The sequence below is a fragment of the Nannocystis exedens genome (assembly GCF_002343915.1).
GTDB classification, from domain to species: domain Bacteria; phylum Myxococcota_A; class Polyangia; order Nannocystales; family Nannocystaceae; genus Nannocystis; species Nannocystis exedens.
The window spans coordinates 5,848,783-5,962,980 of sequence record NZ_NETK01000001.1 but is presented as its reverse complement, the minus strand read 5'-3'; the positions used below and the strand labels follow the sequence as shown (position 1 = coordinate 5,962,980).

The 114,198-nt window shown below is 71.6% G+C and carries 95 protein-coding genes and 2 pseudogenes (1 of these 97 only partly in view); 43 read left to right on the top strand and 54 right to left on the bottom strand.

Annotated elements, in window-relative coordinates:
- The 3 genes from NAEX_RS23500 to NAEX_RS23490 all read right to left on the bottom strand — a co-directional run.
- Positions 1–1,310, bottom strand: partial view of a tetratricopeptide repeat protein gene (locus tag NAEX_RS23500; protein WP_096329717.1) — the 5' portion only. It extends 160 nt beyond the left edge of the window; only the first 1,310 of its 1,470 coding nucleotides appear in the window; it begins with the start codon at positions 1,308–1,310; its stop codon lies off the left edge, out of view.
- A gap of 32 nt (positions 1,311–1,342) precedes the next feature.
- On the bottom strand, positions 1,343–5,224 hold the full coding sequence (locus NAEX_RS23495) for a tetratricopeptide repeat protein (protein WP_096329716.1): 3,882 nt from the start codon (positions 5,222–5,224) through the stop codon (positions 1,343–1,345).
- A 104-nt stretch (positions 5,225–5,328) separates the two neighbouring features.
- Positions 5,329–6,927, bottom strand: coding sequence for a tetratricopeptide repeat protein (locus NAEX_RS23490; protein ID WP_170135947.1), 1,599 nt, complete (start codon positions 6,925–6,927; stop codon positions 5,329–5,331).
- 968 nt (positions 6,928–7,895) lie between these two features.
- On the opposite strand from NAEX_RS23490, the gene NAEX_RS23485 reads away from it, so the two are divergent.
- On the top strand, positions 7,896–8,519 hold the full coding sequence (locus NAEX_RS23485) for a hypothetical protein (RefSeq protein ID WP_143140267.1): 624 nt from the start codon (positions 7,896–7,898) through the stop codon (positions 8,517–8,519).
- 2 nt (positions 8,520–8,521) lie between these two features.
- On the opposite strand, the gene NAEX_RS23480 is transcribed toward NAEX_RS23485, so the two are convergent.
- The 6 genes and pseudogenes from NAEX_RS23480 to rpsP all read right to left on the bottom strand — a co-directional run bounded on the left by NAEX_RS23480 (position 8,522) and on the right by rpsP (position 12,001).
- Positions 8,522–8,962 carry a YraN family protein gene (locus NAEX_RS23480; protein WP_096329713.1) on the bottom strand — a complete coding sequence of 147 codons (441 nt, stop codon included), beginning with the start codon at positions 8,960–8,962 and terminating at the stop codon, positions 8,522–8,524.
- 6 nt (positions 8,963–8,968) lie between these two features.
- Positions 8,969–9,382, bottom strand: coding sequence for a 50S ribosomal protein L19 (gene rplS / locus NAEX_RS23475; RefSeq protein WP_096329712.1), 414 nt, complete (start codon positions 9,380–9,382; stop codon positions 8,969–8,971).
- Positions 9,383–9,962: 580 nt separating this feature from the next.
- A pseudogene (trmD, locus tag NAEX_RS54615) lies at positions 9,963–10,739 on the bottom strand (tRNA (guanosine(37)-N1)-methyltransferase TrmD); the annotation flags it as partial.
- Entirely contained in the window at positions 10,736–11,338 is a 603-nt protein-coding gene (gene rimM / locus NAEX_RS23465; RefSeq protein WP_096329710.1) for a ribosome maturation factor RimM, read from the bottom strand. The pseudogene trmD and the gene rimM, both read right to left, overlap by 4 nt.
- 12 nt (positions 11,339–11,350) lie before the next feature.
- Positions 11,351–11,608, bottom strand: a complete 258-nt coding sequence (locus NAEX_RS23460) for a KH domain-containing protein (protein ID WP_096329709.1) — start codon at positions 11,606–11,608, stop codon at positions 11,351–11,353.
- Between the two features lie 99 nt (positions 11,609–11,707).
- Positions 11,708–12,001 (bottom strand): 30S ribosomal protein S16, encoded by a 294-nt coding sequence (gene rpsP / locus NAEX_RS23455; RefSeq protein WP_096329708.1) that lies wholly within the window; start codon positions 11,999–12,001, stop codon positions 11,708–11,710.
- Positions 12,002–12,329: 328 nt separating this feature from the next.
- Between rpsP and NAEX_RS23450 the strand changes: the two genes are divergently transcribed.
- Complete coding sequence (locus NAEX_RS23450) at positions 12,330–14,039, top strand: multiheme c-type cytochrome (protein WP_143140266.1); 1,710 nt, start codon at positions 12,330–12,332, stop codon at positions 14,037–14,039.
- Between the two features lie 74 nt (positions 14,040–14,113).
- On the top strand, positions 14,114–15,457 hold the full coding sequence (rimO, locus tag NAEX_RS23445) for a 30S ribosomal protein S12 methylthiotransferase RimO (RefSeq protein ID WP_096329706.1): 1,344 nt from the start codon (positions 14,114–14,116) through the stop codon (positions 15,455–15,457).
- Between the two features lie 100 nt (positions 15,458–15,557).
- Here the strand turns inward: rimO and NAEX_RS52205 are convergent, their stop codons facing one another.
- From NAEX_RS52205 to NAEX_RS23420, 5 genes are all read right to left on the bottom strand, one after another.
- Complete coding sequence (locus tag NAEX_RS52205) at positions 15,558–16,502, bottom strand: class I SAM-dependent methyltransferase (RefSeq protein ID WP_096329705.1); 945 nt, start codon at positions 16,500–16,502, stop codon at positions 15,558–15,560.
- 20 nt (positions 16,503–16,522) lie between these two features.
- Complete coding sequence (locus tag NAEX_RS23435) at positions 16,523–17,353, bottom strand: class I SAM-dependent methyltransferase (RefSeq protein ID WP_096329704.1); 831 nt, start codon at positions 17,351–17,353, stop codon at positions 16,523–16,525.
- 67 nt (positions 17,354–17,420) lie between these two features.
- On the bottom strand, positions 17,421–17,894 hold the full coding sequence (locus NAEX_RS23430) for a J domain-containing protein (protein WP_096329703.1): 474 nt from the start codon (positions 17,892–17,894) through the stop codon (positions 17,421–17,423).
- A gap of 66 nt (positions 17,895–17,960) precedes the next feature.
- On the bottom strand, positions 17,961–18,608 hold the full coding sequence (locus NAEX_RS23425; RefSeq protein WP_096329702.1) for a PilZ domain-containing protein: 648 nt from the start codon (positions 18,606–18,608) through the stop codon (positions 17,961–17,963).
- Positions 18,609–18,623: 15 nt separating this feature from the next.
- On the bottom strand, positions 18,624–20,189 hold the full coding sequence (locus NAEX_RS23420; RefSeq protein WP_096333713.1) for an Rne/Rng family ribonuclease: 1,566 nt from the start codon (positions 20,187–20,189) through the stop codon (positions 18,624–18,626).
- Between the two features lie 222 nt (positions 20,190–20,411).
- Between NAEX_RS23420 and NAEX_RS23415 the strand changes: the two genes are divergently transcribed.
- Complete coding sequence (locus NAEX_RS23415) at positions 20,412–20,903, top strand: hypothetical protein (RefSeq protein ID WP_096329701.1); 492 nt, start codon at positions 20,412–20,414, stop codon at positions 20,901–20,903.
- A gap of 24 nt (positions 20,904–20,927) precedes the next feature.
- Here the strand turns inward: NAEX_RS23415 and NAEX_RS23410 are convergent, their stop codons facing one another.
- On the bottom strand, positions 20,928–21,236 hold the full coding sequence (locus NAEX_RS23410; RefSeq protein ID WP_096329700.1) for a hypothetical protein: 309 nt from the start codon (positions 21,234–21,236) through the stop codon (positions 20,928–20,930).
- A 92-nt stretch (positions 21,237–21,328) separates the two neighbouring features.
- Here NAEX_RS23410 and NAEX_RS23405 point away from each other — a divergent pair, with 92 nt between their 5' ends.
- Entirely contained in the window at positions 21,329–22,414 is a 1,086-nt protein-coding gene (locus NAEX_RS23405; RefSeq protein ID WP_096329699.1) for an NAD(P)/FAD-dependent oxidoreductase, read from the top strand.
- A gap of 7 nt (positions 22,415–22,421) precedes the next feature.
- Here the strand turns inward: NAEX_RS23405 and NAEX_RS23400 are convergent, their stop codons facing one another.
- Positions 22,422–23,210 (bottom strand): Stp1/IreP family PP2C-type Ser/Thr phosphatase, encoded by a 789-nt coding sequence (locus NAEX_RS23400; RefSeq protein ID WP_096329698.1) that lies wholly within the window; start codon positions 23,208–23,210, stop codon positions 22,422–22,424.
- 50 nt (positions 23,211–23,260) lie between these two features.
- Between NAEX_RS23400 and NAEX_RS23395 the strand changes: the two genes are divergently transcribed.
- The gene (locus NAEX_RS23395) at positions 23,261–24,907 is read left to right on the top strand and encodes a DUF4388 domain-containing protein (RefSeq protein WP_096329697.1); all 1,647 of its coding nucleotides are present in this window, start codon (positions 23,261–23,263) and stop codon (positions 24,905–24,907) included.
- Between the two features lie 330 nt (positions 24,908–25,237).
- Here NAEX_RS23395 and NAEX_RS23390 read toward each other — a convergent pair whose 3' ends face one another.
- Positions 25,238–26,212: a spermidine synthase gene (locus NAEX_RS23390; RefSeq protein ID WP_143140265.1), complete on the bottom strand. Its 975-nt coding sequence runs from the start codon at positions 26,210–26,212 to the stop codon at positions 25,238–25,240.
- A gap of 39 nt (positions 26,213–26,251) precedes the next feature.
- Positions 26,252–27,241: a spermidine synthase gene (locus NAEX_RS23385; protein ID WP_096329695.1), complete on the bottom strand. Its 990-nt coding sequence runs from the start codon at positions 27,239–27,241 to the stop codon at positions 26,252–26,254.
- A 78-nt stretch (positions 27,242–27,319) separates the two neighbouring features.
- Here NAEX_RS23385 and NAEX_RS23380 point away from each other — a divergent pair, with 78 nt between their 5' ends.
- The 4 genes from NAEX_RS23380 (at position 27,320) to NAEX_RS23365 (ending at position 30,235) form a co-directional block, all read left to right on the top strand.
- Complete coding sequence (locus NAEX_RS23380; RefSeq protein WP_096329694.1) at positions 27,320–27,769, top strand: hypothetical protein; 450 nt, start codon at positions 27,320–27,322, stop codon at positions 27,767–27,769.
- 200 nt (positions 27,770–27,969) lie between these two features.
- Complete coding sequence (locus tag NAEX_RS23375; protein ID WP_100792783.1) at positions 27,970–28,926, top strand: hypothetical protein; 957 nt, start codon at positions 27,970–27,972, stop codon at positions 28,924–28,926.
- Between the two features lie 138 nt (positions 28,927–29,064).
- Positions 29,065–29,793 carry a sigma-70 family RNA polymerase sigma factor gene (locus NAEX_RS23370; RefSeq protein WP_100792782.1) on the top strand — a complete coding sequence of 243 codons (729 nt, stop codon included), beginning with the start codon at positions 29,065–29,067 and terminating at the stop codon, positions 29,791–29,793.
- A gap of 19 nt (positions 29,794–29,812) precedes the next feature.
- Complete coding sequence (locus NAEX_RS23365) at positions 29,813–30,235, top strand: anti-sigma factor family protein (RefSeq protein ID WP_096329691.1); 423 nt, start codon at positions 29,813–29,815, stop codon at positions 30,233–30,235.
- An 89-nt stretch (positions 30,236–30,324) separates the two neighbouring features.
- On the opposite strand, the gene NAEX_RS23360 is transcribed toward NAEX_RS23365, so the two are convergent.
- Together NAEX_RS23360 and NAEX_RS23355 are read right to left on the bottom strand one after the other, a co-directional pair.
- Positions 30,325–32,586: an adenylate/guanylate cyclase domain-containing protein gene (locus tag NAEX_RS23360; protein ID WP_096329690.1), complete on the bottom strand. Its 2,262-nt coding sequence runs from the start codon at positions 32,584–32,586 to the stop codon at positions 30,325–30,327.
- The gene (locus NAEX_RS23355; protein ID WP_143140264.1) at positions 32,586–33,704 is read right to left on the bottom strand and encodes a FecR family protein; all 1,119 of its coding nucleotides are present in this window, start codon (positions 33,702–33,704) and stop codon (positions 32,586–32,588) included. Before NAEX_RS23355 ends, NAEX_RS23360 begins: the two co-directional genes overlap by 1 nt.
- Positions 33,705–33,998: 294 nt before the next feature.
- On the opposite strand from NAEX_RS23355, the gene hisH reads away from it, so the two are divergent.
- From hisH to NAEX_RS23325, 6 genes are all read left to right on the top strand, one after another.
- Positions 33,999–34,619 (top strand): imidazole glycerol phosphate synthase subunit HisH, encoded by a 621-nt coding sequence (gene hisH, locus NAEX_RS23350; RefSeq protein WP_096329688.1) that lies wholly within the window; start codon positions 33,999–34,001, stop codon positions 34,617–34,619.
- A complete protein-coding gene (locus NAEX_RS23345) occupies positions 34,619–35,341 on the top strand; it encodes a 1-(5-phosphoribosyl)-5-[(5-phosphoribosylamino)methylideneamino]imidazole-4-carboxamide isomerase (RefSeq protein ID WP_096329687.1) in 723 nt (240 codons plus the stop codon). The genes hisH and NAEX_RS23345 overlap by 1 nt, the downstream gene beginning before the upstream one ends.
- Complete coding sequence (hisF, locus tag NAEX_RS23340) at positions 35,335–36,150, top strand: imidazole glycerol phosphate synthase subunit HisF (protein WP_096329686.1); 816 nt, start codon at positions 35,335–35,337, stop codon at positions 36,148–36,150. Before NAEX_RS23345 ends, hisF begins: the two co-directional genes overlap by 7 nt.
- Before the next feature lie 66 nt (positions 36,151–36,216).
- Positions 36,217–36,942, top strand: a complete 726-nt coding sequence (gene hisIE / locus NAEX_RS23335; protein ID WP_096329685.1) for a bifunctional phosphoribosyl-AMP cyclohydrolase/phosphoribosyl-ATP diphosphatase HisIE — start codon at positions 36,217–36,219, stop codon at positions 36,940–36,942.
- A gap of 191 nt (positions 36,943–37,133) precedes the next feature.
- A complete protein-coding gene (locus NAEX_RS23330; protein WP_096329684.1) occupies positions 37,134–37,730 on the top strand; it encodes a glycerol-3-phosphate acyltransferase in 597 nt (198 codons plus the stop codon).
- 3 nt (positions 37,731–37,733) lie between these two features.
- Entirely contained in the window at positions 37,734–37,976 is a 243-nt protein-coding gene (locus NAEX_RS23325; protein ID WP_096329683.1) for an RNA recognition motif domain-containing protein, read from the top strand.
- A gap of 411 nt (positions 37,977–38,387) precedes the next feature.
- Here NAEX_RS23325 and NAEX_RS23320 read toward each other — a convergent pair whose 3' ends face one another.
- From NAEX_RS23320 to hisS, 3 genes are all read right to left on the bottom strand, one after another.
- Positions 38,388–39,485, bottom strand: coding sequence for a ferritin-like domain-containing protein (locus tag NAEX_RS23320; RefSeq protein WP_143140263.1), 1,098 nt, complete (start codon positions 39,483–39,485; stop codon positions 38,388–38,390).
- A gap of 39 nt (positions 39,486–39,524) precedes the next feature.
- Complete coding sequence (locus NAEX_RS23315; protein ID WP_143140262.1) at positions 39,525–40,970, bottom strand: sigma-54-dependent transcriptional regulator; 1,446 nt, start codon at positions 40,968–40,970, stop codon at positions 39,525–39,527.
- A gap of 412 nt (positions 40,971–41,382) precedes the next feature.
- The gene (gene hisS / locus NAEX_RS23310) at positions 41,383–42,870 is read right to left on the bottom strand and encodes a histidine--tRNA ligase (protein ID WP_170135946.1); all 1,488 of its coding nucleotides are present in this window, start codon (positions 42,868–42,870) and stop codon (positions 41,383–41,385) included.
- A gap of 200 nt (positions 42,871–43,070) precedes the next feature.
- On the opposite strand from hisS, the gene NAEX_RS23305 reads away from it, so the two are divergent.
- Positions 43,071–43,757, top strand: coding sequence for a Uma2 family endonuclease (locus NAEX_RS23305; RefSeq protein ID WP_170135945.1), 687 nt, complete (start codon positions 43,071–43,073; stop codon positions 43,755–43,757).
- A gap of 293 nt (positions 43,758–44,050) precedes the next feature.
- Here NAEX_RS23305 and ileS read toward each other — a convergent pair whose 3' ends face one another.
- The gene (gene ileS, locus NAEX_RS23300; protein ID WP_096329679.1) at positions 44,051–47,353 is read right to left on the bottom strand and encodes an isoleucine--tRNA ligase; all 3,303 of its coding nucleotides are present in this window, start codon (positions 47,351–47,353) and stop codon (positions 44,051–44,053) included.
- 200 nt (positions 47,354–47,553) lie between these two features.
- Between ileS and NAEX_RS23295 the strand changes: the two genes are divergently transcribed.
- Positions 47,554–48,693, top strand: coding sequence for a hypothetical protein (locus NAEX_RS23295; protein WP_143140261.1), 1,140 nt, complete (start codon positions 47,554–47,556; stop codon positions 48,691–48,693).
- Between the two features lie 66 nt (positions 48,694–48,759).
- On the opposite strand, the gene NAEX_RS23290 is transcribed toward NAEX_RS23295, so the two are convergent.
- The 4 genes from NAEX_RS23290 to NAEX_RS23275 all read right to left on the bottom strand — a co-directional run bounded on the left by NAEX_RS23290 (position 48,760) and on the right by NAEX_RS23275 (position 53,420).
- Positions 48,760–50,016 carry a hypothetical protein gene (locus NAEX_RS23290; RefSeq protein ID WP_096329677.1) on the bottom strand — a complete coding sequence of 419 codons (1,257 nt, stop codon included), beginning with the start codon at positions 50,014–50,016 and terminating at the stop codon, positions 48,760–48,762.
- Positions 50,017–50,534: 518 nt separating this feature from the next.
- A complete protein-coding gene (locus NAEX_RS23285) occupies positions 50,535–51,584 on the bottom strand; it encodes a DNA adenine methylase (protein ID WP_096329676.1) in 1,050 nt (349 codons plus the stop codon).
- Positions 51,581–52,540: a tetratricopeptide repeat protein gene (locus tag NAEX_RS23280; RefSeq protein WP_096329675.1), complete on the bottom strand. Its 960-nt coding sequence runs from the start codon at positions 52,538–52,540 to the stop codon at positions 51,581–51,583. Before NAEX_RS23280 ends, NAEX_RS23285 begins: the two co-directional genes overlap by 4 nt.
- A 34-nt stretch (positions 52,541–52,574) precedes the next feature.
- Positions 52,575–53,420: an OmpA family protein gene (locus tag NAEX_RS23275; RefSeq protein ID WP_143140260.1), complete on the bottom strand. Its 846-nt coding sequence runs from the start codon at positions 53,418–53,420 to the stop codon at positions 52,575–52,577.
- A 490-nt stretch (positions 53,421–53,910) separates the two neighbouring features.
- On the opposite strand from NAEX_RS23275, the gene NAEX_RS23270 reads away from it, so the two are divergent.
- The 5 genes from NAEX_RS23270 to NAEX_RS23250 are packed head-to-tail and all read left to right on the top strand — an operon-like array spanning position 53,911 to position 57,936.
- Complete coding sequence (locus NAEX_RS23270) at positions 53,911–54,219, top strand: hypothetical protein (protein WP_096329673.1); 309 nt, start codon at positions 53,911–53,913, stop codon at positions 54,217–54,219.
- 3 nt (positions 54,220–54,222) lie between these two features.
- Positions 54,223–55,242, top strand: coding sequence for a hypothetical protein (locus NAEX_RS23265; RefSeq protein WP_096329672.1), 1,020 nt, complete (start codon positions 54,223–54,225; stop codon positions 55,240–55,242).
- 6 nt (positions 55,243–55,248) lie between these two features.
- Complete coding sequence (gene murA / locus NAEX_RS23260) at positions 55,249–56,514, top strand: UDP-N-acetylglucosamine 1-carboxyvinyltransferase (RefSeq protein WP_096329671.1); 1,266 nt, start codon at positions 55,249–55,251, stop codon at positions 56,512–56,514.
- Positions 56,498–57,232: an ATP phosphoribosyltransferase gene (hisG, locus tag NAEX_RS23255; RefSeq protein WP_096329670.1), complete on the top strand. Its 735-nt coding sequence runs from the start codon at positions 56,498–56,500 to the stop codon at positions 57,230–57,232. Before murA ends, hisG begins: the two co-directional genes overlap by 17 nt.
- Positions 57,229–57,936 carry a hypothetical protein gene (locus tag NAEX_RS23250; protein ID WP_096329669.1) on the top strand — a complete coding sequence of 236 codons (708 nt, stop codon included), beginning with the start codon at positions 57,229–57,231 and terminating at the stop codon, positions 57,934–57,936. The genes hisG and NAEX_RS23250 overlap by 4 nt, the downstream gene beginning before the upstream one ends.
- A 69-nt stretch (positions 57,937–58,005) precedes the next feature.
- Here the strand turns inward: NAEX_RS23250 and NAEX_RS23245 are convergent, their stop codons facing one another.
- The 4 genes from NAEX_RS23245 to NAEX_RS23230 form a co-directional block, all read right to left on the bottom strand.
- Entirely contained in the window at positions 58,006–58,476 is a 471-nt protein-coding gene (locus NAEX_RS23245) for an Hsp20/alpha crystallin family protein (RefSeq protein WP_170135944.1), read from the bottom strand.
- A gap of 89 nt (positions 58,477–58,565) precedes the next feature.
- Entirely contained in the window at positions 58,566–59,831 is a 1,266-nt protein-coding gene (gene hutI / locus NAEX_RS23240) for an imidazolonepropionase (protein ID WP_096329667.1), read from the bottom strand.
- The gene (hutU, locus tag NAEX_RS23235; protein ID WP_096329666.1) at positions 59,828–61,498 is read right to left on the bottom strand and encodes a urocanate hydratase; all 1,671 of its coding nucleotides are present in this window, start codon (positions 61,496–61,498) and stop codon (positions 59,828–59,830) included. Before hutU ends, hutI begins: the two co-directional genes overlap by 4 nt.
- A gap of 280 nt (positions 61,499–61,778) precedes the next feature.
- The gene (locus tag NAEX_RS23230) at positions 61,779–63,041 is read right to left on the bottom strand and encodes a vWA domain-containing protein (protein ID WP_096329665.1); all 1,263 of its coding nucleotides are present in this window, start codon (positions 63,039–63,041) and stop codon (positions 61,779–61,781) included.
- Between the two features lie 137 nt (positions 63,042–63,178).
- Here NAEX_RS23230 and NAEX_RS23225 point away from each other — a divergent pair, with 137 nt between their 5' ends.
- Complete coding sequence (locus NAEX_RS23225) at positions 63,179–65,737, top strand: cadherin-like domain-containing protein (RefSeq protein WP_143140259.1); 2,559 nt, start codon at positions 63,179–63,181, stop codon at positions 65,735–65,737.
- A 208-nt stretch (positions 65,738–65,945) separates the two neighbouring features.
- Positions 65,946–66,995: a TIGR03032 family protein gene (locus NAEX_RS23220; RefSeq protein WP_096329663.1), complete on the top strand. Its 1,050-nt coding sequence runs from the start codon at positions 65,946–65,948 to the stop codon at positions 66,993–66,995.
- Between the two features lie 75 nt (positions 66,996–67,070).
- On the opposite strand, the gene NAEX_RS23215 is transcribed toward NAEX_RS23220, so the two are convergent.
- Entirely contained in the window at positions 67,071–68,408 is a 1,338-nt protein-coding gene (locus tag NAEX_RS23215) for a hypothetical protein (protein ID WP_143140258.1), read from the bottom strand.
- A gap of 606 nt (positions 68,409–69,014) precedes the next feature.
- Here NAEX_RS23215 and NAEX_RS23210 point away from each other — a divergent pair.
- The gene (locus NAEX_RS23210) at positions 69,015–69,944 is read left to right on the top strand and encodes a helix-turn-helix domain-containing protein (protein WP_096329661.1); all 930 of its coding nucleotides are present in this window, start codon (positions 69,015–69,017) and stop codon (positions 69,942–69,944) included.
- Positions 69,945–70,304: 360 nt separating this feature from the next.
- Here NAEX_RS23210 and NAEX_RS23205 read toward each other — a convergent pair whose 3' ends face one another.
- The 6 genes from NAEX_RS23205 to add form a co-directional block, all read right to left on the bottom strand.
- Positions 70,305–70,934 carry a WD40/YVTN/BNR-like repeat-containing protein gene (locus tag NAEX_RS23205; RefSeq protein WP_096329660.1) on the bottom strand — a complete coding sequence of 210 codons (630 nt, stop codon included), beginning with the start codon at positions 70,932–70,934 and terminating at the stop codon, positions 70,305–70,307.
- Between the two features lie 411 nt (positions 70,935–71,345).
- Positions 71,346–71,987: a lysoplasmalogenase gene (locus tag NAEX_RS23200; protein WP_170135943.1), complete on the bottom strand. Its 642-nt coding sequence runs from the start codon at positions 71,985–71,987 to the stop codon at positions 71,346–71,348.
- Positions 71,988–72,176: 189 nt separating this feature from the next.
- Positions 72,177–75,218: a hypothetical protein gene (locus tag NAEX_RS23195; RefSeq protein ID WP_096329658.1), complete on the bottom strand. Its 3,042-nt coding sequence runs from the start codon at positions 75,216–75,218 to the stop codon at positions 72,177–72,179.
- A gap of 35 nt (positions 75,219–75,253) precedes the next feature.
- Positions 75,254–75,823 carry a hypothetical protein gene (locus tag NAEX_RS23190; protein ID WP_100792781.1) on the bottom strand — a complete coding sequence of 190 codons (570 nt, stop codon included), beginning with the start codon at positions 75,821–75,823 and terminating at the stop codon, positions 75,254–75,256.
- Complete coding sequence (locus tag NAEX_RS23185; protein ID WP_096329656.1) at positions 75,820–76,518, bottom strand: STAS domain-containing protein; 699 nt, start codon at positions 76,516–76,518, stop codon at positions 75,820–75,822. Before NAEX_RS23185 ends, NAEX_RS23190 begins: the two co-directional genes overlap by 4 nt.
- A gap of 107 nt (positions 76,519–76,625) precedes the next feature.
- Positions 76,626–77,711 carry an adenosine deaminase gene (gene add, locus NAEX_RS23180; RefSeq protein ID WP_096329655.1) on the bottom strand — a complete coding sequence of 362 codons (1,086 nt, stop codon included), beginning with the start codon at positions 77,709–77,711 and terminating at the stop codon, positions 76,626–76,628.
- Between the two features lie 61 nt (positions 77,712–77,772).
- On the opposite strand from add, the gene NAEX_RS23175 reads away from it, so the two are divergent.
- Positions 77,773–79,425: a hypothetical protein gene (locus NAEX_RS23175; protein WP_096329654.1), complete on the top strand. Its 1,653-nt coding sequence runs from the start codon at positions 77,773–77,775 to the stop codon at positions 79,423–79,425.
- A gap of 155 nt (positions 79,426–79,580) precedes the next feature.
- Here NAEX_RS23175 and NAEX_RS23170 read toward each other — a convergent pair whose 3' ends face one another.
- From NAEX_RS23170 to NAEX_RS23160, 3 genes are all read right to left on the bottom strand, one after another.
- The gene (locus tag NAEX_RS23170) at positions 79,581–80,873 is read right to left on the bottom strand and encodes a vWA domain-containing protein (protein WP_096329653.1); all 1,293 of its coding nucleotides are present in this window, start codon (positions 80,871–80,873) and stop codon (positions 79,581–79,583) included.
- A gap of 301 nt (positions 80,874–81,174) precedes the next feature.
- Positions 81,175–81,645: a hypothetical protein gene (locus NAEX_RS23165; protein ID WP_096329652.1), complete on the bottom strand. Its 471-nt coding sequence runs from the start codon at positions 81,643–81,645 to the stop codon at positions 81,175–81,177.
- Positions 81,642–82,847, bottom strand: a complete 1,206-nt coding sequence (locus tag NAEX_RS23160; RefSeq protein ID WP_096329651.1) for a thioredoxin family protein — start codon at positions 82,845–82,847, stop codon at positions 81,642–81,644. Before NAEX_RS23160 ends, NAEX_RS23165 begins: the two co-directional genes overlap by 4 nt.
- 220 nt (positions 82,848–83,067) lie before the next feature.
- Between NAEX_RS23160 and clpB the strand changes: the two genes are divergently transcribed.
- The 6 genes from clpB (at position 83,068) to NAEX_RS48140 (ending at position 93,137) form a co-directional block, all read left to right on the top strand.
- Positions 83,068–85,686 (top strand): ATP-dependent chaperone ClpB, encoded by a 2,619-nt coding sequence (clpB, locus tag NAEX_RS23155; protein ID WP_096329650.1) that lies wholly within the window; start codon positions 83,068–83,070, stop codon positions 85,684–85,686.
- Between the two features lie 591 nt (positions 85,687–86,277).
- The gene (locus NAEX_RS23150) at positions 86,278–87,333 is read left to right on the top strand and encodes a lysylphosphatidylglycerol synthase domain-containing protein (RefSeq protein ID WP_096329649.1); all 1,056 of its coding nucleotides are present in this window, start codon (positions 86,278–86,280) and stop codon (positions 87,331–87,333) included.
- Between the two features lie 182 nt (positions 87,334–87,515).
- The gene (locus NAEX_RS23145; RefSeq protein WP_143140256.1) at positions 87,516–89,000 is read left to right on the top strand and encodes a tetratricopeptide repeat protein; all 1,485 of its coding nucleotides are present in this window, start codon (positions 87,516–87,518) and stop codon (positions 88,998–89,000) included.
- Between the two features lie 398 nt (positions 89,001–89,398).
- Positions 89,399–91,033 (top strand): SpoIIE family protein phosphatase, encoded by a 1,635-nt coding sequence (locus NAEX_RS23140; protein ID WP_170135942.1) that lies wholly within the window; start codon positions 89,399–89,401, stop codon positions 91,031–91,033.
- 630 nt (positions 91,034–91,663) lie between these two features.
- Positions 91,664–92,530, top strand: a complete 867-nt coding sequence (locus NAEX_RS23135) for a PAS domain-containing protein (protein ID WP_096329646.1) — start codon at positions 91,664–91,666, stop codon at positions 92,528–92,530.
- A 187-nt stretch (positions 92,531–92,717) separates the two neighbouring features.
- Positions 92,718–93,137: a hypothetical protein gene (locus NAEX_RS48140; protein ID WP_143140255.1), complete on the top strand. Its 420-nt coding sequence runs from the start codon at positions 92,718–92,720 to the stop codon at positions 93,135–93,137.
- Here the strand turns inward: NAEX_RS48140 and NAEX_RS23125 are convergent.
- The 4 genes and pseudogenes from NAEX_RS23125 to NAEX_RS23110 all read right to left on the bottom strand — a co-directional run bounded on the left by NAEX_RS23125 (position 93,083) and on the right by NAEX_RS23110 (position 95,044).
- Positions 93,083–93,709 (bottom strand): hypothetical protein, encoded by a 627-nt coding sequence (locus tag NAEX_RS23125; protein WP_143140254.1) that lies wholly within the window; start codon positions 93,707–93,709, stop codon positions 93,083–93,085. The two genes, NAEX_RS48140 and NAEX_RS23125, sit on opposite strands and share 55 nt — an antisense overlap.
- 18 nt (positions 93,710–93,727) lie before the next feature.
- Positions 93,728–93,961 (bottom strand): hypothetical protein, encoded by a 234-nt coding sequence (locus tag NAEX_RS23120; RefSeq protein WP_096329643.1) that lies wholly within the window; start codon positions 93,959–93,961, stop codon positions 93,728–93,730.
- Positions 93,958–94,153: pseudogene (locus NAEX_RS54610) on the bottom strand (helix-turn-helix domain-containing protein); the annotation flags it as partial. The pseudogene NAEX_RS54610 and the gene NAEX_RS23120, both read right to left, overlap by 4 nt.
- Before the next feature lie 255 nt (positions 94,154–94,408).
- Complete coding sequence (locus NAEX_RS23110; RefSeq protein WP_096329642.1) at positions 94,409–95,044, bottom strand: helix-turn-helix domain-containing protein; 636 nt, start codon at positions 95,042–95,044, stop codon at positions 94,409–94,411.
- A 274-nt stretch (positions 95,045–95,318) separates the two neighbouring features.
- On the opposite strand from NAEX_RS23110, the gene NAEX_RS50580 reads away from it, so the two are divergent.
- Positions 95,319–95,516, top strand: a complete 198-nt coding sequence (locus tag NAEX_RS50580) for a hypothetical protein (RefSeq protein WP_096329641.1) — start codon at positions 95,319–95,321, stop codon at positions 95,514–95,516.
- Positions 95,517–95,928: 412 nt separating this feature from the next.
- Complete coding sequence (locus NAEX_RS50575; RefSeq protein WP_170135941.1) at positions 95,929–96,396, top strand: MerC domain-containing protein; 468 nt, start codon at positions 95,929–95,931, stop codon at positions 96,394–96,396.
- Between the two features lie 87 nt (positions 96,397–96,483).
- Here the strand turns inward: NAEX_RS50575 and NAEX_RS53870 are convergent, their stop codons facing one another.
- The 8 genes from NAEX_RS53870 to NAEX_RS23065 form a co-directional block, all read right to left on the bottom strand.
- Positions 96,484–96,612, bottom strand: coding sequence for a hypothetical protein (locus NAEX_RS53870; protein ID WP_256254019.1), 129 nt, complete (start codon positions 96,610–96,612; stop codon positions 96,484–96,486).
- A gap of 37 nt (positions 96,613–96,649) precedes the next feature.
- The gene (locus NAEX_RS23095) at positions 96,650–98,221 is read right to left on the bottom strand and encodes a caspase family protein (protein WP_096329639.1); all 1,572 of its coding nucleotides are present in this window, start codon (positions 98,219–98,221) and stop codon (positions 96,650–96,652) included.
- Positions 98,218–98,913 carry a DUF4384 domain-containing protein gene (locus NAEX_RS23090; RefSeq protein WP_096329638.1) on the bottom strand — a complete coding sequence of 232 codons (696 nt, stop codon included), beginning with the start codon at positions 98,911–98,913 and terminating at the stop codon, positions 98,218–98,220. The genes NAEX_RS23095 and NAEX_RS23090 overlap by 4 nt, the downstream gene beginning before the upstream one ends.
- Before the next feature lie 46 nt (positions 98,914–98,959).
- Complete coding sequence (locus NAEX_RS23085) at positions 98,960–99,442, bottom strand: RNA polymerase sigma factor (RefSeq protein WP_096329637.1); 483 nt, start codon at positions 99,440–99,442, stop codon at positions 98,960–98,962.
- Between the two features lie 3 nt (positions 99,443–99,445).
- The gene (locus NAEX_RS23080; protein WP_096329636.1) at positions 99,446–100,135 is read right to left on the bottom strand and encodes a hypothetical protein; all 690 of its coding nucleotides are present in this window, start codon (positions 100,133–100,135) and stop codon (positions 99,446–99,448) included.
- Between the two features lie 744 nt (positions 100,136–100,879).
- Positions 100,880–102,265: a CAP domain-containing protein gene (locus NAEX_RS23075; protein WP_096329635.1), complete on the bottom strand. Its 1,386-nt coding sequence runs from the start codon at positions 102,263–102,265 to the stop codon at positions 100,880–100,882.
- 375 nt (positions 102,266–102,640) lie between these two features.
- Positions 102,641–105,487 carry a serine/threonine-protein kinase gene (locus tag NAEX_RS23070; protein ID WP_170135940.1) on the bottom strand — a complete coding sequence of 949 codons (2,847 nt, stop codon included), beginning with the start codon at positions 105,485–105,487 and terminating at the stop codon, positions 102,641–102,643.
- Positions 105,488–105,593: 106 nt separating this feature from the next.
- Positions 105,594–106,073, bottom strand: a complete 480-nt coding sequence (locus tag NAEX_RS23065) for a hypothetical protein (protein ID WP_096329633.1) — start codon at positions 106,071–106,073, stop codon at positions 105,594–105,596.
- A 402-nt stretch (positions 106,074–106,475) separates the two neighbouring features.
- On the opposite strand from NAEX_RS23065, the gene NAEX_RS23060 reads away from it, so the two are divergent.
- From NAEX_RS23060 to NAEX_RS23025, 8 genes are all read left to right on the top strand, one after another.
- The gene (locus NAEX_RS23060; protein ID WP_143140251.1) at positions 106,476–107,015 is read left to right on the top strand and encodes a hypothetical protein; all 540 of its coding nucleotides are present in this window, start codon (positions 106,476–106,478) and stop codon (positions 107,013–107,015) included.
- Between the two features lie 666 nt (positions 107,016–107,681).
- Positions 107,682–108,887, top strand: coding sequence for a cytochrome P450 (locus NAEX_RS23055; RefSeq protein ID WP_177325874.1), 1,206 nt, complete (start codon positions 107,682–107,684; stop codon positions 108,885–108,887).
- A gap of 4 nt (positions 108,888–108,891) precedes the next feature.
- On the top strand, positions 108,892–109,542 hold the full coding sequence (locus tag NAEX_RS23050; RefSeq protein WP_096329631.1) for a TetR/AcrR family transcriptional regulator: 651 nt from the start codon (positions 108,892–108,894) through the stop codon (positions 109,540–109,542).
- Positions 109,543–109,588: 46 nt separating this feature from the next.
- Entirely contained in the window at positions 109,589–109,786 is a 198-nt protein-coding gene (locus tag NAEX_RS23045; protein WP_096329630.1) for a ferredoxin, read from the top strand.
- On the top strand, positions 109,783–110,982 hold the full coding sequence (locus tag NAEX_RS23040; RefSeq protein WP_096329629.1) for an NAD(P)/FAD-dependent oxidoreductase: 1,200 nt from the start codon (positions 109,783–109,785) through the stop codon (positions 110,980–110,982). The genes NAEX_RS23045 and NAEX_RS23040 overlap by 4 nt, the downstream gene beginning before the upstream one ends.
- A gap of 527 nt (positions 110,983–111,509) precedes the next feature.
- Positions 111,510–111,995 carry a hypothetical protein gene (locus NAEX_RS23035; protein WP_143140250.1) on the top strand — a complete coding sequence of 162 codons (486 nt, stop codon included), beginning with the start codon at positions 111,510–111,512 and terminating at the stop codon, positions 111,993–111,995.
- 384 nt (positions 111,996–112,379) lie between these two features.
- A complete protein-coding gene (locus NAEX_RS23030; RefSeq protein WP_096329627.1) occupies positions 112,380–113,090 on the top strand; it encodes a hypothetical protein in 711 nt (236 codons plus the stop codon).
- Positions 113,091–113,255: 165 nt separating this feature from the next.
- Complete coding sequence (locus NAEX_RS23025; RefSeq protein WP_096329626.1) at positions 113,256–114,068, top strand: helix-turn-helix domain-containing protein; 813 nt, start codon at positions 113,256–113,258, stop codon at positions 114,066–114,068.
- Positions 114,069–114,198 lie beyond the last annotated feature (130 nt).

The following is a 114,198-nucleotide window of genomic DNA, read 5'->3' as shown; positions in this document are numbered from 1 at the left end:
TTCTTCATCATCTCCTCGGAGACGCGGTTGAAGGCGATGGTCTCATCGATGGTGGCGATGCGGTCCTTGGCCAGCAGCACCTGCTGGCTCCACTTCTTGTCGCTCTTCACCGCCTCGATGAACTTGTTGTAGTGGCCCTTGGCGACGTTGATGAGCTTCTCGTTCTGCGCCGTGTCGACGTTGTCCTGGGTGCTGATGTGGTCCTGGTACAGCACGCCGAGGTTGTAGAGCGGGCGCGGATCGGAGGCGTTCAGCTTGAGCGCCTTGTTGTAGGAGGCCTCGGCCTCCTTGAACTTCTTCAGGCCGCGCTGCGCCACGCCGAGAGCGAGGTGCGCCTCGGTGTTCTTGGCCTGACGCGAGTCCTTCAGCGCGATCTCGAACGACTTCTCGGCGGTGGCGTAGTCGCGGAAGCGGATCGAGATAAAGCCGATGTTGAGGTTCGCCTCGACGTGGTTGGGCTCGACCCGCACCGCCTCCTTGAACGCCTTGAGGGCGTTGACCTGGTCCTGACGCTCGAGCAGGAGCAGGCCCTGGATGTTGTACAGGTCGGCGGACTCGCGGCCCTCGTTCTTGAGCACGCGGACGCCCTGGGTCACCACGAGGTTCGCGAGCACCAGGTACGACTTGTCCTTGCTGTGACCGCGGTCGTAGTAGATGCGCGCGAGGTTCTCGTAGGCGGCCTGGTTGCCGGAGTCGAGCGCGAGCACGCCCTGGATCGACTTCTCGGCCTCGTTGAAGGCGTTGATGTCGGAGTTGCTGACGTACTGGTTGCGCAGCAGGCCGGCGACGTTGTTGCGGGCGGCGCGGGCCGACAGCTTGTTGGCCTCGACGCCCTTCTTGAACATGTCGAGGGCCTTCGACTCCTGGCCCTTCTTCCAGTAGATGACGCCGAGGTTGTTGTAGGCGAGGTCGAACTTGGGCGCCTGGGAGATGAGCTGGGCGTAGATGCCCTCGGCCTTGTCGGTCTGGCCGCACTCCTCGTAGACGACGCCCGAGTTGAACTGCGCCAGCGCCATCTGGACGCCGTGGGTCTTGTAGACCTTCTGGAAGTTGCCCGCGACGCGCTCGCACTCGTCGCCGCTGAGCTTCCCGTCGCTCTTGGCCGCGTTGTAGGTCTTCACGGCCTCGGCGAAGTCTTTCTTCGCCTCCTTGGAGGCCTCGGCCGGCGCCGGCCCGCTGGGTCCGCCGCCGCCGCCGCCGCCACCGCCACCGCCGCCGCCCGGGGTCTCGGTGCCGGTCTTGTTCTTTCCGCAGGCCGTCATTGCGACAGCCAGGGCGCCGATGCTTGCGATCTTGATCAGGTTACGCATGGTGGTCGCTCCTTTGCTGGCTGCTGCCGGCCTCACTCGCTGTCCTCGTCGTCGCCCTTGTCGTCGGCCTTCTCTTCGGCCTTCTCGGCGGGCTTCTCGGCGGCAGCGCCGACGGAGGGCTTGCGCTTCTCACCCTCGAGGTCGAGCTGCACGTCGACGCGGTCGGGGCGGCTCGCGGTGTACTGGGAGATGCCGAAGATCTCCTCGGTCGCCGGGTACTTGTCCGGCTCGCGCTGCTGGAGCTCCTCCTCGCACAGGCGAGAGAACTCGTTGAAGAACTGGAAGGTCGTCGACCGCTCGAGGCAGAACGAGAACTTCTTGACCGCGTCCTCCTGGATCGGCTGGGCGCGATCGCCGAGCTCGTCGCAGAAGGCGTAGGCCTGATCCTCGGTCTTGAACTCCTTCGGCACCTCGGCGCGGTAGAGCTGGTCGGCGTAGTTCTGCGAGACCATGGCCGAGCGGGCGGCGGCGGCGAGCATCCAGTACGGGCTCTGCTTGGCGTTGACGATGCCGTCGTACTGGGCCTGCAGCGCCTGCCCCTGCTTGGTCTTCTTCTCGTAGAACTCGAGGAAGCGCTTGGTCGAGTCTTCCTTCTTCTTGACCTGCTCCTTGTACTCCTTCTCCCACTTCGGCAGGCCGGCGTCCTTCTTCCACTCTTCGACGAAGAAGCTCAGGCCGCCCGGCATCTCGATTTTGAGGTACTCCTCGTAGCCGCGGTCGGCCTTGTACACGCCGGCCATGGCGACGGCGTTGGCGAAGTCCTCGCGCCGGTCGCGGTCGTCCTCGGGCACGTTGATCTTGCTCTTCGCCAGCTTGAGGACGCTGTCGAAGTACTTCTGGGCCTCGTCGGCCTTCTTCTTGTTGCGCTCGTGGACGGTGATGATGCCGGACGTCGCGGAGCCGCAGTACTCCGGGATCTCCTGCTTCTTCGTGGTCGCCGCGCCTTTCTTCTCGGTGCCCTTCTTGACCTTCTTCTTCAGCGCTTCGGCGGCGGCGCGGGCCTTGTCACCGGCCTGAGCCTTCTTGCGCTTGATCGTGATGCACGAGTCGTAGAGCAGGCCCTCGGTGCACGACTGGCGCCACAAGATCTGGCCGATGGTGGCCTCGGCGACGATGCGGCGGTCGAGGCCACCGTTCTTGCCGTAGATCTTGAGGTACTCCTCGGCGTGCTTGAGCTTCTCTTCCTCGGTCTTGAGGATGTCGTGCTTCGACCAGAAGATCTTGGCGGCGAGCTCGGGGTTGTCCTTGCGGTAGAGACCCTCGTACTTCGACAGGTCGGCGCTGGCCTGCTCGTCCTGGCCGAGGCCGAGGCGGAACAGGTAGGCGTTGCGCAGGTAGTCGGGCGACTGCTTGTCCTTGATGTACTTCTCCGCGTACAGCTCCATGTGCTGCGCGGCCTTGTCGTACATCGCGATGGCCTGGTAGTTGCCGGCGAGGTTCGACAGGGTCTTCTGGTAGTGCTCGCTGTTCGGGAACTTCTCGAGCAGGATCTTGCGGAAGCGGACCGACTGGCCGAGCAGGTAGGCCGCCTCGTAGCACTCGGCCGCGTTCCAGATCAGCGTCGAGGCCTTCTCGTGGGCGTCGCCGTACTCGTTGTAGATGGCGATGAACTGCTCGGCGCACTTGCGGTAGCCGTCCGGATCGCCCTTCCGGCCGGCCTCGAGGTAGGTCATGCCCTTCTTCCAGCCGATGCCGGCCAGCAGCCGCGGGATCGCCTCCTTGAGCTCGTCGGCCTCCGGATGCGTGTAGACCTTCATCTTCTGCATCTTCTTGGACCAGGTCTCGAGCTCGTCCGAGGCCTTGATCGCCTCCTCGGGCGTCAGATTCTTGTCGATCCAGCGGATCGTCAGAATGTCGAGGAGCATCTCGGAGCACCAGGCGGCGTAGATGGAGCCGTCGAACTTGACGACCATCTCCTCCAGGAGCGGGCGGGCCTCCTGGAACTTGTTGTGCATCATCATGAGCTTCGCCCGGTGGTAGACGATCTTGGGCAGCTCGGGGTCCTTCGGGTCTTTGACGTACTTCTGGTAGATGTCGTACGCCTCGATCATCTTCTTCTCGTCCTCGGAGTAGTCGGTCTCCGGGTACGACTGATTCTGATCGCCCTTGGTGTTCTCGTCGGCCTTGGTCTTCTTCTTCTTCTCCTTGTCCTTGTAGACGCACACGCCCTCGGCGTTCGTCTTGCAGGACTTGGCCTGGCCGCCCGTCTCGTCGTACTCGAGGGCGTTCTTCATCGCCAGCATCTGCGCGTACGCGGCGTCTTGCGTGAACTTGCCCTCGGGGTTGATCTCGAGGACCTTCACGAACTCGTCGTGGGCGCGGCGGAACTTGGCGAGGCCGTCGGGCTTGGTCTTCTTGTCACCGACGAGCGAGCCGGCGCGGGCCCACAGGAGCTCCGCGTAGTACATCTGGATCTCGTACGAGTCCTTGTCCTTCGGGAAGGTCTTGAGGAAGCCCTCGTAGGCCTTCTCGGCCAGCGTGTACGTGGCCTCGTTCTTGGTCTTCTCGGCCTCGTCGTGCCACACCGTGGCCATCTGCTTCATCGTGTCGAGCGTCTCGTCTCGGCACTTGCGCTTGACGGCCTCCTTCTGCGAGCCGTTCTTGAACTTGTCCCAGTACTCGCCGAGGCGCGCCGTCTCGTTCCACTGGACCTCCTTGTTGTCGGTGGCCAGCGCGTTGATGACGACGCGGCCCTGCCACTCACAGGTCTGCGGGTCGTCGGGGAACAGCTCCTGCAGCTTGTGGTAGGTGTACGTCGACTCGGTGTACATGCCCTGCCCGAAGTACTGGACCGCGAGCAGCTCCATCATCTTGCGAGACATGTTCTCGTCTTCCTTCGGGCCGTCGCCGACCTTCTGGAAGAACTCCCACGCCTTGGACGGCTTGCCGGCCATGACGAAGGCGCGGACGAGGTCGCGGCGGGCGTCGCGGCGCAGCTGCTTGGCGTTGGCCTCGCTGCCGGCGCGACCCTCGAGCGTCGCGGTGATCGTCTTGACGAAGAAGTCGAGGCTGAGGTCGTAGCGCGGCTCGGCGGTGCCGACCGGGTTCAGGTGGCACCACGCCATCTTGTAGAGGGCGTAGGCGTAGACCGGGCTGTCCTTGAAGGTGATGACCTTTTCGTAGAGCTGGAGGGCGTCGCCGATCTTGTTCTGCGCGAAGTAGTAGTCGGCGAAGCTGAGGTACGCGTTGGGGATGTACTGGCTGTTCGGGAAGTCCTGGATCAGCCGGATGTACGCGTCCTTCATCTCCTGCTCGCGCTTGAGCTGGCCGAGCTCGAACGCGTAGAAGTACAGGGCCTCGTCGAGCCGCTTGTACTTGCTGAGGCCGGGGTCGGTGACCAGCGCCTTGTACAGCTTCACGGCCTGCTCGCTGGCGGCCTTGGCCTGCGCGTCGAACTTGGCCTGCTTCGCCTTGAGCTGGTCCGCCTTGCCCTTCTGCTTGGCCTCTTCAGCCTGGAAGATCGGGTCGTAGAGCGCGCCGGACTGGGTCTCGAAGTACGCTTTCTTCTCGAGGAAGTGGTCCGAGAGGCGGTACAGCAGGTCCGGGTAGTCCGGGTGAGACTTGTCGGTCGCGTTGAGGAGGCGCTTGAGCTGCTCGATCTGCGTGTCCGCGATCTCCTGGGCGACCGCGGCGCGCTTCTTGGCGAACTCGGCGCCCTCCATCATGTCGACGCGGCGCTTGGTCTCCTTCTCCTGCCGCTCTTTCTCTTCCTTGAACTTCGTGTCGAGCGTGTCCTTGGTGCGGACCTTGCCCGACTTGCGGTTGTACTTGACGGCACTGTTCGCCTCGGCGCCGCCCTCCGCCGGGGCCTGCGCGCTGGCAGGAGCCGCGGCGGCGAAGACGACCACCGCGAGACCGACGCCGCTCAGGATGTTCAGCTTGCGAAACTTGCGGGGATGGCTGTGTGGCTTCATGGACCTCTACCTCAGATGGGCGGGTCCACGGGACCCGGCCTTGTTGCTGGCTCTTGTCAAACGCCGGCGAGGTCGCGCGCATGACCTCGCCGGCGCCGCCGCGGCTACTCCTCCTTGCAGCGGCTGGTAACCTTGTAGTTGTAGTAACCGAGCTCGTCCTTCCAGTACTCGCCGTTGTAGTTGTAGATCTCGTGCTCCGAGTCGACCTTCGGTCGAACCGGACGGCGCTCGGTCGCTGCGCCGGAGTCACCGGCCTTGATGCGGTTCAAGATCTCGTACTCGATCTTGATCGCCTCACGCTCGAGGTCGTTGATCTGCTGGATCTGCTGCATCAACCGGTTGCGCGCGAGAGCGCCGGTCGACTCCTTGCCCAGCGAGAGCAAGCCGTCGAGCGTCTCTGTGATCTGCTCGGCGAGCGGGCTGCCCTTGAAGTCGGATTTGGCGTCCTCGAGCTGCCCCTGCTCGCGCACCAGCTCGTTGACGAACGCGTAGTTCTTCTCGAGCGTCTTGTCCTGCAGCGACTTCTGGGCGACCTCCTCGACGAACGGGTCGAGCTTCGACTCGCTGTTGCGGATCTTCACGCTGAGGTCGAACAGCGCGAAGTCCTCGGGCGCCTTGGCGAGCAGGTCCTTGAGGTCGTCGCGGGTCTTCGGGTACTTGCGGTTGAACTCCTCGATCGCCAGCTTCGCGGGCTGGTAGCGGCAGTTGAAGTAGTACGTCACCGCCTTGAGGATGATCGACTCGGGGTACAGGTAGTCGTAGAAGAACGGCGCGTTGAGCGTGTGGATGTACCCGAGCGTGCGCTGGTAGTGGATGTTCGCCTGCTCCGGCTCCACCTCGACCAGGCGGAACTCCGTCCACGACGACGCGAGGATCGAGTCGAGCCAGTACGGCGACTCGAGCGGGATCTTGTCGTAGTACTTCAGCGCCGTGTCGTACTTGCCGACCTGGTAGAAGATGTAGCCGAGGGCGAGGTTGGCCCGCTCCTCGTAGCGCTGCATCTCCTCCTCGAAGCTCAGCTCCTCGACCTCGCCGGCGAGCTGCTTCTTCTTGTTCTTCTTGGCGAGCTTGGCCTTGGCCTTGGCTTCCTTCTTGCGCTTCTTCTTGTCCTTGGCCCACAGCTCCTTGAGCGCGATGTTCTTGCGGAGGACGTTCTTGAACGCCTCGACCGCCTGCGGCCCGTGGAACTCGCGCGTCTCGGCGACGCCGAGGAAGAACTGCGCCGGGATGTAGTAGTCGCTGTTGTCCGGCACCTGGCCGAGCAGCGCGATCGCCTGCCCGAGGTCGCCCTTCTGGTAGTTGAAGCGGCCGAGCAGGTAGTACAGCTCGTCGCGCACCTCGTCGAAGGCCGAGTCCTCGAGCTCGGTCGCCTTGTAGGTACCGACCTTCTCGAGCACGCCCGCGCCTTCGGGCAGCTCCCGGCTCAGCGACGCGAGCCACGGCAGCGTGAGCTTGTGGTACGGGTGGCTCGGGCCGGCCGTCACGATCTCGCTGAAGACGGCCAGCGAAACGGCGTAGTACTGCAGCTTGTACAGCGACTTGCCGAGCCAGAACTGGGCGCGCGACTTGTCGCCCGGGGTCTTGCCGCTCGCTACCGCGTGGAAGATGACCGCCGCGCCCTGGTAATCCTCGGCCTTGTACTTGTCCTCGGCTTCGGCCAGCACGCCCGTGGCCGCGCCGTCAGGGTTGCTGGGTGCAACCACCGGACCACCGGACGGCGGCGGGACGGCCGGGCCACCCGAGGGCGGCGGGACGGCCGGGCTGCCCTTGGCCGGAGGCGGGGGCGGCGGACCTGCCACAGCCGGCGCCGCGTACAGGGCCCACGTGGCGCAAAGACTGAGAAGAGTGGTGGACGTCAGTTGGCGGAGCGATTTCATGCGGTCGATGCGTCCTCAGCGTGCGGAGTTTCGGCGATCCGAGAGCAGACCCTCAATCACAAAGTTGCAGGCCAGGGTAGGTGGACCTGCGCGGCGCACTGCGGGCCTTCATAGGGGTTTTCGGACGATACCAGCGGCGCGCTCGCAGCCGCAAGAGCCAGCCGCGACGGGTTTGGGAGGGTCGGGGCGCACGGAAAGGAAGAAGCCGAGGGTCGCGGAGGTTTTCGCGCAGCGACCCGACAGCGGCCCTGACCCGGGGCGACACACCCCGGACCCGGGGAACCGCTCGCCGACCTGCAACGGCGCCCAGCTTCCGCCGATCTGCGGAGGTTCCGGTCGACTCGCGAAAATTCCGGCCCGGCCTCCACCCGGCTCCGTGATTTTTTACACGACTTCCCGCGGAGAACGAAGCCTGCGGGCGTCCCGAAACGATGCATGGGCAGGCCGGAGATCGCCCACTTGCAGATCCCGGATAACGGCGCTGCGCGACGTTCGCTGCCCGCGCGCGCCCGGGGTGCCGGGCCCACCGGCGATCGTGGTCCAGGGGCCCGTCCGGACCGTTTCCCGAGCGAACGGCCAGCGCGCTCAGGGCGACGCCGACGCGGACCCGCGGGGGCGCGCGGACGAGATCGGTGGCGCGCGGACGAGATCGGACCCGTCTGGACGGGATTGTCACGCCAGAAGCGGCGCCCAGGTCGGTGCGTAGGGCTTCTACGCCGTTTCGCGGCGCTTGACCCTATGGTCCGGCAGTGTACGATGGGAAACCTGTTCGGCCGCCAAGACTGAGACGCCACATGCAAGTCACTCGCACGCCTGCTCTCTTGCGCACCGTCGCCAACGCGTTGGGCGCCCTGCTCCTCGTGCCGCTCCTCGCCGCCTGTCCGAAGGGCGATGTCGGCGCGCCCTGCAATCATGGCGACGTCGACCCGCCGGCCGACAAGGTCGTGACCTTTCCGGCCCTGAGCTGCAACGACCTCCTCTGCGTTTACGCCGACGAGACCGACCCGCCGACCATCCCCTGCACCACCGACGAGATGTGCAACGCGGCCAGCGAAGACGGCAAGGTTCGCTTCCAGTGCGTCGAGTCGAAGTGTGTCCTCTCCTCGACGTACGTGCTCGAGCGTTCGATGTGCTCGAAGACCTGCGAGAGCGACACCGACTGCCAGGACGGCGGCATCGGCAAGCAGGTCCTCGCCGAGAACTCCAACTGCTCCGCCGGCTTCAGCTGCGTGCAGATCCAGAAGCTCGGTGAGTTCTGCTGCCAGAAGCTGTGCGTGTGCAACGACGACCTCTCGCAGGGCGCCGTCGACGAGCTCGCCGCCGAGTGCAGCGCGCTCCCGACCGACCAGAACGGCAAGCCGATCTGCGAGGACGAGATGACGCCCGCGCCGCCGCCCGCGGACACGACCGGCGCCTAGCCTCACGGCGTGCGGTCGACTTCGAAGGCCCCGGGGATCCAGGTGATCCGCGGGGCCTTCGCGCGTGGGTCGTCGGACTCCCGCGAGTCGTCGCTCGCGGCGACCAAGACGCTGACGACGTCGAAGCGGACAGCTACCGTCTCCCACAGGTCGCGACCGACCAGCCAGGCCGCCGCGCCGCGTCGCAGTCGCGCCTGCTTGCGAGGGTCGACGGTCTCCTCCGGGAGGCCGGCGCGATCGTCCTCGCGGCTGCGGACCTCCACGAATACGTACGTGTCCACGCGATCGTCCACGCCGGCTGGCACGAGCCCGACCAGGTCGAGCTCCACACCACCGGCGCGGACGTTACGGTCGACGACGAGGAGGCCGCGCGCCTCGAGGAAGCGCGCGGCCTGGTCCTCTGCCAACTGGCCGCGCACCCGAGTGGAGGGTGGCGCGGGCATCGGGGCTCAGTCGCCCTGGGGCTCGCTCGACTCGCCGCCCGAGGTGAGCAGTTCGTTGGCGTAGCCGCCGAGGCGGGCACGGATGCGGGCGGCGTTGCCGCTGAGGTTGCGGAGGTAGTAGAGCTTGGCCTTGCGGACCTTGCCGCGGCTGACGAGCTCGACCTTCACGACGCGCGGCGAGTTGACCGCCCACACGCGCTCGACGCCGACGCCGTGGGAGATCTTCCGGACGGTGAAGGAGCCGCGGGCGCCGCCACGCTTCCGGTGGATGCAGACGCCCTGAAAGACCTGGATGCGATCCTTGCCGCCTTCGGAGATCTTCGCGTGGACGCGGATGGTGTCGCCGGGACGGAACTCGGGAACATCGCTCCGCTGGTAGGAGGCCTCGATCGCTTCAATCAACGGGTTACTGTTGCTCATGGCGGAGCTCCGGAGGATTCGTGGAGCGGCGGGACTTGAGTTCAGCCAGTGCGACGGCGACAAGACGTGCTGCCGCGTCCACCGGCTGGGGGCCGGAAGAGTCATTCATCGAGGGCGTTTCTGCAAGTCCCGAGGCGAGTCCGGACGCGTTCGGCGGCGCCGGCGAAAACGCCGCCTCGAGGCCCTTCAGCGGCTCAAACGACGGCGCAGAGCGGCCCTGCGGCGCGTTCGCAACGGGTCGTGCGAGATCTCCCGTGGCCGCGCACGGCAGCACCAGCACCAACGGCGCTGAGAGATCTCCCGCCCCCGAAGCGGCGAGCAGATCGAGCAGCGGCGCGGCCCCACGGGCGAGCGGCAAGTCGCCGGCCGGGCCGAGAGCGACCAGCCGCGGCGCGCGGCCGTGGCGCCGGCGGAGCTCGCGGGCGAGATCTTTGAGGCTCCGGTACTGGGCTGCGCGGGGGACGCCAGCGACCTCGGGCGCCCGGTGACCCGGCGCGACGACCCGAAGCTCGGCCCCACCCTGCCGGGCGGCGGCGGCCAGCGCCGTGATCCAGGCTGCCCTTTCGGACATGTCCGTGGGGCCTTGCTCGAAGTGAGCGACGAGGTACAGCGGCGCCTCGGCGGGCAGCGTCCGCTGCGGCCGCAGGTCGGGGCGCAGGGCCCAGGTGCGGCGCCAAACCTGTTCGCGGCGCCAGCGGGCGACGTCGGCGTGGTCGCCGGCGAGCAGCACCTCGGGCACGCCGAGGCCGCGGAACTCGGGCGGGCGGGTGAAGTGCGGGTGCTCGAGCCAGGCTTCATGGTCTTCAGGACCTGTCCCGGACGACATGTCCTGAAGCGAGAAGCTGTCGCGCGCGGCCGACTCGGGGTTGCCGAGCACGCCCTCGCGCAGGCGAGCGACCGCCTCGATGATCGCCAGCGCCGCGACCTCGCCGCCGTTGAGGACGAAGTCGCCGAGCGAGAGGCACTCGTCGACGAAGTGCTCGCGGACGCGGTCGTCGATGCCCTCGTAGCGGCCGCACAGGAGGCCGATCCGCGGCAGCGCGGCGAGCCGCTCGGCGACTCGCTGGTCGAAGCGCGGGCCGGCGGGGGTGAGGAGGATCCGGTGCATCGGGCCGCGCAGCGCGGTGACGTGCTCGAGCGCCGCGACGACCGGCTCGATCTTCATCACCATGCCCGGACCGCCCCCATAGGGCGCGTCGTCGACGGTGCGGTAGCGGTCGGTGGCGAACTCGCGGTAGTCGGTGCAGTGGACGCTGACGAGCTCGCGCGCGACGGCCTTGCCGACCAAGCCGCCGCGGAGGAAGCCGGCGACGGCGTCGGGGAACAGGGTGAAGACCTCGAAGGTCTGGCCGCTCACGACGCCTCTCCGCCCTGCTCGAGGGCGTCGGGCAAGAGGCCGAGCGGGAGCTCGACGCGCAGGCGCTCGCCGTCGAGGTCGGCGATGAACTGCGGCAACGCGGGCAGGAGCCAGGTGTCGCGGCGGCCGTCGGGGCGGGTCCACTCGACCTCGAGCAGATCTTGCACGCCGTTGCTGGTCACGCCGGCGACGACGCCGAGGGCCTGGGTGCGACCGTCGGCGAGCGCGCGCTCGACGGGGAGGCCGATCGCGTCGGTGAGGTAGAACTCGTCCTCGGCCAGCGCCGGGAGATCGGCGCGGGCGACCCACACCTCACGGCCGCGCAGGCGCTCGGCGTGGTCGCGGTCGGTGACGCCGTCCAGCTGGACGCGCACCGACGCCTTGCCGGGGACGGGCTCGACGGCCAGGATCACGAAGCGCTCGAAGGACATGTCCGATCGGGCATGTCCCTCGGGGCTGTTTGGTGGCCGGAGCTCGACCCGCAGGCCGCGCCTCAAGGCGCGCGAGGCGGGGTCGTAGAGGTGGAAGCGGAGCTGGCCGCGGACGCCGTGCGGCGCGGAGACCTCGGCGACGGCGATCGCGGCGGAGCGACCAGGCACGGCGGCCTCCGGCTACTCGAGGATCTCGAGGTCGGCGCGCTTGCGCAGCTTGGCCGAGGCGGCGCTCAGAAGGGCGCGCATCGCCTTGACGGTGCGACCCTGCTTGCCGATGACCTTGCCGAGGTCGTCACGGGCGACGCGGAGCTCGAGCACCACGGTCTGCTCGCCGGCGATCTCGGCGACGTGGACCTCGTCGGGGCGGTCGACGAGGGCACGCGCGAGGAACTCGACGAGGTCCTTGAGGGAGATGTTCGCGGACGCTGCGGGCATGGGTGCCTCCGGGGGGTGTAGCACCGTCGCGGCTCCTGCGGGCGCGACGGGGCGAGGCGCGAGGACTCGGGGACCGAAAGAGAAAGCGAGCCGGGCGGCTTACTTCTTCTCGGTCTTCTTGGTCTTCGGCTTGGCGGCCCGGGGGGCCTTGCCGGCGGCGATGTTGCGCGCGCGGCGGAGGAGACGCTCGACGGTGTCGGTCGCGAAGGCGCCCTGGCTCTCCCAGTACTCGACGCGCGGCACGTTGAGGGTGACCGACTCGGCGTGCGGGTCGTAGGTCCCGAGGCGCTCGAGGAAGCGACCGTCGCGCGGGCTGCGGGCGTCGGCGGCGACGATGCGGTAGTAGGGACGCTTCTTGGAGCCCATGCGGGCGAGCCTGATCTTGACGGCCATGACTGCGTGCTTTGAAGGAGCTTGTGCGCCGGAGGCGAAAAGGGGTGCGAAGCCTAAACGGCTCGCCGTGCGCGGGTCAAGTCGCGCGCGCCGAAGGTCGGAACCCCCGGCGACGCCGCTGGCGGAGGCGTATACCTCGGCCCAGCGGGCAGGCAAAGCCGGCGTGGCAGGGGCGGACGTGCGCAATGTCCCCTGCTGCGAAGCGGCGCCGCCGGCGGCGCGATCTAAGATCTCCGCCCCCGCGACCATGCCGATCTCCCCTCCCCGCGCCGCCGGTCTCGCCGCCCTCGGCCCCCGCCCCCGGGCGCTCGCAGGGCTCACCGCGCTCGTGACGTCGGCCATCCTGGCCTGTGCGACCTGCGGATCGCCCGGCTCCGGACCGGCCAAGACCGGCTCCGTGGAGCCGCCCGCCGCCCCTCCGCGGCTCACGGTCGACCTGGTGGCGTTCGCCCGGGTGATGGGGGCCGTGGCGCCGTGCGGCTGCACGACCGAGCCGCTGGGCGGGCTGCAGTACGTGTTCGGGTATCTCGGGCACGACATCGATCCGCAGCGGCGCCTGGTCGTCGAACCAGGCGGACTCCTCATCCCCGACCCCAAGGGGCCCGAGGCGCCGCACGACGAGGCGGCGTGGGCGCAAGCGTATCAGCGGGCCGGCGCGCTCCAGGAGCGATTCGCCTCGCTGGGCGGCTCGCTGGTCGCGGGCGTCGGCGCCAATGATCTGTCGAGTCCGCTTGCGCAGGAAGCGCTGAAGCGCTGGCCGCTGCCGCGCGTGCTCGCCAACAGCCGGGCCTTCGACGAGCTCGGGGTGGTGCCGCACCGCGTGGTCGACATCCCCGGGACCGACGGCAAGCCGGCGCTGCAGCTCGGCGTGACGGCGGTCCACGAGCCGAGCCCGGAGGCGGTGAAGTTGCTCGGGCCGCTCGAGCCGACCACGAGCGCGGCCAAGCGCGAGGTCGCGGCGATGCGGGCGGCCGGGGCCGACGTGGTGATCGTGTTGGTCCATGGGACGCGTGCGGCGGCGGTCGACGTCGCCGAGGGCGTGCCGGGGGCCGACCTCGTGGTGACGGGGATCCCCGAAGGCACCGAGAAGGCGCGGCTGGGCGCGCCGGCGACCCGCGTCGGCCACGGCTGGGTGCTGGAGCCGGGCGACCAGGCGCAGACGCTGACGCACGTGCGGCTGTCGATCGATCCGTCGGCGCTCGCGGCGTTGCCGGGCCCGGACGCGTGGAAGGTCCAGCCGTCGGCGGAGGTGCAGGCGAAGGAGCTCGAGCGGCTCGACGCGCGGCTGACCAAGTTCCGCGCCGATCCGGCCGCCGATCCGGGGTACATCGCGCGGCTCGAGCAGGAGCGCGCGGCGCTCGCCGCCTCGCTGGCGAACGAGGCGGCGCCGACCGGCGCGGTGGCGGTGACGTTCGAGCAGCAGAAGATCACGTGCAAGCTGCCGGTCGACGCGGCCGGCGCCGAGGCGCTGCGCAGCTACGACGCGTGGGTGGCGACGCAGAACCAGCAGCGCTTCGCGGGCGTGAAGCCGCCGCCGCCGGCGAAGGGCCAGGCGAGCTACATCGGCGGGGAGCAGTGCAGCGCCTGCCACGACGCGGCCGAGAAGCACTGGGCCACGACGCGCCACGCGGGGGCCTACGAGACGCTGGTGAAGGTGAACAAGCAGTTCGACCTGTCGTGCGTCGGCTGCCACGTGACCGGGTTCCGCCAGCCGGGCGGGTCGGAGGTGGTCGAGGTCGCCGGCCTCGAGGACGTGCAGTGCGAGGTCTGCCACGGGCCCGGCAGCATCCACGCGGAGACGCCGGAGAAGGCGGGCAAGGCGTTCGGCATCCGCCGCGAGGCCGCGGTCGACGTCTGCCTCGGCTGCCACACGGCGGAGCACTCGGACACGTTCAACTACGAGGCCTACCTGCGCGACGTGCTGGGCGCCGGTCACGGCGAGGGGCGGCGGGCGCTGCTCGGGGACGGGCCGACCGGGCGCGAGCTGCGGGCGGCGGGCCTGGAGAAGGCCGGCGGCGCCTGCCCGAAGCAGATGTGAGCCGCCCGCGCGTGCGCAAGGTCTTGACCGGACGTCGTTGACCCCCGGGTGCGCGCGTGCTCTCTTGCCCCGTCATGTCCGCGCCCGCGCCGAAGAAGGTCTACTTCGTCTCGCTTGGCTGTCCCAAGAACCAGGTCGATACCGAGGTCATGCTCGGCGTCGTGCGCGACCAGGGGCACACTCTGGTCGACTCGCCCGAGGACGCCGACACGCTGGTGGTCAACACCTGCGGCTTCATCGAAGAGGCCAAGAAGGAGTCGATCGACACCATCCTCGAGCTGGCGCAGGTCAAGGCGCAGGGCGAGGCCAAGCGGCTGGTGGTGGCCGGCTGCCTGAGCCAGCGCTACCCGAAGGAGCTGGCCGACGAGCTGCCCGAGGTCGACAACTTCCTCGGCTCGGCCGACCAGCTCGGGCTGGCGCAGGTGCTCGCCGAACAGGCCCCGCGCATGGCCGTCAGTCCGCTGGGGCGGCGCGCGTACTTGTACGATCACACCACGCCGCGGCAGGTCACCGGGCGGCGGCACAGCGCGTACGTGAAGATCGCCGAGGGCTGCGACCGGCCGTGCGCCTTCTGCATCATCCCCAAGCTGCGCGGGCCGCAGCGCAGCCGCACGATCGACAGCATCGTCCGCGAGGCCGAGCAGCTGGCCGAGAACGGCACCCGCGAGATCTGCCTGGTCGCCCAGGACCTCACCACCTACGGCACCGACCTCGAAGACCCGCGCAACATCGAGCAGCTGCTCGCCGGGCTGTGCGGCGTCAAGGACCTGCGGTGGATCCGCCTGCACTACGCGTTCCCCACGACGGTCCGCGACGAGCTGCTGACGATGATCGCCGGCGAGCCGAAGATCGCCACCTACCTCGACGTGCCGCTGCAGCACGTCGACACCGACGTGCTCAAGAAGATGCGACGCGGCTACACCGAGAAGGTGGTGCGCAACCTGGTCGAGAAGCTGCGGGCGCAGTCGCCGTACATCTGGCTGCGCACGACGATGCTGGTCGGCCACCCGGGCGAGACCGAGGCCGCGTTCCAGCGCCTCTATCAGTTCGTCGAGGAGGGGGCGATCGATCACCTCGGCGTGTTCCCGTGGTCGCGCGAGGACGGCACGCCGTCGGCGCTGCTGCCGACCCGCGTGTCGCCCGAGCTGGCCGAGGAGCGCCGCCTGGCGCTGATGGAGCTGCAAGAGGAGATCCGTCAGGAGCGCCACGAGGAGATGATCGACGAGGTCATCGAGGTGATGATCGACGGCGAGTCGGACGAGAGCGAGTTCCTCCTCGAGGGTCGTCACGAGGGCCAGGCGCCGGGGATCGACGGCAAGATCGTGCTCACCGACGGGACCGGCAAGCCGGGCGACTTCCTCAAGGCCCGCGTGACCCAGGCCGACGCCAACGACCTGGTGGCGACGCTGGCGCTGTGACGCGAGGGCGCGCTTCGCCGGCGCGAGTCGCTGCCCATGGATTCGGCGAATCACTCGCGCCGCCGGGCGCCGGTGATTCGCGGAAGTCGCGCCTGCGCGCTCACTTGAGCGCGACCACGTAGCCGAGCCAGGCCTCCTGGTTCTCGATCTCCGTGTGCTCGACGAACTCGCCGGTGCCGGTCATGTACTCGTCGTCCTCGTCGTCGGCCTCGACGCGTTCGAAGTAGAACTTCACCGCCGAAAAGCCCGCCTCCTGCAGCAGTTCGCCCAGCTCGGGGAGGGTCCACAGGCGCCAGTCGTAGGTGAAGGCGCGGTACAGCTGCGAGCCGTCGCGGAACTTCCAGGTGATGTGGCAGAGCGTGTGGTGGTTGATCGGGTTGAACTTCTCCTGCTCCCACACGTACGTCAGGCCGCCGCGCAGCTCGCGTTCGTCGCTGAGGGCCACCACCGCCTCGGTGCCGCCGTAGACCTCGAGCGCGAACACGCCGTCGTCGACCAGGTTCTTGCAGGCGGCGGCGAAGTATTCGCGCAGCTCCTCGCGCGTCTTGAAGATGCAGTAGCTGAAGTTCATCGCCACGATCAGGTCGACCGCGGGCAGGCTGGTGTCGCGGACGTCGGTCTGGGCCAGCGTCACGCGCTCGGCCGCGTCGGGCGGCGCGGCCGCGAGGGTGTTGGCCCGGCCCCAGTCGAGGGTCGGGCCGTCGAGGTCGACGCCGAGGGCCGTACGGCGCGGGTCGGACTTGCACCACTCGGCGGAGAACAGGGCGGTGCCGCAGAAGTCCTCGCGCACGCTCAGCGGGACGCGGCTGCGGTGCTTCTGGAACTCGGCGTCGAAGAACTCGATGTCGACCGTGGGCGACTGGACCGAGCGCTGGTAGAGCGCGAACTTGTCGGCGCTCTCGGCCAGCGTCGGCCCGGGCTTTCGCGCCGGTTGCTTCGGCTTCTTCTTGGCCGCCGACTTGGCCTGCGTCTTCGCGGGCGGCTTCTTCGGCGGCTTCTTGGCGGGCGACTTCTTGGCGGGCGGCTTCGCGGTCTTTTTGGACATGTTGGTTCAGACAGGTTGCGTCAGCGCTCGGCGGCGAGGTAGGTCCACCAGATCTCCTGGTTCTCGACGTAGTCCGGCTCGTAGAACACGCCGGTGCCCTCGCCCTCGGCGTTGGTCTTCTCCCAGTAGGCGTGGACCTTGGAGAAGCCGGCCTCGAGCAGCAGGTCGCGCAGCTCGGGGGCCATCCACAGGCGCCAGTCGTAGGTGAAGGCCTCGAGCAGCTTGGAGCCGTCGGGGAACAGGAAGTGGATGTGGCACAGGAAGTCGTGGGTCAGGGCGTCGAAGCGGGCCTGCTCCCAGCGATAGACGAAGTCGCCGTGGTCGTTGTCGGTCGAGCCCTCCATGATCGCCTCGGTGCCGCCGAGGAGGTCGAGGAAGAACAGGCCGTCCTTGGCGAGGCCGGCGTGCACGGCCCGGAAGTAGTCGAGCAGCTCGTCGCGGCGCTTGAAGCAGTAGTAGGAGAAGTTGAGCGCGCAGGCGATGTCGACCTTGGGCTTCTTGACGTCGCGGACGTCGGCGCAGACGAGGGAGATCCGGCTGGCGACGGCGCGGCCGGCGGGGACGATCCGGTGCTCGAGGCCCCAGTTGATCGTCTCCTGCGACAGGTCGACGCCGAGCGCGGTGCGCTCCGCCCCGCTCTTGACCCACTCGGCGCACAGCACCGCGGTGCCGCAGAAGTCTTCGCGCAGCGACACCGGGTCGTGACCGCGGAGCTTCTTGTAGATGCGGGTGAAGAACTTGACGTCGTTGCCCGGGTCCTGGACCGCGCGCTCGTAGAGGGCGTGGACGTCGGCCTGGGCGGCCATGGTCTTCTTCGCGGCGGACTTGCTCTTCGCGGGGCGTGCGGTCAACGGGTCCTCGAGACCGCCGCACGGTACCGCAAAAACCGCGCGACGCCGCGCGGACTTTTTGCCGGGCTCAGCGCTGCTCGAGCAGCGTGGTGAGGCCGTCGTAGGCGGCCGTGATGTTGCGCGTGACCTCGGTCGCGACCTTGTACTTCTCCGGGTCCTTGGCGAAGCGGTCGGGGTGGTACTGCTTCAGCAGACGCCGGTAGGACTTGCGGATCTCCTCGAGCGAGGCGCCGGGCTCGAGCTCGAGGGTCCGGTACCAGCGCAGGCGCTCGGCCTCCGAGCTGCGCTGGCGCGGCGGGTTGTTGCCGGCCGCGCGCTGGCTGGCCTCGAAGGCCCGCTCCCACATCTCCTCGGCGGCGTCGCGGACCTGGCGGGCGCGCTTGCCGGCCTTGGTGCCGACGGTGTCCTTCTCGACCTCCTCGTCGATGACGCGGCGCTCCTCCTCGCTGAGCCCTTCGAGCGGGTCGCCGCGGCGGAACGCCTGGGAGAAGTCGGTGATGTTGGCCCGCGCGAGGTCGAGGAAGCGGCGAGTGATGCTCACCCGCTCACGATAGTGAAAATCGCCTCGCTCGCAAGACGCGCGGCGGCGCGCGCGGGCCGGCCGCGGCTAGAAGTCCTCGTAGTCGTCGTCTTTCGGCGGCGGCGGCGGAGCCTTGCGCGCCGCCGGGGCCGGGGCCGAGGCGCCGAAGCGCGGCGGGGGCGGGAGCGACTGGTTGGAGTCATCGAGGCTGGCGCGGGACAGCGAGTCCTCGCGGCCGCGCCGTCCGAGGCCGCTGCGAGCGGCCGCGGGCACGCTGTCCTCGGACAGGACGGCGGAGGCGCTGAGGCTCGTGACCGACTCGCTGGCCATCTCGTCGCCCTCTTCGAGCTGGGCCAGCTCCTCGGCGGTGAGCTCGCGCGTGCGGAAGCCCGGCTCGGCCGCGCGTGAGGCCTCGCGCGTGCGGTGCCAGGCGATCGCGTCGATGACGCGCAGGGTCATCTCGGCGCTGAGGTTGTGGAAGGCGACGCCCATGCCGCGCGGCTCGTCCTGGAGGTGGACGACGCGGCCGGTGCCGCTGATGACGACCGGGTCGTCGAGCAGGATCGTGAAGCGGAGGTCGATCGCGGCGCCGACCGGCAGGCGCGCGCGAGTGTTGATGAACACGCCCTGCTCGCTCAGGTTGCTGACGAAGGAGATGCTGCCGGGCTCGAGCTCGGCGAACTCGGCGTTCACCGTGTAGCGCTCGCTCCGGCGCCGTTCCATCGCTTTCGCCATGGTCGCTCCTCTCGCTCAGTCGGCCGAACTGTTGTTGTTGTGGTTGCGACCGCCCTTGTTCTTGGTGCGGATCTCGAAGTGCTCGATGTGGAAGTCCTTGCGGCCCTGGATGTCGATGCCCTTCTGCAGCCGCTTGACCATGTTGTCGACCGCGGCGACCTCGGGGCCGTTCATCAGCTCGGCGACCGAGGGAGCGGCCTGGACGACGATGGTGTCGCCGGTGAGGTGCGGGCCTTCGCGCCGGACCTCGCGCAAGATCTCGTAGCACATCGTGGTCGGGCTCTTCGTGTAGCCTTTACCGTTACAGACCTCGCAGGGGGCCGTCAACACCCGCAGCAGCGACTCCTTGGTCCGCTTGCGGCTCATCTCGACCAGGCCCATCTCCGAGATCTTGGTGATGTGCGCCTTGGCGCGGTCGCGGCGGAGGACCTCCTGCAACTTGCGGTAGACCTTGCGCCGGTTCGACTCCTTGTCCATGTCGATGAAGTCGATGATGACGAGGCCGCCGAGGTTGCGCAGGCGCAGCTGGTCGGCCAGCTCCTCGGCCGCCTCGAGGTTGGTCTGCGTGATCGTCTCCTCGAGCGTCTTGCCCTTGGCGCCGACGAACTTGCCGGTGTTGACGTCGATCGCGGTCAGCGCCTCGCCCTGGTCGAACACGAGCGAGCCGCCGCTTTTGAGCTGGACCTTGCGCTCGAGCGCGCGGTTGATCTCGAGCTCGATGCCGTAGCCGTCGAAGATCGGCTCGCGCCCGGTGTAGAGCTCGACGCGGTCGACCAACTCGGGCATGAACGCGCCGATGAACCGCACCAGCTTGTCGTGGGCGATCCGGTCGTCGACGATGACCTTCTTGAACTCCGGCGTGAGGTTGTCGCGCACGACCCGGAGCATGAGGTTGAGGTCGCGGTAGAGCAGCGCCGGCGCGCGCTGGTGGCGCTCGTTGAACTGGATGTTCTCCCACAGGCGCAGGAGGTAATCCATGTCGGCGCGGACCTGGCTGTTGTTCGCCGACTCGGCGACGGTGCGGACGATGAAGCCGGAGCCCGGCGGGCGCATCTGGTCGATGAGGCGGCGCAGCCGCCGGCGCTCGCGGTCGCCGGCGATCCGGCGCGAGATCCCGATGTGGCTGACCGTCGGCATGAACACGACGTTGCGCCCGGGCAGCGAGATGTACGTGGTGATCCGCGCGCCCTTGCTCGAGATCGGGTCCTTCACGACCTGGACGAGGATCTCCTGGCCGGGGCGTACGAGCTCGGTGATGTCGCCGTGGCGACCGGTGCGGCGCGGCGCGACCTCGTCGTCGTCCTCGCCGCCGAGCGCGCGGAGAGCCGCCTCCTTCTCGCCCTGACCGCCCGGCGCGGCGATGTCGCCGGCGTACAGGAACGCGGCCTTCTCCTCGCCGATGTCGACGAACGCGGCCTGCATGCCCGGCAGGACGCGCAGGACCTTGCCCTTGTACACGTTGCCGACGGTGCCGCGCTCGCGCTCGCGCTCGACGTAGTACTCGGAAAGGATCCCCTGTTCGATGAGAGCGACCCGCGTCTCGGGCCCATCGGCGTTGATGACAATGACGGAATCTGACACGGCGACCGGGCATTGGTAGCACAACCGGGGCGCTCGGTGACAAGCGCGGACACGCGGGCCGAGCGCTCGCGGGTCGCCGCCGGGTCGTCGCCGGTCACCGCGGGCTGCCCCGGGGAACCCGGGCGTGACCTGGAGCACCCCCGCGCGCCGCCCGGCGACGTCGCGCGGCGCGGGATTTTCGGCTTTCCTGGCCCGGCCGTCTTCTGTAGTGTTCCCCGCGCCATGGCCTTCCAGTACCAACCGGGGATCTTCAAGACCACGAAGTTCCTGCCCGAGCACGAGGCGACCGTCGCCCCCAACCTGCTCATCCTTATCCGCACCGACGCCGAGTTCGCGCCCGCCTCGGTCCTGCTTCCGGTGCAGAACATCCACAACCAGTGGCGCTTCCAGATGCCCGGGGTGAAGGTCCCGAAGGTCGACTACGGCTGGGGCTCGTCGCTCATCAAGCTGCCGCACGAGGGCTTTTACCGGCTGACCCGGGAGTTCAAGTTCGGCGACAACGGCCGCTGGCTGCCCAACGCGATCGTCCAGCTCGGCTACACCCGCGGCGCCGAGCCGATCCTCTTTATCGCCCAGCGCCGCAACCCGCTGGTCGCCAACGACCTGTTCTTCAGCGACAAGGGCGTCAAGGTCGAGCTCAGCGACATCACCGGCAACAACGCGATGATCGAGGCGCTGACGTGGTTCCAGGAGCAGGAAGGCGCCAAGCGCTGACCGCCGCGCCCGACCGCGCCCGCCTCAGGGCGCGCGGGTCGGGCGGTTCTCCTCGGTGATCTCGTCACCGACCTCGACGCGGATCGTCTGGCCCTTGCGACCGCGGGCCTGGATCCGCTGCAGAAGCATCGCGCTCGCGCCGCCCTGGTTGATCCACCCCTCGTCGGACTCGTCGACGACCTTGTTGAAGACCACGATCCGCAGCGGCACCGGCGGCGTGACGCGCAGGCCGTTCCGCTGCCAGTAGAAGAACGGGCTGTACCACAGCGTGTCGATGGTCTCCCACTCGCCCTCGGTCCGGAACGTGTGGCTCTTGATATGCATCTCGGCCATAGGCGGGCTTCCCCGTGGGGGTTTTAAACCTCGCGGCCCCGCCAGGCAAGCGACGCGGTGTCGCGGGTAGCCGCGCCTGCTAAGGTTCGAGAGTGACCGGCGCGGACCAGGTCGACGTCGTCGTGGTCGGCGCCGGCGTGGTCGGTTGCTCGGTCGCAGCGACGCTCGCCCGCCGCGGCCACGAGGTGCTCGTGCTCGAGCGCGAGGCGAGGGAAGGCGCCGGGGTGTCGAGCCGCAACAGCGGCGTGATCCACTCCGGGCTGTATTACCCGCCGGCCTCGCTGAAAGCCGAGACATGTCTGCGAGGACAGGAACTTTTGTACAGTTGGTGCGCGGCCCACGGGGTGAGTCATGCCCGCCTCGGCAAGCTGGTGATCGCTCGCACCGCGGACGAGGAGGTCGCACTGCAAGCGCTCGCGACCCACGCGGAGGCGGCCGGGGCGCGGGGCTGCGTGCTCGTCGGCGCGGCGGCGGTGCGGGCGCGGGAGCCCGAGCTGCCGGAGGTGCGGGCGGCGCTGTGGTGCCCGAACACCGGGATCGTCGACGTCCACGGGCTGTGCGGCTCGCTGCGGGCCGACGCCGAGGCGCACGGGGCGGTGTTCGGCGTGCGCACCCGGGTCGAGGCGGCCGAGGTCGCGGGCGGCGCCGTGACGCTGCAGACGACGCGCGGGCCGGTGACGGCGGCGCGGGTGGTCAACGCCGCCGGGCTGCACGCGGACGAGGTGGCGGCGCTGTTGGGGGCCGCGTCGCCGCGGATCTACCCCTGCCGCGGCGACTACTTCCGCCTGCGCACGCGCGCGCGCTACCGCCACCTCATCTATCCGGTGCGCGCGCGCGGGGCGGCCGGCCTCGGCGTCCACCTCACCCTCGACCTCGCCGGGGCCTATCGACTCGGACCTGACGTCACGTACGTCGAGGCGCGCGACGACTTCGGCCCGGCGGCGCACAAGCTGGCGGCGTTCCATCGCGCCGCGTGCGCCTTGCTGGGGCCGATCGGCGAGGACCAGCTGGCCTACGAGGGTTGCGGGATCCGCCCCAAGCTGCGCGCGCCCGACGAGCCGGCCGAGCGCGACTTCGCGGTGTTCACGAGCCCCGGCTGCGTGCACCTCGTCGGGATCGAGTCGCCGGGGCTGACGGCCGCGCTGGCGCTGGCCGAGCGGGTGGCCGCGCTGCTGTGAGCGCGGCTCACGGCTTCTCGATGCGGCATAGGATCGCGGTGATGTTGTCGTTGCCGCCGGCGTCGTTGGCGGCCTTGATCAGCTCGTTGCACGAGGTGTCGAGGCTGTCGCGGGCGGTGATGATGTCGAGCAGGACGCGGTCGTCGAGCATGCCGCTGAGGCCGTCGCTGCACAGCAGGAACACGTCGCCGACCTTGAAGGCGTCGGCGATGACGTCGACGTGGACCTGCTCGGCGAGGCCGAGGGCTCTGACCACCACGTTCTTCTGGGGGAAGTGGACCCCTTCGTCGCCGCTCAATTCTTTCATGCGGAGGTAGTCGTTGAGCAGCGAGTGGTCCTCGGTGAGCATCTGGATCCGCCCCTCGCGGATCCGGTAGACCCGGCTGTCGCCGACGTGGCCGATGAAGAAGCGGCCCTGGTTGAAGTAGATGGCGTCGACGGTGCAGCCCATGCCCTTCTTGCTGCCGTCGGCCTGGGCGGTCTCGAAGATGTTGGAGTTGGCGAGCTGGATGGCGACGCTCATGCGCTGCTTCTCGATCTCGAGCGAGGGCAGCTTGAAGGGCCAGGTGTTGGGGCCGCTGCGGGCGGTGTCGCGGTAGTGTTGGTCGATGGTCTCGACGGTGATCCGGCTGGCGACGTCGCCGGCGGCGTGGCCACCCATGCCGTCGGACACGACCGCGAGGGGCATCTCGCGCGGGATCAGCAGGCTGTCTTCGTTGTGGGCGCGGACCAGGCCGATGTCGGTCTTGCCGGCGAAGCGGACCCGATGCGGGCCGACCATGAAGCTGATGCTCATGCGAGGCCAAACGTAGCAGGCCGGCGCGCCGAAGTGCTAGCATCGACGCCATGGAGACGGCCCCGCCGAGCGCCGACCCGCAGGTCGTCGACCTGGCCAAGATGAGCCTGCCCCGGCTCATGTTCGCGCTGCTGCACCGCCGCTTCACCGGGACGATCACCCTCACGCCGCCGGCCGCGGAGGCGCCGGGGCGGAGCGCCGACGTCGGCGCGCGACGGGTGTGGTTTCAGGGCGGGATGCCGATCTTCACCGACTTTACCAGCCCGCACGACTCGATCGGCCAGGTGCTCGTCGATCTCGGGCTCATCGAGCCGGCGGAGCGCGATCGCGCGATGGCCGAACTGGCCCGCCTGGCCCAGCCAGGGGCCCCGCGCGAGCGCTTCGGCCATTACCTCGTGCGCCGCCGCCTCCTCACCGGCGGCCAGCTCCGCAAGGCGCTGCGCGTCCAGTGCGCGCGCAAGGTGGTCCACCTGTTCGCGCTGCGGTCGGGCACGGTCCAGATCGTCGCCGGCGACGCCGCCGCCGCCGAGTCCGACGCCTCGCAGCCGACCCAGGTCAACAGCCTCGAGCTCATCCACGCCGGCGTGGTCGCCCACTTCGACCAGCGCCGGATCGCCGCCGAGATGGGCCTCCTGCTCGACGGCCCGCTGCGCCTGCGCTCGTCGTTCGACCGCTACCGGTCCCAGTTTCACTTCTCCAAAGGTGACGAGGCGATCGTCGACGCCCTCCGCCCCGGCAACCTCTACGTCACCGACGTCGCCCGCCTGTCCGGTCAGCCCGAGGCCCGCGTCGCCGCCGTGGTCTACACGCTGTGGGCCTGTCAGATGCTGAAGTCGGCCAACGCGCCGGCCGAGCAGGCGACCGGGCCGAACGCGGCCCTGCCCGAAGCGACAGGTTCTTCGATACCTGTCCTATCGCACAGCCAGCCGGCCGGCGGGCGGGAGAGCCTGCGCGCGGCCGAGTTCGCCGGCGAGCTCGAGCGCCTCGAGGCGGCGATCGCCGGCGGCGCCAACGCGTTCGACCTGCTGGGCCTGGCGACCACCGCCGACCGGGCCCAGATCCGCGCCGCCTGGCACGTGCTGAGCCGGCGCTTTCACCCCGACAGCCTGCCGCACCAGGGCCTCGGCCACCTGCGCGAGCGCTCGCAGGCGGTGTTCGCCGCGCTGAGCGAGGCCTACCAGCGGCTGTCCGACGACGCCCAGCGCGAGCAGATCGTCGCCTTGCTGCGCGGCGGCCAGCCGGTCCCGCGCGCCCCCGCGGGCCCGAGCGCGCAGCAGGTGCTCGAGAGCGAGATGGTGGTCCGCGAGGGCGACAAGCTGCTGCGCGCCGGCAACTTTGACCGCGCGCTCGAGCGCTACCGCAAGGCGGCGGCGCTCACCCCCGACGAGCTCGAGGTCCGCGCGGCGCTGGCGTGGTGCGAGTACCAGCTCGCCGCCGACAAGGCGCAGGTCCGCGACGCCACCCGCGCGGCGCTGTTCGAGGTCCTGGCCCGCCAGCCGCGCTGCGTCCGCGCCCACTACGACCTCGGCCTCCTGTCCCTCGGGTCAGGTGACGACGAGCAGGCGCTGCTGCACTTCAAGCAGGTGCTCGAGCTGGAGCCCGACAACATCGACGCGAAGCGGCAGATCCACGCGATCCAGCTGCGCCGCTCGACGCCCGACGGGCCGCGGCGCAAGTTGTTCGGGCCGCGACGGTAGGCGGCGCCTCGGTGGTGGCCGCGACCTCGACCCCGCGCCGTGCACCTGCAGCGGCGTGCGCGTTCGGCCGCGGCCGGCAGCTCGCGGTCGCTCTGCAGCATCGCCAGCTTGCACGGCTCGGCTGCCGAGCGCGCCGATGTTCGCAGCACCACGTCCAGCCCGCGCATGCGCAATCGCCTCGGCCGCCCACCTGGCCGGTGACATCGGCTCGTCGCCGCCCGTCGACGAACGTCTTGGACGCGCTCGCCCGGGATGCGTCTCCCGGGCGCGCACATGCTCTTTCGAACATTGCTTCGACAACATGCCCCATCGGACATGTTTTTCCGGCAATCACAGCCCGTAGCGGCAGTTCTTGACGCAGGTCTGGTTGTGCCGGCCCGCCGCGGCCTCGAGCTCTGCCGGTTTGAAATCGTCCTTGAGGACCTCGGCGGAGTCTTCCCAGTCGCGGCGGATGTAGTAGCGGGCGGCGAGGCCGAGCATGTCGGCGTCGAACTGGGGTTGGACGGCGCGGGCGTTGGCGCGGATCTGGTAGGCCCCGACGCGCTCGCGGCCGGCCGAGGCGACCAGCGTGGTCTGGTTGCCGGTCTCGCTGACGAAGCTGTAGCGCTGGGGGAACACGGCCGAGGTGGTCTCGCGGTCGTGCGGGTACATGCGGGTGACGTTGTGCAGGTTGGCGACCACCACCCCGTCGGGCGAGAGGCGAGCCAGGCAGGCGCGGTAGAACTCGGCGGTCTTGAGGTGGTAGGGCACGAACACGCCGCGGAAGGCGTCGAGCATGATCATGTCCCAGCGGACATCCGCGGCCGCGCGCTCGACGAACAGCCGCGCGTCGGCGACGTGCACGCGGTAGCGCGGGTCGTCCTTCGGCACGTCGAAGAACTCCTGGGCCAGGCGCACCACCTCGGGGTCGATGTCGACCGCGTCGATCTCGAGCTCGGGGAAGCGAGCCTTCAAGTAGTTGCTCATGCCGCCGCCGCCGAGGCCGAGCATCAGCAGCCGCCGCGGGCGCGGCTGCAGCAGGAAGCCGGCCATCATCGTCCGCGTGTAGTCGAGGTCGAGGCTCTGCGGGCGCGAGCGGTCGTGGCGCGACTCGATGAACTGGGTGCCGTCGTCGCCGACGAAGTACATGGTGCGCACGGTGCCGCGCTCGGACACGCGGATCCGGTTGTAGCGCGAGACGGCCTCGGCGAGCACGGTCTCGGCGGCCTCGGCGGGGCGCGCGAGCGCGGCTGCCCCGAAGGCCAGGCTGCCTCCCCCGAGGAGCAAGAGGCCGCGGCGCGAGAGCGAGGGCGAGGCGTCGGTCACGGCCAGGACCATAGCCCGGGCGCCGGCCCGGCGGTAGCGCTAGCGGTACGTGCAGCCGCGCAGGCACGAGCCGTTGTTGCGCTCGGCGGCGGCGGCCAGGCTGTCGGCCGGGAAGTCGTCGCGCAACACCTGCGCGCGCTCCCAGTCGCGGCGGGCGTAATAGCGGGCCGCCAGGCCGAGCATGTCGACGTCGTCGAAGCGCGGCTGGATCTGGCGGGCGTTGGCGCGGAGGGCGTAGACCCCGAGGCGCGCGGGGGCGGCGCTGGCGACCAGAGTAGTTTGATTGCCGGCCTCGCTGAGGAAGCTGTAACAGCTCGGGTAGACGGCGGCGATCGTCTCCCGGTCGTGCGGGTACATGCGCGTGACGTTGTGCAGGTTGGCGACCGCGACCCCGCCGGGGGCGAGGCGCTTCGAGACCTCGCCGTGGAACTCGGCGGTCTTGAGGTGGAGCGGGACCTGGACCCCGCGGAACGCGTCGAGCACGATCATGTCCCAGCGCTGGTCGGTCGGCGCGCGCTGGAGGAACAGGCGGGCGTCGGCGACGTGGACGCGGTACGACGGGTCGTCCTTGGGCACGCCGAAGAACGCCTGGGCCAGGCGCACCACCTCGGGATCGATGTCGACCGCCTCGAGCTGCAGCCCGGGCAGGCGCTCGTGGAAGTAGCCGGGCAGCGCGCCGCCGCCGAGGCCGAGCACGAGGATCCGCCGCGGCTCGGGGTGCACGACGAAGCCGGCCAGCATGGTGCGGAAGACGTCGAGGTCGAGGCTGCGCCGGTGGGCCACGTCGACGCGGGTCTCGATGTACTGGGTGCCGTCGTTGGCGATGAACAGCATCGTCCGCACGGTGCCGCGCTCGACCACGCGCACGTGGTTGTAGCGCGAGCGGCCCTCGCCGAGCACGCGCTCCTGGTCGGCTGTCCCGGAGGACATGTGATTGCTCGCCGCTCGGGCGCCGCGCGCCGCGAGCACGCTGCCGAGGCCGGTGACGGCCGCTCCGCCGAGTTGCTGGAGAAAGACCCGCCGCTGCACCGCGCGACTGTAGCGCACCGCCCGGGCCGCGCGCCGCAAACTTGGCCGGGGCGGAAGACCGTGGCATAGGCCGCGGTCGTGAGACCCGCTGCCCTGATCGGCTTCGCCGCGGCCGCCCTCCTGCTCGGCGCGCTCGTCGTCGGTTACTTCGTCGCCATCCCGACGCTGTCGGCCTCGCCGCTGCTCGACGCCAACCTCGCGCGCGCCCTGACGGCCCCGCTCGGCCAGCGCCTCGCCGACCTCGCGGTCGCCTTCAGCGTCGTCCTCGCCCTCGCCACGCCGCGGTGGATCGCCTCGAGGGCCGGCACCACCATCGCCCTCGTCCTCACCGCCGCCGCCCTCACCCACCGCCTGCTGCTCGTGCCGCACCTCGACCGGCTGTGGGCCCGCGTCGACGTCGTCGCCGCCCGCCCGGTCGACCTCCTCGCCGAGGCCCAGCGCTGGAGCGACCACCAGCAGTGGCTGCTGCTGGCGATGTGCGTGCTCGTCCTCGCGCTGTTCGGCCTGGCCTCGCGCCGCACCGTCTGACACCCTCTGCCTGGCCCCGATCTTGCTACGGCGAGGCGGCCCCCGCCGACATGTCCGAACTCCGCCGCGCCCTTCGCCCCTCGCCCGCCCGTGCGGGCCGCCGTGCCTGCCTCTCCGCCGCGCTGGCCGTCCTCGCGGCGGTTGTCATCCCGTCACGGGCGCAGGCCGCCCCGGGACTGGATGGCACGCGCAACCTCGGGATGGGCGGAGCGACCCGCGCCTCGTCGACCGGCTCGGGGGCGATGCTGGCCAACCCGGCCAACATGGGCTTCACGCGTCAGTTCCTGATCGACCCGGTCTATCAGGCGCAGATCGAGAACAACACCCACGGGGTCGGCATCCAGGCGATGGACTCGCTGCTGAACCCGCGGGTCGCCGTGGGCCTCGGCTACGTCGCCACGCTGGGCCTGCCGAACGTCACCTTCAAGGACGACCGCGGCGGCTCGCACGAGCTCGAGCTGTTCCACATGGCCCACGAGGTCGGCCTGCCGATCGCCATCAACGCCGTGCCCGGGTGGCTCGCGTTCGGCGTGCGGCCCAAGTTCCTGCAGTCGAGCCTGCGCTTCGTCGACGCCCAGGGCGACCCGCACGACGCCAAGAAGCAGCGCCTCGCCTTCGGCCTCGACCTGGCGATGACGATCTCGATCAAGCAGTACGTGAACGTCTCGGTGGTCGGCCAGAACCTGGTCGGCCCGGCCCCGCCGGCGACGTCGCTCAAGCTCGACCCGTTCGTGGTCGCGCCCGACAGCCTCAGCCGTAGCCAGGTCAGCCTGCTGTCCGACTTCCCGCGCACCGTGGCTCACGGCCTGGCGGTCTTCCCCACCCGCCAGCACGGCTTTTCCATCAACTTTGACGGCATGTACGACTTCACGTCGTTCCGTCACCAGGACAAGTACACGCGGATGGTGTTCGCCGGCGGCGCCGAGTACACCATCAAGAACGTGGTGCCGCTGCGCTTCGGCGGCTACTGGGACAGCCGCGGGCGCGGCCGGCAGGACGACCGGGGCTTCATCGCCTGCGGCATCGGCTTCGTCCGCGACGCGCCGAAGCGGGGGATCGGCTTCGACCTCGGGTTCGGGTTCTCGCGCCAGGTCACCGGGCCCAACCCCGAGACCCGCCTGGCCGTCAACCTCGGCATCCGCATCAATCCTCAGTAAGGCGGCGACAGCCGGCAATAACGCGGCTCGCGGACGCACTTTGGTGCCCCGACCGCTCCGCGCGCGCGGACGTGACCGCGACCGTCCTATGCACAGGAACCTTGCCCCGGCCCCGCGGTCTGGACGACAGTGAGTCGCGTGACCGACCCCGAGCGAGTGTACAGCGCCGAGGAGCTCGCCGCTGCCGCCCCGCCCGACGAGCCCGAGCCGGCCCCGGCTCCCGACGAGACGCTGACCCCGGAGCAGCGGGCCGAGAACGCCCGCCGCGCCGAGCAGGACCGCCGCGATCGCCAGCTGGTCCGCCGCCTCAAGCAAGGCGACGAGGCCGCGTTCCGCGAGCTGGTCCACACCTATCAGAACCGGATCTTCGGCCTCATGCTGCGGATGATCGGCAACCGCCAGGAGGCCGAAGATCTCGCGCAGGAGGTGTTCATCATCGTCTACCGCGCGATCGGCAACTACCGCGGCGAGGGTCGCTTCTACACCTGGCTCTACCGGGTCGCCACCAACACCTGCAAGAACCGGATCAAGTACCTCAAGGGCCGCAACTTCCACCGCAGCCTCGACATCGACGAGACGCCGCAGGCGCAGATGCCGGCGGCCGAGACCGGCGCGGTCATCACCTTCCAGAGCCAGGTGCCGGGCCCCGAGGCGGTGACCGAGGGCATGCGCATGGAGAAAATCGTCCAGCGCGAGCTCGCCGCCCTCGACCCCGACCACCGCCTGCTCATCGTGCTGCGCGACGTGCAAGGCATGTCGTACCAGGACATCATCAAGATCACCGGCCTGCAGGAGGGCACCCTCAAGTCGCGCCTGCACCGGGCGCGCCTGGCGCTGAAGGAGCGCCTGGAGCCCTTCATGCGCTGAGGCGCCGAGGATCGTTCTTATGGCCAAGCCCGAGACCGACAACGCCGAAGCCCTGATGAGCGCCTACCTCGACGAGGAGCTCGACGCCGAGGGCAAGAGCAAGCTCGAGGCGATGCTCGCCAGCTCGCCCGAGGCGCAAAAAGAGCTGTCCGGCCTGCAGAACATGCTGCGGCTGGTCAAGGGCCTGCCCGAGGAGCAGGCCCCGCCCGACTTCTACGAGAAGGTGGCGAAGAAGATCCGCCGCCGCCGCTGGCTGCGCGGCGAGTACCTCATCGCCCTCAGCCTGCCGTTCCAGATCATCAACGTCCTCGTGATCCTCGCCGTCGCGGTGGTCTACATGATGCTCCACCTCGACGACGACGTCGCCGGCCGCAAGCTCGAGCGCGACCCGACGGTGCAGCAGGCCAAGCAGCCCGAGGCGGCCAAGGCGCCCGCGCCTTAGAGCATGTCGTCGAGAGCATGTCCCCTCGGACATGCTCTCGACCACATGTCCGAAACTTCACCTGGCGCGCACGGCCTGGGCGAGCGCGTCTACTTGTGATGGAACACGGCCACGCCGTCCCAGTCGGGCGGGGCCTCGTCGCCGAGGCCGGCCAGGCGCCCGAGGTGCAGCCGCACGACCGGGTCGTCCGGGTTGTCGGCCTGGAACGCCTGCCACTCGGCGCGCGCGGTCGAAAAATCGCCGGCGCGGAAGGCCGCCAGGGCCGCGTCCCAGCGGTCCATCGCCGCGTACTCGGCGACGGCGCCGCCCGGACCCGCGAGCAGCTCGAAGATCGCCGCCGGCTGGCCCTTGCCCTTCACGCGCACCCGGTCGACCTCGCGGAACCGGTAGCTCGCGGGCGCGGCCGCGCGGGTGCCGGCGCCGACCAGACAGAACACCCCGTAGGTCTTCGTCAAGCCCTCGAGGCGCGACGCCAGGTTCACCGCGTCGCCGCACACCGTGTAGTCGAAGCGGTCGGCCGAGCCCATGTTGCCGACCACCATCTCGCCGGTGTTGATGCCGACGCCGATCTGCAGCTGCTCGACCCCGAACTGGCGCAGCGACGGCTGCAGGCGCGCGAGCGCGGCGTGCATCGCCAGCGCGGTGGCGAGGCCGCGCTCGGCGTGGTCGGCCCGGGCCACCGGCGCGCCGAACACCGCCATCACCGCGTCGCCGATGTACTTGTCGAGGTAGCCGGCGCGCGCCATCACCTCCTGCGTCATCGGCGTGAGGAACGTGTTGAGCAGCGCGACCAGGTCCTCCGGCGACAGCCGCTCGGCCACGCTGGTAAAGTCGCGGATGTCGGAGAACAGCACCGTCAGCTCGCGCCGCGCCCCGCCGAGGCCGAGCGCCTTCGGGTCGGCGAGCAGCTCGTCGAGCACCTCGGCCCCGAGGTAATTGGAGAACGTCCGCCGCAGCCGCGCCCGCTGCAGCGCCTCGCCGGCGTACGCGGCCGCCAGCGCCGCCGAGCCCGCGACCACCGCCGCCAGCAGCGGCCACACCAGCGCCAGCCACAGGTGCATGCGCGTGAACGCCAGCGCGGCGGCGGCGACGTCGAGGCCGATCACCGCCAGCACCCCGGCGATGCGCGCCAGCGGCCCGGCGCGCAGGACCGCGGCGAACAGCAAGCTGACCAAAAGGCCCGATGCGAGCGTCACCAGGGCGTCGGTCAGCGCCGAGCTGCGGACCAGCGGGTCGCCGGCGAGGATCGTGTCGACCGCGGTGGCCTGCAGCTCGACGCCCGGGAGGTCGCCGGCGAACGGGGTGCGGACGACGTCGTGGCCGAAGTAGGTCACGCCGAGCAGGACGATCTTGCCGCGCAGGACGTCGCCCGCCCGGCCCTCGACGACGTCGACCGCCGACACCGTCGTGAAGGTGCCGGTGCCGCCGCGGAAGTTGAGCACCACCGCCTCGTGGTCGCCGAGCGGGACCCGCCGCGCGCCGATCTGCAGGCTCGACTCGCCGCCGAGGAACGCCAGCTCGGCGCGCCCGAGGCCCTCGCGCAGGGCCACCAGCTGGACCGACAGCGGCGCGTAGGCGGCGTCGCCGACCCGCCAGGCCGCGGGGATCGCCCGCACCGCGCGGTCGCGATCCTCCTCGACGGTGATCCCGCCGAGCGCCCGCGCCCCCGCGACCAGCTCCGGCAGCGACACCAGCCCGGCCTCGACCCGCCGAAAAGGGGGCGAGCGCGCGTCCTGCTGGCCGTAGCGGCCGGCCCGCAGCTTCGCCGGGTCCGGCAGCGGGCGCCCGTCGCCTGGCTCTTGCGTCAGGTGGATCGCCAGCGCCACGTTGCCCGCCGCCCTGATCGCGTCGGCCAGCTCGGCGTCGCCCATCAGCTCGCGCGCGACCTCCTGCAGCAGCGCGTCGGCCGGGCCTTGCGAACCTGGCGCAGGAAACATGTTCTTGGCGACATGTCCCTTGATGCGCCTGCTGAGACCCGGCGACAGCACCTCCTCGGGGTCGACGTAGACCTGGTCGACGCCGATCGCCGCCGGGCCGGCGGCCGCGATCGCGCGGACCAGCGCGGCCGTGCCGGCGCGGCGCTGGTACAGCTCGGGCCGGCGCTCGAGCGTGTCGTCGTCGATCGCCACGATCACGACCTCGCCGGTGGTGGCGACCGGCCCGCGCCAGCGGAACCGCTGGTCGAGGCTGGCCCGCTCGAGCGCGTCGACCCACCGGATCTCCAGCCGCGAGCGCTCCAGGGCGCACAGCAGGGCGATCGCCACGCTGAGCAGCGCGGCCAGCAGCGCCGGCGAGCGCAGCAGGGCTCGCCTGCGGCGCGAACCGGACGCGGGGGAGTCGGCCGCGCGCATCACCGCCTTACGCGCACGATCACCCAGCCGTCACCCACCCCGGCCAGGCGCTGGTTCAGCAGCTCGCGGGCGCACGCCGGGGCCGACTTGCCGCCGCCGAGCGCGACCTCCTTGACGACCCCGCCGGCCACCTTGAGCCGCAGCTCGGGCGCGGCCACGCCCGGCAGGGCCGCGGCCACGCACTGCGCCAGCGGCTTGCGCCGCGACTCGAGGGCCTCGGGCAGGCTGGTGCGCGTGACCCGGGTGTCGGGGCTGGTCTCGAAGATCCACGAGTCGGCCAGGTCGGTCAGGTCGGCCGCGGACGTCGACGCCTCCGCCTCCGGCGCGCCGGCCGGCGGGGGCGCGCCCTGGCTCGGCGCCGACGACTCGGAGCTCTTCTTCGCCGGCTCCTTTTTCTTCTCGCTGTCGACCGGCTTCTGCGCCGGCGGGGGCGCGGCCGGGTCGGCCGGCCCGCCGCCGTCTTCGGTCTTCTTGCCGGGCAGCGGCGTCGGGCGGCTGTTCTTGCCGATGCTGTCGGTCTGGGGGCCATCGTCGAGATCGACGGCCCGGTCGCCGCGCTTGGCGTCGGCCACCGGGGCGGCGAGCGGTTCGTCGGCCGCCTCGGCGGGCGCGGGTTCGGCGGCCTTCACCGGGGCCGGCGGGGCGTCCACCTTGGCCACCGGGGCCGGGGTCTCGCCCGAGGCCCGGCGGGCGTTCCAGCCGGCGATCCGCTCGAGCCGGTCGGCCCCGCCGACGCGGGCGAACGCCTCGGCGCCGAGGGCCTTCTCGAACAGCTCGGCCACGCTCTCGCTCGGCGGTGGGTCGTCGAGGTGGGCCAGGGCGCGGACCGGCGTCGACTGGTCCTCGTCCAGCTTGATCACGTAGCCGTTGGCCAGCACCACCACCGCCAGCGAACCCGGGCCGGTGATCACCGTGTCGCCGCGGCGGAGCGGCAGATCGGGGCGCCCGGGCGTCTCGGCCCCCTGGGCGTCGCGGACGCTGACCTTGCCCTCGGCCACCGCCAGGAGGGCCACCTCGGCCAGCGGATCGGCCACCGGCGCGGGGCCCGTCGCGGCGCTCGTGGCCGGCTCCCCGCAGCCCGCGAGCAGCAGCAGCAGCGCCACTGGAACCCCCCACATGCCTCGACGAGCCGCGACGCGCATCGTGCCTCCTGCCGGTCGGACGCGCGTATACCATGAAATTCGGGCCTCTCGGCGCGGGCCGCCTGCTCTCCTGTCCGCGAGGACAGCCGCGAGCGCCGATTTGGCGCGCGGCCCCGCCCACTTTCGCCGTGCGAGCGCGCGTGACCACGAATTCGGCGCTTGACATTTCGAGTTCTTCGCGCTGCGGCCCCGGTACACGGTTACGTACGGTGTCACGTAAAAGCCGCGCTGGATCTGAGCGGACCTGTGATAAAAACCCGCTGTTCCCTCATGCCGCGCGAAGTCATCCTGGTCGACAGTCAGCTCGGGAACCTGGACAGCGTCGAACACGCGCTCATCCAGGTAGGCGCCTCGGTGATCGTCTCCAGCGACCCCGACCGCGTCGCCACCGCGCGCATGGTGGTCTTCCCCGGCCAGGGCTCGTTCGGGCCGACCACGCGGGGGCTGGTCGACGGGGCCATGGGCGCGGCCCTGCGCATGGTCATCGAGCGCGGCGACCCGTTCCTCGGCATCTGCCTCGGCATGCAGCTGCTGTTCGAGCACAGCGAGGAGGGCGGCGGCTCCGACGGCCTCAAGGTGCTGCCGGGGCGCGTGCGCCGGTTCCCGGCCGACATGCGGGCCGGCGACGAGCCCGACGCCTCGCGCCTGAAGATCCCCCACATGGGCTGGAGCGACGTCCAGCCGACCGGCGAGCACTTCTACTTCGCCCACAGTTACTACGTCGAGACCACCGACCCCAGCCTCGTGATGTGGTGGTGTCGCTACGGCAGCGTCGAATTCCCGGCCACGATCGCCCGCGGCAACGTGTTCGGCTGTCAGTTCCACCCCGAGAAGAGCCAGTGGTCGGGGCTTCGGTTCCTCCGCAGCTTCATCCTCGGAGGCCGCGCCTGATGCTGGCGATCCCCGCCATCGACCTGATGGGCGGCAAGGCGGTGCGCCTGCAGGAGGGCGACCCGCGGCGGGCCACGGTCTACGCCGACGACCCGGCCGCGGCGCTGCGCGACTTCCTCGCCGCCGGGGCGCGGCGGGTCCACATCGTCGACCTCGACGGCGCCTTCGCCGGCCGCCCGGTCCAGACCGACCTCGTCCGTGAGCTCGTCCGCGTCGCCCACGAGGGCGGCGCCGAGGTCGAGGTCGGCGGCGGCCTGCGCGACGCGGCCGCCGTCACCGCCGTGCTCGACACCGGCGCCGACTACGTCGTCGTCGGCACCCTCGCGGTCCGCGACCCCGACGCGGTGTCGCTGCTGTGCCGCCGATACCCCGGCCGCATCATCGTCGCCATCGACGCCCGCGACGGCCTGGTCGCCCTCGCCGGCTGGCAGGAGCCGACCACCGTCCCCGCGCTGGCGCTGGCCAAGACCGCGGCGATCTGGGGCGCCGCGGCGCTGCTGCACACCGACATCGCCCGCGACGGCCTGCAGTGCGGGCCGGCCGTCGACGCCACCATCAGCCTGCAACGCGCCGTCCCCAGCGTCCTCGTGATCGCCAGCGGCGGCGTCGGCTCGCTCGCCGACCTCGACGCCCTGCGCGCCGCCGACGTGCGCGCGGTGGTCCTCGGGCGCGCGCTCTACGAAGGTAGCTTTACGTTGGAGGAGGCCCTCGCTCGATGTTGAAGCGCCGTGTGATCCCCTGCCTCGATATCAAGAACGGCCGGGTCGTCAAGGGCGTCCATTTCGCCAACCTGCGCGACACGGGCGACCCCGTCGAGGCCGCGCGCGCCTACGACACGCAGGGCGCCGACGAGCTGTGCCTCCTCGACATCACCGCGACCACCGAGGGGCGTGACACCTTCGTCGACGTGGTCCGCCGCGTGGCCGGGCAGATCTTCACGCCGCTGACCGTCGGCGGCGGGGTCCGGCGCGAGGCCGACGTCCGCCGCCTGCTGGCCGCCGGCGCCGACAAGGTCGCCGTCAACAGCGCCGCCGTCGCCAACCCGCTCCTCATCCGCCAGCTCGCCGACCGCTACGGCAGCCAGTGCATCGTCGTCGCCGTCGACGTGCGCCAGCTGAAGCCGCTGCCCGGCGAGACCGAGCCGCTGTACGAGGTCGTGATCCACGGCGGCACCCGCTCGACGGGCCTCGAGGCGCTGTCGTGGTGCGAGCAGGCCGCCGCGCTCGGCGCGGGGGAGATCTTGCTGACCTCGATGGACAAGGACGGGACCCGCGACGGCTACGACCTGGCGATCACCCGCGCCGTCAGCAAGCGCGTGCCGATCCCGGTGATCGCCTCCGGCGGCGTCGGCTCGCTCGAGCACCTGCGCCAGGGCCTCGACCCCAAGGAGGGCGCCGCCGACGCCGCGCTCGCCGCCTCGATCTTCCACTTCGGCCTCTACACCATCGCCCAGGCCAAGCACTACCTCGCCGAACACGGCATCCCGGTCCGCCCGCACGAGGCCCCGCGCGGGGTGCTCATCACCGGCTGACCGAACGGACATGCGCATTCGGGCATGTCCGAACGCTCCTGCCCTCACGTTCCTGGCCATCCGGACATGTCCCTCCCGACAGATTCAGCCGCGCTGTGGTCGGCGCTGACGCCCGGCCCGGACGGCCTGGTCGCCGCGGTGGTCCAGCACGTCGACAGCGGCGAGGTGCTGATGCTCGGCTACATGAACGCCGAGGCGCTGGCGCGCACGCTGGCGAGCGGGCGCGTGACGTTCTGGAGCCGCAGCCGCCAGCAGCTGTGGGAGAAGGGCGAGACCTCGGGGCACACGCTCGAGCTGCGCGGGCTCCACGTCGACTGCGACGCCGACGCGCTGCTGGTCCGGGCCGCGCCGCGCGGGCCGACCTGCCACACCGGCGCGCCGAGCTGCTTCTTCCGTCCGGTCGGCGAGCCGGCGGCGGCGCGGCCGAGCGCGGTGTTCGAGCAGCTGTTCGCCGAGATCTGCGAGCGCAGGGCCGGGCGCGGGATGACGAACCGCGACGGCAAGAGCTACGTCCGCGACCTCATGGTCGCGGGCGTGCCGAAGATCGCCGCCAAGCTGCACGAGGAGGCCGGCGAGCTGGCCGAGGCGCTGGCCGAGGACGACCGCGGCCACATCGCCCGCGAGGCCGCCGACCTGCTGTTCCACGCCCTCGTCGGCCTGGCCCACCGCGACGTCCCGCTGACCGACGTCGCCGCCGAGCTCGCGCGTCGCATGGGCCGCAGCGGCCTCGACGAGAAGGCCGCCCGCGCCCAGGCCGCCGCTGCCGGGGACGGCCCTGCGCCGTCCGGCTGACGCCGACGACGAAGGCGCGCGGGCCGCCATCGCGGCACCGGTGCAGCCGGGGCGGGTCTCGCTGCGATCGCGGTCGCTCGCTCGTGGGCCCGACGTGCGCCTCGCCGGCTCGTCGGCGCCGGGCTGCTCGACGTGCCTTCGGACCGCGGCACTGGAACGGCGCGACGGAGAGCGGATATGCTGGGCGCGTCATGGCTCTGAGCGTCTTCGGGTGGTGTCTCTTCGCCTACCTCATCGCGGCGATCCCCATGGGCGTGGTGGTCGGATATTTGCGCGGGGTCGACATCCGCCAGCTCGGCTCCGGCAACATCGGCGCGACCAATGCGTCGCGAGTGCTCGGCGCCAAGTGGGGCCTCGTCGTGTTCGTGCTCGACGTCCTCAAGGCCTACCTCCCGGTCCGCATGGCCATGGAATCCAGCCTCGGCGACCTGCCGGACGCGCCGTCGGCACTCGCCTGGGTCGGTCTGGCGGCGACCCTCGGCCACATCTTCCCCGTCTACCTCGGGTTCCGCGGCGGCAAGGGGGTCGCCTGCGCGCTCGGGGTCTTCTCCGCCCTGCTGCCGCTCGCCGGTCTCCTGGCCGCGGTCATCTACGTGCAGACCCTCGCCCTCACCCGCGTGTCGGCGATCGGCTCGCTGACCGCCGTCAACGCCGCCGCGCTCCACATCTTGATCACGGACGCGCCGCCGGCCTACAAAGGGTTGGTCGTCGCGATCGCCGCCCTCATCTGGGTCCGCCACCGCGGCAACCTCCGCGAGCTGGCCCGCTCGCGCAAAGCCTCCTCCTGACTCATGCCCGCGCCCAAGACCCGCACGCTCTACGTCGGAGGCTTGCCCCCCTCGGCCTCCCCGGAAGCGCTGCGCGAGGCCTGGGCCAGCTTCGGCGTCATCCAGGACGTCCGCCTGATCCCCCGCCGCGAGCTCGTCATCGCCTACGTCACCTTCGCCGACGAAGCCTCCGCCCACGGCGCCCGCCGCGCCCTCGACGGCTCGACCTTCGCCGGCCACCGCCTGCGCGTCGAGTTCGCCATCTGAAATACGGGGCATGTCCGCGAGGGCATGTCCCTTGCGTCATGCCCGATCGGGCATGTCCTTCGGCGCCTGTTCCTCCCCGCCGAAGAACTCGCGCGCGAGAGGCACAAAGCCTGCCGTCGTGGTCGCCGGCCCGAGCAACTGGCGCGAGCGAGGTCAGTGACCTCCGGCGTGGTCGCCGGCCTGGGCGCCTGGCGCGAGCGAGCTCGGTGACCTCCGGCGTGGTCGCCGGCCCGAGCGCCTGGCGCGAGCGAGGTCGGCGGGACTTCCGTCGTGGTCACCGGCCCGAGCGCCCTGGCGCGAGCGAGGTCGGCGGCGAGTCCGTCGCGCTCGCCTCACACCTCCCTGGCCCTGACCCGTGCGAGGGCGACCGCCTCCCGCGCTCGGCTCGCACGCCCGCTCCCGGCGCGGGCTTCAGGCTGCCCGGGACCACAGCGCCGCGTCGAGCTCGCCGCACAGGCGGACGGCGGTGGCGGCGGCCGGCAGGCCGAGGGTCCGCAGCGCCGGCTCCTCCAGGCCGGCCAGCGACGCGCGCAGCTCGGCGATCGCGGCGCGGCGGGCGGTCGCGACCGCGTCGCGGCCCGCGGCATCGAGCTGTCCCATGAGCCAGGCGTCGATCGCCCACGCCAGCTCGGCGTGGCGCGCCTCGTCGGCGGCGATCTCAGCGTACATCGCCCGCAGCTCGGGCTCGGCGGCGAAGCGGGCCTGGTGCGCGGCCGACAGCGCGGCCCACGTCTCGCGCACGCAGCCCTCGACCGCGTTCTCGACCGCGATCGCCCGCAGCTCGCGCACCGCCACGGCCGCGTGCGTCGGCGGCGTGACCTCGGCGCCGCGAGCCCGGGCCGCGTTCGCCACCACCTCGGCGTGGCGCACCTCGTCGGCCGCGGCGGCGTCGATGCGCGCCAGCAGCTCGGCCGGGGCGCCCCAGGCCGCCAGCTCGCGCGCGAGCGAGCGGAACGCGAACACCGAGGCGGCTTCGTCGTGAGCCGCGCGCGCCAGCCAGGCCCCGGCCGGATCGGCCTCGGCCCGCTCCCCGCGCGAGGTCACGCAGGCGTGGCGCCGACCCTCGCAGTAGGCCGGATACGTGCATGCGACGACCACCTTCGTCGCCTCGACGCTGACCTCGCAGCCGAGCAGATCGCCGTACTCGTCGACCCGATACTTGCACACCAGCGCGCAGGCAACGGCCTCGGACAACATCTCACCGCCCGTCGTGCTCGCGTCGGTCGTGCTGCCGTCGGTCGTGCTCGCGTGCGCGTCGGTCGTGCCGGTGCTCGCGTCCGTCGTGCTGCCGTCGGCGTCGGTCGTGCTCGTGCCGGCGGATGTCGTCGGATTCGGCACGTCCTCCGCGTAGCTGGGTTGGTTCATCTGAAACGCGGCCCAGTCCTCGGGGGTCAGCTCGACCTCCTGCGTATTCTCCAGGCCTTTGCAGTTGCCGGTGGTGAAGCAGCCGGACAGCAGGTTCGCGAACAGGGCGGCGAGGGACAGCGACAAGTAATTAGGCGAATGCATGCGACCGAGCGTAGCAGCCCGTCGGCTGCACGTCACGCGTCAGCCGCCGCGGGCGATCCCGAGGAGCTTCATCTTCTTGTGGAGATGCGTGCGCTCGACGTCGAGGGTCTCGGCCGTCTTGGACACGTTCCAGTTCTGCTCGCTCAGCCGCTGGAGGATGAACGCGCGCTCGACCGAGTCGCGGAAGGCCTTGAGGGACATGCCCGGAGGGACAGCTCCCTCGCCGAACTGGACCACCGCCTCGCCGCCGACCGGCGCGCCGGCCTCTTCTTCCGGGTCGCCGCGGATCTCCTGCGGCACGTCGCCGATCTCGATGTCGCCGTCGGACAGGATCGCGATCCGCTCCATCACGTTGCGCAGCTCGCGGACGTTGCCCGGCCACGGGTACGCCTCGAGCGCCGCCTGGGCGGCCGGCGACAGCCGCTTGGGCGTGATGCCGTTCTCGTGGCAGGCGAGGTCGAGGTAGTAGCGGCACAGCAGCGCGACGTCGCCGGGGCGCTCGCGCAGCGGCGGCACGGCGATCGGCACCACCGCCAGGCGGAAGTACAGGTCCTCGCGGAACTCGCCGCTCGCCACCAGCTCGCGCAGGTTGCGGTGGGTCGCCGCCAGCACGCGGACGTCGACCTTGATCGGCCGCTCGCCGCCGACGCGCATCAGCTCGCCGCTCTGCAGCACGCGCAGCACCTTGGCCTGCGCGTTCAGGTCCATGTCGCCGATCTCGTCGAGGAACAGGGTGCCGCCGTGGGCCAGCTCGAACAGGCCCCGCTTCTGCGCGGTCGCGCCGGTGAACGCTCCGCGCTCGTGGCCGAACAGCTCGCTCTCGATCAGCTCGCGCGGGATCGCGGCGCAGTTGACCTTCACGAACGCCGCCGCCCGCCGCTCGCTGGCGTCGTGGATCGCCCGCGCCACCAGCTCCTTGCCGGTCCCGCTCTCGCCCTCGATCAGCACCCGCGCCCGCGTGCCGCCGACCTTGATCACCTGCCGCAGCAGCTCCTGCATCGGCCGCGACTCGCCGATGATCTCCCGCCGCGCTCGCGCCCGCAGGCTGCGCAGCTCGGCCTCGGTCTGGTAGTGACGCAGGGCGTTGCGCACGCTGACGATCACGCGGTCGCGCGCGAGCGGTTTCTCGAAGAAGTCGAACGCGCCGAGCCGCGTCGCCCGCACGGCGTCGGTGACGGTGGCGTGGCCGCTGATCAGGATGACGGGCAGCGGCGGGGTGCCGCCGCCGATCTCGCACAGCTTCTCGAGCAGCTGCAGGCCCGACATGTTGGGCAGGCAGACGTCGACCATGACGACCTGGATCGGCCGCTGCCCCTCGGGCCCCTCGACGAGGGCGCGCTGGATCATCTCCAGGCCCTCCTCCGCGCTGTCGGCGTCGAGCACCGTGGCGCCCTCGCCCTCGAGCACCATGCGGAGCGTGCGACGGATGTTGCGCTCGTCGTCGATGACGAGGATCGTCCCGCCCAGGCCCGTGGTCTCGCTCATGCGCGTACGATCCTAGCACCGCCGGCGGCGGCCTCGCCCCGCCCGCGACGGCGCCCGCCATGGCCGCCCGCGGCCGTCCTGCGTTGAAGTGCGCGGCGCCCGCAGCGACCGCGTCGCCCTCGCTCGCAAGTCCTCAGTCATCCGGGGCGTCGGCGCTCGCGCCCGCCTCCCGAGCGTCGCCGTTCGCTGCTCGCGCTCGCCTCGGCAAGGCGGCGCCTCACGAGCGCCTCGTCGGCGCTCGCTCCACCCGCGCCCCGGCGCTCCTCACGAGCGCCGCATCGGCGTCGAGCTTCGCGTCGCCGGACGCGCTCGGTCGCATCGTCGCTTGGCGGCTGCGTCAGCGCTCGCCGCTCGCGTCGAGCGCCGCGGCGGCGTCCCCCTCATGAGCGCCGCGCCCACGAGCTCGCCACGCTCACTGGCGCATCAGCGCCCGCACCGCTTCGCCGGCGCCCTCGAGCGCGACGCGCTCCTGCGTGCCGCTCGCGAGGTGCTTGAGCGTGACCTGACCGGCCTTGAGCTCCTCGCTGCCGACGATCGCGGCCACGGGGGCCTTCACGCCCGGCGCGTCGGCGTACTGCAGCTGCTTGCCGAGCTTGGCCTCCTCGGGGAACACCTCGACCTTGATGCCCTGGCGCCGCAGCGAGTGGGCCACCCGCAGCGCCTCGGCGCGCGGCGTGCCCTCCATCCAGCACAGCAGCACGTCTGGCCCGATGGACAGGTTGGGGAACATCCCGCGCTCCTCCATGACCACGAGGATCCGCTCGAGCCCGAGCGAGAACCCGACCGCCGGCACCTGCTTCTTGCCGAACATGCCGACCAGGTTGTCGTAGCGGCCGCCGCCGCCGAGGCTGCCGGCGAGGTCGGGCACGGCGATCTCGAAGATCGAGCCGGTGTAGTAGCCGAGCCCGCGCGCGAGGTCGAGGCTGAGCTGGATATGCGGGCCGGCCGGCGTCGCCGCCAGCAGGTCGAACAGCTCGTCGAGCTCGTCGAGCGCCTTGATCCCGATCGGATCGGTGATCTGCTTGCGCACCCGCTTGATCGGCGTCTTCGGCCCCTGCGCGACCTGGTTGAGGTCGAAGCCGAACAGCTGCTCGCCGTCGGCGGTGAGCACGAGCAGCATCAGCTTGTTGGCGGTCTCGGTGTCGATCCCGCGGGTCGCCAGCTCCTCGAGCACGCCGCCCTGGCCGATCTTGTCGAGCTTGTCGATCGCCACCAGCGCCGCCGCCTCGTGGGCGAGGTCGATGCCGGCGTGGTGCATCATCGCCCGCAGCAGCTGGCGGTGGTTGACGCGGATCTTGAAGTCCGTGAAGCCGAGCGCGTGCAGCACCTCCGCGACCGCGCCGCACACCTCCGCCTCGGCGACGAGGCTGCTCGTGCCGGTGACGTCGACGTCGCACTGGTAGAACTCGCGGAACCGGCCCTTGCCCGGCCGGTCGGCCCGCCACACCGGCTGGATCTGGTAGCGCTTGAAATACTTGGGCAGGTCGTACTGCGCGGCCACGCGGGCCAGCGGCACGGTGAGGTCGTAGCGCAGGCCCTGGTCGGCCAGCTGGCTCTCGTACAGCCGCACGTCGGTCCGCGCCTCGCGGCTCGGATCCTCGCCGACCGACCCGCGCGCGTCCTCCGGCAAGCCGGCGACGAGCTTGGCCCCCGCCTCGAGCCCGCGATGCAGCGCGTCCCGCCGGTGCAGCAGGCGGTACAGCAGCTGGTCGCCCTCCTCGCCGTACTTGCCGAGCAAGGTGCTGAGGTTCTCGATCGCGGGGGTCTCGAGCGGGACGAACCCGTAGCTGCCGTAGATCCGGCGGACCACGTCGATGACGTGCTGCCGTCGGGCGATGTCGGCGGGCAGGAAGTCACGCATACCGCTCGGCGGCTTGGTGGAGATCTTGGGGGCGTTCATGGCGGTCGGACCGGGCGCAGGCGTCGCCCGGGCCATTGCCATGCCAGGACTGTGCCGCGGGCGCAAGGCCGTCGCGTGCAGCGCGGTTGTGTGCTACCCAAGTAGGCATGGCGCTCGACACGAACACGTCTCGCGAGCCGACCGGAGGGGTGGTTTACCCCGTTTGCGACGACATGGGAGAAAGCGGCCTCCAGGTGTTCGTGACCCGTCTCCTCATGGGTCTTTTCGAGGACTACTTTGCCGCCCTCGAGCGCGAAGCGTTCGTCGGCTGCAACCAGTTCTTTTATTACAAGCAGGGCGATCCGCGCTCGGTCGTCGCACCCGACCTCTACGTCATCGACGGCGTCTCCATCCACCCCACGGAACTGAAGAGCTGGAAGATTTGGGAGCACGACGGCAAGGCGCCGACGCTGGCGCTCGAGATCGTGTCCGACGAGTATCCAAAGGACTACGGAGACCGCCTCCTCGAGCGCTACCGGGATCTCGGCGTGCATGAGCTGGTCCGCTACGATCCCGTCCACCTGTCGCGCCGCAAGCGGGAGCTGTTCGCCCACTTCGTCCGCGACGAGCGTGGGCAGCTGATCCGGCGGCCGACCATCGGCGACCGCATTCAGCTCGTCTCCTACGATGTGTGGCTCGTGCGCGGCGCGCACGACGAGCTCCGCCTCGGCCTGGGACCGAAGGGCGAGTCGCTGTGGCCGACCGCGCAGGAGCGCATCGCTCAGGTCAGCGACCGCGCCGCCGTCGAGGCCGCCCGCGCCGCCGCCGAGGCCGAGCGCGCCGACGCCGAGGCCGCCCGCGCCGCCGCCGAGGCCGCCCGCGCCGATTCGGCGCAGGCCGAGCTCGAACGCCTGCGGGCCGAGCTCGCGGCCCTGCGCGGCCGCTGACATGACCCTTCAGCCAGGTTATCCGCTCGGCGCCCACGGCGCGGATGGCCTGGCTTGGCCTGCTCTTTCAGTCAGGTCATCCGCCCGTCACCACAAACGCGGGTGAACGGGCTCGACTGCCGCTCAGTCACATCCGCCGTCGCCCACGCCGCTCGCTCGCGACCCGCGAGCCGGGCGCCGCGGCTGACACCGGCGTGCCCTTTCAGTCGGACCGTCCGCCCGCGCCGCCCGCGCGGCGACCCGGCGCCCCGGGCGACCTGGCCTTTCGACCAGGTCGCCTCGCGCGCAGCCCTTCAGGCCCTCGTCAACGTGATGGCGACCTGCTCGTCGTCGATCGTGTCCTCGAGGACACGCTCCCCCGCGAGCTCCGTCCCGGGCGCCACGACCCGCAGCGCGTCAGCGCGGGTCTCGCTGCGGATCTCCGCGGCGTGGGCGGCGTCGGCGAGGGCGGCGGCCAGCTCTCCGCCGCAGCGGAAGGTGACGACGATCCGCTCGTTCATGTCGAGGTCGTGGTCGCGGCGGAGGTCCTGCACGCGCTTGGTCAGCTCGCGGGCCAGGCCCTTGCGGCGCAGCGCCGGGGTCTGGGTGGTGTCGAGCACGACCGTCACGCCGGCCTCGTGGGCGACCACCAGGCCCGGGCGCGGGGTGCGGGTGAGCAGGACATCGTCGACGCCGAGCGTCTCGCCCTCGACCTCGACGCGGCCCTCGGCGAGGAAGCGGCGCAGCGCCGCCTGGTCGAGCGCCTGGACCGCCGCCGCGACCGCCTTCATCTTGCCGCCGAGGCGCTTGCCCAGGGTCTTGAAGTTGGCCTTGGCGCTGAGCTCGACCAGCGCGCTGTCGTCGGCCGAGGCCGCGATCTCCTCGACGTTGAGCTCGCCCTTGAGCTCCTCCTGCACGGCCGGGTCGGCGAACCGCGCCAGCTCCTCCGGGCGCTCGTGGACGATCGTCAGCCGCGCCAGCGGCCGGCGCACGTTGATCCGCTCGCGCTCGCGCAGGCCGAGGCCGAGGCCGACGACCTGCCGCTGCGCCGCGACCTCGCGCTCGAGCGCCTCGTCGCGGGCCCACTCGTCGGCCTGGGGGAAGCGCGTGAAGTGGACGCTCTCCTCACCCGGCGCCGCGAGGCCCGGGTCGACCACCAGCTTCTGGTACAGGTGCTCGGTGAAGAACGGCATCACCGGCGCCATCGCCCGCGCGATCGTCACCAGCGCGCGGTAGAGGGTCGCGTAGGCCCGCTGCTTGTCGACGTCCGCCGGGTTGTTGGCGCGCCAGTAGCGGCGCCGGCCGCGGCGGATGTACCAGTTGTTGAGGTCGTCGCAGATCTCGAGGAAGTGCGGGACCAGGTTCGACAGCTCGTAGGCCTCGTACTCGCGGGTGAGGTTGGTGAGGAAGCCGCCGACGCGCGAGGTGATCCAGCGGTCGAGCGGGTGCTCCAGCGCCTGCGGCCCGAGGTCGGCGGCGGTCGGGGTCCAGCCGTCGGCCAGCGCGTAGGTGACGAGGAAGTAGTAGGCGCTCCACAGCGGCAGGATCGCCAGGCGGACCGTCTCCTTGACGCACTCGCCGGTGAGGTCGTTTGCGTCCTTGCCGAACTTCATCGGCTCGCCGCGGACCACCGCGCTGTTGATGAGGTAGGTTCGCAGCGCGTCGGCGCCGAAGCTGTCGATCACCTTGGCCGGATCGGGGTAGTTCTTGAGCCGCTTCGACATCTTCTTGCCGTCGGCGGCGAGGATCAGCCCGTTGACGATCACGTTCTTGAACGCCGGCCGGTTGAACAGCGCGGTCGACAGCACGTGCAGGGTGTAAAACCACCCGCGCGTCTGGTCGAGGCCCTCGGCGATGAAGTCGGCCGGCAGGTTGTCCTCGACGTAGGCCTTCTTGTCGGCGTCGAAGGGGTAGTGGTTCTGCGAGTAGGGCATGCTGCCCGACTCGAACCAGCAGTCGAAGACCTCGGAGATCCGGCGATACGTGCCGCCGCCGGGGGCGGGCCAGGTGATGGCGTCGACGTTCTCGCGGTGGAGGTCGACGAGGCTGCCGGGGGCCAGGCCGGCGAGCCGCTCGAGCTCGGCCACGCTGTGGATGCAGACCATGTCCGAAGGGTCATGGTCGTTGCGCCATACGGGCAGCGGGGTGCCCCAGTAGCGGTTGCGGCTGAGGTTCCAGTCGCGGGCGTTCTCGAGCCAGTTGCCGAACCGGCCGCTGCCGACGTGCTCGGGGACCCACCGGATCTTCTTGTTGTTGGCGACCAACTCGTCGCGCAGGCTCTCGACGCGCATGAACCACGTCGACAGCGCCATGTAGATCAGCGGCTGCTCGGTGCGGTAGCAGTGCGGGTACGGGTGGACGATCGTGTCCTGGTCGACGACCTTGTGCTCGCGCTTGAGGCGGTCGATGATCGGCTTGTCGGCGTCCTTGACGAACATGCCGGAGAACTCACCGACGCGGTCGTCGAAGATGCCCGAGAGGTTGACCGGGCAGACCACGGGCAGGCCGTTGGCCTGGCCGACCTGGTAGTCGTCCTCGCCGAACGCCGGGGCCTGGTGGACGATGCCGGTGCCGCTGTCGGTCGACACGTAGGTCGCGCCGAGCACCTTGAAGCACCAGCGCGTGCCGTCGGGCCGCGTGGCGAGCTCGGCGAAGAACGGCAGGAGCGGCGCGTAGGGCCGGCCGACCAGGTCCTTGCCCTTGAGGCGAGCGAGCTCTTCCGTGGCGCCGACGCGGCCGCGCTGCTGGTAGTCGGCGAGCCGGCCGGGCTCGAGGTACGCGACCTCACCGGTCTCGACCACGCGGACCTTGACGTAGTCGATGTCGGGGTGGACCGCGAGCGCCAGGTTGCTCGGCAAGGTCCAGGGGGTCGTGGTCCACGCCCACAGGTTCGCGTCCTCGTCTTCGAGGCGGAAGCGCACGGTGAGGCTCGGGTCCTGGCGGCGCTTGTGGCCCTCCTTGCGGGTCACCGGGTCCTTCTCTTGCGGGCCCTGGGCGACCTCGAAGTTGGACAGCGGAGTGCCGAGCGCCGGCGACACCGGCTGGACGCGATAGCCCTCGTAGATGAGGCCTTTGTCCCACAGCTGGCCGAAGCACCACCAGACGGACTCCATGAACGTGAAGTCCATGGTCTTGTAGTCGTCGCGGAAGTCGACCCACCGGCCCATGCGACCGACGACCTTCTCCCATTCGGCGGTGAAGCGGAGGACGCCCGCGCGGCAGGCGGCGTTGAACTGCGGCACGCCGTAGCGCTCGATGTCCGCCTTGCCGTGGAGCCCGAGCTCGCTCTCGACGAGGCTCTCGATCGGCAGGCCGTGGCAGTCCCAGCCGAACCGGCGCTCGACGCTCCGGCCGCGCATGAACCAGAACCGCGGCACGATGTCCTTGATCGTGCCGGCCAGGAGGTGGCCGTAGTGAGGAAGCCCGGTGGCGAACGGCGGGCCGTCGTAGAACACGAACGCGGGGCGCCCCGAGTCGTCGGCGCGCGTGGTGGTGCGCAAACTCTTGCCCTCGATGTCCCCGTCCCGCCAAAATTGGAGGATCTCCTGCTCGAGGCGCGGGAGGTCGAGCTGCGAATTGGGCCTCAGAAACGGGGATGCGGGCTTCGGGGCGGTCATATGGCCTGAATGCCTGCATGGCTCGCCGGCGGCCACAGGTCAAGTCCCCGTCCTCCGCGCAGCGCCGTCGCCCGGCGCGCCGTGAAACCCGACCGGCTTCGGACCCGTCTCAGGCAAGGCCGTCGTGACGTTGTCGACACGCGCACGGCTGGGTATCCTGCCCTCTCACCCCTCGCGCGAGGCCTCTCCGGACCATGACCATGAAACACCTGATCCCTGCCCTCCTCGTCACCGCGCTCGCCGCCGGCGCCTGCGGCGACAACGGCACCGCCAGCACCGACTCGGACACCGGCGATACGGGCGAGCGCAGGCCGCAGGTCGGCGAGTGGAAGAAAGAAGTCGACGCGCTGCCGTTCCCGCTGAGCGGCGACGCCAGGATCACGAGCATCACGATCGGCCGCAAGGAGTTCGACGAGAACTTCGCCAACCGCGGCACCATCGAGGTCCTGTTCGACCACCCCGAGGAGACGATCACCGTCGAGACCCGCAAGTACGTGTTCGGCGACAGCCTCGACCGGGACAGCACGTTCGACAAGCTGTCGCTGTGGGCCTTCGTCAGCTCGGGCAACCCGACCAAGCCTGACTCGCAGGACTCGGCCGACGACTGCACGCAGGACACCTGGAAGGACAACTGCGCGATCTACGCCTACTACGACGGCAAGTCGCAGCCCGAGCGCTCCGGCATGGACTTCCGCGTCCACCTGCCGACCGGCTACCGCGGCAAGCTGTTCGTCAGCACCGAGGACAACAGCACCGAGCAGTCGTACCCGCGCCGCGGCAACATCATCATCGACAACCTCTGCACCCACGGCGACGTGGCGATGGAGGCCGGCTGGGCCAAGATCAAGATGTGCCGCGAGCTGACCCCGGCGCCCGCCTGTCCGCCGGCCGGCATCGAAAATTGCGAGAACTACCCCGACGGCGCCTGGTCCAAGGACTGCCAGTGCGGCGACGGCAGCCTGTTCGGCCAGCTCATCGTGCGCGCGCCCCAGCCGTGGGCGGCCAACATCACGATCGACATCCCCGAGACGGTGTGGCTGAACGCGACGCTGAAGAACACCGAGGTGATGAAGCCGCACGACTGCAAGCCGCAGATTTCGGCCTGCGAAGGCGCCGCCGACTGCGAGATGAACACCGAGGACGAGTACGCGCCCACCGCCGAATTCAACCTCCCCAGCGACGTGGCCCCCAAGGGCGCCGGCTTCAACGTCACGGTCGAGAGCGGCGGCTGCACCAAGATCCCGTTCGTCGACGACCCGAAGAACTGGAAGCCCGAGAGCGAGGGCGAGCCGGCGGAGGAGTTGCGCGGCCTCCTCGACGTCTGCAGCGGCTGCCTGTGATCGCCTGACCTTCGGGACAGGTTCATGCGAGCGCGTCGCCCCGCGGGCGGCGCGCTCGTCGCGTTTTCACGGGCAGACGGGCGGGTCGGCGCACTCGAACAGCGGATCCACCCCTTCGAAGGTGTTGTCGCACCAGCCCGGGTCGCAGGTGCTGCTGCGGATCGCCGCGCCGGCGAGCTCGCGGAAGGTCGAGCCGGTGACCTGCATCGTCTCCGGGCCGACCAGCGCGGCCGTGTACGCCGCGCCGGTGCAGCCGAGGCCGTTGCCCGCGTACTCGAACACGGCGTGATCGATCTGCGGCGGCGACGTCACCGAGCTGTAGACCAGGCAGCCCCAGTCGCCGGCCTGCGGCGCGTCCTCGGCCGAAGTGAAGACCACGGGCGCGTCGGCGGTGCCGGCCACGTGGAGCTTGCCGGCGAACACCTCGAGGCTGTTGCCGTCGAGCTGCACGACCGTGCCGGCGGCGAGCTCGACGTCGCCGTCGGGGCCGACCTGCAGGTACCCGAGCACGCGGTACGGCACGCTCTGCGCCGACCAGGTGCCGGCGGCGCCGATCTCGTCGAAGGTCCCGTCGATCTCGACGACCTCGTCGGCGTCGGCGAACACCTGGCCGCCGGCCACGGACAGCAGCGCCGCCGGGGCGACGCGCAACGACGGGCGCGCGTTGTCGGCGAAGCTGTTGTCGCGGAACTCGCGGACCGCCCCGCCGTCGCCGAGGATCACCCCCTGGCTGGCGCTGGCGCGGACGGTGTTGAAGGAGAAGGCCAGCGCCGGGGCGTTGACCTCGACGGTCGTCTCGGGCCGGCTGCCGACGGCGTCGCAGGCCTGGCCGCCGTGCTCGAACACGGTCCAGACGATCTTGCTGTCGGCGCTGCCGGTGCCGATCCGGACGCACTGCCAGTCGCCGGGGGCCGGGCTGGCGGCGGCCGACTGGAAGATCACCGGCTCGGTCTCGGTGCCCTCGACGACCAGCGCCGAGTTGTCGCCGTACGGACCGGCGTGGAGGAAGCCGCCGGCCTCGACCTGCACGGTGGTGCCGGCGACGATCGTCAGGGTCGCGCCGTCGACGATGTCGGTGCGGTACATGCGGACACAACCTGGCCCGACGGTCAGGTCGTCGGCGACGGTCTCGGGCAGCACCGGGCAGGTGTCGCCGGTCGTCATGCCCTCGCTGCCGCTGCCGGTGGGCACCGTGTCGGTGGTCGAGCCGACCTCGGTGGTGGTGGTGGTGGTGCCGCTGCCGCTGTCGCTGCCGCTGCCCTCGGCGCCGCTGCTGTCGCCGCAGGCGGCCAGGAGCCCCAAGAACGTCGTCGCCGCACGCATTCTCCGCATCATCCCCTCCCATGCCGCGTCCGCGGCGCCTCCGGGGATCGCTCGAGCGCCGCACAGCGTCAACGGGGTCGGGCTGCCCCACCGGCGCGAGCGCGGCGGGTCCCGGCGTACCTGTCGCAAGGAACATTCGACCTCGCCCGCGCTCACACGAGGCTGGAGTGATCGCGAGCCGGTCGCACCCGCGCGCGTGAGCTGTCCCGGGGGACAGGCGCTTCGCCGGCATTTCTCCGGCCGCCCGCCGGGTCGAGCTCGCGCGTCCCGGCTGCATGTCCCGAAGGTCAGGTGGTTCGCCGGCCTTTTTTCCGGCCGCCCGCCGGGTCGGCCTCGCGCATCCCGGCTGCATGTCGCGAAGGCGAGCGGCCGTCACAGTCCCGGCCGCCCTCCGGGTCGAGCTCGCGCACCTCATTTTTAGAAATGTCCCGAAGGACAGGCTGCCGGCGCACCGTGAACAAGATGTCCCGGAGGGCGGGCGACTCGTCCCGGCGACGCGGAGCCGGGCGGGCGCTGCTTCAGTTCTCGGGCAGCGCCGCGACCGCGTCGGCGTGGCGGCCCTCGCCGACCACGTAGAGCATCTCGGTGTTGCGCAGGTGGCTGACGCGGCCGACCTTCTCGCCGCGCGGGCTGTAGATGCCGATCTGGGCGCCCACGTAGCGCTTGTAGTCGAACGACAGCACGCGCACCGGGCCGCGGCGGGCCAGCAGCGCCTCGAGCTCGGGGCGGCTCAGGTAGCCCTCGTCGCTGAAGGACACGACCAGCAGCGGCGCGCGCACGGCGTCGATCAGCGCCTCCATGCTCGCGCGGATCTTCGTGCGGGCGTTGAAGGCGCTGCGGCGCTCCTGGCAGTCGATCCGCTTGCGCGCGACCCCGTAGGCCTCGGGGGTGTCGCCGCGGACGATCGTCTCCCACACGTGGTAATTGCCGAGGTACGAGTGTTGATTGTAGGGCGGGTCGAGGTAGGCGAGGTCGGCCTCGAGCACGGCGGCGGCGGCGAGCGCGTCGAGGCCATGCGCCTGGCCTTTTCCCCATGTCGCACGAGACAGGACCTCGGGGACACGTAGTTCGAGGTCGCCGTGGGCGCGGGCGGCCCACGACTTGAGGTAGGCCATCTGCACGCCGGTGGTCGAGTCGACGCGGTCGGCGGCCTCGATGAGGGCGACGAGGAGCACGGCCTCGAGCTCGGGGTCGAGGCTCTTCTCGGCGATCGCGCGGCGGATCGCGTCGATGCGGGCGCCGTTCTTCGGCTGGAAGAAGCGGGCCTCCTCGCAGAACGTGCGGGTGACGTAGCCGGGCTCGCCGGGCAGGGCGTTGAGCTCGGCGATCAGGCGGCGGGCGTCCTCGGCCACGTCCTCGCGGTCGGCCTGGACGTAGCAGCGGGCCAGCGTCTCGGCGTAGGTGTTGTGGTCGTTGGCGAGCACGCGGTAGCCGGCGGCCTTGAGCGCGTGCCCGACCCTGGATGTCCCGGAGAACAGGTCGATGACCGTGCGGACCTCCGGCAGGCCGCGGATGACCCGCAAGATCTCCGGGATCAGCAGCCGCTTCGAGCCGAGGTACTTGATCACTTCTTCTTGGTGCTCTTGGCCGGCGCCGGCGCCGGCTCCTTGGCCGCGGGCTTCTGCGTCTCCTGCACGCCCTGCCTGGCGGCGGCGCCGGCTCCGGCGTCCTCGCGGTCGAAGCAGAGCTCGCCGTTGTCCTTCTTGAGCAGGTCGATCTGGTCGCGGGCCGCCTTCTGGTACTGCGCCGGCGCGGTCGACTTGGGCCGGTTCAGCGCCTCGAAGTAGGCGATCGCGTTCTTGCACTGGCCGAGCTTGGCGAACCCGAGGCCCGAGTAGTAGAGCGCGTCGCTGACGACCGGCGCGTCGGCGTGGTCCTGGATGATCTTGTAGAAGATGCCGAGGGCGCTCTTGTAGTCGCGCTCGCTGTAGAACGTCAGGCCGACCTTGAAGTCGGCGTCCGGCAGCTTGGGGTCGCCGGGGTAGCGCGAGATGAAGGTGCGGAACAGGGTGCGCGCCTGCTTGAAGTTCTTGCGCTGGAGCTGGCGGTCGGCCTCGGCCCACAGCTCGTCCTTGCTCTCGGGGATGTTGGTCGCCTCGTTGAGCTTCTCCTCGAGCTTCTTGAGGCGCTCGTCGATGTCGGCGCGCAGCTCGAGCAGCGCCTGCTGGGTCGACGAGGCGACCAGCTCGGCGTTCTCGGTCGCGCCGCGGAGCTGCTGGGTCTCCTGCTCGACCACGTCCATGCGCACGCCGATGCCGGCCTGGCTGCCGCGCAGCAGCGACTCGGCCTGGTCGAGCTTGGCCTGCAGCTCGGCCAGCTTCTTGTCCGCCTCGACGACCTTCTCGTCGAGCTCCTTGCTGCGGTCGATGGTCTGGGTCTCGAGCTTGTCGACTTTTTTGGCGAGGTCGTCGTGCTCGGCCTTGAGGGTGAGGCAGCCTGGCGCGACGAGAGCGGCCGCGAGCAGGCTCGCGACCGCCCCTGGGCGTCCGAGGCCGCCAAGGAGTCGGCGGCGCAGATGAAGCATGGAGTCCTTCAGGTCCCCTGCGGGACGGTGGTCGTCACTGGTAGATGAAGTCGACGCGACGGTCTTCCTTCATGCTGCCCTCGTCGGTCCCGGTCGCCTCGAGGTCGCCCTTCGACACGACGGTCATGCGCGAGGGGTCGATGCCGAGGTTCTGCAGGAACTCCTTGACCGTCACGCCGCGCTTGTCGGTGAGCATGATGTTGTACTCCTCGGTGCCGCGCGAGTCGGCGTGCGCCTCGAGGATGAGCTGGGCGTTGTTGCTCTTGAGGCACTCGGCCAGCGCCTTGAGCTTCTCCTGGTCGGCCGGCTCGGGGTTCGGGTTGTCGAACCCGAAGTAGATCTTCGGGACATCCGGGCACGGGTTGGTGCCGCCGCCCATGTTGCCCGAGAACTCGCAGGTCCCGGCGTTGCAGATCTCGTCCATCGCGCACTGGTCGTCGGTCTGGCAGCCGCCGGTGCCGCCCGAGCCCGGCGCGTTGCAGCGGCCGGTGCCGATGTCGCAGGTGCCCGGCTGGCAGTCGAAGTCCTCCGAGCAGGCGGCGCAGGCGCCGGCCTTGCACACCAGGCCGTTGGTGCACTCGATCGTCTGCTGGCACGGCGCGCCCACACCCTCGCCGCCGCCGCCGGCACCCGCCAGCGCCGGGTCCTGGCAGCGGAAATCAGCGCACTTCCACGGCGTCCCGTTCGGCCCCTTGGTGGCGCAATCGGCGTCGGTCTTGCAGTTCTGGCACTGCTTGTCGACGCACTTCTCGTCGAGGTCGACGTTGCAGTGCTTGTCCTTCTTGCAAGCCGGGTAGACCGGCGGCTTGCAGGCCGCGCTGCCGAGCGCGACAAAGCCCAAGCCGAGAGCGAGCAGGTGGGGTTGGATGCGGGAGAACATGGCGCGCATGAGGGGCGACTCCGGGGAGGCGGTGTTTCTCGAGGCCGTTCGGCCGGGGAGACAGGTTCAGGCCAGGAGGGCCGGGGTGCGGCTTCAGGCCAGGGGCCGTGAAGCGAGTGGCCAGGAAGGCCGTGGAGCGAGTGGCCAGGAGGGCCGGGGAGCAGTCTGGCCCGAAGGGGCCGTGTGGACCTGGCGTGCGTGCTGGGACGAAAACGGCCGGCGAACTCTCGGGTGTGGGGGTCCGGGAAGCAAATTTCCGGCGGAAACTTCCGTCCTGGCGGGCAAAGGGATACCGAGCGGTGCGAGGGGTGTCAACCGCACGAGCGGACGACCCTGGGCGCCGGGCTGATGCACGTTGCCGGCCCCGCTGGGCCCCGCCGCGGGGTCGCAGAACCCGCACCAGGCGGCCGGATCTGCGAATGGACGCGCCGGCCAAGGTCACGCCCCGCCGGCTTTTGCTTCCGGGCCGCGTCTGGCATGGTTCGCGGCGATGGTCGCCAAGGTCAGCCACGCCTCGGACAACAAGACGATGTTCGAGATCTACCGCGAGTCCGACTATAATCGCGCCTTCCATTTCGTCTTCTTCACCGACCTCGACGAGCACAACCGGGGCAAAGAGATCGCCCGCGCAGCCGCAGGCGAGACGGTATTTCACGGGTTCGTCGGCGACGACCGCAAGGAGGCCGCCCGCGCCGAGGTCGCCGCCATCGTCGACGAGCTCAACGCCATGGACGAGGACACGGCCGGCATGCCGGAGGCCGAGATCCAGCGCCGCCTGGGCCAATTCCTGGTCCCCTGAAGCATGCGCTCGCGCCTGCCCCATCGCGTCGGCCTCCGCGCGCTGCCCGCGACCGTCGCCGCCGCCCTCGCCTGCGCTCCCGCCGACGACGCCACCCCCGTCGACCTGTCCGCCGACTACGACGGCCTGGTGTTGACCGACGCCCCCAACGCCGTCGCCCCCCTCGCCTGGCACGCCCCGCGCCCGGACTGCCCCCTCGCCTACCGCGTCCGCATCGACGAGACCTTCCCGCCCGGCCTCGCCGAATTCCTCCACACCCAGGAGGAGCACAGCCAGTCGGTCCTGGTCCTCGGTTGGGGCGTGCAGTCCACGCATGTCGAAAAGGACATGCCCGAAGGGCAATGGTCTGCCGGCCCTGTTCCGAAGGACAGGCCATTCGCCGGCCAGCTGATGTTCCGCGGGCCCAAGACCTCCGGCCGGGAGCTGCTGCGCGAGTGGGCGGCCTCGGCCGAGCTGGTCGGCCCGGCCTCGCCCGACGCGGCCTGCTACGAGCGCACGTGGGACCCGGTCGAGGACGCGCTGGCGCTGGCGTTCCCGCAGCTGCCGGGCCGGCGCACCCGCGTCGGCGAGGTCTGGCGCGGCGCCCGGGTCGAGGGCCGCTGCAACCGCTCGGCCTGCGTCGACCCCGACAGCGGCGCCGGCGGGGCCGCGGCCCACGAGCGCCCGTGCGCGACGATGTCGTGGCGCGAGCGCCTCGACGGCCTCTACGCGCTGGCCGGGGCCGGCGGCGAGGTCACCACGGTGGCCCAGATCGCCGGGTTTTGGAGCGACGGCCAGCCGCTCGACAAGGGCGTGTGGAGCGAGCGCACCGTCCTCGTCGACGTCGAACACGGCCGCCCGCTGCGCGCCGAGGTGTTCGTCCACCACAACTTCACCGGGATCGAGCGGCACGTCGTGATGGACGCGGTCGACGGCTGTCCCGGAGGACTGGTCGCGGCCGGCTGGGCCGCGCCGGCGGCGGTCGCCGACGAGCGCGCCGCCCTCACGGCCGCGCTGGAACGCGCGACTCACCGCAAGCGTTAGGGGCCCATGGACAAGATCGTCATCCACGGCGGGGCACGACTCAAGGGCGAGCTGCAGGTCCTCGGGGCCAAGAACGCCGCCCTCCCGCTCCAGTGCGCCGCCCTCCTCGGCGAGGGCCCCACCACCTTCCGCCACGTCCCCCGCCTGTCCGACGTGCAGACGATGAACCAGCTGCTGGTCGGCCTCGGCTGCACCGTCGAGGGCGACCGCACCCTGACGATCGACCCGAGCGGGGTCCAGGACGGCCCCAAAGAGGCGCCCTACGAGCTGGTCAAGACCATGCGCGCCTCGGTCACGGTGATGGGCCCGCTGCTCGGCCGCCACGGCTTCGCCCGCGTGTCGCTGCCCGGCGGCTGCGCGATCGGGGCCCGGCCGATCGACCAGCACCTGCGCGGCTTCGAGGCCCTCGGCGCCAAGATCCGCATGTCCCACGGCTACGTCGAGGTCAAGGCGAGGCGCCTCAAGGGCGCCCGCATCAACTTCGACCTCGTCACCGTCGGCGGGACCCAGAACGTGATGATGGCCGCGGCCATGGCCAAGGGCACCACCGTGCTCGAGAACGCCGCCCGCGAGCCCGAAGTGCAGGAGCTGGCGATCGTGCTCGGCAAGATGGGCGCCAAGATCACCGGCGCCGGCTCGTCGACGATCGAGATCGAAGGCGTCGACAACCTGCACGGGATCGACCACGCGATCCTCCCCGACCGCATCGAGGCCGGGACCTTCGCCATCGCCGCCGCGATCACCGGAGGCGACCTCCTGCTCCTCGATGCCCCGTCGTCCCACATGCACGCGGTCCTCGCCAAGCTCGAGGAGGCCGGCGCCGAGTGCCGGGTCGAACCCGAGGGCCTGCGTGTGATCGGCCCCGACGAGCTCGCTCCGATCGACCTCGTCACCCGCCCGCACCCCGGCTTCCCGACCGACATGCAGGCGCAGATGATGGTCCTGGCGACGCTCGCGCGCGGCCAGAGCGTGATCACCGAGACGATCTTCGAGAACCGCTTCATGCACGTGCCCGAGCTGTGCCGCCTGGGCGCAGACATCCACGTCAACGGCAACGTCGCCGTGATCCGCGGCAAGGCCCGCTACTCCGGCTCGATCGTCATGGCCACCGACCTGCGCGCCAGCGCCTGCCTGGTGCTGGCCGGGCTGGTCGCCGAGGGCAAGACCGAGATCCGCCGGGTCTACCACCTCGACCGCGGCTACGAGACCATCGAGAAGCGCCTGCGCAAGGTCGGCGCCAAGATCCGCAGGTACCATGGCGCCCCGAGCTGACGGCCTCACCCTGGCCCTCCCCAAGGGCCGGATCCTCAAGCAGGCCCTGCCGCTGCTGCGCCGGGTCGGGATCGACCTCGCCGCCGTGTGGGAGGGCGAACACGACCGCCGGCTGCAGTTCGAGCTGCCGCCCCGGCCCGGCGGGCCCGTGGCCGGCGGCGCGCGCGTGCTCCTGGTCAAGCCGGTCGACGTGCCGACCTACGTCGAGCACGGCGTGGCCGACGTCGGCATCGCCGGGGCCGACACGCTGGGCGAGGAGGCCCGCGACCTCTACGAGCCGCTCGACCTCGGCATCGGCGCCTGCCGCCTGGCGATCGCGGAGCCCGCCGCGCGCCCGACCCCGCTCCGCCGCGGCATGGCCCTCCGGGTGGCCACGAAGTACCCCCGCCTGACCCTGAACCATTATCGCTCCAAGGGGATCCAGCCCGAGATCATCCCCCTGTTCGGGTCGGTCGAGCTGGGACCTATCACCGGCCTGTCGGACCAGATCGTCGATCTGGTGGAGAGCGGCGAGACGCTCCGGCAAAATAACTTGCGGGAGGTCGAGACCATCCTGTACGTGACAAGCCGGCTCATCGTGCACCCGGCCAGCCTCAAGCTCAAGCAGGCGCCCATCACCGCGCTCATCGCCGCCCTCCGTGACGCGCTCGCGACCGACGGGCCCGGCTCCTCCGCTCGCACTGCCGCTCGACCCACCGGGTCGGAAGGGACCGCATGAGCAAACCCGACGACCCAGCCCTCGTCCGCGCCGCGGTGCTCCAGCGCCTGAAGGTCCACGTCCGCCTGGCCCAGCAGGGCCTGGCGCCGACCCCCGACCAGCGCCGCCGCCTGGCCGCCTCGCTGCCCGAGCTGGTCGCGTTCGGCGACCGCCGTTACGCCCAGTGCCACGCGGTGCTCGACTGGGACCACCGCCTGCCGAGCGACGCCGCGGTGCTGCGGCTGTACCTGTCGTACACCGACCGCGAGGCCGGCGCGATCGAGAGCGCGCTCAAGGCCCGCGACCGCGAGATCGACTCCGGCAACCTCTACCCGGAGTTCGACGTGCCCGACTACGCCGACGTCGACGCCAGCGAGTCGTACGTCGCGGTCCTGCGGCCCGGCAACCACGAGGTCGGCGACCTGCGGTTCTTCAGCGACTGGCGCAAGGGCGTCCACCAGTCGGTCGCCCGCGAGGCGGTCGCGGCCGTGCGCGCGAGCCCCAGCTACGAGCGCTCGATGCGGGAGCGCAGCCACGACAACCTCGGCCCGCCGGTGGTGATCGGCTGGACCCCGCCCTGCCTGGCCCAGAGCAAGCACTGGGCGATCGAGGTGTGGCTGCTGGTCGACTTCGACGGCCACGTCGGCCGCGCCCACGTGTTCATGGTCGACAGCAAGTCGCACCTGGTCACGCGCGAGTACTTCACCGAGGTCCAGATCGGCTGATGTCAGGGACATGTCCCGCCGGGCATGCTGCATCGAGCATGCCTTCAAGGACATGTCCCTCGGTGCGTCCTAGCTGTCCTGGATCTTGATCGTCCGGCAGCTCTCGCCGACGATCTTCGGCATCTTGAGGGTGAGCACGCCCTTCTCGAGGTGGGCGTCGGCGTTGTTCGAGTCGACGTGGCACGGCAGCTCGATGCGACGGATGAACGAGCCGAAGCTGCGCTCGTGGTAAAAGTAGTTCTCGTTCTCGTCGCGCGTCTCCTCGCGCTTCTCGCCGCGCAGGGTCAAGATGTTGCCCTCGACGGTGAGCTCGACGTCCTTGGCGTCGAGGCCGGGGACCTCGGCGCGCACCATCACCGAGTCACCGCAGTCGCTGACGCTGAGCGTCGGGTAGTTGCCGACCTGTTCGAAGCCGAGGGGGAAGCGGCCGAACACGCGGTCGAACATGCGGTGCATGTCCTGCTGGAACGGCGACATCTGCGCCTGCGTCGACATCAAGTTGCTGGCAGGTTGGTTCTTCTTCCACGGGAGCAGCGACATGATCATCTCTCCTCAGCGCGGAGAACCATGGGCCGGACCTGGTGGGTCGCAAACGCAAAATTTTTGCGCGCCGGGGCCAGACTCGGCCGTCAGCGCGCGACCAGGCGTCCGGCGTGGACCACCGCATCGATGAGCGGCGAGCCGGCGTGGTACACGAGGTCGCGGACGTCGTCCGTCGCCAGCAGCACGAGGTCGCCGGCGAGCCCGACCTCGACGCGGCCGCGCTCGCCGTGCAGGCCCAGCGAGGCCGCGGCGTTGTGGGTCGTCGCCGTCAGCGCCTCGGCCGGCGACAGCCGGTTGCCGTAGCACGCCAGCGCCAGCACCATCGACAGCGACTCGAGCGCGCACGAGCCCGGGTTGCAGTCGGTCGCCACCGCCACCGGCACGCCCGCCTTGACCAGCGCGCGGCCGTCGGCGAACCCCTTGCCGAGCACGAGCGAGGTGCCGGGCAGCAGCGTGGCGACGACGCCGGCGTCGCGCAGCGCGGCCCGCTCGCCGTCGTCGAGGTGGAGCAGGTGGTCGGCCGAGCGGGCGCCGAACTCGGCCGCCAGCAGGGCCCCGCCGGTGTGGCCGAACTCGTTGGCGTGCAGGCGGATCGGCAGCCCCAGCGCGCGGGCGCGGACCAAGATCTGCCGCGTCTCCTCCGGCGTGAACGCCCCGCGGTCGCAGAACACGTCGCAGAAGTCGGCCAGGCCCGCCGCCGCCGCCGCCGGCAGCACCTCGTCGCACACCCGGCGGACGAACTCCTGGCGCCCCTCCGGCCGGTCGCGCAGCTCGGCCGGCAGCGCGTGCGCGGCCAGGCAGGTCGTGACCACGCGGACACCTGTCTCTTCGGCCAGGCGCCGCGCGACCCGGAGCTGGCGCAGCTCGGTGTCGAGGTCGAGGCCGTAGCCGCTCTTGATCTCGACCGCCGTGGTCCCGGCCCGCAGCATGCGCCCCAGGCGGGCCATGCTCTCGCTCAGCAGCGCCGCGTCGTCGCGCTCGCGAGTCTTGCGCACACTTGAAAGAATCCCGCCGCCGGCGGCGAAGATCGCCTCGTAGTCGGCGCCGGCGAGCCGCATCTCGAGCTCGTCCTTGCGGTCGCCGCCCCACACCAGGTGCGTGTGGCTGTCGACCAGGCCCGGCAGCAGCGCGCGGCCGCGGCAGTCGAGCTCGGCCGCGCCGGCCGGCACCTTGTCGGCGGTGAGTTCGGCGTCGGGCCCGGCCCAGGCGATCGTCCCCCCGCGCACGACCACGCTCCAGCCCTCGCGCACCCCGAGCGCGGCCATCTCGGCGCCGGCGCGCGGCCTGTCCTTCGGGCCATCCGCGAGCGTGTACACCCGCGCCGCCGCGCGCAGCAGCAGGTCGCCGGTCATCGCCCGTCCTCGAAGATCGTCCGGCCCGGCACGCGCACGTCGTGCTCGCGGGCGAACTGCAGCGCCTCGTCGTAGCCGGCGTCGACGTGGCGGACCACGCCCATGCCCGGGTCGGTGGTCAGCACGCGCTGCAGCCGGCGGGCCGCGCCCTCGCTGCCGTCGGCGACCACGACCATGCCCGCGTGCAGGCTGTAGCCGATGCCGACGCCGCCGCCGTGGTGGACGCTGACCCACGTCGCGCCGGCCGCGGTGTTGATCATGGCGTTGAGGATCGGCCAGTCGCCGATCGCGTCGGAGCCGTCCTTCATGCCCTCGGTCTCGCGGTTGGGCGAGGCCACGCTGCCGCAGTCGAGGTGGTCGCGGCCGATCACGATCGGCGCCTTGACCTTGCCGCTGCGCACCAGCTCGTTGAAGAGCAGCCCCGCCCGCTCGCGCTCGCCGTAGCCGAGCCAGCAGATCCGCGCCGGCAGGCCCTGGAACTTGACCTGCGTGCGCGCCAGCTCGATCCACCGCCGCAGCCCCGCGTTGTGCGGGAACAGCTCCAGCACCGCGCGGTCGGTCACCGCGATGTCCTCCGGGTCGCCCGACAGCGCCGCCCAGCGGAACGGGCCCTTGCCCTCGCAGAACAGCGGGCGGATGTACAGCGGCACGAAGCCCTTGATCTCGAACGCGTCGCCGACCCCGGCGCGGACCGCCTGGGCGCGGATGTTGTTGCCGTAGTCGAACGCGATCGCGCCCTTGTCCTGCATCGCCCGCATCGCCGCCACGTGGCGGCCCATCGCGTCGACGCTGCGACGCACGTACTCCTCGGGGTCGCTGCGGCGCAGCTCGGCGGCTGCCTCGAGGGACATGTTGTCGGGGACATACCCGTGCAGCTCGTCGTGGGCCGAGGTCTGGTCGGTGACGACGTCGGGGATCACCCCGCGGCGGACCAGCTCGGGCAGGACCGTCGCGCAGTTGCCGAGCAGGCCGACCGACAGCGGCTCTTTGGCCTTGCGGGCCTCGTCGAGCCAGCGCAGCGCCTCGTCGAGGTCGGTCGTGCTGCGCATGAGGTACTTGTGCTGCAGCCGGCGCTCGATGCGTTGCGGGTCGACCTCGACGCACAGGATCGCCGCGCCGTTCATCGTCGCCGCCAGCGGCTGGGCCCCGCCCATCCCGCCGAGCCCGCCGGTGACCACCAGCCGCCCGCGCAGGTCGCCGCCGAAGTGGGTCTGCCCGCACGCCGCGAACGTCTCGAACGTGCCTTGCAAGATCCCCTGCGTGCCGATGTAGATCCAGCTCCCCGCCGTCATCTGCCCGTACATCGTCAGCCCGAGCGCGCTCAGCCGCTCGTGCTCCGCCAGCGTCGCCCACTTCGGCACCAGCAGGCTGTTGGCCAGCAGCACGCGCGGCGCGTCTTCGTGGGTCTTAAAAATCGCCTGGGCCCGGCCGCTCTGGACCAGCAGCGTCTCGTCGGCCGCGAGGCTCTTCAGGCTGGCGACGATCCGGTGGTAGTCGGGCCACGAGCGGGCTGCGCGGCCGGTGCCGCCGTAGACCACCAGGTCTTGCGGGCGCTCTGCCACCTCGGGGTCGAGGTTGTTCATCAACATGCGCAGGGCGGCCTCCTGCGGCCAACCCTTGCACGACAGCGCGGTGCCGCGCGGCGCGCGGATCTCGGGGGCGTTCATGGTGGCCCGGAGGGTAGCAACTCCGCGTCGCCCCGGCTGGCCGTGTGGGCGTGACTTTGTCGGCGCGAGCGCCCGGCGATCGCTCGTGGCGGCGCGCGGGAGGGGCCGGGCCGCGGCTCGCCGTCGTGGCGGCGCAGGTCCGCTCGGCCGCGCAGGCCCTTGCGCGGCGCCGACGCGAGCCCCGCGCCGGGCCGGCGGCGCCTGTCATGGCGCATCAGGCCGGGGCGAGGCGCGCGAGCGGCATGCCCTTTTCAACATGTCCCTCGGGGCATGCGCCCGCTCAGCCCGGATTACAGAAGTACAGGGCCTGGACCTTGCCTGTCTCTTTGAGCAGGTCACAGGCCGCCCCGCACAGCGTGACCTCGGTGTGGGGCACGCTCCAGACGAAGCCGTCCTCGTCGCAGCTCGCGACCGGCGGCACCGGCTGGCCGTCGATCCACACCTCGAACAGCTCCGGCTCGCTCGGGGCCGGGTCGACCGCGATCACGCACGACAGCGTGTCCTTGACGATCTGCTGGATCGCCGCCTGCAGCTCGGTCTGGTTGGCCGTCTGGTAGAAGGGGTCGGGGCCGGGCTTCGGCTTGCCGCCGGCGATCGCCAGGGTGGCGAGCTGCTCGCTGGTGGAGGGGTCGACGTCGATGCCGACGACGTAGGTGGGGATGTCGAAGGTGCCGTACGCCTCTTCGACGGCGGCCTGGGCCTCGAGGAAGTTCTCGCCCTGGCAGGTGTCGGAGATCTCGCCGTCGGCGACGAGGATGGCGAACCGCTGCAGGCTCGGGTCGAGGGTCTTGAGGTACTCGAAGCCGCGCTTCAGGCCGGTCTCCATCGGCGTGCCGCCGAGCACCTCGTAGTCGATCGCGGGGATGCCGGCCAGCACCGCGGCGGCGTTCATCGGCGCGATCGGGACCTCGACGCCGGGGGCGACCTCGCAGGCGCCTTGGGGCTCGAACGAGCCGGCGTCGATCTTCGGGTACAGCTTCACGCCGAAGTGGACCATCGCGTCGAACGTCGTCACCACGCCCTCGACCACCTGATGGAGGCTGTGCCAGCGGGTCACGTCGGCGGTCTGCGGCTTGGCGTCGTGGTCCCACTTCTCCATCGACATCGAGCCCGACTTGTCGAGGATGAGCAGCACGCTCGGCGGCACCGGCACGACCTCGGTCTCCTCGCTGTCGCAGGGGATCTTGTCGGGCATGGTGGTGCCGGCGCTGGTGCTGCTCGGGTCGCCGGTGGTGGTGCCGGGCTCGGTCGTCGTCGTGGTCGTCGGCTCCGGCCCGGTGGTCGGCACGGCCGGCCCGGTGGTCGTCCCGGTGCCGCTCGCGGTCCCCTCGGTGTCTGTCGGTTCGGACATGGTCGAAGAGACAGACTCGCCCTCGGTGGTGGTCGTCGTCTCGGTGGCCGAGCCGGCGGTGGCGGTGGTCGGCTGGGTGCCGGCGGACAGGCCGGAGGTCTGCCCGCTCGAGTCTCCGCAGGCGAGGGGCGCGCTCGTGAGCGCGAGCAGGAGCGCGAACGCGCGGGCGGGGGGAAGGGCGATCGGCGTCATGGCAACCTCCGGCGGACTCATCATGCGCGATAGCGGCACGCTCGGCCACGCCGTACGCGGGCCGATAAACCCTGGATGGAGCGCGATGCGCGGGACCGCGCGTGCGCGGGGGGGCCGGGTCCGATAAGGTGGTCGGCATGTTGCGGTCGCCGCTCCGCCGCGCCTTCGCGGCGCTCTCGCTCGCCATCCCCCTCGGGTGTACCGACGACACCACCACGACCCAGGCGACCGCCGGCCAGGAGACGAGCACCGGCACGGGCACCGACGGCACCGGCCAGACCGACACCGACGGCACCGGCACCCCGACCACGGGCATCGGCACCAGCACCAGCGGCCCCGACCCGACCACCACCGAACCGGTGCCGACCACCGGCGAGCCGACCACGACGACCACCACCGGCGAGACGACCACCACCGGTCCGTTCCCCTCGGTCAACCAGCCCCCGGTCGCGCTGGTCGACCACTACGTCACCAAGGCCAAGCAGGCGCTGTCGGTCAGCGCCGCCGAGGGCCTGCTGAAGAACGACTACGACGTCGACGACGACCCGCTGACGCTCGTGTCCGCCGACCCGATCACCCCCGGCGGCGCGATGAACACCGCCTTCGCCGACGGCGGCTTCACCTACATGCCCCCGGCCGAGCTGTGGGGCAGCGACACCTTCCTCTACAAGATCTGGGACGGCAAGGACGGCTTCGCCCAGGCGCCCGCGCGCATCGAGGTGCGGCCGACCTCGATCGACCTCGAGTACGTCGCCGACGGCATCGGCGGGTTCGCCATCGACGGCCAGGCCCCCGGCCACTACTCCGGCCGCAGCGTGCACGCCGTCGGCGACCTCGACGGCGACGGCCTCGCCGAGGTCGCGGTGGCCGCCCGCAACGCCGACGGCAACACCGGGCGGATCTACGTCGTCCGCGGCAAGCTCGACGGCGAGCCGATCGCGCTGAGCAAGCTCGAGGCGCAAAACGACGGCTTCATCATCTACGGCGAGCTCGCCGGCGACTTCGCCGGCACCACGATCGCCGCGGCCGGCGACGTCAACGGCGACGGCTTCGCCGACCTGGTGATCGGCGCGCCCAAGGCTTCGACCAACGGCACCTCCTCGGGCTCGGCCTACGTCGTGTTCGGCAAGGACGACCTCGATCCGGTCTACCTCGACGCGGTCGCCTCGGGCGTCGGCGGGTTTGCGATCCTCGGCGAGAAGGCCGGCGACGGGGCCGGGCGCAGCGTCGCCGGCGCCGGCGACGTCGACGGCGACGGCCTCGCCGACGTGATCGTCGGCGCCTACGGGGCCGACCCCGGCGGCTCGTTCTCGGGCGCGGCCTACGTGGTGTTCGGCCACGGCGAGGACAAGCCGACGCTGCTGTCGGACATCAGCGCCGGCATCGGCGACGGCTTCGCCGTCCACGGCGAGGTCAGCCTCGACTTCGCCGGCTTCGCGGTCGCCGGCGCCGGCGACGTCGACGGAGACGGCCTCTCGGACCTCCTCGTCGGCGCCTACGGCCACGACACCGCCGGTGACAGCGCCGGCCGCACCTACCTCGTCTACGGCAAGCCCGACCCGCTCGCGGTGCTGCTCACCGACGTCGCCGCCGACCAGGGCGGGCGGATCTTCGACGGCGCCGCCGCCTACGACCGCTCCGGCTTCGCGGTCGCCGGCGTCGGCGACGTCGACGGCGACGGCTTCGCCGACCTGGCGATCGGCGCCCCGCTCGCCGACGCCGGGCCCGAGGACAGCGGCCGCGCCTACGTCGTGTTCGGCGGGCCCGACCTCGTGTCCGGCGGGCTGCCGCAGCTCGCCAAGGCCCCCACCGGCTTCAGCCTCTCGGGCGTGCAGAGCCGCGACTACGCCGGCACCTCGGTCGAGCGCGCCGGCGACGTCGACGGCGACGGCCACGACGACGTGTTGGTCGGCGCCCCGGGGGCCAACCCGCACGGCGGCGACTCGGGCCGCGGCTACGTGGTGTTCGGCGGCCCCGAGGTCGTCAGCACCTCGCTGGCGTGGATCGAGAACGGCGACGGCGGCTTCTCCCTGGCCGGCGAGTCGACCGAGGACTACTGCGGCTTTTCGGTCGCGCCCGCCGGCGACGTCAACGGCGACGGCCACGCCGACGTGATCGTCGGCGCCCGCGGCAACGACGGCAAGGGCGACGACGCCGGCCGCAGCTACGTGGTGTTCGGCGGCGACTTCAGCGGCGCCTCCTACATGTCCTACGGGCCAGGTCCGGACAACATCCCCGGCACCCCCGCGGGCGAGGCGCTGCTCGCCGGCCGCGGCAACGACCTCGTCACCGCCGACGGCCCCGACGTCGTCTACGCCGGCGCCGGCGACGACGAGCTCCGCTGCGCCACCCTCGACTTCGTCCGCATCGACGGCGGCGCCGGCTTCGACACCCTGCGCCTGACCGGCCAGGGCCTCACCCTCGACCTCACCGCCCGCTCCGACCTCGACCTCGTCGAGGTCGAGGCGGTCGACCTCGGCGACGGCAACACCCTCAAGCTCGAGTGGCGTGACCTTCGGGCCATGTCCTCGCGGACACATTCGCTGATCGTCGACGGCCAGGCGGGCGTCCTCCAGGCCGACCTCGCCGGCGCCGGCTTCGTCGACGCCGGCGTCCAGGACGGCTACCACGTCTACCAGCACCCCGTCTTCACCCTCCGGGTCGTCCTCGCCGTCGAGGCCCAGGTCGCGCTCTAGCCGGCCCGGCGAGCGGCGCGCCCGCGGTCGTTCGCGCGCGGTCCCGGCGCGACGAGCGGCCGCGCCGGCGCGCTGTTCGACGGCATCTGCCAGGGCCGGCCCCATGACCGTCAGAACATGCTCCTTGGAGCATGTCTATTTGGACATCCTTTGACCGGCCCGCCCGCGGCCTGTGACAGGTCGTCGGCGATCCTGCTAACCTCGCCGCATGGCCGAACGCCTCGAGGTCCTGAGCTCGCGCCACTTCCCCGGCCTCCTCGCCGAGCTCGGCGTGAGCCTGGCGTTCACCACCTACCAGGCCGGCAAGCTGTTCCTGCTCGGCAGCGGCTACGGCGGCCGGCTGTCGCTGTTCGAGCGCACCTTCGCCCGCTGCATGGGCCTGTGCGTCGACGGCGAGTCGCTGTGGCTGGCCACGCTCTATCAATTGTGGCGGCTCGACAACGCCTTGCCTTCGGGACAGGTCCACGAGGGCTACGACCGCCTGTACGTCCCGCGCGTCGCCCACACCACCGGCGACCTCGACGTCCACGACCTCGCCGTCGACCGCGCCGGCCGCCCGGTGTTCGTCAACACCCTGTTCAGCTGCCTGGCCACCCTGGCCCCGCGGGCCAGCTTCGCCCCGCTGTGGCGCCCGCCGTTCGTCTCGCGCCTGGCCGCCGAGGACCGCTGCCACCTCAACGGCCTGGCGATGGCCGAGGGCAGCCCCGCGTTCGTCACCGCGGTCGCCCGCAGCGACGTCGCCGACGGCTGGCGCGACCACCGGCGCGGCGGCGGCGTGGTGCTCGACGTACGCACCGACGCGGTCGTCGCCGAGGGCCTGTCGATGCCCCACTCGCCGCGCGTCCACGCCGGCGCGCTGTGGCTGCTCGAGGCCGGCACCGGCTTCCTGGGCAAGCTCGACGCCGCCGGCCGCTTCGAGCCGGTCTGCTTCTGCCCCGGATACGCCCGCGGCCTGTGCTTCGCCGGCCCCTACGCGTTCGTCGGCCTGTCGAAGCCCCGCGGCAGCCGCACCTTCGGCGGCCTCGAGCTCGAGGCCAACCTGGCCGCCCGCGGCGCCGAACCCCGCTGCGGCCTGCTGGTCGTCGACACCCGCACCGGCGAGGTCGCGCACTGGCTCCGCCTCGACGGGGTGGTCGAGGAGCTCTACGACGTCGCCGTCCTGCCCGGCGTCCGCCGCCCGATGGCCCTCGGCCTCCTGAGCGAGGAGATCCACCGCACCATCACGATCGCCGACCCGGCGCCGCTGCGCCCGGGCTGACGAAATTTGGGGTCATGCCCTTAACGACATGTCTTCAAGGACATGTTCGTTGCGGCATGCCCCTCGCATCATGTGTCAGATCTGCCCGCGCTCGCAGGCCAGGAGCGCCTCGTACCGGGCCCAGGCCGGTCCGCCGCGGCCCTTGAGCCGACCGGCCAGGATGCGGACGCGGAGCGCGCGGAGCAGCCGCTCGAGCCGAGCGCTGCGGGCCAGCAGCTCGGCGACCTCGGCCTGCGCCGCGGCGGACTCTTCCCCGGCCGCGCGGAACCCCGCGTACGCCGCGCTCGTGTCGAGGAGCGCCTCGATCTCCGCGCGATGCCGGGTCAGCGTCGCGGCGAAGTCCGGGTGCCACGGATCGTCGAGCACCGGGAAGCGCGCCAACAGCTCGGCCGCCGTGGCGCGGTAGGCCTCGTCCGCGCGCCCGCTCGCGGCGTCGAGGCGCTCGTAGGCGGCGGACGTGTCCGCGAGGACATGTTCCAGCGCGGCCGCGACCTCGCCCTCGCGGGTGAGGCCGAGCGCCGCCGACAGCGCGGCGATCACCGCGTCCTCCTCCGGCAGCGCCGGCGGGCGCGACTTCCCGCGGGTCGGCGCCGCCGCGTACAGCCACCGCTCCGACGTGGTGGTCGGCACGTCGATGCCCTGCCCCGCGATTCGCGCCCGCGCGTGCGCCTCGAGCGGCGAGATCGTGCCGTCGCCGTCGAGGTCGAGCTGCGTCGCCGGCAGCGGCTCGCCGCCGCGATCGCGGCCACGCAGCGCATTTAAAAAGTGCAGCGCGTAGCCCTCCTGGGCCGCGCGGTCGGGGTTGGGATCGCAGCCGGACGCCTCGCGCTCGGCCGTGGCCGCGAACAGGCCGCAGCGGATCGTCGGCGCCGGGCCGGCCGCCTGTTCGCCGCGCGCGAACACGAGGTCGGCGAACGCCCCGGAGAAGCAGCTCGTCGCCACGACCTGCACCGGGCGCGCGGCCGCGTCGAGCACCTCTGCCAGATCGGCCACTCGCAGCGACGTCTGGCCCCACAGCCCCAACCCGCCCTGGTTCGGCGGATCGCCGCGCTCGCCGTGGCCCGCGAGGTACAGCCGCAGCAGCGACCCCGGCTGCGCGACCGCCTGCTTCACCGCCGCGATCGCGTTGTCGCGGGTGGCGGCCGCGATCGGCGAGGACTGGGTCGGCCGATACGTCGCCGCCCGTCCGCCGCGCGGCGCGAACAGGTCGGCGAGCGCCGCCAGCAGCGGATCGCCGCGCGGCTCCGCGTCCTCGACCTGCACGCCGTGGCTACCCGGCCCGCCGGCGAACAGCAGCGCGCCGCCTGCCCCGAAGACCTCCTGCGCCAGCAGCAGGTCCTGTTCGATCGACACCTGATTGAACTCGGGCGTCGCCCCGCCGCCGATCGCCAGCCAGCGCAGCGGCTCCGGCAAGTTCGCCGGCAGCTCGGGATGCAGCGGCCCGACCGCCAGCGGCGGCCGCGGCGAACGACTGTTCGCGACGACCGATGGCGTCGCGCCTCCCGAGGGATGCGCCGCGCCGTCGCTCGCACCCGCCTGCTGGCGCATCGCGCTCGCCTCACCCGCGCTCGTCACGACCCGCGAGTGATTCGCCGCGCCATCACCCGCGCTCGTCGCAACCCCCGGGTCCGTCGCGACGCTCTCCCCGGCGCTGACCTCTGATGGACGCATCGCGCTCGCCTCACCCGCGCGCGTCACCCCTGCGACGCTCGTCGCACCGGCGCTCGTCGCCCCGCCTGCCGCTCCCGCGCCCACGACGCCCGCGCTCGTCGCGGATCGCGCCGCCGCCTCCTCGCTCGCACGCGTCGCCGGGTCCGCGCCCCCGCAGGCGACCAGGCACGCAGCGAGCACGACCGCAACCCTCCCCTCGCTGCCTCGCGCTGCCCGGCTCACGTCCCGGCGACGATACGACCTCCGCGGGTCCGGCGAAAGCCGCCGACCCGGCGTCCGCTCCCATCTTCATCTCTCGCGGCGATCCGTGCTTGACTCTCCAGTTACGGGAGGCTCCACGGTGTCGGCATGGTGAACGAGCGAATCACGATCGGCGCGCTCGCGCGTCGGTCGGGCGTGCCGGTCAAGACGCTGCGCTTCTACTCCGACGAGGGGCTCTTGCCGCCCGTCGGGCGGACCCGCAGCGGCTACCGCGTCTACGCCGAGGACGCAGTCGTGCGGCTCGATCTGATCCGCACCCTGCGCGAGGCCGGGCTGGGGCTCGCCGCGATCAAGGCGATCTTCGCCCGCGACATGACGCTGGCCGAGGCCCTGCGCCTGCGGCTGCGCGCCATCGAGACCCACATCGCCTCGCTGCAGCACATCGCCGCGGCCCTGCGCGCCACGCTTCGCTCCGAGCCCGACCAAGCCGACATCAGGAGGTTGTGTACCGTGACCCGACTTACCACCGAAGAACGCAAGGCCGTCATCGAGCGCTTCTACGAGCGCGTGTCCGAGGGCGTGCCGATCGACGACACCTGGAAGCGCCAGATGATGCAGGCGAGCACGCCGACGCTGCCGGAGGTGCCGACGCCGGAGCAGCTCGACGCGTGGATCGAGCTGGCGGAGATCGTCCAGGACGAGGACTTCATCCAGAAGATGCGCGCTGCCGCGGCCGAGACCTGGGACTCCGGCTTCGACCTCGCCGCCCACCAGCGCGTCAGCCAGGAGGCCAACGCCGCCGCCCGCGAGCTCATCGACCGCGGCGTCCCGCCGACCGACGCGGCCGCCCGCCCCGTCGTCGAGCGCATGGCCGCCGGCCTCGCCGCCGCCATGGGCAAGCCCGACACCCCCGCCTGGCGCGCCACGCTGCACGAGAAGAGCCGGGGCCACGACCCGCGCGCCAGCCGCTACTGGGAGCTCGTCGCCATCCTCAAGGGCCAGCCGCCCCAGAGCGGCGCCAACGAGGAGTGGCACTGGCTCAACGCCGCCGTCGCGCACCACCTCGCGCCGGCATGATCTCAAGGACATGCTCTGAATAACATGTCCTGAAAATGGCCCGCCGGGTACACACGCGCGGCGGGCCCGATACCCTCGAGACCGCGCCGGGCGATACGGAGGCTCGCGCTCCCCAGCTCCCGAGCTCGGCGCGGACCCCGAATCCTCGAACCACCTGTAGCGAGGGGCGACACCCCGAGGCACCTCGCGCTCAGCAGCTCCCGAGCTCGGCCGGGCGGGCCCGCAAAATCCGCGAATCCGCCGCCGCGAGGCGACACGCCGAGGCACCTCGCGCTCAGCAACTCCCGAGCCCGGCATTCGCGCGGCGGGCCCGCGAATCCCCGAGGGATCCGCCGCGCGGGCGAAGGAAGCACCTCGCGTTCAGGAGCACCCGAGCTCGTGCAGCTCCGCGCGCACGATGAGGCCTTCCGCGCCCACGGCGAGCACCCGTGTGCGCGTGCCGTCGACCGCGTGCAGCGCGATCTCCGGGTCGGCGGACAGGGGAGTGAAGCTGCCGAAGGTCGTGGACGGCCGGTACAGCACCATGCCCCGGTCGCCGACCCACCAGGCCCCGTCGCGCGGCATGCCGAGGATCTCCTCCGACGTAATCGCGACCCGGCCCTCCCAGCGCATCCCCGACACCACGAAGACCCCGCCGTCGCTCACGAGGAACGGCTCCGCTTCCGGCGCGTGGGCGAAGTTGTACCGGTCGACCGCCACCGACAGCAGATCGCGGGGCGACCACTTGCTCTCGATTCGCTGCCACGTCCGCCCGCCGTCGACGCTGCCGAGCGTCTGGCTGTCCTCACCGACCGCCAACCACTCCCCGTCTCGCCCGGCGACGCCGCGCAGGACCGTGGTGTCTTCCGGGACCTGTCCCATCGACCATGTGATCCCGGCATCGTCGCTGCGCAGCCCCACCCCGTCGCCGACCGCGACCGCCAGCGCATCCTCTTCGGCCAGCGCGACCGCGTACGCCCGGCGATCGTCCCCGAGGCGATCGGCCGCCACGTCGACCCGGCGTCCGCGCTGCGCACGATCGTGCCCGCGGCGCCGACCGCCACCACCAGGGAGTCCTGCGGGCGAGACGCGACCGCGAACAGATCGGCCTTGACTCCGCTCGCCTGCACGCTCCAGGCGTCCTCGGCGGTCCGGCGGACGATCGTTCCGCCGTCCCCGACCGCGACCGCGCCCTCGCCCTCGCCCGCCGCGATCCCCCGCAAGGTCACCTCGACCGGGCTGGCTTCGAACGAGAGCGCGACCTCGTTGTCGGGCGAGCACTCGCCCTCACAGCCGAACTCGAGCGCCGCCAGCGACGCTCCGAACGCGGCCCGTCCCCACCAGCGCGCCGGCCTCATACGAGCCCCAGGATGGCACAACCAGCGCCGCAGTCGAGCCCGCGGCCCGGGGCTCCATGAGGCCTCACTCCTCGCGCGCCACCGACGACGCGATCAGCACCTGCGCAACCCAGTAGAGCACCATCAGCAGCAGCTCGACGCCGAGCGACCAGGCGATGAAGCGGTTGACGGCGATCAGCGTGTCGCTGAGCGCGAACGCGATCGCTCCGGCCAGCCCGGCCCACGCGTGGCCCTCCTGGCCCGGCCGTTCGCCGACCTGGGCCGCGGCCCGCCACATCATCGCGCAGATGACGATCACGTAGGCCAGCACCGGCCCGCGCAGCTCGCCGAGGTGGGGCGCCAGCCAGCCGTACACGAAGTAACCGAACGCGGCGATCGGCAGCAGCCGCAGCAGGTGCAGCGCGCGCGTGCGGCCGACGAAGCCGGCCACGTAGGCCACGTGCGCCAGCAGGAACGCGGCCAAACCGGCGATGAACAGGTCGAGCGCGTCGGCCAACAGCACGTCGCCGAGCACCGAGAGCACGAGGCCGAGGCGGATCCGGCGAGCATCGGCGCCGCGCACCGGCCACAACCAGGCGAGCACGCACAGCACCGGGATCGGCTTGAGCAACAGGCCGGCGAGCTTCCACTCGGCGATCAGCGCGACGAAGAACAGCACCGCGGCGACGAGCCCGGTGCGCAACAACTGGGTCGACCGGCGAGACACGAGCCCGAGGATCGCCGAGCCCGCCCCGGCGCGCGAGCCCCAAAGTGAGGTCGCGCGGATTCGCCCACTGTCCGAACGGACAGCCAGGGTGGGAACCGCCGCTGCCGATCGAGGTCCGCGCGTCCGGCCGGGCGGGCACTGTCCGAATGGACAGCCCCGGCTCCGTCACGACCTGCCCCTTCGGACAGATCAGTTCGGCGCCGGGCCGAGGTGGATCGAGAACTTGGTGTGCAGCGAGCGGGCGTCGGCGCCGGCCGCCTCGGGCTCCTTGTCGAACGCCACCTCGCCGCGGACCGCCGTGAGGCGCTGCATCAGCCTTTCGATCGGCGAGCCGGCGATCGGCAGCGGCGGGAACGTCGGGGCGATCGCCGAGCCTTGCAGCGGGTCGGCCGCGCCTTCGGGGCGGAGCGTGAACTCCGGCGTGCCGTGGGCGTTGAGCGGCGCGAAGCCGAAGTACTGCAGCCCGAGCCGCGCCAGCCCCTCCGCGGACTGGGTCGCCGCCGGGTCGCCGCGGAGCAAGATCTCCGCCGAGCGCAGCGCCGACTTGCCGGCCGTGTTGGCCTGGCCCTGCAGCATCCACAGCAGCGCCGTCCACAGCGGCGCGCCGACGGCCGAGCGGGTCTGCACCACGAATTGCGGGTCGGTCGCGGTCCCGGCCTTCGGCAGGCGGCCGTCGAGCAGGTCGTCGATCACGCGGGTGACCGTCGGGCGGTCGAGGCCGACCACGATCGCCGCGCCGGTCTGCACGTAGTGGATCCCGAACGCCTCTGCGATCGCCTTGTCGGGCAGGAGCGGCGCGCCCGGGTTGACGCCGACGCGCACGATCGGCAGGTCGCGGTGGCGGGCCACCTCGCCCCACGCCACCATCCCCGGGGCCACCGACTCGACCGTCGTCTTGATCGCCGCCAGCGTCGCCACCAGCGTCGTCGGGTTCTTGACCTCGGCGATCGCGTAGCCGGGGAACTTGCCGACCTGCTCCCACAGCTCGAGGTCCTCGAGCTGGTTGCGCTCGCGCTTCGGCGGCAGCTGGGCCGCGTCGTCCCACTGCGACAGCAGCCCGACCACCCCGGCGCGGTCGTCGAGGCCGAGCATCACCCAGTCGCCGAGCCAGCCGAGGCCGACGTCGCCCTTGCCGGTCAGTGTGCGCATCAGCTGGTCCATGTCGCGGCGCAGCGCGCTGTCCTGGCCGACGGCCCACACCGCCTGCAGCCCGCGCTCGGTCGCCGTCACCGTCACCCGCGACTTGCCGACCACGCCCTCGATCTCGCTGTAGTTGGTCGCGGAGATCAGCGGCAGCACGCGCACGTCGACGTCCGCGACCGCGCCCGCGGCGTCGTCGCGCACGTCGAGGCGGATCGCCACGGGGTCGATGAACTGCCGCCAGTAGTTCTGGTAGCCGAGCGCGAAGTTGTCGTAGGCGACGCGCTCGACCTCGCTGACCTTCTCGACCGCCGGCAGGTCGACCAGCGGCGTGAGCGCCTCGGGCGAGCCCCAGCTCGACCGCGCGGCCTGGCCCGGCGCGAACGCGATCGCCTCGCCGCCCGCGTGCTTGAGCTCGTCGGCCGCCAGCAGCCCGGCCGCGATCATCTCCTGCGTGTCCTTCGGGGCATGTCCGAACAGCCAGCCGTGGAGCAGCGCCGCGTAGCCGGGCACCAGCAGCTCGGCGAGCGCCTCCTGGCGGCGGGCGGCCTGGATCTTCTGCTGCGGGGCGACGACCGCGGCGATGAACTTGTCGCTGAGGAACGCCAGCGCCTGGTGGGTGCCGGGGTCGCGGGCCAGCATGTACTTCAGATCAGGTTCGTCGGCGAGCCGGGGCGCCTGGCCCTGGGCGGCCGCGAGCACGCGGGCGAGCGCGCCGGGGCTGTTCGACACGAACGCGAGGTCGCCGACGCGGGCGCGGTGCTGGCGGACCTGTCCGGCCGGGTCGGCGGCGCGCTGGACGTCGACCCCGGCCAGCTTGACCGTGGAAGCCTCGAGCCCGGTGATTTCACCGCGGTAGCTGTCGAGCTGGCGGGCGAGCTCGGCGTCGAACACCTCCGGCTGCTTGAGCGCGAAGATCAGGGTCACGTCGGAGCCCTCGCGCAGGTACGGGTCGCTGCCGACGATCGCCACCTCGCCGACCACCGTGTGGCCGAACAACTTGGCGAGGTCGCTGCGGCGCAGCCCGAGCTGCCGCTGGTAGCGCGCCGTCAGGCTGCGGTCCTCCGGGTTTTGTTGCAAGATCTGCACGACCGGCGTGATCCACGTGTCCGCCTCGTCGAGCAGGCGCAGGAGCAGGCGCACGTCGTCGACGCGGGCGTACCAGAACTCCGCCGGCGTCGCCGCGGCCAGCGGCTCGGCCGCGCCGCCGTTCGGGTTCGGCAGCGACGCCTGCATCGCCGCGAACGGGTGGGCCGCCAGCGGCGGCGGCTTGAGGTCGGCCAGCGCGACCGTGCGCGGACCCGTCTCTCGGGACAGGCGCAGCCCGCGGTCGTGCTGCAGCGCCTCCTGCATCGACATCACCCCGGTGGTGGTGTCCATCAGCTGCGACAGGTCGGTCCGCGCCGGCCGGTCGCGCAGCAGGTCGGAGCCGGCGATCGCCTTGGCGCCCGGCTGCTTCTTGAGCCAGATCGCGAGGCGGCCGGCCGCGAACTGCTTCCACGGGTGCGGCTCGGTCCACGTGTCGCCGAGCACGCGCGCGAGCGCGTCGGCCCAGCGGGCCTGCAGGGTGGCGTCGTCGGCCGGCTTGGCCCCGCCCGCGCCGGCGAACGGCACCCGGACCCACTCGTTGCGCCCGTCCTGCCACCGGCGAGCGAACAGCGCCCCGCGCAGGGTCTCCGGCGCGGCGGCCGACTTCGGCCGCCGGACCAGCACCTGCGCCTCGCTGGCTCCGGTCCCGTTGGCCAGCACGGCGACGTGACCCGGGCCGGCGCCGTCGAGCTCGACGTGCAGGCGGTCCCAGTCGAGCGAGAGGTCGTCGCCGACGATCGGCAGCTTGACCTCGACGTACTCGACCTCGCCCTCGACCCGCCAGCCCGCGATCGCGCCCTTGAGCTCGGCGTGCTCGACCGGCGCGAGGGTGCCGGTCCGCAGCGCCGGCAGCGGCTCCGGCGGGTCCTCGGCGCGAGCCGCGGGCGGCGCGGCGACCTGCTCGTTCGGACCTGTCTTTTCGGACTTCTCGGTCCCGCAGCCGGCGAGCACCAGCGGGGCGGCGAGGAGCGGGGCGAACCAGCGAGGAGCGAGGCGACGCATTCGCCGCACTGTAGCAGGACGCCCGCCGCGTCACCTCACCAGCGGACCCGGTAGACGCACTTCTCGCCGCCCTTGGCCCGGCACCCGCCGGGCTCGTGGCTCATTTCGACGCCGGCGGCGAACCGCTCGGCGAAGCCGGCGATGAGCCCCATGTCGAAGCGGCAGGGGTACGGGTTGTCGCAGCGCATCAGCACCTCGCGCTCGCCGACGCGCTCGTAGGCGTAGTGACCGATGCCCTCGGTCATCTCGCCGGTCGCGAGGTCGAGCATGGGGACGCCGTCGCGGCTGTGATTGAGGTGGTAGGTCGCGTCGAGCATGGACAGCACCGTGTGCGCGTCGTCGATGCCCGGCGGGAACGCGACCAGCGGCGGGATCTGGCGGCCGAACCGCTCGAGCCCGCGGCCGCCGAGCACGAGGTCGACCTTCTGGTAGGCGCGCAGGATCAGCTCCTGCGGGTACCACGAGTGCGGGTCGAACTGCTCGACGCCGAGGGCGTCGAGCATCGCCTTCTGCAGCACCGAGAACTGCTTGAGCACGTCGATGAAGACGCTGGTCGTCTGCCCGTACACCGTGATGTTCGGGGCCATGGGCACGTACTGGGTCACGGCGACCTCCGAGCCGCGGCGCGGCCGAGGTGGGCGAAGCAGGCCTTGAGGCCGTCCTTGAGGGTGGCGAGCGTCGGCGTGCCGCCCAGGTCGACGCCGAGCTCGGTCATCGCCCCGGCGATCCGCGGGCTCAGCCCGGTGATGACGCAGAAGGTGCCGACCAGCTTGGTGGTGGCGATCAGGCGCAGGAAGTGCCCCGCCGTCGCGGTGTCGACCAGCTCGACGCCGGTGAGGTCGATGATGACGCAGCGGGCCCGCGCCTGCGTGACCCGCTCGAGCAGGTCGGCGATCATCTCGTCGGCGCGCCGCGAGTCGACGACGCCGACGATCGGCAGCGCCAGCACGTCGTCCCACAGCTCGACCACCGGCGTCGACATCGTCCGGATCGCCGCGCGCTGCTCCTCGATCGTCGTCAGCTTGTCCTCGAGCTCGCGCCGCGACACCTCGAGCTCGCGGATCGTCTGTCGGTGCTCGCGCACGGTGACGTCGAGCTGGAGCGCGAACAGGTTGATCGTCTCCTCGAGCGCGCCGAAGCGATCGGTGTGCGCGAGCGGCAAGAGGTCGGCCGCCGGGTCGAACTCGTTGAGGGAGATCGAGGCGAGCAGGTCGTGGATCCGCTCGATCCGCGGGATCTCGACCGACACCGCCTCGGGCTCGGGGTCATGGGAGTCGTCGCTGATACGTCCTCCTGGCATCGCTGCCGGGCGCGGGAGGATAACCGAATCATCGTTCCGCGCGACAGACACGCGAATGCAGCGCCCCGGCGGTCGCGCCGCCGACGGCCGCGAACGCGCAGCGGCGCCTAGTCACATTCGCCGGCGCCGGCGAACGGTCGCAGCTCGGCGAGCACAGCCGCTTGTTCGGCGAGCAGCCGCGCCTTCGCCTCGGCCGGCATGAAGCTGTGCTCGACGCTGTTGCGGGCCAGCGCGGCGATCTGCGGCGCGTCCCAGCCGAACGCGGCGGTGCAGCGGCGGTACTCTTCGCCGAGCGAGGTGGCGAACATCGGCGGGTCGTCGCTGGCGAGCGAGACTTGCAGACCGGCGGCCAGCAATTGCGGCAGCGGGTGCCCGGCCAGCGCCGGATAGAGCCCGATCCCCACGTTGCTGGTCGGGCACACCTCGAGCGGCACCCGGTGCTCGCGCAGGTGCTCGACCAGCGCCGGGTCGGCGAGGCACTGCACCCCGTGACCGATCCGTTCGGCGCCGAGCTCGCGCAGGGCGCTCCACACGCTCGACGGCCCGTCCATCTCGCCGGCGTGGGGCAGCGAGCGCAGGCCCTCGGCGCGGGCTCTGGCGAACAGCGGGGCGTACGGCGCGGTCGGCCACTGCGGCGACTCCGGGCCGGCGAAGCCGAGGCCGATCACGCCGACCTCGCGGCCCTCGAGCGCCAGCGCCAGCGTCGGCTCGCCCTCGGCGAAGCGGTGGCGGACGATGTCGAACACCCACGCGAGCTCGACCCCGTGCTCGGCCCGGGCGCGCGCGCGGCCCTCGGCGAGCCCGGCCAGCAGCGTGTCGCCGGCGACGCCGCGGTTCACGTGCGTCATCGGCGTGAACGTGACCTCGGCGTAGCGCACGTTGTCGGCCGCGAGCTTGCGCGCGAGGTCGACGACGATCGCCGCGAAGTCGTCCTCGTCGGTGAGGCAGGCCGAGATCGCCAGGTACATGCGCAAGAAGTCGCCGAAGTCCTTGAACACGTAGTTGCGGCGCAGCCCCTCCACGCCGGCCTCGTCGCCGGGCAAGCGCTTGCCGTGCTTGCGCGCGAGCGCGAGCGCCAGCTCCGGCTCGACCGAGCCCTCCAGGTGCAGGTGCAATTCGGCCTTCGGCAGGCGCTCGATGAGCCGGCGGCGCAGGGGGTCGAGGTCGTGGACCGGCGAGGACGCGGCGGACATGGGCGAACGCTAGCACGCGCTCGACAGCCCCCGCGACATCGCCTATTGCTCGGGGCAGACGATGCAGCGCGCCCGTCCCTGGCTGTCCATGTCGCTCGTGGCCGTGCTGTCGGGCTGCGGCGACGGCAGCGCCGCCGCGACCGACGGGGCCGCCTCGACCGGCAGCAGCGGCGGGATCGACCTCACGGCGGCCACCACCGGCGACGGCCCCGCCCCGACCACCGGCGCGCCGACCACGGGCGGCGAGACCGACACCGGCGGCCCGCCGGCGCCGACCTTCTGCGCGCAGATGGACGTCTCGCTGGTGCTCCACCCGAGCGCCAAGATCTACGGCGCCGGCGACCAGGACGCGCTCGTCGAGTACTTCGAGGACCTGGTCGAACAGACAGGCGCGACGATCCGGATCTTGCCGAACGTCGGCACCGAGTTCATGGCGACGACCGACTGCCTGCCGCTCGCGGGCAACGCCGCGGACGACCCGATCCTCGTGTTCGGCGCCGCCGGCGAGGTCGCGCCCGGGGCCGTCGACGCGCTGCGCTGCACGCTCGACCGCTTCAACGTCTACGTCAGCGACTTCGACGTCGGCAACTACATGTTCTCCGGCCTGATGTTCCCGGTGCTCGAGCGCGCCGACTGGCCGGCGCCCGGGGCCACGGGCATCGCCATGCTGGTGGCCGCCACCGACGACAAGCAGGCCAACATGTACGCCCAGCCGGGCCAGGCCTCGGAGGCCTACCTGCGGTTGGTCGGCGACGGCGACCGCCGGCGCGTGTCGGCGTTCACGTTCGGCGACGGCGCGCCCGAGCTCAACATGTTCTCGCTGTCGGTCAGCGACAAGAGCCGCCACTACGAGAAGTCCGAGACCTCGTACGCCGCGGCGCTCGCCGACTTCACCCCGCTGGCGGTCAAGACCTGCGAGGACTTCGACTACGAGGAGCCCGCCCCGGAGATGCCGCCGAGCGGCTGCAAGCGCATCGACCTGCTGTTCGCCATCGACGGCTCGGGCAGCATGGACGAGGAGCAGGACGCCCTGCGCGGCGCGGACGGCATGCCGCCGGTGCTGGCCGAGTTCACCGACGCGCTGCTCGGGGAGCTCACCGACGTCGAGGACTTCCACGTCGGCGTCGTCTCGAGCGAGCAGGGCTTCTCGGCCCTGCACACGCACCGCGACTTCCCGATGGTGCCCGAGAGCCCGGAGACCGCGTGCGGCCTGCCGGAGGGCCAGCGCTGGCTGGTCGGCCCGTCGCCGAGCTTCGCCGAGGAGTTCGCCTGCGTCGCCGCCACCCGCAGCGGCACCGAGGAGATGACCTACTACAACCTCGCCGAGGCGCTGCACGACCCGGCCAACGCCGGGTTCCTCCGCGACGACTCGCTGCTGTTCATCGTCATCCTCACCGACGAGGACACCTACGACTTCGTGCTCGACACCTCGGTCGCCATCCGCCAGCGGATCGTCGACGCCGTCGGCGGCGACCTCGACCGCCTGGTGGTGCTCGCCATCGCCGGCGGCCAGGGCGTGTTCGAGATGCCCGAGACCGTGTGCCAGGGGGTCTACGGCGACGCCGCCCCGGGTCGCCGGATCATCTCGATCACCCGCGGCTTCCGCGAGCGCGGCCTGTTCCAGAACATCTGCCAGGGCGACCTCGCCGCCACCTTCACCGACGTGCTCGACGACGTCGTCTCGGCCTGCGCCCAGTTCAACCCCGAGCCCTGACGCCCGGGCGCGGCCCCGCGCACGACGGCCCCCTCCGACCCAAACGAGAAACCGCAGGACCGCCGTTCCGGCGACCCCACGGTCGTGAGCTTGAGACCCGGGCGGCGCGGGCGGAGCTTCACGCGGGGTGCAGCTCCGTCACGCCGCGCGGCGCGCTAGCCCGAGTTCGGGCAGCGGTACTGCGCGTCGAGGACGCCGCTCATCTGGAAGTCGGAGCAGGCCTTGCCGCACAGGATGATCTCGTTCTTGTCGGGCGTCGTGAACATCCAGCCGTCCTCGCTGCCGTCGCAGCTGGCGACCTGGGTGTTGCCGTACGCCGTGCCGTTGACGCTGACCTCGACGTAGTCGGGGTACTTCGGCACCGGGTCGAGGGTGATCGTGCAGCTGAGGATCTGCATCGAGATCTCCTCGAGCGCCATCTGCAGCTCGACCTGGTTCTGCGTGTCGTAGAACTTGACGTCGCCCTCGCGCGGGCGGCCGCCGATGTCGGCCAGCTCGTTGAGCTTCTGGAACGCGTTGGTGTTGTCCGGGTTGCCGTCGTTGGCCGTCGGGCTGGTCTCGTCCTTGATGGCGATGCCGACGACGTAGGTCGGGATGTTGAGGTTGGTGAACGCGTCACCGACCACCATGGACAGGTTCTCGTCGTACTGCTCGAACAGCTCGGCGTTGTTGGCCGCGTCCTCGCGACAGTTGGCCGCGCCGTCGGTGACGAGGATGATGAACTGCGGCTGGCCGTCCTGGATGGTCGCCAGCTCGGCGAGCGCCGCCTTGACGCCCTTGGTCGCCGGCGTGCCGCCCTTGATGGTCGCGTCGGTCTCGTCGGCGCCGGGGATGGCGTTGAGGATCGCCTGGCCGTTCATCGGCGCGATCTCCACCTCGGGCGTCATGTTCACCGGGCAGGCCGTCGCGTTGTAGGCCGAGGCGGCCATCTTCGACGGGAACAGCACCGCGCCGAGGTTCATCGAGTTCTCGAACGTGCCGGTGATGAAGTCGACGACGCTGTAGAGCGACTTCCACCGCGTGATCTTCGGGGTCGCCGCCGCCATCATCATCGGGTCGGCGTCCTGGATGCCGTCGTCGTTGGCGTCGTCGCCGTCGTGGTCCCAGTAGCCCTTGTCGGGGGTGACCATCGAGCCCGACTTGTCGAGCACGAGCATGACGTTCGGCGTCACGACCGGGATGTCGACGACCGCCTCGCCGCAGTCGTTCGGGTCGAACGTGGTGTTGCCCGTGTCCGTGTCCGTGGTCGGGCCGGCCGTGCCGGTCGGCACCGTCGTCGTGGTCGGGTCGGTGGCGGTGGTCGTCGTGGTCGGCTCGGACGTGGTTCCCGGCAGCGTCAAGATGCCCGTCATCGAATTGGTGCTGCCGGTGGTGTCCACTTGCTTGCCATCGTCGCCGCAGCCGACCAGACCGACAGCCACGAGGCTAGAAAACAACGCGCGCTTCATAAGCGGAAGGTTCCTTCGAGAGTTGGGTGAATTTGAGGGTCGAGGACGGGGGCCCGTCGAGTTGGACACCGAAGCACGGGCCGTGTCCGGGCGTCCGTGACGGCCACTATACCGATCACGCCGGCCGCTGGCAGCTTTCCTGCGAAGTGCAGATCTGCGCGGCGCGCCGCGCGAACGTCGGCCCGACCCCGATAGCGGGCGCATCCGGGCCCGAGGCCGCTGCAAAGGGTCGCCCGGGGCGCGGCCTCGTCACGGCGATGCGACGCTCCGGCCGCGCAACTTCTCGCGCGCCGCAGCGGCCTCAAAAGCGGAAGCCGAACGAAAGTCCGCGCACCTCTCGGGACATCATCGGCGCGATCGCCATGCCGTGGTCCCGCATCCACCGATGGTGTCGAGCCCGCTGGGTCAGGCCCCACGCGAGGAACACCGCCCCGGTGACCGCCATGAGCCCGCCCATGCCCACGCCGACGAGCCCGTAGACCTGCAGGCCGCGGCAGGTCTGGTCGGACGCGTTGCTGCCGTAGATGCGGTTGCAGTACTGCGGCGAGGCCATCACGTACATCGCCACGCCGAGGCCGGTCCGCAGCAGGCCGAGCGGCATGATGATCGAGCCGGTGACGACCTTCTCGTGGCCGTCGACCGGTTCGCGTTCGCGGTTCTCGCCGAACGCGTAGTAGCCGCCGATCGACTCGGGATCGCTCGGGGGCGGTGGGGGCGCCGCCAGCGCGAGCGCGGTCGCGAGCGCGACGATGCCGGTGGTCATCGCCATCATGTCCCTCCAGACAGCTCGGTGAAGCGCCGCACCTGGCGCTTGTAAAAGGCCGACTCGGGCTCGAGCCGGGCGGCCTCGCGGATGGCCGCGACGGCCTCCGCGCCGCGCCCGAGCTGGTGCTGCAGCTCGGCCCGCAAGTAATACAGCTCGGCGTCGTCGGGCTGCTTCGCGATCCCGGCGTCGACGACCTCGAGCGCCGCTGCCTGCCCGCAGCGCTCGCGGAACGCGAACCACCCGAACGCGCTCTTGAGGTCGACGTCGTTCTCGTCGCTCGCGACCATCGCCTTGAGGCTGGCGACCGCCTCGTCGTCGCGCCCGAGCTTGTGCAGCTCGCGGCCGATCGCCCGGAAGGCGCGGACGCTCTCCTTGGCCCCGGGGAACTTCTGCTGCAGCTCCTTGTAGAGCGCGATCGCCCGCTCGGAGTCGCGGTCGAGCTTCGCCACCAGGAAGGCCGCGCGGTCGGACATCGCCTTGGCGGCGAGGCCCTTGGCGTTGTCGGGGTCGCCCGCGATCACGCGGTCGAACTCCGCGTCGGCCTGCGCGCGCCGGGCCGCCAGCGCGTACGCGACCCCGAGCTCGTAGCGCGCCTGCAGGTCGTCGGACGCGGCCGCGACCTTCTGCTCGAGCTCGGCGAGCACGTCGCCGCCGGCGGCGATCTTCTCGAGCGCGGCGAGCAGGGCCGGCGGCTCCATCGCGTCGACCAGGCGGCCCTTCTCGACCCCGTTCGCGTCGAGCACCAGCAGCGTCGGGTACGCCTGCACCTTGTAGCGGGCCACCAGCTCGGGGCCCTCGCCCTTCTCGGCGTCGACGTGCAGCGCGACGTACTTGGCCAGGGCCGCGCCGACATCGGCGCGCGTGAACACCTTCTCCTCGAGCTCGCGGCAGGGCGGGCACCAGTACGCGCCGACGTCGACGAACACCGGCTTGCCCTCCGCTTTCGCCGCGGCGAGCGCCGCCTCGAGATCGCCCTCGATCCACTTCACCGCCGACACGATCTCGCCGTCGCTCCGCACCCCCGGGCCCTCGACCGGCGGCGGGTTCGCCGCGGCGGGCGTCGACGCCGTCGGCGAAGCCTCGGTCTTCGGCCCCGACGCGTCGGCCTGCGGCGCCGGACCGCCGCAGGAGCTCACGAGAACGGCCCCCAACGCGGGAGCCAGCAGCGCAGCGAACAGCGGACCGACGACGGCGGGAGCGCGAGCCATGGCTCGCTTGAAGCTGCCCGGGAACCTCGCCGGCCGCAACTGCCACCGCGCGCGCAAAGCTCAAAAGCTTGAGCCCGGCCAGGGCCTCGCGCAAGTGCGGCCGGCGCGTGAGGTCAGGGGACGACGGCGCACGCGAGCCGTCGCGTTGCCATTTTGACACGCGAGCCCAGGCTACCGCAGTCCCCCAAGTCCCCTGTCGACGCTCGCCCGAGGAACCCCCATGGCCGTCTTCAACCCCGAAACTGCGACCCTCAAGACCCGTCAGGCGCTCGCGCACGCCCAGGCCATCAGCCGCGAGCTCGGTCATCCCGAGACCACCAGCCTGCACCTCCTCCTCGCCTCGCTTCAGCAAGAAGGCGGCCTCGCGCTGCCGCTGCTCGAGCGCACCGGCATCCACGGCGCCGCGGTCCTGCGCGCGATCCAGGGCGAGCTCGGCCGCCAGCCGCGCGTCCAGGGCGGCGACCAGCCGCCGCCCTCGCACGAGCTGCGCGAGCTCCTCGACCTCGCCGCCGGCGAGGCCGAGCAGCTGCACGACCGCTTCGTCAGCACCGAGCACCTGATCCTCGCCTGCTTCAGCACCAAGGCGGCGAAGCAGAAGATCCGCGCGGCCGAGCTGCTGGCCAAGCTCGGCGGCAACCGCGACCTGCTGCTGTCGGCGCTGGCCGAGATCCGCGGCACCCAGACGGTCCAGGACGACAACCCCGAGCAGAAGTACGAGGTGCTGCAGAAGTACTGCCGCGACCTCACCGCGGCGGCGCGCGCCGGCAAGCTCGACCCGGTGATCGGCCGCGACACCGAGATCCGCCGCGCCCTGCAGGTGCTGTCGCGCCGCACGAAGAACAACCCGGTGCTGATCGGCGACCCCGGCGTCGGCAAGACCGCGATCGCCGAGGGCATCGCCCAGCGGATCACCGCCGGCGACGTGCCGGAGAGCCTCAAGGACAAGAAGCTCCTCCAGCTCGACCTCGCCGCCCTGGTCGCCGGCGCCAAGTACCGCGGCGAATTCGAGGAGCGCCTCAAGGCCGTGCTGCAGGAGGTCGCGGCCGCGGGCGGCAACATCATCCTCTTCATCGACGAGCTCCACACCCTCGTCGGCGCCGGCAAGGCCGAGGGCGCTCAGGACGCCGCCAACATGCTCAAGCCGGCGCTCGCGCGCGGCGAGCTGCGCTGCATCGGCGCGACCACCCTCGACGAGTACCGCAAGCACATCGAGAAGGACAAGGCGCTCGAGCGGCGCTTCCAGCCGGTGATGATCGACGAGCCCAGCGTCGACGACACGATCGCCATCCTCCGCGGCCTGCGCGACAAGTTCGAGGCGCACCACGGCATCCGCATCCAGGACGCCGCGATCGTCGCCGCGGCCAAGCTCAGCCACCGCTACATCCAGAACCGCTTCCTCCCCGACAAGGCGATCGACCTGGTCGACGAGGCCGCCGCGCGCCTGAAGATGGAGGTCGAGAGCGTGCCGCTGCCGATCGACGAGCGGGAGCGCAAGATCACCCGCCTCGAGATCGAGCGTCAGGCGCTGCTCCGCGAGGACAAGTCGGCGCCGGTCAAGAAGCGGATCGGCGAGGTCGAGGGCGAGCTGGCCTCGCTGCGCGAGGAGGTCGCCGCGCTGCGCTCGCGCTGGCAGGCCGAGCGCGACCGTGTGCGCGAGATCAAGGAGCTGTCGGAGCAGATCGAGAACGTCAAGAACGAGGCCGCCCGGGCCCAGCGCGCCGGCGACTACAACCGCGTCGCCGAGCTGACCTACGGCACCTTGCGCGCGCTCGAGAAGCAGCGCGAGGACGCCCGGGCCAAGCTCGAGGAGGCGGCCAAGAACAAGGACTCGTTCGTCCGCGAGGTCGTCACCGACGAGGACATCGCCGGCATCGTCAGCCGCTGGACCGGGATCCCCGTCAGCCGCATGCTCGCCAGCGAGGCCCAGCGGCTGGTCGAGATGGAGTCGGTGCTGGAGCGCCGCGTCGTCGGCCAGCACGAGGCCGTGCACCGCGTCGCCCAGGCCGTCCGCCAGAGCCGCGCCGGCCTGTCCGACCCGGCGCGCCCGATCGGCTCGTTCCTGTTCCTCGGCCCGACCGGCGTCGGCAAGACCGAGCTGGCCAAGGCGCTCGCCGAGTTCCTGTTCGACGACGAGCGCCACGTCGTGCGCATCGACATGAGCGAGTACATGGAGAAGTTCTCCGTCTCGCGCCTGATCGGCTCGCCGCCGGGCTACGTCGGCCACGAGGAGGGCGGCCAGCTCACCGAGGCGATCCGCCGCCGGCCCTACAGCGTGGTCCTGCTCGACGAGATCGAGAAGGCCCACCCCGAGGTGTTCAACCTCCTGCTGCAGGTCCTCGACGACGGCCGGCTGACCGACAGCCAGGGCCACGTGGTCGACTTCCGCAACACCATCATCCTCATGACCAGCAACATCGGCAGCGAGCTCGCCGCCGAGGGGCTCACCGGCAAGGCGCTCGAGCAGGCGCGCGAGCAGGTGCTGCGCCGCCACTTCCGGCCCGAGTTCCTCAACCGGCTCGACGGCGTGGTCTCGTTCAAGTCGCTCCAGCGCGAGGACATGATGGGCATCCTCGACATCCAGCTGTCTCGCATCGAGCACCGGCTGGCCCAGCGCGAGATCCACCTCGAGGTCAGCCCCGAGGCCAAGCGCCAGCTCGCCGACCGCGGCTACGACCCGACCTACGGCGCGCGCCCGCTCAAGCGCCTGCTGCAGAACGCCCTGCTCGACCCGCTGGCCACCCGGATCCTCAACAGCGAGATCCGCCCCGGCCAGACCGTCGTCGCCACCCCCGGCAAGGACGCCGAGGGCGAGCCGACCATCGACCTGAAGGTCAAGTAGTTTTTCAGGACATGCCCTGAGAGACATACCGGCGCCCCGGCCCTCGCGGCCGGGGCGCCGGCGTCTTTGCGGGCCGTGCGGCGAGACGAGGTCGCAGCTCATCGCCTCGCAACCGCCGAGGTTCGTCCTCGCGTCGGCTCCGCGCCCGTCACGGCGGGACGCCTCGCAGGTCATCGCCGCGCGCGACCTTCGAGGTTCGTCCCCGGCTTCGCTCGGCGCGACGACCTCACAGCTCATCGCTCGCGCGACCTCCGAGGTTCGTCCCCGCGTCGGCTCCGCGCCCGTCACGGCGGGACGCCTCGCAGCCCATCGCCGCGCGCGACCTTCGAGGTTCGTCCCCGGCTTCGCTCGGCGCGACGACCTCACAGCTCATCGCTCGCGCCGGACCTCCGAGGTTCGTCCCCGCGTCGGCGCCGTCACGGCCGCCGAGAATCCTCGCTCGCACGGCTTCGATCCGACATCGAGATCGTGCTTCGCCGGGACGATCTCTCTGTCGCCGCCGACACGAAGATCGCGCCTCCCGCTTTGACTCACGGCGGTCGTCGCGGTCGCCGTGTGCACCGCGGCCGGCGTCCGCCGTAGAGTGCCGCCGTGGCCCTGCCTGCACCGCCGCGACGACGCGCCCTGCTGTGGGCCGTCTCGTGCGTCGGCGCCGTCGTCCTGCTGTGGCTCGCCTCGCGCAAGGTGCCGCTGTGGCCCGACGTGCTGCACCTCCCGCGGCCCGGGCTGTTCGCGCTGGCGGCCGCGCTGCACGTCGCCTACAGCCTGATGCGCGCCGTGCGGCTGCGCTGGGCCTTGCCGCCGGGCGTACCTGTCTCTCGGGACCTGCTGGTCGGCAGCGGCCTGGTCTCGTTCCTCGTCATCCTGCTCCTGCCGCTGCGGCTCGGCGAGCTGTCGCGGCCGCTGATCCTCGCGCGCGCCGGCGTCGCCGGGCTCGGCCTGCCGGAGGCGATCGCCGCGATCGCCAGCGAGCGGCTGCTCGACGGCCTGCTCGTCGTCGGCATGTTGTTCCTCGGCCTCGGCCTGTCGACCGCCTTCAGCCCCGAGTTCGCGGCGCTGGTCGGCTCGGTCGAGCGGTTCGGCCTGGCCTCCGGCGTCGTCTTCGCCGGCCTCATGCTCGGGCTGGGGCTCCTGGCCTTCACCCCTCCGCGGCACCACGAGCGCCTCGGCGGCCTCGTGCGTCCGGTCCTGGGCGCCCGGCTCGGCGACTTCGTGTTCCACCTCGCCGCCGCCTTGCGGCCGATCTTCACCAGCGCCCGCGGCCTCCTCCTCCTCGCCGCCTCGCTGGTCTACTGGGCGATCACCCTCCTGCAGTTGTGGCTGGTGCTGCAGGCCTGCGGCCTCGATCTCGGGGCCGGCGAGGCCGCCGTGATCGTCGCCGTGGTCGGCCTCAGCATCCAGCTGCCCGGCGGGCCGGCCCAGGTCGGCAGCTTTCAGTTCGGCGCCGCCCTGGCCCTGCAGTTGTTCGTCGGCCCGGCCGATCTCGTCGGGCCCGGGGCCAGCTTCGGCGCCCTGATGTACCTGCTCGGCCTCCTCGGCGCCGTCGTCCTCGCCCTCCCCGGCCTCGTGCTCCTCGGCCGCGACCGGCGCCGGCGGCCCGCGGAGCCCGCGGCCGGCGGGCCTTCCGAACCCGGTCCGATCGCCTGACCGGCCGGGAATTCTCCGGCGATCGCCCGGTCCGTGGCCTTTCACGCGGCGGCGTCGTCCCGGGCCCCCGCGCCGGGGCGTTGCTGGACGGCCGCTCCCGCGGGTATGCTCCGCCGGCGCGGCGCCGCCCTGAGCCCCGCGCTGGAGAGTTCATGTCGCGCGACCTTCGTACGCTTCGCCAGTTGTTCCGCCCCGGTCTTTTGGGCCTGTTCGCCCTGACCCTCACCACCGCGGCGTGCGGCAAGAAGGGCGAGACCTCCGCCCCCGGCGAGAAGGGCATTTCGGTCGAGGAGGCCGACCGCAAGCGGGCCGAGGCGCAGAAGGCGGCCAAGGCCGACACGCTGGTCTCGCTGGCCAACAAGGACCTCGCCAGCGGCCGCTGGGCCTCGGCGCGGGAGCGGGCCAAGCGCGCGCTCGAGTCCGAGTCGAAGAACGCCGACGCCTACGCGGTGCTCGGCGCGGCCAACTGGCGCGCGGGTGACTACGTCGGCTCGACCAAGGCCTTCAAGGAGGCGCTCGAGCTCGACCGCAAGAACTTCGGCGCCGCCGTCGGCCTCGGCCGCAACTACCAGGCCGTCGGCGACCACAAGGCGGCGATCGAGCTGCAGGACACGATCCTCGCGGCCGACCAGAACCAGATCGACCCGCTGCTGATCAAGCTGTGGAGCTACTACGCCCAGCTCGACGCGGTCAACGCGGTGAAGACGCTCGACGCGGTGTTCAAGCTGATCGAGCCCGACAACCCGCTGCTGCCGCTGCTGCAGAGCCACGCCGCGTTCATGCGGCCGCTCGAGGGCAAGGCCGACCTGGCCAAGGTCGACGGGGCCAAGGGCACCTCCGACCTGCAGATCGATCCGGCCCAGGGGCTCAAGCACTCCGGCGCGACCGTCGGCGGCGAGTACACCCGGGTGCTGCTGCTCGAGCTGCGCGAGGAGGCGCGGATCCACAAGGCCTTCGCCGACCAGCTCAAGCTGAAGGAGGTCGCCAAGATCAAGACCTTCGGCAGCGACACCGAGACCAGCATCGTCATCATCCCCGAGGTCAAGTTCGGCGACCTCAAGATCTCGAACGTCCCGGCGATCGTCGACGACCTCTCGACCTTCGGCCTCGGTGAGACGCCCGGGGTCCTGCTCGGCCGCCAGGTGCTGAGCAAGATCGGCGCGATCACCTTCGACTTCCCGAACGCCTCCCTCGAGCTGCAGAGCGCCCCGCCGACCGCCGCCCCCGCCGGCGCGACCGCGTCGCAGCTGCTCATGCTCGACCTCCACCTGTTCCTCGTCCCCACCGTCCCCGTCACCCTCGACGGCTCCGACGCCCAGTTCTACGCCTGGCTCGGCGGCTCCTACGGCACCGCGCTCACCGTGGCCAAGAAGAACTACCTCAAGAGCGGCCACCTCCCGCGCGAGCTCGACCCGCTCGACGACCCCAACGCCGGCCTCAAGATGGTCTACATCGACCAGGCCAAGGTCGGCGACCTCGGCGTCAAGGGCGTCGGCGGCCTCGTCCTCGCCAACACCCCGCCCGACGGCGGCCTGGCCCAGGTCGTCGAGCTCGGCGGCTTCGAGCTCGGCGGCTACATCAACGTCCCGCTGCTCAAGAGCATGAAGGTCACCTACGCCCTCTCCCAGGGCCAGGTGTTCTTCGCCCCGAAGACCGCGGGCAAGTGACTCGCGCCGGCGCTCGCACGTCGCCCCTCGAACCTCCGACGAACGACCTCGCGGCCCCCCGCGAGGTCGTTCCTGCTTTCTCCCGCGCATGACTCGCGAGCCGCCTGCTGCGGACGCGAACGGACGCGAGGACCATGCGTGGCGCAGTCGCGGCTCCGCGAAGATCCCCAGTCGTTCGTCCACCGCTTCGCCGCCGCGCTTCCGCTGTCGCAACCCGCAGCGCCCCGGCAAAATCACGGCCGCCCCACCTCGCGAAGTCACGGCCTTGCCCCTCCGCCGTGTGCGGCGAACCCCGCACCCCGCACGAGCGGCCGCAGGCGGGTGCCGTTCGCGGCCACCGGCGGCGTAGCCGGCGGGCTCGCGCGCCCCCGCCCGCGCTTTTGGTCTATCGTGGATCCGTGGCCGGATGGTTGGAGATCCGCCGGGGCCAGGCTCCCGTCACCAACGTCAACCTCGTCGGGCGTCGCGTCGTCGTCGGCCGCTCTCCTGACTGCGACGTCGTCCTCAACACCACCTCGGTCTCCCGCCAGCACGCCGAGCTGATCTGCGACACCGTCGGCTGGCGCGTGCGCGACCTCGGCAGCCGCAACGGCACCGGCGTCAACGGCACCCGCGTCGCCGGCGAGCGCGCCCTGCAGTCCGGCGACGTCCTCCGCATCGACGAGTTCGACCTCGTGTTCCACGCCGGTCCGGCCCCGCTGCGCCCGGCCGCGCGCCCGCGCACCAGCGTCACCGACGGCGCCTTCGGCCCGGCGCGCACCCTGCAGGAGCTCGGCCCGCCCAAGGTCGACGCCTCGCACCTCTCGCGGCTCCTCGGCTTCAGCGCCGCCTTGCTGGCCGAAGGGGCAGCCGACCAGCGGATGTTCCAGCTGTGCGAGCTGATGACGAGCGCGCACTTCCACGGCAACGCCGCCGTGGTGCTGCGGATCCTCCGCTCCGACGCCAGCACCCCCGAGATCCTGTCGGGCCCGACCGGCCCCGGCGGCGAGCCGCCGATCAGCCGCTCCGTCATCAAGGCCGTGCTCGCCAGCGACGCCCCCGTGCTCGCCAGCTCCGGCCCGGCCGGGCCGAAGAACAACATGGTCCAGATGTCGGTCGTGTTCGGCGGCCAGGCCACCGCCGCCGTGGCCTGCCCGATCCGCGGCGACGGCGAGCACCTCGACGTCCTCTACGTCATGCTGCCCGGCCAGTACGGCACCGCCGAGTGGCTGGCCCTCGCCTCGCTCGCCTCGGCGATGTTCCGCCAGGCCGAGGACGCCTGGGCCGCGCGCGAGGCCGCCCAGCGCCAGGCCCTGCTCGAGGAGGAGCTGCGGCGGGCGTCGGCGATCCAGGCCCGGCTTGTCCCGCGGGACATGTCCTCCGGGTCACTTCAGATCGGCTTCGGCTTCACCCCGTGCAAGGGCGTCGGCGGCGACTACGTCGACGCGCTGCCGACCCGCGACGGCCGCGTCCTCGTCACCGTCATGGACGTCGCCGGCAAGGGCATCGACGCCGCGCTGATCGCCTCCGGCCTGCACACCACCGTCCACCTGGCGGTGCGCCAGGGCATGTCGCTGCCCGACCTGGTCCACACCCTGAACCGCCAGCTGCTCGACACCTGGAGCGGCGAGACCTTCGTGACCCTCGCGGCCGCGCTGATCGACCCGAAGACCGGCGCGCTCGAGGCGGTCGGCTGCGGTCACCCGGCGCCGATGGTCGTCACCCCGAATGGCACGATCCGCGAGCTCCGCCTGGCCGAGGGCATGCCGATCGGCCTCCTCGACATCGAGCTCGAGCTCAGCACCGACCGCCTCCGCCCCGGCGAGCTGCTCCTCCTCTACTCCGACGGCCTGTCCGAGTGCTTCAACGAGGACGACAAGATCCTCGGCGTCGACGGCCTCACCGAGATGGTCGCCGACATCCGCCGCGCCGCCGGCCGCAAGCCCGACCTCGAGTGGTTCGAGGCCCAGCTCAAGGACCGCCTCGCCCTCCACCGCGGCCGCGCCCCCGCCTCCGACGACATCAGCTTCGCCCTCGCCCTGTTCGGCGCCTGAAGCCACGCGGCCGAGCGTGTGCTTCGCGCTTCGGGACATGCTCGTTCGCCCATGATCTTTTCAGAACATGCGCGAGCAGGGCTCCCGTCCTCGCCGCTCAGGTCCTCACTCGGCCGACCCGGCACTGCCAGGAGCCTGTCTCTCGCCGCTCGCGCCTCCGCGAGAGCTGCGATTCGTCCCGTCGCGGCGAGGATGACTCACGGCGACGGCTTTACACCCCCCGCGCGACCCGTGAAGCCGCTCGCGCAGGCGTGCAGGGGCGATGGCATCTGCGGCTTCGGTCCCGGCCTCCGCAGACGCGCGCGCGACCTCGTGCCTCGCGGCGATCGACCGTCGCGCGGCCTCACCGTCGCCTTCGGACCGCGCGATCGGCCGAACGTTCATCGACCGTACAACTACTCCACGCTCGCGCCGTGCTGCCCTGCCGCGCCCACGACCTCGCGCGCTGGGCCGGACGGGGCGGCCCTCCTTGCGTGCCCGCCGCGGATCAGCCCGCCGGCCCGCGCGATCGGACATGTCCTCGGAGACATCTCCGCGCACCCGCGATCGCGGCCGCCGGGGCGCGCGCGTCTGCGCCCCGCGAGGTTCTGCTTGGCCCCACGAACGGCGTCCTTGTAACGTCGACGTCCCATGGCCGACACCCATGACGACGAGCTCGCGGCCCTGCGCGCCGAGAACGAGCGCCTGCGGGGCGAGCTCGCCGCGCTGGCGCAGGCCGAGGAGCGCTTCCGGGTGCTGTTCGAGCACTCGTCGGACGCCCACCTGATCTTCGACCACACCGGCATCCTCGACTGCAACACCGCCGCGCTGCGGATGCTGCGCTGCGACGACCCCTCGCGGCTGCGCTCCATGCACCCCGCCCAGCTCTCGCCGGAGCGGCAGCCCGACGGTCGGCTCTCGCGCGAGAAGTCGATCGAGATGGACGACACCGCCCGGAGACGCGGCGTGCATCGCTTCGAGTGGCTGCACCAGCGCATGGACGGCGAGCTGTTCCCGGTCGAGGTCACGCTCACCCCCGTGCGGCTGGCGAGCGGGCCGGTGCTGCTGGTGGCCTGGCGCGACCTCACCGAGCAGCGGGCCCGCGAGGCCGAGCTGCGTGAGCACGCGGTCCAGCTCGCGCTGCAGCAGCAGGTGATCCGCCGCCTCTCCACGCCGATCCTCAGCGTCGCCGCCGGCGTGCTGCTGGTCCCGATCGTCGGCGAGCTCGATCCCGACGGCGCCGCGGCGATGACCGGCAGCGTGCTCGAGGCGATCGCCGAGCGCCGCGCTCGCGCCGTGATCCTCGACCTCACCGGCGCCGACGATCTCGACGCCGACACCACCGCGGCCCTCGTGCGCACCGGCACCGCCGCGTCGCTGCTCGGCGCCCGCGTGGTGCTCGCGGGCATCAAGCCGTCGCTGGCCCGCACCCTCGTCGGCCTCGATCTCGACCTGGCGCAGGTGCGCACCACCAGCACCGCCGAACAGGCCATCGCCGCCGCCCTCGCGTCCACGTAATCGTCGGCGGCATCTCCCGCGGCCCTCGCTGATTCTCCGTCACCTCGGCGCGCCGATCGTCGAGCCCTGTCGGCTCCGCATGCGCCTGCTCCGGCCTGCTCGAAGGGCCAGGGGCACGGCACCGGCGTGGATGCGCGCGCGTCGCGAGGGTGACGATCCTCAGCCCGCCCACTATCCTCGCCGGCAGATGGCGCAAGCGAAGAAGAAGTCGAAGCAGGCGACCGCAGAGGCCGAAAAGAAGGCCAAGAAGGCGAAAATTTCCGCCAGCGCGCAGACCGACAATCACCGCCGAGGTACCGGTCGCATCGCGACGGGCTGGTTCAACCTCGGCAGGACGGCCGCGAAGAAGGCCGCGAAGAAGCCGGCCGCCAGGGCCAAGAAAGCCGCCGCGACCGCGGCCCGCAAGGCCGACAAGACGGCCGCTGCCGGGGCCGACAGGACGACCAAAAAGCTCGGCGCGAAGAGCAAGGCCGACAAGAAGGCCTGTGCAGGCGGTACGGGTGGACGACATGGAGGCGGTAGGACCCGTTGTCCGAAGCGCTTCGGGCCCGGCTACGGGCAGCCGACGGCGCCGACCTCCTCCCAACGGGCGTTCTCCGCCACGTAGATGCAACCGAACTCGCCGTCGCACAGATCCTCCGGCGTGGTGCAGAACAGCCCATGCACCCCGCAGGCGTCCTGCGAGACGGCACAAACGGCGCCGCCGCAGTCTTCGTCGGTGGCGCAGTTCGACGGCATGCAGCGGCCGCTGCCGTTCCACGTGCAGTAACAACTGGTCCCCGCCGCGCAGTCTTCGGTCGCCTCGCAACTGGGCGGCAGGCACTCGCAGAACACCCCCAGGTCGACGTCTTCGCGCTGCTCGCAGGTGCCGCCGCCGCAGTCGGCGTCCTCCGAGCAGGTGCTGCCTTCACCCGGCGTCGTGCACGGGTTCGCCGCCGCGAGCTGGCACAGCGCCGGCTCTCGTTGATGCTCGTGCCCCCCCTCGCCGCATCGGTACCGGCCGTAGTCGAGCGGCTCGTCGGGCACGCACAACGCCTCCTCCGCGTCTTCGCTCGTGGCGGCCTCGGAGTCGGACTCACTGTAATCGCCCAGGTCGCCTCGGGGCGGGGTGCAAGCCCCCGCGCCAAGCAGCAGGGCCGACAGGACAAAGAAGGTGTGGGTAGGGTATGTAGGTGTCATGGTAAGAATCTCCGTAGGTCAGGAGTTACCTGTGATTTCCCGGCTCACCGCAAATCCGTGAGCCGGTCGTCCTGCCCAGGGAGGTCGTTCGAGCGGCACCCGCGCCGCGGCGCGGGCCGGCAACGCCTCGTCGATCAAGTCCACGGCCGTCACGTTGCCGGTCACGCCGAAGTCGTGCAGCTCGACCTGCTTGTCGGCCCACGTCGACCCGAGGAGCTGCTGGCGAACGGCCTGGCCGTCGCGTCGATTCACCGCCGCCCGTAGGTGTGCAGGCGGTACTGGATCGTCCGCACGCTGATGTCGAGGATCTCGGCCGCGCGGGCGGTCGAGCCGCCGACGGCGTCGAGCGTGGAGAGGATCGCGTGGCGCTCGATCTCCGCCATCGTCGCGCCGGGGATTCGCACGCCCCCCTGGACGTCGGGGGCGCCCTCGAACGGCAGGTGGTCGGCGTCGAGGCGCGGCGTGGGTGGTACAAGACCGAGCGGCGGAAGGAAATCGTCCTCGCGGATGTCCCCGATGGCGAGATGCTGGACGGCAAGCCCCTGCGCAGCACATTGATCGCTGCGGGCGTGCCGCAGCGACCCGAGTTCGGCAGCCCGATCAACACGCTCAAGGACAAGCAGCGGCCAAAGCAGGCTGAATTCCAACCACCAACGCTCCCTTGGGCGGGCTCCGACTCCAGCCTTGTCAGCTACGGACTCATGGGCGTCGGGGGGCTGCTGTTGGCTGGGGCGCTGTGGGAGCGGCGTCAACAGGGGGTGGGGAGGCTTTTTGGAGGATGAGCGCGAACGGGGCCAGCGGGGCACACTCGTCCATCAGGACGTATATCTCGGTTCGGACGTCCGGCGACCGGCGCACCGCATCGAGAAACACGCGCATGAATCTCTCGTGCAAGCGTGAGGGCTTCGCGTCTCGATTCTCCCAGTTGTACACAGTCCGTGCTGTCACTAGAAAGAGTCGCGCGAAATCATCCACGGACAATCTGAGCTGACGGCGCAACTGTCGTGAAAGAGGTTCAGCAGCCGCTGCCAGGGCCGACAAGACGACCACAAAGCGCGGCGCGAAGAGCAAGGCCGACAAGAAGGTCGAGAAGGCCGCCGGCAGGGCCGACAAGACGACCAAAAAGCTCGGCGCGAAGGGCAAGGCCGACAAGAAGGCCGAGAAGGCCGCTGCCAGGGCCGACAGGACGACCAAAGAGGTCGCGAAGGGCAAGGCCGACAAGACGGCCAAGAAGCTCGACAAGAAGACAAAGCAGGCCGACAAGACGACAAAGAAGGCCGACAAGAAGTCCAGACAGGGCGACAAGAGGACCGCGAAGCCCGGCAAGAAGGCCAATAAATCTGCGGCCGCGCGCTCGCGCCGCGAGCTCGGCCCGGCCTCGCCCGAGCTCCTGGCCGCGCGGCGGTTCTACGCCCTCGCGATCGACGCCGAGGCCCACGCCGCGAGCGCCGAGGGCCTGACCGATCGGTCAGGTGACGATCTGGTCGCCGCCCACCTCGGGCGCAACTTCGGCTACTTCGGGGCGATCGACAAGACCCTGTCCGGCTTCTACGTCCTCGACGACGAGGGCGACAACTACTACCTCGCCGACCTGCGCGACAGCGGCCAGGTGTGGTGGCAGGACCACGAGACCCGCGAGGTCTCGCTCCGCTTCGACAGCGTCGCCGACTTCGCCGCCTACCGCGAGGCGAAGGCCGAGGCCGACGAGGACGAGGACGAGGACGACATCGCCGCCCGCTTCCGGCCGCGTTGTACGTGGTTGGATGTTGCGCGACAGGCGAGCGCGGGTCTGGGGAGTCGCCGCTAGGAGGCTGGATGTGCGCGCGACAGGCGAGCGTGGGACTGGCGGGGAACTGGGGCCGATACGAGGTTGGATGTGCGCGCGACAGGCGAGCGGGGGTCTGGCGGGGGGCTGGGGAGGACGCCGCTACGAGGTTGGATGTGCGCGCGACAGGCGAGCGGGGGTCTGGCGGGGAACTGGGGCCGATACGAGGTTGGATGTGCGCGCGGCAAGCGATCGCGGGCCCTGGCGGGGGGCTGGGAAAGGTCGCCGATGCGAGCAGGATGGGCGCGAGGCACGAGCGGGCATCCTGCTCGCATCGTCCACGTCCGATCGCGGCCCTCGTGGGCCCGGCGGCGGAACACCCGGGGGGCCTCGGGATTTCGCAACATGGATGCAGTTGCAATTTGGTTGCAAAAATGAAACTCTCCTGCCCCCCATGATGGAGCCGCCGCCCACCCCGCTCGTCCCTCGTCGTCCCTTCGACCTCTGGCCGGACGAGCTCGCCCGGCCCGGGGCGCGGCGATGGATCGATCGCCTGGGGGTGCTCGCCTCGCTTGCGTGCTTGATCCACTGCCTGGCCACGCCGCTGATGATCGCGCTGCTGCCGCTGGTCGCCGACGAGCGCTTCGAGGGCGGGTTGTCGCTCGCGCTCGTCGCCCTGGCGTCGTACTCGGCCGGAGCCTCGTGGCTGGCCGGCGACCGCCGACCGCTCGCGCCCTTCGCCGTCGGCCTGACGGCCCTCGCGCTGCGGGGTTGCCTGGCGCGGGGCGAAGCGGACCCCGTCGATACCCTGCTGGTGCTCGTCGCGGCCTGCGGGATGATCGTCACCCACGTGCTGGGCCTGCGGGCGGGGCAGCACGGAACGTCGGGCGCAGGAGGTGTCCGGAGGGACATGTCCTCGTGATCCTCCGCGGGACGCGGTCGTGCGGCGTGTCCTCGTCTCGGGGACTGCGCTCGTCGACCTCCCGTGCAGCGATCGGACAGCCCGTCCCTACGCGAGCATCAGCGCTCCGTCCACGTCGATCACCGCGCCCATGTCGCGCCAGTGCGGCACGAGCAGTTCCAGCGCGTCCCTCGCCGAGATGCCTCGCCGTCCGCACGCCCGCTCGAGCATCTTCATGCCGGTCCGCCCGAGCGAGTGATTCGGCCACGTGGGGTCAGAAGCGCTTGCCGAGGCCGGCGACGAGCTGGGCGCTCGGCACGACGGCCCAGGCGTCGGCGAGGCGGGGGCCGGGGTCGCGGCGCAGCACGGCGAAGCCGCCGGTCAGCGTCAGGCCGAGGTAGACGCCGGCCGCGAGGTCGACGGTGAGCGCCGCCGTGGCGCCGAAGCGGCCGGCGAAGCCCGTCCGCGGGCCGGCGCGGCCCGGGGTCTCGAAGCGCTGCAGCAGCCAGCCGAGGCCGACGTGCATGCCGAGGTCGATGCTGACGCCGCGCAGGTCCCAGGCGTGGACCAGGCGCGCGCCGAGCTCGACGTGATCGGTCGTCGCGACCAGCGGCGCGTTGGTGAACCCGCCGCGGCACCACCCGGCGAGCGGGACGACGCTGAAGTGCCGCGCCTCGAGCGGATAGCCGACCTGCACGCCGTGGCACAGCCGTCCGCCGTCGAGCGGCGTGGCGAGCAGGTAGCCGACCTGCGGGCCGTGGGCGAGGCGGCGGTCGCTGCCGCCCTTGCGGACCATCCGGGCGTAGCGGAACGCCTGCAGCTCCGACGCCGCGAGCGCGTGGGTGCGGCCGGGCGCGACGGTGACGCTGCCCTCGATCAGGTCGTCCTCGCCGCGGCCGCGCAGGTAGTAGCGACCGGCGCGGAGCACCAGCTTGCGCGCGCGCGCCTGCGCGTCGACCTCGGCGATCACCGGCCCGTCGGCGCCGCCCTGCATCACGATGAACGCCCGCCCGGCCGGGACCACCAGCGCGCCGTGATTGACGGGCGTCGCCTGCAGCGTCGTCAGGACCACCTCGCCCTGGCCGCGGAACTCATAGGCGTACGTCGGGTGCTGGATCCCCGCGTAGGTCTTGCTCGTCGCCCGCAGCGTCCCGTCGTACGCGTACTTGTAGACCTCGTCGAGCGCGACCGACCCGTCGCCGTCGCTGTCGGCGGCGCCGAGCAGGCCCGAGACGAAGTAGTGGGTGAAGAAGGCGCCGCGCAGGCGCTCGGACTCCTGCGCGTCCTCGCCGGCGGCGCTCGCCGTCAGGAACACGACGCCCTGGCCGGCCGGGCGCACGCGGACGCGCGCCTGCAGCGGCGGCCCGGCGGTCGCGCCCTTGACCCGCGTGATCGCCCCGGACCGACAGGCGTCGAGGACGAGCAGGCGCATGCCCGCCGACGAGCCGCGGATCATCCGCTCGAGCAGCCCGAGGTCGAGCGTGGTCGCGCCGAGGTGCAGCCCGCGGGCGTCGGCGTGGCCGGAGTAGTAGACGAACAGCATCGCGTCGTCGCGATCCGGGCTGGCGCGGATCTCGTCGTTGATCCGCGCCACCGCGCGCAGCACGGTGTCGGCGTCCTCGCCGAGCAGGAGCTCGCTGCGATCGGGCGCGACGTCGCCGAGCGCCCGCATCACGTCGTGGACCTTGCGCGCGTCGTCCTCGGCGTAGCGCAGCGGGGCGTCCTGCGCGTCGCCGAGGTTGTTGCCGATCACCAACGCGTAGCGCGTCGGCGCGGCCGCGGCGAGCGCGGGCGCGGCGAGCGTGCCGGCGAACGCGAGCGCAGACAGGACGCGCGCGCCGGTCATCGCACGTCCTTGAGCAGGTCGATGCGGTCGACGGTGCAGCGCGGTCCGGGCTCGACGGCGGCGCCGCCCGCGAGCCGGGGCTCGAGCGCCGCGGCGTCGAACGCCTGCGGGCAGAACACGGCGACGAGGACCTCGCGCCCCGGCGTCGCGTCGAAGGCGAGGCTGAACGGCAGCGGCTCGTCGCGCGCGGGCCGGACCGGCGCGCTCGCGGGGCCGTCGGCGGGGTAGTGCCGCTGCACCCGTCCGGCGCCGTCGATGCCGAAGATCGCCAGGTGGCCGGGCTCGCTCGTGGTGTACGTCGGCTGCACGCGCGCGCCGGGGACGATGTGCTCGCCCGAGAGCAGCGGCGACAGCCCGCCGTCGCGCTCGACGTAGAGCCCGACGTGCGCCGCGCCCTTGGTCCGCACGACGTCCCCGGTGTCGAGCGCGGGCTCGGGCTCGGGCCCGGGGCCGGAGCGATCGGGGAGGAACACGAGGGCGAGCGCCGCAGCGGCCGCGAGCGCGGCCGAGACGCCGAGGAAGCGCCGCTTCGGGCGGTGCAGAGCGAGCGGAACGGGGCCGGTCGCGAACGCCTGCTGCTCGCCGCGGAGCTCGGCGATCCGCGCGGTACACCAGGCGCAGGCGCCGGCGTGACCGAGGACCTCGGCGCGAGCGCCGTCGTCGAGCTCGCCGACGATCAGGCGGTCGATCACGAGATCGGAGAGGCATCCGGGGGGACGTTGAAAGGCGCGTTGCATGTCAGCGGATCTCCTGCGCGTGGCCGGGGAGGCTCTCGAGGAGCGTGCCGATCCGGCGGCGCGAACAGCCGAGGACCTCGGCGATCTCGTGGTGGGTCATGCCGTCGATGTAGTAATGCACGGCGATCTGCGCGAGCTCGGCGGGGAGGCGCACGAGCAGCGCGCGCACGGCCGCGAGCTCCTCGGGCGCCCCGCCGTGGCCGCCGCTCGGAGCGGCGGCCTCGGCGTGGCGATCGAGCAGGCGCGCCCGGTTGCCCTGGTCACGGAGGATGTTGAGGCAGCGGTGCGTCACGGCGCTGTACAGCCAGGTGCTGAAGGCGCTGCGTCCGGCGAACTGCTCGGGGTGCGCGAGCAGCGAGACGAACGTGTCCTGTACGACGTCATGCGCGCGCGCCTCGTCGCCGAGGATCGAGCGAGCGCGGCGCAGGGCGCTCGCGCCGTAGGTGCGGTACAGCTCCGCGACCGTGGGGGTGAGCGCGGGCATTTTTTAGAGGAATTCCGGGAAGTGGAGCTGGTCCTCGTCGCCGAGCGTGAGGACGAGCGGGGTGTCGAACGGCACCGGCACCAGGGTGTCGTGGATGTGCCCGCAGGCGACCTCCTCCTCGATGCTCGTCGCGCCCGCGTGGCACGCTTCGATCGCCATCAGCTCCGCCTCGGTCTTGGGGGTGGCCTGGAACAGGTGGAAGCCGGCCTTCAACGGCTCGGGGAAGATGCCGAAGGTGACCGTGTCGTGGTCCTCCGGCAGGTCGCCCGCGGCGTAGACGAGCAGGTGGGTCTCGACGACGCCGGCCACCGGCGGCTCCTCCTCGGCGCCGAATTGGGCGAGGTCGGTCCCGGCCGGGACGGCGAAGATGTAGGCGATCGCGAAGCCCGGGTCGTTCTCGTCGAACTCGCTGAGCATGCTCGCGTCGGGGGCGGTGTAGAGGTCGAGGGCGAACGAGGCCGGGAAGCTGCCCTCGATCGCGGCCTTCTGCGCGACCATGTAGCCCTCGTGGACCTTGAAGGGGAACCAGGCGACGACGACGTCGAGGTCCTGCGCCGGCGCCTGGTCCGGCTTGGCGACCTCGCCGCGGAGGGTGAGCAGCGGCTCGCCCTGGTAGCCGGCGTCGACGTTGGCGTCGCAGGCGGGCGCGGCGGCGAGGAGGGTGAAGGCGGTGAAGAAGGTGTGCGTGCGCATGGGGTTCCTTGTCGTGCCGACCGGGTCGGCATTGCTTGAGGACCGTGACCCCTCGTCCCTGGGCAGCGCCCCGCATGTGACATTGCTCCGCACGTGCCCGCCCTGTCGAGGCCGAAGACGCGCCGCGATCGCGCGCTTCACGACGAGGTCGCACATGCCTCGCAGGATCGTACACACCGGGGCGGCGACGCCAGCCGCTCGAGCAGCGAGTCGCCAGCTCGGAGTTTCGCCGCCGAGCCGCTCGAGTCGCCGGTCACGAGGTCGTGGTCGTGGTCGTGGTCGATCGGTGACCTCGCCGTCGGACATCAGCGCTTCACGCGGACCGACGCTCCGACCCCCAGGAGTCACCCTGCAGCGTCGGAGCCGCGGACGTGTCGTCCTGCCCGCCCGGCTGCGCGAGCGACTCGCGCGCGGTCACGAGCCGCGCCTCCATACGACGCGCCCGGGCAAGCTCAGGGCGGCCGGCAGCGAGCGCTGCGGCGGCTCGCGGGCGAGGACGAGGCGTGCGCTTGTTCGAAAGCTGGCCGAGGACGCGGACGGGCGGCCCGCCGGGTGACCGCTCGTCGAAGGGGCGCTCCATGGCGCTTCCGCATGTCCTTCAGGGCATGCTCTCATGGACATGCTCTTTTCACCATGTCTTGAAAAGCATGTCCTGAGATCGCCTCGCGGAGAGCGAGGCCGTGGCGCTCCGCGACGTGCCGCCTGCGCGGGGCGAAGCTGCCGTCGCGGAGAGTTCGCTCGCGTTCAGGCGCGGCGGCGGCGGAGCAGCCAGCCCGTGAGCACGAACAGCGCGGTGAACGCGAGGCCGTCGCCCCGATCCCGGCCTTCGCTGCGACATCCGCAGCCGGCATCGGGGTCGCCGGTCGCGGGCTCGCCTGCGGTCGCCGGCTCGGTCGTGCCGGCGGTCGACGCAGCGCCGGTGACGGCGCCGCCGGTCGGTTCGTCGCCGGTCTCGGCCCCGGTGGGACCGTCGCTCGTGAGGTTGCCGGTCGGGCTGGTCCCGCTCGCCTCGCTGCTCGCGCTGCCGTCACCGCTGTCACCGCCGCTGCCGGTGTCGCTGCCGGTGCCGCTGCCGGTGTCGCTGCCGGTGGTGTCCTGGGGGTCCGTACCGGCGCACGGGGCCTCGGCGCGGGTCGGCTCGAAGTCGGGGCAGGAGGCAGGGTCGGCGCCGAGCGAGAGGCGCGGGAAGCCGAGCGTGCCGGTGGTCGGGTAGAGGTGCTCGACGCCCTGGCCGTCGACGATGTGGAAGAAGTAGCGGTGACAGCCGGGGCCGGGCGAGAGCACGGCCTCGTAGGTGCCCTGGTCGGGCTGACCGTGCCGCAGCGCCAGCGGCGCGCACACGGGCGTGACGCCGTCGGTGTAGTGCACGACCTCGGCGACCTGGGGCGGACCGCCGCCAGGCAGGGCGTAGGTGATGCCGAAGGTCGGGGTGTCCTCCGGCTGCATGTGCGGCCCGTTGCCGCCGTCGTGGACGATGTCGTGGAAGTGCACGCCGTCGCCGACGACCGGATAGGTCCCACCTGACCCGAAGACCAGGTGGTACACCGGCTTCCCGAACCCCTGCGCGAAGCCGGTACCGAGCGCGGTGGAGCCGGCGCCGTTGATCGAGCCCCAGTGGGCGTCGGACCCGATCCACCCCAGGATCGCCAGCTCGGGCGAGCCGAAGCCCTCCGCGCCGTTCTCGGCGTGCGCCCGGTCGGAGAAGTGGGTGAAGCGGTCGTACATGCTGGTGACGCCGCAGCCGGTCACCGGCCCGTCGCAGTGGGTGTCGTCGTCCATGCCGGCGAGCACGCAGCAGGTCGAGTGGTCCACGCACAGCGGACAGTCGGTGGTAGCGATGTGCGTCGCTTGAAAGTGGGCGGCGCGCGCGAGGTCGGCGACGAGCTCGAGCGGCGGCGTGGCCGGCGGGATCGGGCGCCCCGACGGCGTCTTGCCGTCCATGCTCAGCAGGGCGTCGGCGGCGGCCGGGTTGACGCGGATCCGGTTGGTCATGAAGCCGAGGACCCGCTCGTTGTGGGACGGCAGGGCGCCGACCGGCTCGCCGATCGGCACGGCGGCCGAGGCGAGCGCCGGGAAGAGGACCGCGGCGACGAAGGCGGCGCGATCCAGCGAGCAAGCGAAGTAAAACATGGGCGCGACGCTACCACACGGCGATCGGGTCGAAGCGCGGCCGGGTCCGCGCGCTCGCGAGGCGCTGCGGCTGCTCGCGGTCGAACCCGAACCAGCGATCGCAATCCTTCTCGTCCGGGCGCACGCGGCAGCTCGTCGGCGCGAACGCGACGTCCGCGACGATGACGCGAGAGTTCGCCCGGAGCGCTGCGGTCTGCGGCCCCTCGTCCCTTCGTCCATGCCCGCCTCGGGCTGCTCGCACTCGACAGCCGCAGGCGAAATGCATTCGAGCCGCGAATCACGGCTGGGTTCGGTTCGCGTCGATTCGCCCGGTCGTCCTCGCGGCGCCCACGGACGAACGCGCCCGCGTCGAGGCGCCCTGACGTCGCCTTCGCGCTACTGGCTGGCCTCCCACGCGTCGAGCTGCTTCATGCCGCGCTCACCGGCGACGCCGGCGCGGCCCAGCGACTCGCGGGCCCGCTTGGCGGCCTCGGCGGCCTCGCCGGCGGCTCCGGTGGCGCGCAGGGCCTGGGCGCGGGCGAGGTGCATGAGGCCGAGGTCGCCGGGGTCGTTGGTGGCGGCGGCGACGTTCTTGAGGGCGCGGTCGACGTGCTGCAGGGCGGCGGCGGGTTCTTGTTCGAGCAGGTCGATCTGCGCCTGTCCCAAGAGACAGAGGCCGAGGTCGGGGTGGTCGGGGCCGAGGGCCTTCTCCCGGATCGCGCAACCACGCTCGTAGGCCTCGCGGGCGCCGGGGTAGTCGGCGAGGTCGCGCCTGGCGTCGCCGATGAAGGTGAAGACGCCGGCGATGGCGGGGTGGTCGAGGCCGAGCGCCTCCTCGAGGTGGGCGCGGGCGGCCGCGAGCTCGGTCAGGGCCTCGGCTGGCTTTCCGGACAGCTGCAGCATGCCGCCGATGTTCTGGCGGATGACGCCGACCATCGGGTCCTTGGGGTTGATGGCCGCGAGGATCGCCTGCGACCGCTGCAGCGCGGCGATCGCCTCCGCGTGGCGGTTCTGCCGCTCGAGGCTGAGCGCGAGGTTGTTGAGCGGCAGCGCGAGGTCGGGGTGGCCGGAGCCGTGGGCGCGCTCGTCGAGGGCGACGGCCCGCTCGAACAGCTGCTGGGCCTCGAGGTACTTGCCGCCGCGCAGCTTGGACGCGCCGAGGGCGTTGAGCAGGCCGACCAGGCGCGGGTGGTCGGGGCCGAAGACTTTCTCGTAGAGGCCGATCGCCTCGCTCACCGAGGCCTCGGCGCCGGCGTTGTCGCCGGCGGCGATCGCGATCATGCCGACGTGGTGCAGCCACTGCGCGCGCTCGCGGTCGGGCTGGCCGCGGCGGCGCAAGAGCGCCTCGGCGTGGTCGACCCATGGCTGGGCCTCGGCCTTGCGGCCGAGCTTGTAGCCGACCACGAACATCTGGTTGAGCAGGCCGTCCCACAGCGTCTCGTCGTCGCGGTCGGCCACGGCCTGCCAGATCGCCGCGGCCTCGGTGACGCGCGCCGCCTCGTCGTGGCCGGCGTCGCGCTGCGCCCGGGCCAGCGCGTGGCGGGCCGCCGCGGTCAGGCTCGGGTCGTCGAGCGCGATCGCCTCGGTCGCGGTCGCCTCGAGCTCGGCCAGCGCGTCCTTGCTCTTGCCCGCGCTCGCCTTGGCCCGCGCCGCCCGCAGCCGCTCGCGCAGCGCCTCGCTGCGCGCCGGGTCGGCGACGGGTCTGGAGGCCAGCGCCCCGCTGCGCAGCGCGTCGGCGTCGGCGCAGCCCTGCAGCCCCGGCAGCGCCACCACCGCCTCCGAGGCCCGCTTCACCACCTGCTGGTCGGCCTGCTCGAGCAGGGCGACCAGCGCGTCGAAGTCCTTCAGGCGGTGCTGCAGGCAGGCCATGCGCAGGTCCATCAGCTCGGCCGACTGCTCGCCGCGCACCTGCGTCGCAGAACATGTCTCTTCGTACATGTTTTTCCAGTCCTGCGCGTAGCGATCGATCTGCGGCGCGGCGCCGGCCCACGACCCGGCCGCGTACGGCAGCCCGGTGGCGGCGAAGGCGGCCTCGATCGCCGCGCGGCGGCCCTCGTGCCAGACCGCGCCGACGCGCTCGGCCCCGCCGCCGCACACGCCCGGGCCGGTCATCGCCCACGCGGTGCCGCCGGCGACGGCGGCCGCCAGCAGCGCCCCGCCGAGGCCCAGGGCGCGCCGCTGGCGGCGGGCGCGACCGGCCTGCAGGTCGGCGAGCAGGGCGTCCATGCGCGGGTACCTGGCCTCTCGGTCAGGTTGCAGGCCGCGCATGCAGATCCGGTGCAGCCACCCGGGCACCTCGCTGCCGCGCGGCGGCGGCTCGCGCTGGCTGCTGCGGGCCTTGCGGGCCAGTTCCTCGAGGGTCGCGCCGGTGAACGGGCGCTTGCCGTAGAGCGCCTCGAACAGGGCGACGCAGAAGCTGAACTGGTCGGTGCGCGGGTCGACGGCGACGCCGGCGTGCTGCTCGGGCGACATGTACGCCGGCGTACCGACGATCGCGCCGTAGCGGGTGATCTGCGTGTCGAGGGCGCTGCTGCTGGCGGCCTCGGCCGCGCGCGCGGGCGGCTCGTGCTCCTCGTCGCGGCGGGCCAGCCCGAAGTCGGCGACCTGCGCCCGCAGCTTGCCGGTCGCGGCGTCGGTGCTGAGCAGCACGTTGTCGGGCTTGAAGTCGCGGTGGACCAGCCCGACCGCGTGCGCGGCCGCCAGCCCGGCGCCGGCCTGGGCGAACACGTCGACGACCTCGGTCCAGCGCGGGCGCGTCGCCATCCACGCCCGCAGGTCGGTGCCCTCGACCAGGTCCATGGCGATGAACACCTGGTCCTCGCGGTGCGCCCCGACGTCGAACACCGGCACCACGTTCGGGTGCGACAGCCTGGCCATCGCCTGCGCCTCGCGGATCATCCGCGTCCGCGCCTCGCCGACGGCCGCCCCGTGCAGCAGCTTGATCGCCACCTTGCGGTCGAGGTCGGGGTCGTAGGCCTTGAACACCGTGCCCATGCCGCCGGCCCCGAGCTGTTTGATCATCAGATAGCGCCCCAGCGTGCGCTCCGGCGGCTGCGCCTCGCCTCCCGCCGGCACGCTCGCGGTGGTCTTCTCGACGTCGACGTCGGTGCGCCGGTCGAGGCTGTCCGGCCGCACCACCGTCTCCTCGACGCTGCCGGCGCTCACGCTCGGCGCGGGCGCCGGCGCGGTGGTCTCCTCGAGCGCGTCTTTTTCCTGACCTTCGGGCCATGTCCTCTTGGACACTTGAATGCGCTCGTCCATCGGCCCGCTCGCCCCATCATCGGTCATGCCGGCCGCGCGGCCAACCTCCCGCCGCGGGCGCCCGCGCGCGAGCGGCTCGGATTCGCCCTCACACCGGCCCGACGTCGCTCGCGGCGAGGCACGTCTCGCCGCGCGAGCCGTCCGACCAGGCCGCGAGGCAGCGGTCGAGCGGGTCGGGCATGGCCTTGCAGCCGGCGAAGGCGGCCGCGCACGGGCCCCCGCCGCAATTCGCCGCGTCGTGCGAGTCGAGGTCGAAGCCCCCGGCCACGCCGCAGTCGGGCGGGACCTCCAGGCCCGACGCCTGCGACGTCGAGTCGGGGGTCGGCTCGGCCGAGGTCAGCGGCTCGGCCGTGGTGCTCGCATCGGTCGCCGTGGCCGTCGATGCAGGGTCACCCCCGCCCGCCGGCGCGCTCGCGGCCGGGAGCGAGGCGAGGCGAGCCCGAGCGGGCCTCAGGTGCGCGGCACGAAGCGCGAGACGAGCCGCGAGCCCGCGCCGGGGCGACGAGACGCGCGCAGCTCGCCCGAGCTTGCCCCGCGCGGGCTCGCCGGCCCACGGCTGGCGCTGCATGGCCCGAAAGACATGTCTTTGAGTACCGGCGCGAGCGCCAGGGCCGGCGCGAGCGCGAGCGTGAAGTCGGCCACGACCCGGCTCGCGCCGCCGCGCGCGCCTGCTGGGCGCGCGCGGGTCGAGCCGCCGCCCCACGCCTCGCACGCGCTCCCCGGCGAATATGCTGAACGCGTGGCCCGGCGCGTCGTCGGCTTTCTCGCCCCCCGCCGGTCCGCCCGGCGGCGCGTCATCGGTGAATTCGCGGGCAGACGGCGCGGGTGCGGCCTTCCGTGTCGCGAGTTCGCGAATGCGTCGAAGCGGCGACGCGCAGGCGTCCTCGGGTCGCGAGTTTCACTATCGTGAATCGCCGGTGCCCGCATTGTCGGCGCGCGCAACGCTTGCTACCGTGACGATGCTTTGGACTTGGTTTTGTCTGTCGTCGCGCTCGCGCTCGCGGGCGCTGCTCCGAAGGTGAAGGACAGCGTTCAGGCGGCGCCGGGGACGGAGGTGGTGCGAGTCAAGCGCGACTTCGGCAAGCCGCACTTCGACCTGGCGATCGACGCGTGGGTCTCCGCCGACGGCACGCGCCTCGACGAGGCCCGGCTGTGGTGGGTCAACACCGCCGAGCAGGACCGGCGCAAGCCGCTCGGGCCGATGGTCGAGCGCATGGTCAAGCTGCGCTACCACCGGGGCTCGAGCCGCTCGCTCACGGTGACGGTCACCGGCGACGGCAAGGAGTTCGCGTTCGTCGTCGAGCTGGCCGAGTCCGGCGAGCTGCTCGCGTTCGTCGCCGTCGACACCGAAGACGGCCGCCACGTGCCCCGCTGCCGCCTCAGCGCGGCCCGCCTGATCGCCCACCGCGTGCTCGGCCTGCCCGTCGGCCTCGCCCGCGTCGCCGTCACCTGCAGCGACGCCGGCGGCAATCTTCACAAGGGGCAGGTCCGCCACCGCGAGGTCACCTGAGCGACGCGGTGACGGACACGGGAGCGCCGGCGACCGTCGCGGGCCCGGGCGCTCGCGGCAGGATGTACCCAAGGACATGTCGTCACGCGCGTCCGAGAGCGCCGCTGTCCTTTCGGCGACCGTCGCGGCCCGAGCACTCGCCGCAGCTCGCACCAGAGGACATCTCGCAACGACCATCCGTGAGCGCCGCCGTCCTTCGGCGACGTCACGGCCGGAGCACTCGCCGCAGCTCGCGCCGGAGGAGCTATCGCAACGACCATCCGTGAGCGCCGCTGTCCTTCGGCGACGTCAGGCCGGAGCACTCGCCGCAGCTCGCGCCGGAGGAGCTTCCGTGAGCGCCGCTGTCCTGCCGCGACCGTCGCGGGCCGGAGCACTCAGGATGTACCGAAGGACATGTCGCAACCGCCATCCATGATCGCCGCGGGCCCTCGGCGCTCGTCGCGGATGCGCGCGAGCCGAGGACTGTCCCAAAGAACATGCCTTGACAGGCATCCGGCGAAGGGCGCTCGTCTGCGGGCGCGCGACGCCGAGCTCGCTCCGTTCATTGGGCGGCGCGCCTCCGCCCGGCGCGGACTCGCCTGGCGCTCTCGGGGCATTCGCGTGAAGTCTAAGTCAGTTGATTGACTTAATCAGTCGCATGACTTAGACCTCTCGCCGGAGGTTCTGATGAGCATCGAAAGCAGCGAGCAGGTCCTGGACTATCCCCTTCGCGCCCCCACCGCGCTGGAGCCGCCCGAGGAGTGGGCGAAATTGCGCCAGGGATGCCCGGTCGCCCACGTGCGGCTGCCGAGCGGGGACTCTGCGGTCCTGTTGACCCGCTACAGCGATGTTCGCCAGGTGCTGGCCGACCCGCGGTTCACCCGGCAGCTCGGCAAGGACGGCGCGGCCAAGCTGTCCGAGGAGGGCGGCAGCGTGTTCGAGACCGAGGAGGCGGCCTCGCTGACCGAGGGGCACGAGCGGTGGCGCCGCCTGCTGCACAAGTCGTTCACCGCCAAGCGGGTCCAGGCGATGCAGCCGCGGATCGAGGCGATGGCCGATCAGCTGATCGACGACATGGTGCGGCAGGGCCCGCCCGCCGACCTGGTGGCCGGGCTCGCCTTCCCGCTGCCGGTGTGGGTGATCTGCGAGCTGCTGGGGATCCCCGACATCGACCGCGACAAGCTGGCCTTCTGGTCGAACGCGATGCTCAACATGTCGCAGTACACCCGCCAGGAGATGGAGCAGGCGCAGGTGGAGTTCGCCCAGTACATGACGGCGCACATCGCCGCCAAGCGGGCCGCGCCGGGCGAGGACCTGCTGAGCGAGCTGGTCGCCGCCGTCGACGACGGCCACCCGCTCACCGAGCGCGAGCTGATGATGATCGGCCAGGGCATCCTGGTCGCCGGCCACGAGACCACCTCCAACACGATCGCCAAGATGATGGCGATGCTGCTCAGCGAACGCTCCCGCTGGGAGCAGCTGCTCGCCGACCCGTCGCTGGTCCGCACCGCGGTCGAGGAGGTGCTCCGCTTCGACGCCAACGCCGGCTTCGGCCTGCCCCGCTTCATCACCGAGGAGATCGAGGTCAGCGGCCAGAAGCTGGCGGGCGGCACGACGGTGATCTGCAACATGGCGGCCGCCAACCGCGACGAGCAGGCCTACGAGCGCGCCGACACGATGGACCTGACCCGCTCGCCCAACCCGCACCTGACGTTCGGCGTCGGTCCGCACTCGTGCGTCGGCCAGGCCCTGGCCCGCACCGAGCTGCAGACCACGCTGAACGTGCTGCTGCGCCGGCTGCCCACGCTCGAGCTCGCCATCCCCAGCGAGCAGCTGGCCCGCCGCGAGGGCCTGCTGATCGGCGGACTCGAGCGGGTTCCAGTACGCTGGTGACCCCATGGCCGGACCACGCACGAGGCACGCCCACGCCACCGAGACCCGCGAGCTCATCCTCACCACGGCCGAACGCCTGTTCGCCGAGCACGGGGTGGCCGCGGTCTCGAACCGCCAGATCAGCGAGGCCGCGGGCCAGGCGAACAACTTCGCCGTGGGCTACCACTTCGGCACCAAGACCGACCTGGTGACCGCCATCGTGCGCCGCCACGCGCCGGCGATCGAGCACCGCCGCATGGACCGGCTCCGGACGATCCAGAGCTCGCAGACGCTGCGCGACTGGCTCGGCTGCCTGGTCCTGCCGACCACCGAATACCTCGCCTCGCTCGGCAGCCCGAGCTGGTACGCCCGCTTCATCGCCCAGGCGACCACCGACCCGGCCCTGCGCCAGCTCGTGATCGACGAGACCACGGCGTCGGCGTCGATGGGCGGGGTCTCCGAGGGGTTGAAGCGGCTGATGCCGGTGCTGCCCGCGGACGTGGTCGCCGAACGCAGCGACATGAGCCGCCACCTCATCGTCCACGTGTGCGCCGAACGCGAGCGCGCGCTGCAGGAAGGCACGACGACGCCGCGCGCGACCTGGGAGGGCGCGGCGATCGGCCTCATCGACGCCCTGGTGGGCCTGTGGCAAGCCCCCTTCACCCCCACCCAGTGACGTTTACGAAAACAGAACCATTTCGCATCGACGGAGAGCGACGACCATGCGCGTGATTGTGGATCTCGAAAAGTGCTGCGGGGCAGGCCAGTGCGTCCTGCTCGCGCCGAAAGTGTTCGACCAGCGCGACGACGGGATCGTGATCCTGCTCGACGAGCACCCGCCCGAGGCGCTGCACAAGGCGGTGCGCGAGGCGGCCTGCGTGTGCCCGGGCGCGGCGATCAAGCTCGAGGAGCAGGCATGACGATCCCGGCGAGCGTGCTGGTCGTCGGCGCCTCGGTCGGCGGGCTGGCCGTGGTCGAGGCGCTGCGCCGCGAGGGCTACACCGGCGCGCTGACGCTGCTCGGCGCGGAGCGCCACCCGCCCTACGACCGGCCGCCGCTGTCGAAGAAGGTGCTGTCCGGGGCGTGGGAGCCGGACCGCACGCGCCTGCGCCAGGACGCGGCGCTGGCCCAGCTCGCGGCGACGATGATCCTCGGCGAGCAAGCGGTGCATCTCGATGTGCTCGGGCGCGCGGTGACGACGGCGTCAGGCCGCCGGCTGACGGCGGAGGCGATCGTGATCGCCACCGGGCTCGAGCCGCGCCGCCTGCCCGGACAGGAGCCGTGGGCCGGGGTCCACGTGCTGCGCACGCTGGACGACGCGGTCGCGCTGCGCGCCGACCTGCTCGCAGGCTCGCAGGTGGTGGTGGTCGGCGACGGCGTGCTCGGGGCCGAGGCAGCCGCGACGGCCCGCGGGATGGGCCGCGCCGTGACGCTGGTCGGCCCGCAATCGACGCTGCTCGCCAGCCAGCTGGGGCCGCAGATCGGCGGGTACCTGGCCGAACTGCACCAGCGCCAGGGCGTGCAGCTGCGCCTGGGCGTGGCGGTCGAGGCGCTGGTCGGCGACGGCGAACGCGTCCGCGGGGTCCGCCTGGCCGACGGCGAGTTGCTGCCGGCCGAGGTGGTGGTGGTGGCGATCGGCTCGCGCCCGGCGACGGACTGGCTGACCGACAGCGGGCTGCGGCTGGCCGACGGGGTGGTCTGCGACTCCCGCTGCCGCGCGGCGGAGGGGATCTACGCGGTCGGCGACGTGGCCCGCTGGCACCACGAGGGGCTGGGGACGGCGCTGCGCCTCGAGAACCGCAGCAACGCGGTCGAACAGGGCGCGGCAGTGGCGGCGAACATCGTCGGCAAGGACCGACCCTATGCGCCGGTGCCGTTCTTCTGGACGGACCAGTACGAGGTGAAGATCCAGGTGCACGGATGGGCGCCGGCGGACGCGCAGGTGGCCATCGTGGAGGGCTCGCCCGAAGCGGGGCAATTCGCGGCGCTGTACGGGAGCGGGGGCAAGGTCGTCGGGGTGCTCGGGTGGAACATGGTGAAGCAGACGCGCTCGCTGCGGCAGCACGTGGTCGAAAGGACCGATTGGTCGCTGGTGAAGTCGCTGCGGGCTTCTTGAGCCTGCGCGTCCGAATATCGTTGCGACGGCTGGATGCACACCCACTTGGCCTATCTCTATACTGACTCGTTCCGCAGCGACAAATCAGCTTGAATACGGCAACGACATGTCGAGCGGCCAGAGTGGCGGGCCGGTTTACCTGAACGACAATCGCATCGTTGCGGTGAATGCGCGATCCGGTACCGGAGGAGTGTGCATGGGCCCCCGATTCCGCTCCAGCATGTGGAACGACGTCTGCAGTTGGATCGCTACCCCTTCCAAGCAAAGCGCGTTCGGATCGCACGCGACGTGCTTCTGGACAGGTGAAGACAAGGACCGAAGAGACCCCGAAGCTCCCACTCCCTCCGAACGTCGACTACGCAGGTCGCTTCACCCTCTTCGGTCGCTCGCTCCAAGTGCTCACGTTCGTTGCCGCGTGCCAGCCTACGGGCCCGGGGAGCACCGACGCGACCACCGGCATGAGTACCGACGCGCCCACGGCTACGAGCAGCGACGGGCCGCCCGCAACGGAGATGCCTGCGGAATGTATGGGCCTCGACTCGCCTTTCCTCGCGGCGGATTGCCTGGTGGCGCTGAGGGACCGCTGTTTGGAGTCTACAGATGAAACGGCGTGCACAGCGCGTGAAACGCTGCTGTTCGCGGACGGCGGATACATCATCCGCTGCGGGTGGGCCAAGGTCGTCACCTTCGCTGACCCGGCCACCTGCGCCATCGAGTCGGTGGCCGGTCGTTGCGAGGCAGGCCTCGAGGACACTCAGCTGGATTGCGGCAATCGTTGCAATGATGGTAATTCGCTGCAATTCAGTTTGCGCGCGGACGTGAGCGGTGCAGAGCTGATCGAGATGGGCTGTGCAACCAACGGCAATTACATCGACGGTCCCCTCGGCGCGCACGCGGCAGTCGGCGCCGAGCCGAAGGAGTTCGGCACCACGTGTATCGACGGCGTGAAGCCGCCAGCGCCGCCGCTGTGCGACTGTGCGCCCACGGCCTGCGGGGCCGAGTGGGACGAATAGTTCCTAAGCGTGCCCAGCCCAGCCCCTGACGCCGGGCTCTTGGTTGGGAACACCTGTACGGGGCGAGCCCGATTCGGTCTCCCGGAGTCTTCGACAGGAACTCTCGTCGATCGCTCGCCCGTCATACAAGGCCGACCCGCCGTCGTGGGCTCCGATGCGGGATGTCCTTCGGAGCAGGTCAGGAGCGAGTGTTCGACGGCCAGGGCTGGCCGCCGAACACTCGCCATCTCGCGTCCTTCACGACCACGCGCGGAGGATGCCAGGGGACGCGCGGGTGAAATGGCGCGGGTACGCCGGCGGAGGGGCCGGGACACCCCTTTGCGGGGTGCTGCCGGGGTCGGGCCGAGCGGACCACGTGTGGCGCGTCCGCGGTAAGCTGCGGGCATGAACTCTCCTCGCCTGAGCTTCCTGATCTCGAGCATCTTCTTCGCGGCCGCGTGCGGCGAGAAGGGGGTCGACACCGAGGGCACCCCCACGACGACCGACGCCACCACCGAGACTGCCACGGACGGCACGACCGCCCCGACCACCGGAGAGCCCGCCTGCGTCGATCCGTCGCTGACGGAGTTCGGGCCGTCGGTCGAGGTCACCCTGCGCAACGACGGCGACGCCCGGCTGTTCGTCAACCTCCAGGAAAATTGCACGACCGTCCTGCCGTTCTCGCTGCGCGACGCCAGCGACGCCGAGGTCGTGATCAACAAAGACGCCTGCGATTCCGCCTGCGAGGCCGTCCTGTCCGGCGGCTGCGGCTGCCCGGCCGGCTGCCCGATCGGCGACGTGATCCAGCTCGAGCCCGGCGGCACGTTCGTCGCCAGCTGGACCGGCCGCGTCTGGGCCGAGGTCACCCTGCCTGCCGAGTGCCCCAAGGACGGCTGCGCGCCGCAGTGCTTCGCCGCGGGCCAGGCCTCCGAAGGCACCTACACGGTCGTCGCCCGCGCCCACGACGCGGTCGGTGAATGCCTCGCGTGTACCTGCGAGCCGGGGCCCGAGGGCAGCTGCGTGGTCAGCGGCGCCATCGCCATGGGCGCCGAGGTCGTCGCCGAGGCCGAGCTCGCCTACCCGATGCAGACCGCGCTCGCGGTCACGTTCGAGTAAACCTGTCGCCTGGGACATGCTCGCTCGGGCGGCCGCGGCTCGGCCCGCGTCCGCGCCCGAGCGGCGAAACTCCTCCGCGGCGAGACAAGCCGGGTGGGACGTCGCGCCGGTGACCGACGTCGGCTTGCTCCACGGGCGGCCGACGCGAATACTCGCGAGGGCGAGATGCCCGCGCTGCTGCACCATCCTGGCCCGCCGCTCGGCGAGTTCGTCGACTGCTTCTGGGCGTGGGAGTGTTACACCGGGCCCGCGCCGCGAGAGCGAGCGTTGCCCTCGGGGACGGTCGACATCGTCATCAACCTGCGCGACGACAGCCTCCGCGTGTTCGACCGCTTCGACCGGGCCTCACGCTTTCCGGGGATCATGGTCTCGGGGGCGCACGCGGGGTACTTCGTCATCGACACCGCGCCGTGTGCGGCGGTGATGGGCGTGCATTTCCGGCCGGGCGGGGCGGCGCCGTTCCTCGGGGTTTCGGCGGGGGAGCTCACCGGCGGCCACTTCGCGCTCGAGGCGCTCTGGGGCGCGACGGCGGCGCGCTTGCGGGAGCGCCTGCTCGCGGCGGCGGGGCCCGGCGAGAGGTTCCGCCTGCTCGAGCGATTCCTGCTCGCGCGGCTCGCTCGACCGCCGCGGCGGCACCCGGCCGTGACGTATGCGCTGCGGGCCTTCGACGACCCCGACCTCGGCAGCGTGGCCGAGGTGCTGGCGCACACCGGGCTGTCGGCGAAGCGGCTGCTGGCGCTGTTCCGTGACGAGGTGGGCCTGGCGCCGAAGGCGTTCTGGCGGGTCCGACGGCTGCAAGCGGCGCTGCGTCGACTGGACGGCGGCGGCCCGGTGCGAGGCGCCGATCTGGCAGCGGAGCTCGGGTATTGCGACCAGTCCCACTTCGACCGCGAGTTCCGCGAGCTGACAGGGCTCAGCCCGCGAGCCTACCGCGCGCAGGGCGTCGAGCGACCGAACCACGTGCCGCTGCGCGGATAGGAGCGACGCAGACAATCACTCGCGGCCAGGCGACGGCTCGGCCATCGATTCCGACGACGCTGGTGCGAGCGACCGAACCTGTGCCGCTGCGCGGACAAGGATCCGCGAGAACCCCCCGTGGCCGCCCAGC

Excerpts from the sequence above, each read along its gene's own strand:
- NAEX_RS23050 (WP_096329631.1), top strand. The coding sequence starts at position 108,892 with ATGGCCGGACCACGCACGAGGCACGCCCACGCCACCGAGACCCGCGAG.
- NAEX_RS50575 (WP_170135941.1), top strand. The coding sequence starts at position 95,929 with ATGATGGAGCCGCCGCCCACCCCGCTCGTCCCTCGTCGTCCCTTCGAC.
- NAEX_RS23170 (WP_096329653.1), bottom strand. The coding sequence starts at position 80,873 with ATGAAGCGCGCGTTGTTTTCTAGCCTCGTGGCTGTCGGTCTGGTCGGC.
- murA (WP_096329671.1), top strand. The coding sequence starts at position 55,249 with ATGGACAAGATCGTCATCCACGGCGGGGCACGACTCAAGGGCGAGCTG.
- NAEX_RS23165 (WP_096329652.1), bottom strand. The coding sequence starts at position 81,645 with ATGATGGCGATGACCACCGGCATCGTCGCGCTCGCGACCGCGCTCGCG.
- clpB (WP_096329650.1), top strand. The coding sequence starts at position 83,068 with ATGGCCGTCTTCAACCCCGAAACTGCGACCCTCAAGACCCGTCAGGCG.
- NAEX_RS23375 (WP_100792783.1), top strand. The coding sequence starts at position 27,970 with ATGGGCGGAGCGACCCGCGCCTCGTCGACCGGCTCGGGGGCGATGCTG.
- NAEX_RS23265 (WP_096329672.1), top strand. The coding sequence starts at position 54,223 with ATGCGCTCGCGCCTGCCCCATCGCGTCGGCCTCCGCGCGCTGCCCGCG.
- NAEX_RS23055 (WP_177325874.1), top strand. The coding sequence starts at position 107,682 with ATGAGCATCGAAAGCAGCGAGCAGGTCCTGGACTATCCCCTTCGCGCC.
- NAEX_RS23095 (WP_096329639.1), bottom strand. The coding sequence starts at position 98,221 with ATGACCGGCGCGCGCGTCCTGTCTGCGCTCGCGTTCGCCGGCACGCTC.
- hisIE (WP_096329685.1), top strand. The coding sequence starts at position 36,217 with ATGTCCCTCCCGACAGATTCAGCCGCGCTGTGGTCGGCGCTGACGCCC.
- NAEX_RS23425 (WP_096329702.1), bottom strand. The coding sequence starts at position 18,608 with ATGGCGAAAGCGATGGAACGGCGCCGGAGCGAGCGCTACACGGTGAAC.
- hisS (WP_170135946.1), bottom strand. The coding sequence starts at position 42,870 with ATGAACGCCCCCAAGATCTCCACCAAGCCGCCGAGCGGTATGCGTGAC.
- NAEX_RS23040 (WP_096329629.1), top strand. The coding sequence starts at position 109,783 with ATGACGATCCCGGCGAGCGTGCTGGTCGTCGGCGCCTCGGTCGGCGGG.
- NAEX_RS23410 (WP_096329700.1), bottom strand. The coding sequence starts at position 21,236 with ATGGCCGAGATGCATATCAAGAGCCACACGTTCCGGACCGAGGGCGAG.
- NAEX_RS23185 (WP_096329656.1), bottom strand. The coding sequence starts at position 76,518 with ATGCCAGGAGGACGTATCAGCGACGACTCCCATGACCCCGAGCCCGAG.
- NAEX_RS23175 (WP_096329654.1), top strand. The coding sequence starts at position 77,773 with ATGCAGCGCGCCCGTCCCTGGCTGTCCATGTCGCTCGTGGCCGTGCTG.
- hisF (WP_096329686.1), top strand. The coding sequence starts at position 35,335 with ATGTTGAAGCGCCGTGTGATCCCCTGCCTCGATATCAAGAACGGCCGG.
- NAEX_RS23365 (WP_096329691.1), top strand. The coding sequence starts at position 29,813 with ATGGCCAAGCCCGAGACCGACAACGCCGAAGCCCTGATGAGCGCCTAC.
- NAEX_RS23225 (WP_143140259.1), top strand. The coding sequence starts at position 63,179 with ATGTTGCGGTCGCCGCTCCGCCGCGCCTTCGCGGCGCTCTCGCTCGCC.
- NAEX_RS23295 (WP_143140261.1), top strand. The coding sequence starts at position 47,554 with ATGAAACACCTGATCCCTGCCCTCCTCGTCACCGCGCTCGCCGCCGGC.
- NAEX_RS23195 (WP_096329658.1), bottom strand. The coding sequence starts at position 75,218 with ATGCGTCGCCTCGCTCCTCGCTGGTTCGCCCCGCTCCTCGCCGCCCCG.
- NAEX_RS53870 (WP_256254019.1), bottom strand. The coding sequence starts at position 96,612 with ATGAAGATGCTCGAGCGGGCGTGCGGACGGCGAGGCATCTCGGCGAGG.
- NAEX_RS23360 (WP_096329690.1), bottom strand. The coding sequence starts at position 32,586 with ATGCGCGCGGCCGACTCCCCCGCGTCCGGTTCGCGCCGCAGGCGAGCC.
- NAEX_RS23415 (WP_096329701.1), top strand. The coding sequence starts at position 20,412 with ATGGCCTTCCAGTACCAACCGGGGATCTTCAAGACCACGAAGTTCCTG.
- NAEX_RS23330 (WP_096329684.1), top strand. The coding sequence starts at position 37,134 with ATGGCTCTGAGCGTCTTCGGGTGGTGTCTCTTCGCCTACCTCATCGCG.
- NAEX_RS23460 (WP_096329709.1), bottom strand. The coding sequence starts at position 11,608 with ATGCCCGCAGCGTCCGCGAACATCTCCCTCAAGGACCTCGTCGAGTTC.
- NAEX_RS23210 (WP_096329661.1), top strand. The coding sequence starts at position 69,015 with ATGGTGAACGAGCGAATCACGATCGGCGCGCTCGCGCGTCGGTCGGGC.
- NAEX_RS23250 (WP_096329669.1), top strand. The coding sequence starts at position 57,229 with ATGAGCAAACCCGACGACCCAGCCCTCGTCCGCGCCGCGGTGCTCCAG.
- NAEX_RS23245 (WP_170135944.1), bottom strand. The coding sequence starts at position 58,476 with ATGTCGCTGCTCCCGTGGAAGAAGAACCAACCTGCCAGCAACTTGATG.
- hutI (WP_096329667.1), bottom strand. The coding sequence starts at position 59,831 with ATGACCGGCGACCTGCTGCTGCGCGCGGCGGCGCGGGTGTACACGCTC.
- add (WP_096329655.1), bottom strand. The coding sequence starts at position 77,711 with ATGTCCGCCGCGTCCTCGCCGGTCCACGACCTCGACCCCCTGCGCCGC.
- rplS (WP_096329712.1), bottom strand. The coding sequence starts at position 9,382 with ATGAGCAACAGTAACCCGTTGATTGAAGCGATCGAGGCCTCCTACCAG.
- NAEX_RS23315 (WP_143140262.1), bottom strand. The coding sequence starts at position 40,970 with ATGAGCGAGACCACGGGCCTGGGCGGGACGATCCTCGTCATCGACGAC.
- NAEX_RS23480 (WP_096329713.1), bottom strand. The coding sequence starts at position 8,962 with ATGCCCGCGCCACCCTCCACTCGGGTGCGCGGCCAGTTGGCAGAGGAC.
- NAEX_RS23035 (WP_143140250.1), top strand. The coding sequence starts at position 111,510 with ATGGGCCTCGACTCGCCTTTCCTCGCGGCGGATTGCCTGGTGGCGCTG.
- NAEX_RS23075 (WP_096329635.1), bottom strand. The coding sequence starts at position 102,265 with ATGTTTTACTTCGCTTGCTCGCTGGATCGCGCCGCCTTCGTCGCCGCG.
- NAEX_RS23080 (WP_096329636.1), bottom strand. The coding sequence starts at position 100,135 with ATGCGCACGCACACCTTCTTCACCGCCTTCACCCTCCTCGCCGCCGCG.
- hutU (WP_096329666.1), bottom strand. The coding sequence starts at position 61,498 with ATGAACGCCCCCGAGATCCGCGCGCCGCGCGGCACCGCGCTGTCGTGC.
- NAEX_RS23395 (WP_096329697.1), top strand. The coding sequence starts at position 23,261 with ATGGAGACGGCCCCGCCGAGCGCCGACCCGCAGGTCGTCGACCTGGCC.
- NAEX_RS23065 (WP_096329633.1), bottom strand. The coding sequence starts at position 106,073 with ATGCAGCGCCAGCCGTGGGCCGGCGAGCCCGCGCGGGGCAAGCTCGGG.
- NAEX_RS23025 (WP_096329626.1), top strand. The coding sequence starts at position 113,256 with ATGCCCGCGCTGCTGCACCATCCTGGCCCGCCGCTCGGCGAGTTCGTC.
- NAEX_RS23045 (WP_096329630.1), top strand. The coding sequence starts at position 109,589 with ATGCGCGTGATTGTGGATCTCGAAAAGTGCTGCGGGGCAGGCCAGTGC.
- NAEX_RS23085 (WP_096329637.1), bottom strand. The coding sequence starts at position 99,442 with ATGCCCGCGCTCACCCCCACGGTCGCGGAGCTGTACCGCACCTACGGC.
- NAEX_RS23345 (WP_096329687.1), top strand. The coding sequence starts at position 34,619 with ATGCTGGCGATCCCCGCCATCGACCTGATGGGCGGCAAGGCGGTGCGC.
- NAEX_RS48140 (WP_143140255.1), top strand. The coding sequence starts at position 92,718 with ATGGCGCAAGCGAAGAAGAAGTCGAAGCAGGCGACCGCAGAGGCCGAA.
- hisG (WP_096329670.1), top strand. The coding sequence starts at position 56,498 with ATGGCGCCCCGAGCTGACGGCCTCACCCTGGCCCTCCCCAAGGGCCGG.
- NAEX_RS23290 (WP_096329677.1), bottom strand. The coding sequence starts at position 50,016 with ATGCGTGCGGCGACGACGTTCTTGGGGCTCCTGGCCGCCTGCGGCGAC.
- NAEX_RS23485 (WP_143140267.1), top strand. The coding sequence starts at position 7,896 with ATGCAAGTCACTCGCACGCCTGCTCTCTTGCGCACCGTCGCCAACGCG.
- NAEX_RS23230 (WP_096329665.1), bottom strand. The coding sequence starts at position 63,041 with ATGACGCCGATCGCCCTTCCCCCCGCCCGCGCGTTCGCGCTCCTGCTC.
- hisH (WP_096329688.1), top strand. The coding sequence starts at position 33,999 with ATGCCGCGCGAAGTCATCCTGGTCGACAGTCAGCTCGGGAACCTGGAC.
- rimO (WP_096329706.1), top strand. The coding sequence starts at position 14,114 with ATGTCCGCGCCCGCGCCGAAGAAGGTCTACTTCGTCTCGCTTGGCTGT.
- NAEX_RS23320 (WP_143140263.1), bottom strand. The coding sequence starts at position 39,485 with ATGCATTCGCCTAATTACTTGTCGCTGTCCCTCGCCGCCCTGTTCGCG.
- NAEX_RS23220 (WP_096329663.1), top strand. The coding sequence starts at position 65,946 with ATGGCCGAACGCCTCGAGGTCCTGAGCTCGCGCCACTTCCCCGGCCTC.
- NAEX_RS23400 (WP_096329698.1), bottom strand. The coding sequence starts at position 23,210 with ATGAGCATCAGCTTCATGGTCGGCCCGCATCGGGTCCGCTTCGCCGGC.
- NAEX_RS23125 (WP_143140254.1), bottom strand. The coding sequence starts at position 93,709 with ATGACACCTACATACCCTACCCACACCTTCTTTGTCCTGTCGGCCCTG.
- NAEX_RS23275 (WP_143140260.1), bottom strand. The coding sequence starts at position 53,420 with ATGTTCTCCCGCATCCAACCCCACCTGCTCGCTCTCGGCTTGGGCTTT.
- ileS (WP_096329679.1), bottom strand. The coding sequence starts at position 47,353 with ATGACCGCCCCGAAGCCCGCATCCCCGTTTCTGAGGCCCAATTCGCAG.
- NAEX_RS23030 (WP_096329627.1), top strand. The coding sequence starts at position 112,380 with ATGAACTCTCCTCGCCTGAGCTTCCTGATCTCGAGCATCTTCTTCGCG.
- NAEX_RS23355 (WP_143140264.1), bottom strand. The coding sequence starts at position 33,704 with ATGTGGGGGGTTCCAGTGGCGCTGCTGCTGCTGCTCGCGGGCTGCGGG.
- NAEX_RS23160 (WP_096329651.1), bottom strand. The coding sequence starts at position 82,847 with ATGGCTCGCGCTCCCGCCGTCGTCGGTCCGCTGTTCGCTGCGCTGCTG.
- rpsP (WP_096329708.1), bottom strand. The coding sequence starts at position 12,001 with ATGGCCGTCAAGATCAGGCTCGCCCGCATGGGCTCCAAGAAGCGTCCC.
- NAEX_RS52205 (WP_096329705.1), bottom strand. The coding sequence starts at position 16,502 with ATGTCCAAAAAGACCGCGAAGCCGCCCGCCAAGAAGTCGCCCGCCAAG.
- NAEX_RS23270 (WP_096329673.1), top strand. The coding sequence starts at position 53,911 with ATGGTCGCCAAGGTCAGCCACGCCTCGGACAACAAGACGATGTTCGAG.
- NAEX_RS23325 (WP_096329683.1), top strand. The coding sequence starts at position 37,734 with ATGCCCGCGCCCAAGACCCGCACGCTCTACGTCGGAGGCTTGCCCCCC.
- NAEX_RS23135 (WP_096329646.1), top strand. The coding sequence starts at position 91,664 with ATGGCCGACACCCATGACGACGAGCTCGCGGCCCTGCGCGCCGAGAAC.
- NAEX_RS23280 (WP_096329675.1), bottom strand. The coding sequence starts at position 52,540 with ATGCTTCATCTGCGCCGCCGACTCCTTGGCGGCCTCGGACGCCCAGGG.
- NAEX_RS23495 (WP_096329716.1), bottom strand. The coding sequence starts at position 5,224 with ATGAAGCCACACAGCCATCCCCGCAAGTTTCGCAAGCTGAACATCCTG.